Origin of the sequence: Sphingobacterium sp. (assembly GCF_039596235.1) — a bacterium.
Lineage (GTDB): Bacteria > Bacteroidota > Bacteroidia > Sphingobacteriales > Sphingobacteriaceae > Sphingobacterium.
Map to the genome: position 1 here is coordinate 1 of NZ_JBCNKE010000007.1, position 115,343 is coordinate 115,343.

At 40.0% G+C, this 115,343-nt stretch carries 86 protein-coding genes (1 of these 86 running past the window's edge); 34 read left to right on the plus strand and 52 right to left on the minus strand.

Going from position 1 to position 115,343, the window contains the following annotated elements:
• The first annotated feature begins 912 nt into the window (after nucleotides 1-912).
• A complete protein-coding gene (locus ABDW32_RS14890; protein ID WP_343563719.1) occupies nucleotides 913-1,935 on the plus strand; it encodes a LacI family DNA-binding transcriptional regulator in 1,023 nt (340 codons plus the stop codon).
• 131 nt (nucleotides 1,936-2,066) lie between these two features.
• Here ABDW32_RS14890 and uxuA read toward each other — a convergent pair whose 3' ends face one another.
• The 9 genes from uxuA to ettA all read right to left on the minus strand — a co-directional run bounded on the left by uxuA (nucleotide 2,067) and on the right by ettA (nucleotide 12,787).
• Nucleotides 2,067-3,227 carry a mannonate dehydratase gene (gene uxuA, locus ABDW32_RS14895; protein ID WP_343563721.1) on the minus strand — a complete coding sequence of 387 codons (1,161 nt, stop codon included), beginning with the start codon at nucleotides 3,225-3,227 and terminating at the stop codon, nucleotides 2,067-2,069.
• Between the two features lie 12 nt (nucleotides 3,228-3,239).
• Nucleotides 3,240-4,058 (minus strand): SDR family oxidoreductase, encoded by an 819-nt coding sequence (locus tag ABDW32_RS14900; RefSeq protein WP_343563723.1) that lies wholly within the window; start codon nucleotides 4,056-4,058, stop codon nucleotides 3,240-3,242.
• Between the two features lie 106 nt (nucleotides 4,059-4,164).
• Nucleotides 4,165-4,326, minus strand: a complete 162-nt coding sequence (ccoS, locus tag ABDW32_RS14905; RefSeq protein ID WP_077438320.1) for a cbb3-type cytochrome oxidase assembly protein CcoS — start codon at nucleotides 4,324-4,326, stop codon at nucleotides 4,165-4,167.
• A 5-nt stretch (nucleotides 4,327-4,331) separates the two neighbouring features.
• Nucleotides 4,332-6,725: a heavy metal translocating P-type ATPase metal-binding domain-containing protein gene (locus ABDW32_RS14910; RefSeq protein ID WP_343563727.1), complete on the minus strand. Its 2,394-nt coding sequence runs from the start codon at nucleotides 6,723-6,725 to the stop codon at nucleotides 4,332-4,334.
• Nucleotides 6,726-6,734: 9 nt separating this feature from the next.
• The gene (gene hemN, locus ABDW32_RS14915) at nucleotides 6,735-8,105 is read right to left on the minus strand and encodes an oxygen-independent coproporphyrinogen III oxidase (RefSeq protein WP_343563729.1); all 1,371 of its coding nucleotides are present in this window, start codon (nucleotides 8,103-8,105) and stop codon (nucleotides 6,735-6,737) included.
• 6 nt (nucleotides 8,106-8,111) lie between these two features.
• The gene (locus ABDW32_RS14920) at nucleotides 8,112-8,522 is read right to left on the minus strand and encodes a lactate dehydrogenase (RefSeq protein WP_343563731.1); all 411 of its coding nucleotides are present in this window, start codon (nucleotides 8,520-8,522) and stop codon (nucleotides 8,112-8,114) included.
• Between the two features lie 211 nt (nucleotides 8,523-8,733).
• Nucleotides 8,734-9,801 (minus strand): response regulator, encoded by a 1,068-nt coding sequence (locus tag ABDW32_RS14925; protein ID WP_343563733.1) that lies wholly within the window; start codon nucleotides 9,799-9,801, stop codon nucleotides 8,734-8,736.
• Nucleotides 9,802-9,911: 110 nt separating this feature from the next.
• Nucleotides 9,912-11,096, minus strand: coding sequence for a PAS domain-containing sensor histidine kinase (locus ABDW32_RS14930; RefSeq protein WP_343563735.1), 1,185 nt, complete (start codon nucleotides 11,094-11,096; stop codon nucleotides 9,912-9,914).
• Nucleotides 11,097-11,104: 8 nt separating this feature from the next.
• On the minus strand, nucleotides 11,105-12,787 hold the full coding sequence (ettA, locus tag ABDW32_RS14935; protein WP_343563737.1) for an energy-dependent translational throttle protein EttA: 1,683 nt from the start codon (nucleotides 12,785-12,787) through the stop codon (nucleotides 11,105-11,107).
• Nucleotides 12,788-12,972: 185 nt separating this feature from the next.
• Here ettA and ABDW32_RS14940 point away from each other — a divergent pair, with 185 nt between their 5' ends.
• From ABDW32_RS14940 to ABDW32_RS14955, 4 genes are all read left to right on the plus strand, one after another.
• Complete coding sequence (locus ABDW32_RS14940) at nucleotides 12,973-15,498, plus strand: ATP-dependent Clp protease ATP-binding subunit (RefSeq protein WP_343563739.1); 2,526 nt, start codon at nucleotides 12,973-12,975, stop codon at nucleotides 15,496-15,498.
• Between the two features lie 134 nt (nucleotides 15,499-15,632).
• Complete coding sequence (locus tag ABDW32_RS14945; protein WP_343563741.1) at nucleotides 15,633-16,088, plus strand: hypothetical protein; 456 nt, start codon at nucleotides 15,633-15,635, stop codon at nucleotides 16,086-16,088.
• A 550-nt stretch (nucleotides 16,089-16,638) separates the two neighbouring features.
• Nucleotides 16,639-18,216, plus strand: coding sequence for an MAC/perforin domain-containing protein (locus ABDW32_RS14950; protein WP_343563743.1), 1,578 nt, complete (start codon nucleotides 16,639-16,641; stop codon nucleotides 18,214-18,216).
• Between the two features lie 22 nt (nucleotides 18,217-18,238).
• Nucleotides 18,239-19,108, plus strand: coding sequence for a hypothetical protein (locus ABDW32_RS14955; protein WP_343563745.1), 870 nt, complete (start codon nucleotides 18,239-18,241; stop codon nucleotides 19,106-19,108).
• Between the two features lie 137 nt (nucleotides 19,109-19,245).
• Here the strand turns inward: ABDW32_RS14955 and recN are convergent, their stop codons facing one another.
• Nucleotides 19,246-20,910: a DNA repair protein RecN gene (recN, locus tag ABDW32_RS14960; RefSeq protein ID WP_343563747.1), complete on the minus strand. Its 1,665-nt coding sequence runs from the start codon at nucleotides 20,908-20,910 to the stop codon at nucleotides 19,246-19,248.
• Nucleotides 20,911-21,368: 458 nt separating this feature from the next.
• On the opposite strand from recN, the gene ABDW32_RS14965 reads away from it, so the two are divergent.
• Nucleotides 21,369-21,983, plus strand: coding sequence for a SprT-like domain-containing protein (locus tag ABDW32_RS14965; protein ID WP_343563749.1), 615 nt, complete (start codon nucleotides 21,369-21,371; stop codon nucleotides 21,981-21,983).
• Nucleotides 21,984-22,050: 67 nt separating this feature from the next.
• On the plus strand, nucleotides 22,051-22,464 hold the full coding sequence (locus tag ABDW32_RS14970; protein WP_121127400.1) for a hypothetical protein: 414 nt from the start codon (nucleotides 22,051-22,053) through the stop codon (nucleotides 22,462-22,464).
• Between the two features lie 265 nt (nucleotides 22,465-22,729).
• Here ABDW32_RS14970 and ABDW32_RS14975 read toward each other — a convergent pair whose 3' ends face one another.
• The 3 genes from ABDW32_RS14975 to ABDW32_RS14985 form a co-directional block, all read right to left on the minus strand.
• Nucleotides 22,730-22,990, minus strand: a complete 261-nt coding sequence (locus ABDW32_RS14975; RefSeq protein ID WP_343563754.1) for a hypothetical protein — start codon at nucleotides 22,988-22,990, stop codon at nucleotides 22,730-22,732.
• A 310-nt stretch (nucleotides 22,991-23,300) separates the two neighbouring features.
• The gene (locus ABDW32_RS14980) at nucleotides 23,301-24,314 is read right to left on the minus strand and encodes a PDDEXK nuclease domain-containing protein (protein ID WP_343563756.1); all 1,014 of its coding nucleotides are present in this window, start codon (nucleotides 24,312-24,314) and stop codon (nucleotides 23,301-23,303) included.
• Nucleotides 24,315-24,480: 166 nt separating this feature from the next.
• Nucleotides 24,481-26,661 carry a S41 family peptidase gene (locus tag ABDW32_RS14985; RefSeq protein ID WP_343563758.1) on the minus strand — a complete coding sequence of 727 codons (2,181 nt, stop codon included), beginning with the start codon at nucleotides 26,659-26,661 and terminating at the stop codon, nucleotides 24,481-24,483.
• Between the two features lie 356 nt (nucleotides 26,662-27,017).
• Here ABDW32_RS14985 and ABDW32_RS14990 point away from each other — a divergent pair, with 356 nt between their 5' ends.
• Entirely contained in the window at nucleotides 27,018-27,215 is a 198-nt protein-coding gene (locus ABDW32_RS14990) for a hypothetical protein (protein ID WP_343563760.1), read from the plus strand.
• Nucleotides 27,216-27,325: 110 nt separating this feature from the next.
• On the opposite strand, the gene ABDW32_RS14995 is transcribed toward ABDW32_RS14990, so the two are convergent.
• Together ABDW32_RS14995 and ABDW32_RS15000 are read right to left on the minus strand one after the other, a co-directional pair.
• Complete coding sequence (locus ABDW32_RS14995; RefSeq protein WP_343563761.1) at nucleotides 27,326-28,660, minus strand: SWIM zinc finger family protein; 1,335 nt, start codon at nucleotides 28,658-28,660, stop codon at nucleotides 27,326-27,328.
• A 4-nt stretch (nucleotides 28,661-28,664) separates the two neighbouring features.
• Nucleotides 28,665-31,775: a DUF6493 family protein gene (locus ABDW32_RS15000; protein WP_343563763.1), complete on the minus strand. Its 3,111-nt coding sequence runs from the start codon at nucleotides 31,773-31,775 to the stop codon at nucleotides 28,665-28,667.
• Nucleotides 31,776-32,264: 489 nt separating this feature from the next.
• Here ABDW32_RS15000 and ABDW32_RS15005 point away from each other — a divergent pair, with 489 nt between their 5' ends.
• Together ABDW32_RS15005 and ABDW32_RS15010 are read left to right on the plus strand one after the other, a co-directional pair.
• Nucleotides 32,265-33,743 (plus strand): TROVE domain-containing protein, encoded by a 1,479-nt coding sequence (locus ABDW32_RS15005; protein ID WP_343563765.1) that lies wholly within the window; start codon nucleotides 32,265-32,267, stop codon nucleotides 33,741-33,743.
• 812 nt (nucleotides 33,744-34,555) lie between these two features.
• Nucleotides 34,556-35,083, plus strand: a complete 528-nt coding sequence (locus tag ABDW32_RS15010; RefSeq protein ID WP_343563767.1) for a hypothetical protein — start codon at nucleotides 34,556-34,558, stop codon at nucleotides 35,081-35,083.
• Nucleotides 35,084-35,145: 62 nt separating this feature from the next.
• On the opposite strand, the gene ABDW32_RS15015 is transcribed toward ABDW32_RS15010, so the two are convergent.
• Complete coding sequence (locus ABDW32_RS15015; RefSeq protein ID WP_343563769.1) at nucleotides 35,146-37,497, minus strand: BamA/TamA family outer membrane protein; 2,352 nt, start codon at nucleotides 37,495-37,497, stop codon at nucleotides 35,146-35,148.
• An 8-nt stretch (nucleotides 37,498-37,505) separates the two neighbouring features.
• Here ABDW32_RS15015 and ABDW32_RS15020 point away from each other — a divergent pair, with 8 nt between their 5' ends.
• The 6 genes from ABDW32_RS15020 to ABDW32_RS15045 all read left to right on the plus strand — a co-directional run bounded on the left by ABDW32_RS15020 (nucleotide 37,506) and on the right by ABDW32_RS15045 (nucleotide 44,928).
• Nucleotides 37,506-38,255, plus strand: a complete 750-nt coding sequence (locus tag ABDW32_RS15020; protein ID WP_343563771.1) for an RNA methyltransferase — start codon at nucleotides 37,506-37,508, stop codon at nucleotides 38,253-38,255.
• A gap of 291 nt (nucleotides 38,256-38,546) precedes the next feature.
• Entirely contained in the window at nucleotides 38,547-39,710 is a 1,164-nt protein-coding gene (locus tag ABDW32_RS15025; RefSeq protein WP_343563773.1) for an MFS transporter, read from the plus strand.
• A 177-nt stretch (nucleotides 39,711-39,887) separates the two neighbouring features.
• Nucleotides 39,888-40,802, plus strand: coding sequence for a hypothetical protein (locus ABDW32_RS15030; RefSeq protein ID WP_343563775.1), 915 nt, complete (start codon nucleotides 39,888-39,890; stop codon nucleotides 40,800-40,802).
• The gene (locus ABDW32_RS15035) at nucleotides 40,799-41,476 is read left to right on the plus strand and encodes an ATP-binding cassette domain-containing protein (RefSeq protein WP_343563777.1); all 678 of its coding nucleotides are present in this window, start codon (nucleotides 40,799-40,801) and stop codon (nucleotides 41,474-41,476) included. Before ABDW32_RS15030 ends, ABDW32_RS15035 begins: the two co-directional genes overlap by 4 nt.
• Nucleotides 41,477-41,503: 27 nt before the next feature.
• Nucleotides 41,504-42,052 carry a GNAT family N-acetyltransferase gene (locus tag ABDW32_RS15040; RefSeq protein ID WP_343563779.1) on the plus strand — a complete coding sequence of 183 codons (549 nt, stop codon included), beginning with the start codon at nucleotides 41,504-41,506 and terminating at the stop codon, nucleotides 42,050-42,052.
• Nucleotides 42,053-42,195: 143 nt separating this feature from the next.
• Nucleotides 42,196-44,928, plus strand: coding sequence for a DNA gyrase/topoisomerase IV subunit A (locus tag ABDW32_RS15045; RefSeq protein WP_343563781.1), 2,733 nt, complete (start codon nucleotides 42,196-42,198; stop codon nucleotides 44,926-44,928).
• Nucleotides 44,929-45,114: 186 nt separating this feature from the next.
• Here ABDW32_RS15045 and msrA read toward each other — a convergent pair whose 3' ends face one another.
• Both msrA and ABDW32_RS15055 read right to left on the minus strand, forming a co-directional pair.
• Nucleotides 45,115-45,630, minus strand: a complete 516-nt coding sequence (msrA, locus tag ABDW32_RS15050; protein WP_343563783.1) for a peptide-methionine (S)-S-oxide reductase MsrA — start codon at nucleotides 45,628-45,630, stop codon at nucleotides 45,115-45,117.
• Nucleotides 45,631-46,072: 442 nt separating this feature from the next.
• Nucleotides 46,073-47,101, minus strand: coding sequence for a N(4)-(beta-N-acetylglucosaminyl)-L-asparaginase (locus ABDW32_RS15055; RefSeq protein WP_343563784.1), 1,029 nt, complete (start codon nucleotides 47,099-47,101; stop codon nucleotides 46,073-46,075).
• A gap of 528 nt (nucleotides 47,102-47,629) precedes the next feature.
• Between ABDW32_RS15055 and ABDW32_RS15060 the strand changes: the two genes are divergently transcribed.
• From ABDW32_RS15060 to ABDW32_RS15075, 4 genes are all read left to right on the plus strand, one after another.
• Nucleotides 47,630-48,856, plus strand: coding sequence for a C40 family peptidase (locus ABDW32_RS15060; protein ID WP_343563786.1), 1,227 nt, complete (start codon nucleotides 47,630-47,632; stop codon nucleotides 48,854-48,856).
• A 6-nt stretch (nucleotides 48,857-48,862) separates the two neighbouring features.
• Nucleotides 48,863-49,918 carry a dipeptide epimerase gene (locus ABDW32_RS15065; protein ID WP_343563788.1) on the plus strand — a complete coding sequence of 352 codons (1,056 nt, stop codon included), beginning with the start codon at nucleotides 48,863-48,865 and terminating at the stop codon, nucleotides 49,916-49,918.
• 212 nt (nucleotides 49,919-50,130) lie between these two features.
• Complete coding sequence (locus ABDW32_RS15070; protein ID WP_343563790.1) at nucleotides 50,131-53,337, plus strand: TonB-dependent receptor; 3,207 nt, start codon at nucleotides 50,131-50,133, stop codon at nucleotides 53,335-53,337.
• Nucleotides 53,338-53,355: 18 nt separating this feature from the next.
• Nucleotides 53,356-54,825, plus strand: a complete 1,470-nt coding sequence (locus tag ABDW32_RS15075) for a RagB/SusD family nutrient uptake outer membrane protein (RefSeq protein WP_343563792.1) — start codon at nucleotides 53,356-53,358, stop codon at nucleotides 54,823-54,825.
• 155 nt (nucleotides 54,826-54,980) lie between these two features.
• On the opposite strand, the gene ABDW32_RS15080 is transcribed toward ABDW32_RS15075, so the two are convergent.
• The 8 genes from ABDW32_RS15080 to alaS form a co-directional block, all read right to left on the minus strand.
• Nucleotides 54,981-56,576 carry a RagB/SusD family nutrient uptake outer membrane protein gene (locus tag ABDW32_RS15080; RefSeq protein WP_343563794.1) on the minus strand — a complete coding sequence of 532 codons (1,596 nt, stop codon included), beginning with the start codon at nucleotides 56,574-56,576 and terminating at the stop codon, nucleotides 54,981-54,983.
• Between the two features lie 108 nt (nucleotides 56,577-56,684).
• Entirely contained in the window at nucleotides 56,685-59,984 is a 3,300-nt protein-coding gene (locus ABDW32_RS15085) for a SusC/RagA family TonB-linked outer membrane protein (protein WP_343563796.1), read from the minus strand.
• 278 nt (nucleotides 59,985-60,262) lie between these two features.
• A complete protein-coding gene (locus ABDW32_RS15090; RefSeq protein WP_343563798.1) occupies nucleotides 60,263-61,666 on the minus strand; it encodes a M14 family zinc carboxypeptidase in 1,404 nt (467 codons plus the stop codon).
• Nucleotide 61,667: 1 nt separating this feature from the next.
• Complete coding sequence (locus ABDW32_RS15095) at nucleotides 61,668-62,723, minus strand: LD-carboxypeptidase (RefSeq protein WP_343563800.1); 1,056 nt, start codon at nucleotides 62,721-62,723, stop codon at nucleotides 61,668-61,670.
• Between the two features lie 11 nt (nucleotides 62,724-62,734).
• The gene (locus ABDW32_RS15100; RefSeq protein WP_343563801.1) at nucleotides 62,735-64,072 is read right to left on the minus strand and encodes a dihydroorotase; all 1,338 of its coding nucleotides are present in this window, start codon (nucleotides 64,070-64,072) and stop codon (nucleotides 62,735-62,737) included.
• Between the two features lie 292 nt (nucleotides 64,073-64,364).
• Nucleotides 64,365-65,060 carry a response regulator transcription factor gene (locus ABDW32_RS15105; RefSeq protein ID WP_077438355.1) on the minus strand — a complete coding sequence of 232 codons (696 nt, stop codon included), beginning with the start codon at nucleotides 65,058-65,060 and terminating at the stop codon, nucleotides 64,365-64,367.
• Between the two features lie 102 nt (nucleotides 65,061-65,162).
• Nucleotides 65,163-66,260, minus strand: a complete 1,098-nt coding sequence (locus ABDW32_RS15110; RefSeq protein WP_343563802.1) for a TlpA disulfide reductase family protein — start codon at nucleotides 66,258-66,260, stop codon at nucleotides 65,163-65,165.
• 264 nt (nucleotides 66,261-66,524) lie between these two features.
• Nucleotides 66,525-69,140 carry an alanine--tRNA ligase gene (gene alaS, locus ABDW32_RS15115; protein ID WP_343563803.1) on the minus strand — a complete coding sequence of 872 codons (2,616 nt, stop codon included), beginning with the start codon at nucleotides 69,138-69,140 and terminating at the stop codon, nucleotides 66,525-66,527.
• Between the two features lie 633 nt (nucleotides 69,141-69,773).
• Here alaS and ABDW32_RS15120 point away from each other — a divergent pair.
• The 6 genes from ABDW32_RS15120 to ABDW32_RS15145 all read left to right on the plus strand — a co-directional run bounded on the left by ABDW32_RS15120 (nucleotide 69,774) and on the right by ABDW32_RS15145 (nucleotide 78,588).
• Entirely contained in the window at nucleotides 69,774-70,622 is an 849-nt protein-coding gene (locus ABDW32_RS15120) for a universal stress protein (RefSeq protein WP_343563804.1), read from the plus strand.
• A 15-nt stretch (nucleotides 70,623-70,637) separates the two neighbouring features.
• Nucleotides 70,638-71,480, plus strand: coding sequence for a universal stress protein (locus ABDW32_RS15125; protein ID WP_343563806.1), 843 nt, complete (start codon nucleotides 70,638-70,640; stop codon nucleotides 71,478-71,480).
• 90 nt (nucleotides 71,481-71,570) lie between these two features.
• Nucleotides 71,571-72,908 (plus strand): OmpA family protein, encoded by a 1,338-nt coding sequence (locus ABDW32_RS15130; RefSeq protein WP_343563808.1) that lies wholly within the window; start codon nucleotides 71,571-71,573, stop codon nucleotides 72,906-72,908.
• 144 nt (nucleotides 72,909-73,052) lie between these two features.
• Nucleotides 73,053-74,381 carry an OmpA family protein gene (locus ABDW32_RS15135; RefSeq protein WP_343563810.1) on the plus strand — a complete coding sequence of 443 codons (1,329 nt, stop codon included), beginning with the start codon at nucleotides 73,053-73,055 and terminating at the stop codon, nucleotides 74,379-74,381.
• 377 nt (nucleotides 74,382-74,758) lie between these two features.
• Nucleotides 74,759-76,612 carry a DEAD/DEAH box helicase gene (locus ABDW32_RS15140; protein ID WP_077438362.1) on the plus strand — a complete coding sequence of 618 codons (1,854 nt, stop codon included), beginning with the start codon at nucleotides 74,759-74,761 and terminating at the stop codon, nucleotides 76,610-76,612.
• A 212-nt stretch (nucleotides 76,613-76,824) separates the two neighbouring features.
• Nucleotides 76,825-78,588 carry a long-chain fatty acid--CoA ligase gene (locus ABDW32_RS15145; protein ID WP_343563813.1) on the plus strand — a complete coding sequence of 588 codons (1,764 nt, stop codon included), beginning with the start codon at nucleotides 76,825-76,827 and terminating at the stop codon, nucleotides 78,586-78,588.
• 233 nt (nucleotides 78,589-78,821) lie between these two features.
• Here ABDW32_RS15145 and rlmB read toward each other — a convergent pair whose 3' ends face one another.
• Together rlmB and ABDW32_RS15155 are read right to left on the minus strand one after the other, a co-directional pair.
• Nucleotides 78,822-79,613 (minus strand): 23S rRNA (guanosine(2251)-2'-O)-methyltransferase RlmB, encoded by a 792-nt coding sequence (gene rlmB, locus ABDW32_RS15150; RefSeq protein ID WP_343564181.1) that lies wholly within the window; start codon nucleotides 79,611-79,613, stop codon nucleotides 78,822-78,824.
• A gap of 77 nt (nucleotides 79,614-79,690) precedes the next feature.
• Entirely contained in the window at nucleotides 79,691-81,547 is a 1,857-nt protein-coding gene (locus tag ABDW32_RS15155) for a DNA polymerase III subunit gamma/tau (protein WP_343563815.1), read from the minus strand.
• Between the two features lie 284 nt (nucleotides 81,548-81,831).
• Between ABDW32_RS15155 and ABDW32_RS15160 the strand changes: the two genes are divergently transcribed.
• Nucleotides 81,832-83,034, plus strand: a complete 1,203-nt coding sequence (locus tag ABDW32_RS15160) for a hypothetical protein (protein WP_343563817.1) — start codon at nucleotides 81,832-81,834, stop codon at nucleotides 83,032-83,034.
• A 102-nt stretch (nucleotides 83,035-83,136) separates the two neighbouring features.
• Here ABDW32_RS15160 and ABDW32_RS15165 read toward each other — a convergent pair whose 3' ends face one another.
• The 3 genes from ABDW32_RS15165 to ABDW32_RS15175 all read right to left on the minus strand — a co-directional run bounded on the left by ABDW32_RS15165 (nucleotide 83,137) and on the right by ABDW32_RS15175 (nucleotide 88,094).
• Entirely contained in the window at nucleotides 83,137-83,574 is a 438-nt protein-coding gene (locus tag ABDW32_RS15165) for a hypothetical protein (protein WP_343563819.1), read from the minus strand.
• 103 nt (nucleotides 83,575-83,677) lie between these two features.
• Complete coding sequence (locus tag ABDW32_RS15170; protein WP_343563821.1) at nucleotides 83,678-85,135, minus strand: hypothetical protein; 1,458 nt, start codon at nucleotides 85,133-85,135, stop codon at nucleotides 83,678-83,680.
• Nucleotides 85,136-85,292: 157 nt separating this feature from the next.
• Nucleotides 85,293-88,094 (minus strand): TonB-dependent receptor, encoded by a 2,802-nt coding sequence (locus ABDW32_RS15175; RefSeq protein WP_343563823.1) that lies wholly within the window; start codon nucleotides 88,092-88,094, stop codon nucleotides 85,293-85,295.
• Between the two features lie 406 nt (nucleotides 88,095-88,500).
• Between ABDW32_RS15175 and ABDW32_RS15180 the strand changes: the two genes are divergently transcribed.
• The 3 genes from ABDW32_RS15180 to ABDW32_RS15190 all read left to right on the plus strand — a co-directional run bounded on the left by ABDW32_RS15180 (nucleotide 88,501) and on the right by ABDW32_RS15190 (nucleotide 91,162).
• On the plus strand, nucleotides 88,501-89,142 hold the full coding sequence (locus tag ABDW32_RS15180) for an ATP-binding cassette domain-containing protein (protein WP_343563825.1): 642 nt from the start codon (nucleotides 88,501-88,503) through the stop codon (nucleotides 89,140-89,142).
• Between the two features lie 46 nt (nucleotides 89,143-89,188).
• Nucleotides 89,189-90,586, plus strand: a complete 1,398-nt coding sequence (locus tag ABDW32_RS15185; protein WP_343563828.1) for an FtsX-like permease family protein — start codon at nucleotides 89,189-89,191, stop codon at nucleotides 90,584-90,586.
• 102 nt (nucleotides 90,587-90,688) lie between these two features.
• Nucleotides 90,689-91,162, plus strand: coding sequence for a hypothetical protein (locus tag ABDW32_RS15190; RefSeq protein WP_343563830.1), 474 nt, complete (start codon nucleotides 90,689-90,691; stop codon nucleotides 91,160-91,162).
• Nucleotides 91,163-91,241: 79 nt separating this feature from the next.
• Here the strand turns inward: ABDW32_RS15190 and ABDW32_RS15195 are convergent, their stop codons facing one another.
• The 9 genes from ABDW32_RS15195 to ABDW32_RS15235 form a co-directional block, all read right to left on the minus strand.
• Nucleotides 91,242-91,955, minus strand: coding sequence for a 16S rRNA (uracil(1498)-N(3))-methyltransferase (locus tag ABDW32_RS15195; protein ID WP_343563832.1), 714 nt, complete (start codon nucleotides 91,953-91,955; stop codon nucleotides 91,242-91,244).
• 18 nt (nucleotides 91,956-91,973) lie between these two features.
• Entirely contained in the window at nucleotides 91,974-93,287 is a 1,314-nt protein-coding gene (locus tag ABDW32_RS15200; RefSeq protein WP_343563834.1) for a hemolysin family protein, read from the minus strand.
• Between the two features lie 8 nt (nucleotides 93,288-93,295).
• Nucleotides 93,296-93,838 carry an inorganic diphosphatase gene (locus tag ABDW32_RS15205; protein WP_115047605.1) on the minus strand — a complete coding sequence of 181 codons (543 nt, stop codon included), beginning with the start codon at nucleotides 93,836-93,838 and terminating at the stop codon, nucleotides 93,296-93,298.
• 8 nt (nucleotides 93,839-93,846) lie between these two features.
• Entirely contained in the window at nucleotides 93,847-94,497 is a 651-nt protein-coding gene (locus ABDW32_RS15210; protein ID WP_343563836.1) for a VTT domain-containing protein, read from the minus strand.
• 139 nt (nucleotides 94,498-94,636) lie between these two features.
• Nucleotides 94,637-95,053 carry an HIT family protein gene (locus ABDW32_RS15215; RefSeq protein ID WP_343563838.1) on the minus strand — a complete coding sequence of 139 codons (417 nt, stop codon included), beginning with the start codon at nucleotides 95,051-95,053 and terminating at the stop codon, nucleotides 94,637-94,639.
• A gap of 281 nt (nucleotides 95,054-95,334) precedes the next feature.
• The gene (gene greA / locus ABDW32_RS15220) at nucleotides 95,335-95,808 is read right to left on the minus strand and encodes a transcription elongation factor GreA (RefSeq protein ID WP_077438377.1); all 474 of its coding nucleotides are present in this window, start codon (nucleotides 95,806-95,808) and stop codon (nucleotides 95,335-95,337) included.
• 143 nt (nucleotides 95,809-95,951) lie between these two features.
• Nucleotides 95,952-96,650 (minus strand): response regulator transcription factor, encoded by a 699-nt coding sequence (locus ABDW32_RS15225; protein ID WP_077438378.1) that lies wholly within the window; start codon nucleotides 96,648-96,650, stop codon nucleotides 95,952-95,954.
• A 100-nt stretch (nucleotides 96,651-96,750) separates the two neighbouring features.
• On the minus strand, nucleotides 96,751-98,409 hold the full coding sequence (locus tag ABDW32_RS15230; RefSeq protein ID WP_343563846.1) for a HAMP domain-containing sensor histidine kinase: 1,659 nt from the start codon (nucleotides 98,407-98,409) through the stop codon (nucleotides 96,751-96,753).
• Nucleotides 98,410-98,418: 9 nt separating this feature from the next.
• Nucleotides 98,419-100,305: a S9 family peptidase gene (locus ABDW32_RS15235; RefSeq protein WP_343563848.1), complete on the minus strand. Its 1,887-nt coding sequence runs from the start codon at nucleotides 100,303-100,305 to the stop codon at nucleotides 98,419-98,421.
• A 138-nt stretch (nucleotides 100,306-100,443) separates the two neighbouring features.
• On the opposite strand from ABDW32_RS15235, the gene ABDW32_RS15240 reads away from it, so the two are divergent.
• Nucleotides 100,444-100,734 carry a DUF4286 family protein gene (locus ABDW32_RS15240; RefSeq protein ID WP_343563850.1) on the plus strand — a complete coding sequence of 97 codons (291 nt, stop codon included), beginning with the start codon at nucleotides 100,444-100,446 and terminating at the stop codon, nucleotides 100,732-100,734.
• A gap of 52 nt (nucleotides 100,735-100,786) precedes the next feature.
• On the opposite strand, the gene ABDW32_RS15245 is transcribed toward ABDW32_RS15240, so the two are convergent.
• The 6 genes from ABDW32_RS15245 to ABDW32_RS15270 all read right to left on the minus strand — a co-directional run bounded on the left by ABDW32_RS15245 (nucleotide 100,787) and on the right by ABDW32_RS15270 (nucleotide 104,963).
• The gene (locus ABDW32_RS15245) at nucleotides 100,787-101,194 is read right to left on the minus strand and encodes a DUF983 domain-containing protein (RefSeq protein ID WP_343563852.1); all 408 of its coding nucleotides are present in this window, start codon (nucleotides 101,192-101,194) and stop codon (nucleotides 100,787-100,789) included.
• A 30-nt stretch (nucleotides 101,195-101,224) separates the two neighbouring features.
• The gene (locus tag ABDW32_RS15250) at nucleotides 101,225-101,410 is read right to left on the minus strand and encodes a hypothetical protein (RefSeq protein WP_343563854.1); all 186 of its coding nucleotides are present in this window, start codon (nucleotides 101,408-101,410) and stop codon (nucleotides 101,225-101,227) included.
• Nucleotides 101,411-101,515: 105 nt separating this feature from the next.
• Complete coding sequence (locus tag ABDW32_RS15255; protein ID WP_343563856.1) at nucleotides 101,516-102,217, minus strand: RluA family pseudouridine synthase; 702 nt, start codon at nucleotides 102,215-102,217, stop codon at nucleotides 101,516-101,518.
• Between the two features lie 197 nt (nucleotides 102,218-102,414).
• On the minus strand, nucleotides 102,415-103,419 hold the full coding sequence (locus ABDW32_RS15260; protein WP_343563858.1) for an MlaD family protein: 1,005 nt from the start codon (nucleotides 103,417-103,419) through the stop codon (nucleotides 102,415-102,417).
• 5 nt (nucleotides 103,420-103,424) lie between these two features.
• Nucleotides 103,425-104,198 (minus strand): ATP-binding cassette domain-containing protein, encoded by a 774-nt coding sequence (locus tag ABDW32_RS15265; RefSeq protein WP_077438386.1) that lies wholly within the window; start codon nucleotides 104,196-104,198, stop codon nucleotides 103,425-103,427.
• Nucleotides 104,199-104,204: 6 nt separating this feature from the next.
• A complete protein-coding gene (locus ABDW32_RS15270; RefSeq protein WP_077438387.1) occupies nucleotides 104,205-104,963 on the minus strand; it encodes an ABC transporter permease in 759 nt (252 codons plus the stop codon).
• Nucleotides 104,964-105,218: 255 nt separating this feature from the next.
• Here ABDW32_RS15270 and ABDW32_RS15275 point away from each other — a divergent pair, with 255 nt between their 5' ends.
• From ABDW32_RS15275 to ABDW32_RS15285, 3 genes are all read left to right on the plus strand, one after another.
• Complete coding sequence (locus tag ABDW32_RS15275; RefSeq protein ID WP_343563862.1) at nucleotides 105,219-106,730, plus strand: DUF6600 domain-containing protein; 1,512 nt, start codon at nucleotides 105,219-105,221, stop codon at nucleotides 106,728-106,730.
• Nucleotides 106,731-106,901: 171 nt separating this feature from the next.
• On the plus strand, nucleotides 106,902-108,083 hold the full coding sequence (pncB, locus tag ABDW32_RS15280; protein WP_343563864.1) for a nicotinate phosphoribosyltransferase: 1,182 nt from the start codon (nucleotides 106,902-106,904) through the stop codon (nucleotides 108,081-108,083).
• Entirely contained in the window at nucleotides 108,076-108,777 is a 702-nt protein-coding gene (locus ABDW32_RS15285; RefSeq protein ID WP_343563866.1) for an SAM-dependent methyltransferase, read from the plus strand. Before pncB ends, ABDW32_RS15285 begins: the two co-directional genes overlap by 8 nt.
• Before the next feature lie 104 nt (nucleotides 108,778-108,881).
• On the opposite strand, the gene ABDW32_RS15290 is transcribed toward ABDW32_RS15285, so the two are convergent.
• The 6 genes from ABDW32_RS15290 to ABDW32_RS15315 form a co-directional block, all read right to left on the minus strand.
• Nucleotides 108,882-109,763: a DUF4097 family beta strand repeat-containing protein gene (locus ABDW32_RS15290; protein ID WP_343563868.1), complete on the minus strand. Its 882-nt coding sequence runs from the start codon at nucleotides 109,761-109,763 to the stop codon at nucleotides 108,882-108,884.
• A 156-nt stretch (nucleotides 109,764-109,919) separates the two neighbouring features.
• On the minus strand, nucleotides 109,920-110,744 hold the full coding sequence (locus ABDW32_RS15295; protein WP_343563870.1) for a hypothetical protein: 825 nt from the start codon (nucleotides 110,742-110,744) through the stop codon (nucleotides 109,920-109,922).
• Nucleotides 110,734-111,291 (minus strand): RNA polymerase sigma factor, encoded by a 558-nt coding sequence (locus ABDW32_RS15300; RefSeq protein WP_343563872.1) that lies wholly within the window; start codon nucleotides 111,289-111,291, stop codon nucleotides 110,734-110,736. Before ABDW32_RS15300 ends, ABDW32_RS15295 begins: the two co-directional genes overlap by 11 nt.
• Before the next feature lie 237 nt (nucleotides 111,292-111,528).
• Nucleotides 111,529-112,011 carry a hypothetical protein gene (locus tag ABDW32_RS15305; RefSeq protein WP_343563874.1) on the minus strand — a complete coding sequence of 161 codons (483 nt, stop codon included), beginning with the start codon at nucleotides 112,009-112,011 and terminating at the stop codon, nucleotides 111,529-111,531.
• A gap of 70 nt (nucleotides 112,012-112,081) precedes the next feature.
• The gene (locus tag ABDW32_RS15310; protein WP_343563876.1) at nucleotides 112,082-113,677 is read right to left on the minus strand and encodes a SusD/RagB family nutrient-binding outer membrane lipoprotein; all 1,596 of its coding nucleotides are present in this window, start codon (nucleotides 113,675-113,677) and stop codon (nucleotides 112,082-112,084) included.
• Nucleotides 113,678-113,688: 11 nt separating this feature from the next.
• On the minus strand, nucleotides 113,689-115,343 hold the 3' portion of the coding sequence (locus ABDW32_RS15315) for a SusC/RagA family TonB-linked outer membrane protein (RefSeq protein WP_343563878.1). 1,603 nt of this gene lie beyond the right edge of the window; only the last 1,655 of its 3,258 coding nucleotides appear in the window; its start codon lies beyond the right edge, outside the window — the gene reads right to left on this strand; its stop codon occupies nucleotides 113,689-113,691.

The window sequence follows — 115,343 nt, forward strand, 5'->3', positions numbered from 1 at the left end:
AATAAGCTGAACGGGATTTTAAATCCTGCCCGGCTCACCTAAACCCTTCTTTTTTTCATGGTTGCCTGCTCTGGCGGCAACCGTCCCTCCCTTGCGGAGTGGTGCAAAGATAGGAAGTTTTTATAATCACTTCCAAGCCTTTTGTTCTTATTTCTTTTATTTTTCCGCTAACTGGCTGTACCCTTGGGGGATTTTTTTTGTGAAACGGGATCCCGCACGGGGTCCGGTGGGCTCCGGCGGGGCACGGTGGCGGCAAAGGGTGTGCGGTAAGGCCAAAAAAGGCCGGTTACGTAGGAGTATACAACAGGTATTCGGGCGACGGGTTGGGGTATCAAACAATAGATAAAGGGGGAAAGCCCAGGAGTATACATAAGCTCGGCAGAAAACAGGTACCAATAGGCCGGGTCAGCGTGTGTACAGATTAACTGTTTGGTTAGGGTTTAGTTAGGGTTTGTTTAGGTTTAGTTTAGGTATAGCTTAGGTAAAAGCTAATGAATACCTAACTAAATACTAACTTAAATCTAAACTATTACTAAGTTATTGGTTAAGTTTCGTATAAGCAGATGATATAATGGTCAAAAGCGGATAGCTTAACAGCGGGGCAACGGGATTTGACTTTTTGGGTCCGGCCAGATGGGGCAGCTCGATAGCTGGTACCTCCCTCCGATTCAGGATGCACGGCAACAGAAAGCGAAGTTGAAAAAAGGGAAAAAGGTCAACCTTTGGGCTCACTGCCTGGAAACTCGGTTTTTGTAAAGTAAAAGCGTTCAAAAACTTGTGCAAATCTTAAATACTAAGCTGGATAATATGATAATATATTGTTACAACACAAACCTTCGATAAATATCAAAAATAGCGGGTTTGTCTTTTTTTTTATGTAGATTTATCTTCTTTATAACAACTTCAAAAGTGATGAGCAGAACTACCCTGAAAGATATAGCCTTAGAACTTAATATTTCTGTTTCCACCGTTTCCAAAGCCTTATCAGACAGCTACGAAATCAGTGAAGCAACGAAAAAATTGGTTCAGGAATATGCTAAAAAGCACAATTTCCATCCCAATAAGTTGGCACGGAGTTTAAAAATCGGGAAGTCAAATACGATTGGAGTCATTGTTTCCAATATCTCCAATACGTTCGTGTCACAAATTCTAGATGGAATTCAGATCGCTTCACAGCAAACCATCTACGATGTTATCTTTATGCAAAGTAGAGAAGATGAACGCGTAGAAAAGAATTGTATAGATGTATTAAGAATGCGTGGTATAGATGGATTAATGATTGCCCCGGTATCTTCAGGATCAAATATTGAAGAACTTAGAGACCTTATTAAAGCTAAGATACCGGTTGTCATCTTTGACCGCATCAATCACAAATTGGATACATTCAAAGTTGGTGTCAATAATTTTCAAGGAGCATACAATGCAACCCAACACCTTATCCAACAAGGGAAACAGCATATATTACATATCACAGGAAAAAATTTAGGTGTTGCCGAAGAACGTTTAAATGGTTTTAAAGCAGCCCTCGCTGATGCAGGCTTACCTTTTAATGAAAATCATTATATTGAATGTAGCTTTAACAGCACAGTTGATTTAGACAATACTATTAAAGAAATTATAGTCAAAGAATATATTGAGAACAAAAACATCGATGCAATTTTCGGTGCAACGGATGTCATCACAACAAGGACACTGGGCATATTGGCAGAACTTCAGATTAAAGTCCCGACGGAAGTCGCTGTCATTGGATTTTCCAACACACAAATTGCGGCTTCATTAAATCCTGCCCTGTCAACTGTTGTGCAACCTGCCACGGAAATCGGCGAAATAGCAACAAAAAAGCTGATTGATACGATCAATCAGACAAGACCGATTCACGAATTTGAAACCATAGAACTGCCAACGCAGCTTGTCGTAAGAAAATCTTCACTGTAATCCTGCTTTCCTACCAGCGAAAATCAAAAAACACAGTCAGGAGATATCGCTGATATAATTATCTCCTGACTGTGTTTTTATATGGATAAGCTGCTCGTCAGCCAAAGTAACCAAATGATTATTATCAAAGGTTATTCGCCAACAATTCCATATTCCAAACCTCGTAATTCAGCTAAACCTCTTAATCTACCAATAGCAGAGTAACCGGGGTTTGTCACTTTGTTAAGGTCGTCCAGCATCTGGTGCCCGTGATCCGGCCTGAAAGGGATAGCAATAGATCGCAACTGGTTCTCCGCGACTAAAATTTGCATAATTTTATACATGTTCACATCGCCATCCAAATGGTCTGCCTCATAGAAACTACCTAGGACATCTTTCTTTACATTCCGTAAATGAACAAAGTTCACCCGACCTTTAATTTGTTCCAATATCTCAGGCAAATCGTTAGTCTGACTAGCTCCTAAAGAGCCTGTACAAAAACAAATACCATTGAATTGCTGAGGAACTTCGTTCAATATATAGTTGAGATCTTCACCATTGCTCGCAATACGCGGCAATCCTAAAATCGGGTATGGCGGATCGTCCGGGTGAATCGTCATCTTGATACCATTTGTCTCACATACCGCAGCAATTCCATTTAAAAAGTAGACAAGATTTTTACGTAAGCCCTCTCTTCCGATATGTTTATAGGTATCTATACTGGCTTTTAAGGCATCCAGTTCCACATTTTTTTCTCCTGGAATTCCCATAAGGACAACATTAGCCAAACTATCTTTCTGTTGTTCAGAAATCTCAGCAAAACGTTCCGTTGCTCTTTTGACAATACTTTCCGAGTAGTCTTTTTCAGCAGATTCCCGTTTTAAAATAAAGATATCAAAAAGCGCGAGATCAATCCAGTCAAAATAGAGTGCCTTTGAACCATCTGCCATCACTAGGTCCAGCTGCGTTCTGGTCCAATCCAGTACGGGCATAAAATTGTAACAGACGGTTTTAATGCCGCATTCCGCAAGATTAGCGAGTGTCTGGTTATACTTAGCAATGTACTCATCAACCCGAGGCCCTTTGGTCTTAATTTCTTCATGAACCGTCACGCTTTCTACCACCGACCAAACCAGACCCGCATCTTCGATAATACGTTTTCGCTCCTGAATATCAGCGAGAGGCCACACCTCGCCATGAGGAATATGATGTAATGCTGTGACGATACCGGTTGCTCCAGCCTGTTTAACATCCTGTAGGGATACCGGATCGTTGGGTCCATACCAACGCCATGTTTGTTCTAATTTATTCATCTCAAAGTTTCGTTATACACCGCTCCATGCATTAAAACCGCCATCTACAAAGACTGTTTCACCAGTTACAAAGGCAGAAGCATCACTCAATAGATAGATTAAAGTTCCTTTCAGTTCCCGTGGATCACCTAATCGGTTATAGGGTGTTCCGCTCAGTATACGCTTGGTACGTTCGCTATAACTACCGTCAGGATTGATCAATAGGTTTTTGTTCTGTTTGGTCAGAAAGACACCTGGAGCGATAGCATTGACGCGAACCTGATCACCGTAACGTTGGGCAAGTTCGGTTGCCATCCATTTTGTATAACCATCAATACCGTGCTTGGCTACAGTATATCCTAATACGCGTGTAAAAGGCTGCCTTGCGGTCAAAGAGGAGATATTTACAATGACGCCTTTTCCGCTTTCTGCGATTACGCGACCAATAATATGTGTTGGGATAATTGTTCCATAAAGGTTTAACTCGATCGCTTTAATGGTATCCTGGATATTACTTGCAAAAAGATCCTGATCAGCTCCTATTGTCGCACCCGGAATATTTCCGCCAACAGCATTCACCAGACCATCAATTCGGCCCCATTTAGTAAGGATTTCATCCTTCGCTCTGCTGACATCCTGTTCGTCCATGATATCTACTTCGACAAACATGGCCTGCCCGCCAAGGGATTCCACCTGCTGCACACGTTCCGCCCCGATCTGCCCGTTACGTCCTAGAATGGCAACTTTTGCCCCTGCTTCAGCTAGCGCCTCCACAAAAGCCTCACCCAGGATTCCTGTACCACCCGTAATAACGATGACCTTATCTTTTAATGAAAATGGATTATTACTCATGTATTTCTATTTCAAATTGGTATTTATCCCCAATTTTATTGATAATAACCTTAATTACAAAAAAAAGTAATTGATTTAATTACGATAACGTTTTAGTTATTACAATTTATTTTTCAACTTCTTCCGTTGGGTCATCATCAAACAGAATCCTCACTGAGGGAGTATAGGTATCATCATGCTGTCCTGACTTATTCGCCCAAAAGAAAGCACATAAAAATACCAAAGCTAATAAGACACTACAACCGATTAGAATATACATGATTTCCATAACAACTATAGTTTATGACGTTTTGCATACCATCTTGTCATTAAGCTGGTAAATGAGATAATTGTGACTGTACTTATCGGCATCAGGATTGCGGCAAATAAAGGGGACATAATTCCCTGAATGGCAAAACTCAATCCGATTATATTATAGAGCAATGATATGCCAAAGCTCATATGGATTACCTTTACAGCATCTTTGCTGAAAGCGAAGAAATCCGATAACTTTGAAAATGACTCGCCGTCTAAAATAGCATCACATCCTGGTGAAAAATTATTGATATCATCACTGACAGCGATTCCCAGGTCCGCTTTACGCAAGGCACCGGCGTCATTCAATCCGTCCCCGATCATACAGACATGTTTTCCCACCTGCTGAAATTGTTGAATACATTCAAGTTTTTCCATTGGAGATTGGTTAAACATCAAGCATGCTTTCGAAGGGAAGATCAATTTTAATGCATCCAGGCGTCGGTCATTATCTCCCGATATCAGATGCAGGTCGTAGTTAGGTTTGAAATCTTCGATCAAAGCCGACAGTCCGGCTCTCCACGCCTGTTCCATCGTAAAATATCCTTTCAGCTCATCGTCGATACGTATGAATACGACAGACCCGTCAGTCTTGATATTTCCTATATTCAAAAAACTGGCGCTACCGACTTTGACGACCAGCCCTTCAATGACTGCTTCCATCCCTTTTCCCGGAAATTCTTTAAAATTTCGTACGGGGATATCTGAGTTCACATCCAACCATTTCACAATCTCTCGACTCAATGGATGACTAGAATTTCGACATACCGCATTGACCAGCTTTCGTTCATTTATGGTAAGTGTCCCCTCGAAATAAATGGAAGTTGCTTTAGGTGAAGAAATAGTCCCTGTTTTGTCGAAAACAAGTGTATCTATTGTTGCCATCTGCTCGATTGCAGCGGTATTTTTAACATAGAATTTGTTTCGATCAAAAATACTTAATGCCGCAGAAAGGGTAAATGGAGAGCTCAACGCCAATGCGCAAGGACATGCGATAATCAGCACTGCCGTAAAAGCTCCCCAAGCCCTATTGGCACTTCCATCTACAGCCCAATATAGGGCTGCTAAAAAAGCGATTGCCAATAAAACAACAGTAAAATATTTACTTATAAAGTTCACAAAAGTCTGAAAGTGCTTATCGTAATCTTTATAGTTTTCATTGTTCCATAATTTGGTCAGATAGGATTGTGATATTGGCTTTACCACCTCCAATTCAATTGCCTCTCCTGTCTGACGGCCGCCAGCATAGATAATCTCGCCCAGGGTTTTACTGACCGGACTTGATTCGCCGGTGACAAAACTAAAGTCGATTGCCGCATCGCCTTTTAATAATATGGCGTCTGCCGGGATAATCTCGTTGTTGCGCACAAGGATACGGTCTCCGATATGAATATCGGCCAGTTGCACAGGTTTGTCCCCCACTTCTGTAAGCACAGTAACAGCAACGGGGAAATAACTCCGATAATCCCGTTCGAAAGAAATATGGTAATAGGTCCGTTGCTGCACCCATTTTCCGATCAGAATAAAGAATACCAGACTACATAAAGTATCTGTAAAACCAGCGCCAGTCTGCGTTATTACTTCGTATGCCGAACGTAAAAACAGGACCAATATGCCTAAGGCTAAAGGAACATCAAGGTTTAATCTTTTTTGTTTCAAACTGACATAAGCGGATTTGAAGTAATCTGAAGCACAATACAACAAAACTGGAAGCCCAAAAGCTAAATTGATATACCCAAAAAAACTCGCATAGGCCTTTTCAAATGCTCCCATACCAAAGTAGTCCGGAAAACTAAATAACATCGAATTTCCGAAACAGAATCCTGCAACTGCAATCTTGGCAACCAAAGGATTCAGATTATTCTTATTCCCTTCTTTAACGACATCCTGCAGCGTAATCTTTGGATCATAACCTATATTAGCTAATAGATATACCAAATCTTTGAGCGGAAGTAAAGTATGATTAAAAGTGATACTAGCCTGTTTTTTCATAAAGTCCACGCGGGACTGTAGCACGTTTGGGTTTAATTTATAGAGATTTTCCAACAGCCAAATACAAGAGCTACAATGGATAGCAGGGATATAGAAAGTGATGATAGTCATCTTATCATCCTTAAAATCGACTAATTTCGCTGCAATTTGTGGTTCATCAAGATATGAAAAATCCGCTTGCTTTTCTTTATTGGACTTTCCGGGATGCTGATTATAACGGTAGTATTGTTGCATTCCTCCATGCTGCAAAACCTGGTAGACCGTTTGGCATCCGAGGCAGCAAAAATCATGGTCATCGAGATGAAAGCCCGTTTCTTCGATTTTGTCTCCACAGTGGAAGCATTTCTCAATTTGTTGTACCTCTTCCTTTGTTACCGCCATATTCCCAATTTAAATTGCTTCACTAAATATTTGCTTTTCTGTACGCAGCTTGAGAAAACGCTGATCAAAAGCCATACAGATATTTCGTAGAAATGAGCGTCCAATAACAGTGCATCGAACCAGGTCGTCCTCTATGCGGACTAAACCATCTTGGATCATGGAAACCAGTTCTTCCTTAATTTCTTCATTTAGATATGCAGTTGGATCCAACCGCACTTCGCCTTTACACATCATATCGAGGATATAACGTCTGATGACCAAATCTTCCCTATTGAGTATATGTCCTTTCATAACAGGCAATACTCCAGATGCGATCAGCTTATGATATTCTTCTACTGTTTTCACATTTTGTGCGAAACCGCCCCATGCGTCGCTGATTGAAGACACACCGATACCAATTAGCAGCGGAGTAAACCGGTCGGCATAACCCATAAAATTTCGATGTAACCTTCCCTCTTGGAAAGCCAAATAAAGTTCATCCTCTTTTTTCGCAAAATGGTCCATTCCAATATCTGCGTAGCCTTGTGCCAGGATCAGCTTTTTCCCAAGATTATAAAGTGCTAGTTTGGCGGAACCTTTCGGCAGATCCGCCTCCGTGTAATGCCGCTGCCCGGGTTTTAACCAAGGGACATGGGCATAGCTATAAAAAGATATCCGATCTGGCTTGAGCAGCATGGATTTTTCAATGGTATCCTGTACAGATGCTTGGGTCTGCTTGGGTAATCCATAGATCAAATCAAAATTAATGGAATCAAAACCGATCATTCTAGCGTTGTACATGACCTGTTCTACCTCTTCGAAAGTCTGCTGTCTATTGATCATAAACTGGACCAAGGGATCAAAATCCTGTATTCCTAAGCTGAGACGACGAAATCCCAGATCGAAAAGAACCTGTAGGTGTTCGGTTGTGGTATTGGCAGGATGTGCCTCAAATGAAAAAGAACGATCTGCTGCCATATCGACATGCTCAAGAATCCCCTCTATCAATAATTTCAGGTTCTCGGGTTGAAAAAATGTTGGTGTACCACCGCCGAGGTGTATTTCTGATACAACGGGTCTCTCGCCTTTGAAAACGGCCCGATACATTCCCCACTCTTTCAGTAAAGCGTCGATATAGGGTCGTTCCACCTGATGATTTTTTGTGATACGGGTATTACAGCCACAGTAGGTACATAGACTTTCACAAAAAGGGAGGTGTATATACAGGCTCAGCCCTTTATCTTTTGACTGAATAAAAGTATTGTACACCTGATCAATCCAAGCATCCGGGGAAAATGTTTTTTCGTCCCAAAATGGAACTGTTGGATAACTGGTGTAACGTGGTGCGGCAACATTATATTTTTGCACCAATTTCTCCATTGTGCTATCTTGTATACTCATTGAACATTATTTTTTTGCACAGTCGTTTAAACAACAGCATGCATTACCAACACATTTTCCCATCCCCCAGAGATTGAGGTTTCGAACGGTCTGCTCTGCCAGTCCTTTTGGACTTTGATCTTCAAATGGTGCATTCGCAATTTGAATGCTCAGATCTCCCGCTTTAACCAGATCAATATGGGATGTTTCTTTACTTCTAGTCATAATTTTATTGATCCCCAGTTCCTTCAAATTAAGTAGCATTTTATCATCCAGAATATCTCCTCTGGAGATGACAACCGCATCCTTTCCGCGCGCATAATTTTGCGTTTCGGCATTTAATCCGTTTGAAATCAAAGTCAGATCATGCTGCTTGGCATTGGCCAATGCCCAAAACTCCTTTTCAAATGACCTCACATTATATACAACTACTTTCATTTTTGAATCCTACAATCACCTGTATAAGTTTATCCTAAAAACAAAAGTAAATCATAGCGTTGCCCAAAAACATGATACAAAACCATATTTGAAAATGATATTTATCACAATTATAAAAAATGGGGCCTGCCCGATTACCCGGACAGGCCCCATTGTGTATGGATACAAAGCATTACAGACGTAAAGCCTATAGACTATTTGGTTTATCCTGTTACTGTTTCACATCCCGTAGATTTTTGATGGAATTGATGTAAATCTTCCCCTTTTCCTTCGAGATCAGCTTCTCTTCTTTAAAGTCGGAAAGCATACGTGAAACTGTTTCATTTGCTGTACCGGCAATGGAAGCAATTCCATCTCTTGTGATGTCGATCGAACATGTATTGACTTCATTGATATTAATACCACTTTTTTCGGCGACACTGAGCAATGCATTGGCCACACGTTTACGTACAGAATGGTAAGCAAATCCCAACAATTGCTCTTCTTTTTCGCGCAGGTCCTCAGAAAGCAATTTAATAAATTTACTTGCTATGGCAGGCTTTTTCCATAGGAGTTCCAAAAAGGCATCTTTAGGAACTAAAACGACTTCACTGGCTTCCACCGCTTCGGCATAATCTTCGTAGTTTTCATTTAACAACACAGAAGCGTAGCCAAAATAATTTCCTTCTATAAAAATCCCTGTAGATAATTCACGTCCGTCTTTATAGGATTTAAAGCTTCGGATCTGCCCTGATTTGACATAATAGACATACGTAGGTGAATCGTCCTTTTCAAAGATTGACTGTTTCTTTTTTAACGTTTTCACCCGTGAATTGGCCAACAACTCCTGTAACAATAGGACTTGCTCTTCTTCGCTTAAGTTTAAGTCATAATCTTGAGCTGCATCGGCAGATAACTGCTCATGCTTTTTCAGGCGAACCTCAATCGCATTCATCAGTTCCACGTCATCAAAGGGTTTGGTCAGGTAATCATCGGCACCCATCTCCATTGCTTTACGCATATCTGCACGTTCGGCTTTGGCGGTCAGAAAAATAAAAGGAATCTTTGAAGTACTTTCTATTTTGCTCAGCATAAACAGCACTCCATAACCATCCAATTCAGGCATCATGATATCACATAAGATCAGATCAGGAATATGTCGTGTGGCCAAATCAACGCCCATCCGGCCATTCTCCGCCACTATAACATCATACCGTCCGGTCAACTCCAAAATTTCTGTTGTCCCCTCTCTAATGTCAATATTATCTTCAATGATTAGAATTGTTTTTTTATTTTTCATTCCTAACATAATTATTCATTCCTGTTTATCTTCAATAACTTCTCTAGTGCCTTGCCTTTATCATAGGTTGTTCGAACAGATTTTCTCTACTGGCGAGCTGAAGCTTACCCCTACTCAAAACTGACCTTAAATGAAGTTCCTTTATGTACCTCCGACACAAATTCCATTTTACCCTGCATAAGTTCAATGTATCTTTTCACAATATTCAGACCCAGTCCGGTACCCGGAATATTCCCCGTGTTATGCGCTCTGAAAAAAGGCTCAAACAAATGCACCTGATCCTCTTCGGGAATACCAATACCGTTATCCTTGACAGAAATTGAACAACCATTCCCGTCAATGCAGGTCGTAAATTCAATTAAAGTATCTTCGCCTGAATATTTGATAGCATTGGAGATCAAGTTCACCAACGCATTTTTCAATAGGTTCTGATCTAATGAAAAATGTCCTATCTCACCTGTATGCTGATAGACAATATGCTGATTTTTCTTACATATCAATTGCATTTCCTCGGTAATTTCCTCTGCCAGTTCAACTAGATTGATATACTGCTTATTCATGACCACAATACCTGCTTCTAATTTTTCTAACGAGAGAAAATCATTCAATATACTAGTCAGGAGTTGCACAGCCCCTTTAATCTTATTGGTATGTTTAATAATGCTGGCTTTGTCATCAGGACGGTCCGCATATTTTTCAATCAACGAAGCCGACAATTGAACAGAACTCAACGGAGTGCGGAACTCATGTGACGCCATAGAGACAAAACGTGATTTAAGCTGGTTAAGTTCAATTTCTTTCTCTAGCGATTTAGAAACTTCTGCTTTTGCTTTTTCCAGTTCCGAAACCATCGCTATCAGATCACGTGTCCGTTCACTGACTTTATGTTCCAGTTCGGCAGCATGCTGTTTGAGCATGTCTTCGGCAGCTTTTTCACGCGAAAGATCGTGGATAAAACCAGTAAAAATATTTTTGTCTTTCAGCCATACTTCACTGACTGCCAACCTAAAGGGAAAAGTTTTCCCGTTCTTCTTCAGTCCCATCACCTCCCGGCCGATCCCAATAATTTTTTTATGGCCAGTCGTTTGATAATTATGGATATAATTATCGTGATTACCCCGATCAGGTTCAGGCATTAACATCGAAACATTATGCCCGATAACTTCTTCAGCGTTATACCCAAACAATTCTAAGGCAGCAGGGTTAATGCTTTCCACATTCCCCCTGTTGTCAATGGTAATAATCCCATCAATTGCATGGTCTATTATGGCTGCTAAAAGTCTTCCGCCTTCCATGATCATCGCTATTTCACCAATTTTTTGTATTTAATACGATGTGGAGTTACATCACCCAAACGTTTTTTACGGTTCTCCTCGTATTCCGTATAGTTACCCTCGAAGAAATACACCTGAGAATCGCCTTCAAAAGCGAGAATATGGGTACAGATACGATCCAAAAACCATCTATCGTGAGAAATCACCACAGCACAACCTCCGAAGTTCTCCAGGCCTTCCTCTAACGCACGTAAAGTATTTACGTCAATATCATTGGTCGGCTCATCGAGTAGCAATACATTCGATCCCTCTTTCAAGGTGATTGCCAGATGGACGCGATTACGCTCTCCACCAGAAAGTACACCGACTTTCTTTTGCTGATCAGCACCGTTAAAGTTGAATTTGGAGACATAAGCTCTGGAGTTTACGGAACGATTGCCTAAGATCATATTATCATTACCACCGGTGATATTTTCCCAAACGGATTTTTCAGGATCCAGGTCATGGTGCATCTGATCGACATAGCCCAATTTGACGGTCTCTCCTACTTTAAACGAACCGGTATCAGGCATTTCCTGCCCTGTGATCAGGCGGAATAAAGTCGTTTTACCAGCACCATTTGGCCCGATGATTCCCACAATACCCGCAGGTGGCAACATGAAACTTAAATTCTCAAATAAGATACGGTCACCATAAGCTTTGGAAATATTGGTCGCCTCAATCACTGAGTTGCCCAGACGTGGTCCCGGCGGAATAAACAGTTCCAATTTTTCTTCCCGTTCTTTGGTCTCTTCCGAAGCTAATTTTTCATAGTTATGAAGACGGGCCTTGGATTTGGCATGACGGGCTTTGGGAGCCATACGCACCCACTCCAACTCGCGCTCCAATGTTTTTTGACGTTTGGTTTCCTGCTTTTCTTCCTGTGCCAAACGTTTTGCTTTTTGATCCAACCAGGAAGAATAATTTCCTTTCCACGGAATACCTTCGCCACGATCCAGTTCTAAAATCCAGCCAGCGACATTATCCAGGAAGTAACGGTCGTGGGTAACGGCGATAACAGTTCCTTTATATTGTTTCAAGTGCTGCTCCAACCAGTCAATAGATTCCGCATCCAAGTGGTTGGTCGGTTCATCAAGTAATAATACATCAGGTTCCTGTAATAATAAGCGACATAATGCTACACGTCGGCGCTCACCACCTGACAAATTGGCAATTTTGGCATCCGGTTCTGGACAGCGTAAAGCGTCCATGGCTCTTTCCAGTTTGGAATCAATTTCCCAGGCATTTGTTGCGTCAATTTTATCTTGTAGTTCACCTTGCCTTGCCAACAACTTATCCATTTCATCCGGATTTTCGTAGACTTCAGGCAAGCCGAATTTCTCATTGATTTCTTCGTATTCTTTTAATATCGCCGTAATTTCAGCAACACCTTCCTGCACAACTTCAAGAACGGTCTTTTCGAGATCCAATTGGGGTTCCTGCGCTAAATATCCCACAGAATAACCCGGAGAAAATACAACTTCGCCCTGATAGGATTTGTCCAAACCCGCGATAATTTTCAATAATGAAGATTTTCCGGATCCGTTCAGACCGATCACACCGATCTTGGCACCGTAGAAAAAAGATAAATAAATATTTTTTAGAACTTGTTTTTGAGGCGGATAGATTTTGTTAACTCCCGCCATCGAAAAAATAATCTTCTCGTCTGACATAAAATTTAAAAAAATTGGAAAACTCTTGTTATATTAACATACAAATGTAAACTTTTATACTGACATTTTGGACGTATACTGGTCATGGCTTAATTGTTGATGACATTATTTAAAATAATTTTAAGGTTTGAAATGTAGAATTTACTACATTTATATATCCTTAATATAAAACAGAAAGGTATTCAATGGAAGCAAAATTTTCACCGCGCGTAAAGGATGTCATATCGTACAGTAGAGAGGAAGCTTTGAGATTGCGTCACGATTATATAGGCACAGAGCATTTGTTGCTCGGCTTGATTCGTGAGGGCGATGGAATGGCGATCAAAATCCTTAAAAACATAGGCATTGACACAACTGCCCTACGTCAATCTGTGGAAGACGCAGTGAAGGGGGCATCTGTATCACGTGCACCTATTGGCAACATGCCATTAACTAAACAAGCTGAAAAAGTTCTGAAAATCACTTATTTGGAAGCTAAGATTTTCAAATCAGATATAATTGGAACCGAGCACCTATTATTGGCTATCTTACGGGATGAAGATAATATCGCTTCGCAGATTTTACAGCAATATAACGTGACCTATGACATCTTCAAATCTGAAGTTGAGCAAAATAGAACCACTATCAAGGATGAAGCCCCTGGCTCACCAACTGGTGATGATGATTTTGCCGAAGATGATCAATATATCCAACCTAAAAAAGTGTCGGATATCAAATCTAAAACGCCGGTATTGGACAACTTTGGTCGGGATCTGACTAAAGCTGCTGAAGAAGGTCGATTGGATCCCATTGTAGGTCGTGAGAAAGAAATCGAACGTGTATCACAGATCTTATCACGTCGTAAAAAGAATAACCCGTTATTGATCGGTGAACCCGGAGTAGGTAAATCGGCAATAGCAGAAGGATTGGCCTTACGTATTGTGCAACGCAAGGTATCACGTGTCTTGTTCAACAAACGTGTGGTAACCTTGGATCTAGCGTCTTTGGTTGCGGGCACAAAATATCGTGGTCAGTTTGAGGAGCGCATGAAAGCAGTCATGAATGAACTGGAAAAATCACCGGATGTGATTTTGTTTATCGACGAAATCCATACCATTGTTGGCGCTGGTGGTGCTTCAGGTTCTTTGGATGCTTCCAATATGTTCAAACCAGCCTTGGCAAGAGGGGAAATACAATGTATCGGTGCAACAACACTGGACGAATACCGTCAATATATTGAGAAAGATGGTGCATTAGACCGTCGTTTCCAACGTGTAACCATCGAACCGGCTACACATGATGAAACCGTAGAGATCTTGAATCGTATCAAGGAGAAATATGAGGATCACCACAATGTGACCTATACAGCAGAAGCGATTGAAGCCTGTGTATCATTGACAACACGCTATATCACGGATCGTTTCTTACCGGATAAAGCTATTGATGCATTGGACGAAGCGGGCTCACGTGTGCACTTGAACAATATCCATGTTCCGCAATCCATTATCGACATCGAGAATAAAATCGAGGAAGTCAAATTGGAGAAAAATAAAGTTGTTCGTAGTCAAAAATACGAGGAGGCTGCAAAACTACGTGATACAGAGAAAAAGCTTATTGATGAGTTAGAGAAAGAGAAGATTGCGTGGGAGGAAGAAACCAAATCTAAGCGATACACTGTTTCCGAAGAGAATGTAGCGGAAGTTGTGGCCATGATGACTGGTATCCCAGTGCAACGCGTCAGCCAATCCGATAGCCAAAAGCTGTTGAATATGGGTGAGTTGATGAAGGGAAGAATCATCGGTCAGGACGATGCTGTTGGTAAATTGGTTAAAGCCATCCAACGGACACGTGCTGGATTGAAAGATCCTAAAAAACCCATTGGCTCCTTTATCTTCTTAGGACCTACAGGTGTTGGTAAAACAGAATTGGCAAAAGAGTTAGCTCGATTTATGTTTGACACCGAAGACGCGTTGATCCAAATTGACATGAGTGAGTATATGGAGAAATTTGCCGTGTCACGTCTAGTTGGAGCGCCTCCGGGATATGTTGGTTATGAAGAAGGTGGGCAATTGACCGAGAAAGTACGTCGTAAACCTTATGCGGTGGTACTTTTGGATGAGATTGAGAAGGCACATCCGGATGTATTCAACTTATTACTGCAAGTATTAGATGAAGGTCAGCTGACCGATAGTTTGGGACGTAAGGTAGACTTCCGTAACACGATTGTCATCATGACTTCTAACATTGGAGCACGCCAATTGAAAGAATTTGGTCAGGGTGTGGGGTTCACCACAGCAGCAAAATCGCAACAATCAGACGCCCATTCACGTGGAGTAATTGAAACTGCATTAAAAAGAGCTTTTGCTCCTGAGTTTTTGAACCGTATTGACGATGTCATTGTTTTCAATTCGTTGACAAAAGAAAATATCTTCAAGATCATTGATATTGAACTGAAGTCATTGTTCAAACGAATCGCAGATTTAGGTTATACAATTAACCTGACCGAAGAGGCAAAAGATTTCATTGCAGATAAAGGCTATGACAGTAATTTTGGTGCACGTCCTCTAAAACGGGCAATCCAAAAATATCTGGAAGATCCAATTGCAGAAGAAATCCTTAAAGGCAATGTACAGACAGGTTCAGTTTTAACGGTGAGTATCAATCCTGAAACCAAAGATATTGAGGTTTCTAGCTCAGATCCGAAGTCTTCAAAAGATACAGCGGAGAAATAATAACCTGCTGTCTGAAAATAATTTCAAGAAAATGCACCATTATGGTGCATTTTTTGTTATAAAGAAGGTTGATGTTAAACTTTCGCAGAATTTTATCGTCCTATAATAAAAATGTCACAAATAACACATACGATATGAAAAGACTTTTATTCGCAGCTTTACTTGGAACCGCAACTTTGGTTTCATTCTCTTCTTGTAAGAAGGAGTATATTACTAATTCCCTGCCAGGCACAACCTACAAATTTGATGTACCTGGCGCGACTTATCAATGGAAAACTGAAGGAAATCCCAGAACTTTTGTGATCTCGGTTCCCTTCAATGAAATTGATTCTAAATATTTTGAGTATGGACAAGTCGCTGTTGCTATTGCTTTTAATAGTAACCCCGATTTCTATATCAACCTTAATGGAAACAATATTCCTACGACATCTGGTCCTTATAATTTTAGGGTAGAGTATTCTTTTTATGATGGAAAAATTGATGGGGATTTAAATATCTACGCTGATTATCTCGGCACGGGAACAGTAACCCCTCCGCCTCCATTCCGAGCGAAAGTCACTTTAACCGACGGAAACAACGGCGGTCAATAATAAAATACCAAAGCCTCAGAACTACGCTGAGGCTTTGGTATTTTATTAGGAGGTTTCATGATTTCCCCCCCCCCTTTTCAACAACAACTCAGCATGCTCTACCGCAGCATCTGTCTGGTTTGCCCCACTTAACATCTGTGCGATCTCTTTTACCCTTCCGGATTGATCTAAAAATACTATTTTCCATATGACGTACTTAGACTATATCTATTGACTTCAGCCCCAACCAATTATTCGATATCTTCCGAAAGGGAGAAATTACACGAACCATTCAATTAAAAAATATTTCCCTTCAAAAAACGATCTCTATGGCAAGAACGACAACAAACGCTACTTACCCAAATCAAACTTTCCTTTAATAATTTTTACGATACTATTCTTTAAAAATTAATATTTTATTAACATTCACAACCAGAACAATAAAACAATATACTGATAAATTAACAGCACCACCAATGCTTAACACATAAAATATATTTTTTTTACAAAACATAATTTGCCTTACAAAAACACAAATACTACATTTGCAGAGAAAATTAACATATTAATTATGAAACAAAAAATCATTATTCTATCACTGACTTTATTAACTATTTTCAATTCTTGTAAAAAAGAACATTTAACGAATGGCCTAAATACTAGCCAAAGGTCCGCAGGAGATAAAGATCTAGATCTTTTAGGATATGGCTATGACGCTACAGGAAATTATGCTGACGAAATGTCTGGCAAAGGAATGGTTGTTGATGTAAAAAAAATTAGATCTGAAAATCGCGACAGGATTGAAGCAGGAGAAATAAGTCGTCAAGATTTTTCTGAAAATTCTGCAGAAGATTCTAGGACGTATATTTCGAATATCTTAAAGAATATAAATATTGACACAAGGCTCCTATTATTCTCTTCAACATTAAGAAGTAAGTTTTTGAATTATGATTCTACTGACACAAAATACTCTTATGCGTCTGTTGATAAACTCATTATCAGAAAAAAACTGACTATAAATATGCTACCTGAAGATATAAAGAAAAGATATCTTTCCTCAAATTTTGTTGAAGATTGCGAAATTATGACTCCTCAAGAAATTATTAAACATTATGGAACACATGTCCTTACGGATATAACATTAGGGGGGAAAATAAATGTAACTTATCGATCTGAGATTAATAGTACCGACAAGAGAAACAAAGTAGATATTGGAGCCAAGGCTGGAACCTTTAAGGTATTCGGATTAGGAATGTCTGCCAGCGGAGGAATTAATATCGATGAAAATGAATTACGTGAAAATAAAAATCAAAGTTTAGTTTATTCCGCTATTGGAGGTGATCCCTCTATTAATATTGCGGGAACAACGAACTTAACTCCTGGCAATATACAAAACAAAGAATTAGATCTAACAAAATGGCAAAACAGTGTAACTCTAGACAATTCTCATTTAATTGATATTGGTAAAGATGGCCTTTTGCCTATCTATGAACTGATTCCTGGACATAAGGCCGTAGTCGTAAAAGAATATTTTTTGAAAAATTTAAACAAATTAAAGAAAGTGTTAGATTATCAAAATGTAGGAGACCTAGTTTATTACAAACGAAATTCAAGATTAGACGAAACAGAGATTCAATATGATTATTTATTGATGAATATGCCCGATGGCTTCAAAATCGTATCTTTCACAAATGTAGTTAATGGAGCCAGAGATAATACTTCAATACCAGTTCAACAATTATTCCCCAAAACCAATTTATTCGGAGATAGAAACGTTGATTGCTATGAGAAAAATGACAATTCAATACGAGCATATGATGAGCTATTTACTAGAACTCAAGGTAAAAATGCATTCGCTAATTTAAGAACGAACTTAGAGCAAAGTGGTGTTCTAGCTACTATGAAAGCATATACTCCAACTAGTCCATCCAGAAAAGATTGGAGTGTAGACTTAGTACTATTGACTTCTACTAATCAATACTTTGTTAGATATTCGCAATATACTAAAACACAAGCCAATGCTACAGAAACTAGATCTGATATATTTTATCCTATCGCAAAAAACGATATAGCAAGATATGGTTTTAACATTCAAAATGTGAAACAAATAGCAAGCACTGGATCATCTTTAATTAGTAAATCTTTCTAAAAATTATTTTTTTCAGAATGTAATGCTAAAAATTTATTTGCTAACTTTTGTCTTATCGTTTTGGAAAATTGCTTACAGCCAGGTTGAATGGAACTATTCCATTCAACCTAAAATTGTTCAGAATAGTTTCTCTTGGGATATTGCAGGTAATTCAGCGGGAGAAAACCCAAATGTTTTATCAGAATTATCTTGGAAAGATATTATACAAATCGGAATAACGACACAGATCGGAATAAAATTCAAAAATAAATTTTCAGTTGATTTCGCCTATAATTTTTCAAAAACCGTTAAGGGAACAGTTAGTGATATAGATTATTCAGAGGACAACAAAAACGCTATCACAGAAAATCAAAAATATAATAGTGATAAGGGAAATTCCAAATCTTACAATCTAAATTTCGGTTATATTATACATAAACATTGGGGAGAGTTAGATATATGTGCCAATGCAATTTATGAAAAAAACATATATTTTCTCTTAGCTTCTGAGAAACACCTTCATAGTAGTTATCAGCCGAAATTTATCGGAGGGGGACTCGGAATTACAGCAAAAGTAAATTTAAATTCAGATTTTGAATTAGATGTATCTAATATTTATTCGCTAAATAAATATACTGCGACTGCAGATTGGAATTTACGAACAGATTTTTCTCATCCCAAAAGCTTTGAGCATACAGCGACAACTTGTAGAATTTACGGTCAATATGGTATCAGTTACAAATGGAGAAAACAAATACACATTGCTCCATTTATCGCTTACACTAGATATGTTAATATTGGAAATGGTTTAGATAAATTGTACTACAGTAATGGAGATATTAGTTACACCAGACTAAACAATGTAAAAGCAATCTCGAAGGAAATTGGTATTAAATTCATCTATATTCTTTAGATTCTATAAAAACCTTAGAAAAACCTATTTTTTTTTATAACTACTCATTTTCAAATACCAACTATAAAAGTATACAACCAATCAAAAAACTAAGAAAATATCCACATAATAAATTTAACACTAATAAAACTATCCGACTACTCACCCTTTAACAACAGCTCGGCATGCTCTACCGCGGCATCTGTCGGATTTGCTCCACTCAGCATCTGTGCGATCTCTTTTACCCTACCGGCTTGGTCTAACCGAACAATATTTGATATGGTACGATTGGCTTGATCTTCTTTATATACCTTGAAGTGTGCTGCACCTTTTGAGGCTATCTGCGGTAAATGGGAAATAGCGATCACCTGCATATTTTCGACAAGATTTTCCATGACTTCACCTACACGTAAAGCCACCTCTCCCGAAATTCCGGTATCGATCTCATCAAAAACAATCGTCGGCAAAGCCGAAGTTTTAGCAACCAACGACTTTATCGCCAGCATCACACGGGAAAGCTCGCCTCCCGAGGCTACCCGATGAATGGACTGCAGATCCTGCCCTTTATTAGCTGAAAATAGAAACTGAATTGTATCTATTCCAGATTCACGCATCTCCCCCTCTTTTAATGGCTCTAATACGATCTGAAGCACTGCATTTGGCATGCCAACATTCGACAAGGTATTTTGCACATCCTTAGCAATCCTATCCAGTACTAATTTGCGCGCCGCCGACAGTTCCTTCGCATTCCGCAGTGCAAGCGCTAACTTCGCTACAACCTCTGCTTCCAACCGCTCCAATTGTTCATCAGAAGAATTAATGGCCAGCAGTTTTGCCTCCAGGTCATCTCTGAGTTGAATAAGCTCCTCAACAGAATCAACATGATGCTTTTTCTGTAGTGAATAAAGTAAGCTCAATCGTTCATTCACCTCCAATAAGGTCCCTTCATCCAATTGCGTATCTTCTTCGAGTGAGGCCAATTCTGCGGCAACATCTTTCAACTCAATCAAGGTGCTTTTCAATCGCGCAGAAAGATCAGCGGCCTCCGGTAGAAATGAAGAGATTCCTTCCACCTGTGTCATTGTATCTTTTAATCGGGTCAATATCGCCGTATCCTCATTTTCCAACAAATGCGAAGCCGTATTTAGAGCGCGTTTGATATCCTCTGCATTTTCCAGCTGACGCTGCTGTTGCTCGAGTACCGCCTGTTCTTCGGCAACCAGTTTTGCTCCATCCAGTTCGTCAAACTGAAACTGAAAATAATCCAATTCCATTGCAGCCTTCTTTACCGCCTCTTTTAATTCTTCCAGCTCCCGCTTAGCCTTTTTATAGGCTGTATAACTTTCTTTATAGCTTTGTTTCAATGCAAATGAGCCCGCTATGCTGTCAACAACCAAAAACTGAAACTCCTCCGTATTGACCTGCAAAGTCGCGTGTTGTGAATGCACATCGATCAACTGTTCGCCCAATTGCTTTAATATCGCCAATGTAACCGGCGAATCATTAACAAAAGCGCGGGATTTACCATCTGGTGTTATTTCCCTTCTAATAATGGTATGATCCGCATAATCGAGGTCATTTTGCTCAAAGAAGCCATTTAATTGATAAGCACCAATGTTAAATTCCCCCTCAATCACACATTTTTTTGATGGGTCAAAAAAATGCTTTCCCTCTGCCCTGTTGCCCAAAATCAGGGAAAGTGCCCCCATGATAATGGATTTACCCGCTCCAGTCTCCCCAGTAATCATATTCAACCCTTTGTCAAATTGGATTTCCAACACATTGATCAGGGCATAATTCTTAATATGTAAGGTATCTAGCATATTCTTGAAGGTCTATTTTACAGTTGAGAGGAAAAAACCGTTCCTCAATCGGATTGTATTGTATTTTTTATAATCCTTTCTTTAGTAGGTAATTTACCTAAAACTCTACCGATTTCAATGTTTTTGTTCCAAAAAAATATAATATCGGTTTTGGATATTATATTGTCCACGCTATTCAAGAGCACTAAATACTAAAAATAATATCAAAATTCCAAATAAATAACTAATTTTTATAGCTAAAACATAGCGATTTTATAAATGATTTATAGTACTATCATTTGTAAAGACTATTCAAATCCATCCTTCTGATACGATCTAATGAAGATTCAGCCGGAGCAGATCAAGTTGTAGGGCCGTACACAGACGATCTGCATCTTTTGACAATATCGTGTTTGGCGGTGACAAAATAATGTCTTCCGGTTATGATGCGAACATGAATAAATCACTATTTTTACAGCATGCAAGATTACAGTGCTACCCTCAAAAAATACATGCCTGAAGAAGCCGCCCCGATTATATCCAATTGGATAAATCATACCGCATGCTTATTTAAGATTTCCCGTTCCAGAAGCAGCAAACTGGGAGATTACCGTGCGCCATTTAGAGGCAGTCCGCACCGCATCTCGGTGAATCACGATCTGAATCCTTATTCTTTCCTGATTACGACTATACACGAATTTGCACATCTTCAGACCTGGAATAAGCATCAACACCGGGTAAGACCCCATGGTAGCGAATGGAAAAAACATTTTAAGGAATTAATGGATCCTTTTTTAAAACTCAATATCTTCCCAGGCGATATCAGTAGTGCAATACATAGCTATATGGAAAATCCTGCCGCCTCGAGCTGCACAGATCTTCACCTATTTCGTACATTGAAAGCTTATGACAAGACAAAAAGCAATGCGCTTACAATAGAAGCATTGGAAGACGGACATTTTTTTAAATTAAAGAATGGGCGGTCGTTTCAGCGCATCGAAAAAATACGGAAACGCTATAAATGTATGGAGCTATCGAGCAAACGTATGTACTTATTCAATCCAATTGCAGAGGTATTTCCGCTAGAACAATGATTTTTAACAAATACATTCATTATATTTTTATCTTTGCTAACTTAGGAAACAATTAAAGAGAGCTTTTATGTTACACTTACACTCGACAATAGCAATTGTCTTATTGCTGGCCCTGGTGATATCTATTGTGATCACCTTAATGAACTACTTAGGCAACAAACCTTACAACCGCAAAATTGCCTTATTAGGTTTTATCGTATCGCATATCCAATTATTAGTGGGATTGATCTTATACTTTTATTTGAAGTATCCATCGATGATCTCAGGCAGCGTGATGAAAGATCCAACATTACGTTTAAAAATCATTGAGCACCCTTTAACGATGATCATCGCCATTGTATTGATCACCATTGGTTACTCAAAAGCTAAAAAGATGGAAAACTCAAGAAAAGCAAATCAAACTGTTGTGATTTTCTATATCATCGGTTTAATTTTAATGCTTGCTCGTATTCCTTGGGGCACTTGGTCATTATTCGCATAATCTATATAGCATTTATAGCGAAAAGGCATCACATTTAAGTGATGCCTTTTTTAGTCGCTTTATACTAGGCAATGCTATAGTACCAACACGGTCTCCTCATCTTTCTCCTATATTCAAGACTTTTTAAAAAAGCTTTTTGTCTAGAGAACATCTTACTCAACTGAATATACTTTTGCGCCTAGTAATCACTTATTAGAACAAAATATCAGCGCATAAAAAAGCCCCAGTAAAAACTGAGGCTTCCAATATCTTAAATGACCCTTAATTAGTCACGGTTTTTTCCAAATCCCAAAATACCGAAAACAGTTTTAAAAGCAATAAGTGTACCTACGATCAATGAGATGTTTGCTATCGCGGAGAACAAGAATGTTTGTTGTCCCATTGCAGTACATACATCCGGTACAAAACGGATAAATGTGCCTATTAAACCTAAAGCGATAGCTACTACCAATGTTTTGTAGTAATGAGTTTGATTCGCATTATTATCAGTTGTCTTTGGAGCTCTTGTTTGTACAGTTTCTGCCATTTCTATTTCGATTTTATTCGATACAAATGTACAAAATATTCTATGTTTGAAAAATAAAATTGAAAAAACCAATAATGGTTGAGATTCCACAGGCAAAAGACTACTGCTCTACGTATTTTTGATGATACTTGCCCAGGCTTTCTATAGTTAAATGCCCCCATTATAAACTTGGTCACTATCATTAACTATACTGCTAAATAATGGCTTAAAATTTATTTGAAAGTAGTATACTTCCTGCTACTATTCCTTTCAGCAATAAAAGGCACCTATAATGTTGTTTTTCGATGGACATTGAATAAACTCAATTTATCTATTCTACGCTGCCCTTACTCACAAAACTATCCAATTCTTTGTTCAGCTCATCGAGCAGCTGTTGCTCCGTAGGTAGATAAAGCTCATACTGACTGGCAACAATCTGTTTTTGCCCCTCGGGAAGGGTAAATTTCACTACCGCATCGTTTTTATTCGCACAGAGCAAGATGCCAATCGTGGGATGCTCATGTGGCAGCTTTTCAATACGATCGTAGTAATTAACATACATTTGCAACTGACCAATGTCCTGATGTGTTAATTTGTGTGTCTTGATTTCAATGATCACAAAACTTTGCAATAATCGGTTGTAAAAGACTAAATCCACAAAGAACTCATCGCCTTCGATATGTATACGTTTTTGACGGGCAACAAAAGAAAAGCCATTCCCTAACTCAAGCAAAAACTCTTGAAGATGGGTAATAATTGCACCCTCAAGATCTTTTTCATAATAGGCACTTTCTCGCTTTAATCCCAAAAACTCCAGTACCATTGGATCTTTGATAATCTCTTTTGCATCGGAGGGCATCTTTTCCTTTTTTGCCACAGCCAATACACTTTCCTTATCGTTGCTAAGCAGCAGACGTTCATATAAATTACTAAAAACCTGTCTTTCCAGCTGCCGTGATGTCCAGTTATTTTTGATGGTTTCAGCCATATAGAATTCTCGTTGTTCGTCCAAGTCAAGCCGCATCAACAACCTATATTGTGTCCAGCTCAATTGCGAACGCAGTGCATTCGCAATTGGAAAAACACGATAAAACTGTCTAAACAACTCAATCTGCCTTCGCGAAAATCCGCTACCAAATTCAGGTTCTAACGCTTTTGCTAGATACTTTGTAAGATATTTTCCATAATCAGCCCTATCCTTTCCTTGCTGTTCTTCTTCAAAGATACGCTTACCGATATGCCAGTACATCAACGTGCGCTGATGGTCGACAGCACGAATGGCATTGTCTTTGGACTGGGAAATAATCGCTTTTATATCGGATACTAAAGTTTGATCTGTTGTCATAGTTCCTTATTTAAATTGGTGCTGACTTTGGAATAGAATAGTACAAAGATAACTAAACATAATTAAAATTACTAAATATTTTAGTAATTATTTTTATATAGATCAATTTATAGCATCCGATTTTAAGTCCGCCCACTTTCACAACCATCCTTCATAAAGACCAAACTTATTTATTTAAATACTCCAATGCTTTCTCCATTACCTCATCCCTACCTTCACGAATCCCCTTGATACTCGGTTTGACAATCTCATCAATTTTAATGCCTACACGTTGGGTTTCACGTTGATCGGGATAATATACCCCTAACCCTGAGAGCATTGTCCGCTGATTGCCCGGTAGATCAATGTAACTGACATTTCCATCAGCACCAGCTGTCTGTGATCCGAAAACCCTAACATTGGCAGCTGACTGATAAGCCATCACATGATATTCCGCAGAACTCTGTGTATCTTCGTTGACGAGAATAGCCACTTTACCCTGATAACATTCATTGGTATTTTCCCCAACTTGTAATGGACTGCTCATTACAAAAGTGCCGGGATATTGAAGACTGGTGCTGGAAAAACGGACGAAATCAGTAGGCTTGGTTAACAACAGGGGACTAAGCTTGAATACTAAAAAATCACCGGGGTAGTTGCGATCATCAATCAAGATGCCTTTTACCTTACTCCAATTTGCCATATTTTCTGTGATCATTTTACCCCGAAGCAAACTGTGATTGATATACAGGATATTATTATCCAGCATTTTAAAGGCAACGGTATCCTTTGGCGCAGGTTTAATTTGCATAGAAGGCACCGCAGCAATATCTACTGTAATCGGTTGGCCATCGCGCATTAGTTCACAGCGTACAATCTCGCGATTGCTTGTCACAAGCCGTCTCGCCAGATCACGGTTGGCAACAGCTTCATTCGGTGTACTTATGTAAGCCCAAAGCGAATCTCTAATTTCTTCGATCTTTTTATGTTCCTTACTGCGGATAACATCCCCTATCCTAAGTTTAGCTCCGGTCTTTCCACTATCAAAAACTTTAGTTATCACGGCTTGTCCTTCAATCATTCGGATCTCTACAGGCATGCGGTACTTGCCATAAAAATTTATCAGCCCCTTGGGCATGCTCCAGAGTCCGGTATGCGCATCTTTAACGCGGGATACCATCTTGAGAAGAGAAAGACCATAAGAAATGTCATCCCGACTAAGAATCATTTCTGGCACAGCGGTCTTTAAAACCACATCCCATTTCGGATCCGTCAGATGTTTATAGGGGGAAAAATATTCGATCATATTCCAAAAGCGAAAGAGCGCCAATAAGCGGAATCCCGCATCTGCAGAAAATACATTTTCATATTTTTTTTCATTCTTGAAAAGAACATTGCCGACATCTTCAGCAAAACCAAAATAATGATGTTGATCAAAATTACTGTAGCGAATGCTTTTTAATTTATTCTTGATATCATCGTTAAAAGGGAGACCGTCAATCCAGCTATAATCAACTTCGTGGACAACGTTCTCAAGCTGCGGCTTGGCATAATTGGCCGTGGTACCTAAACTATCCAACAATGCGATATAATGTGCCTCCACAGATTTATTATCCTTTGCCATAATAATAGCGTGAATGGACTTAAATGCCTGCTGATCCCAATCATATTTTCCTTGGGCTACAGCCGGATGTCTATATTTCAGAAAACCCCATATTCTTCCCAAATCCACTAAGCGTTGATCAAGCTCTGGAGTACTATTAAAATCAGCTATTCCCGAACTTACAGGTTCACTGATTCCTTTTGCGAATGGCACAAATAGTCCGGCTTCCCTGGTAATATCTTTACCATCTACAGTAATGAGTACATCATCAACCCACATCTTGCCTTCTCCAGAAAGAAAAAATGCAATGGATATCCCTTCGGTCTGATCCGGCAACAATTTGGCCTTCACCTTAATACTTTCCCAGTTTTTTGTTCCGTTAATTTGGCGATTGGCCATATTGTCGAAAAAGACTTTGGGATCTATCCGCAACATCATCGACACATAAGATCCCGCGATAACATTCTCGCGCTTGATCATCGCAGACACTTCAATGGAATCACCCTTTAAATTTGAAGGCAACCACATCATAATTCCTCCGAAAGCGCTGTTCCCTTTTGTACTTTCAATCCGGAGTGCGCCTTTTGCACTATAATACGTATCGCGATCTATACCACTCTTAAACGCTGTCGTGTCACCGATCTTGAACCAGGGATTAGTAATCGGTTGATCAAATGAAAAGTTAAAATTTTGTTGACTGAACAGAGGAGTACTTATCGTTGTTAGCAAAAGAACAAGGAAAATAAATAGGCGATTAGATTTCATAATTGAAAATTTCTATTAAATTAACCATTTAATGAATTATTAACAAAACTTTTCACAATAACTTTTTTCTGCTTTTCCCGGCATCCTTTTAAATTTCACACTCATTACAAAAAAGCGGACAGGAAACTCATGACAATTTACTTTTAATCTATCATAAAGTTTGGCTAACTTCACTATTATTCTCTAAATCTGATGCAAGAAAACTACTCAGCGAACATCAGATCACGCTAAATGATGATTTTAAAATTATTTCCAACCAAAGTGGCGGCTTAAGAGATTACACACATCAATTTAAACTCTCTATTTCAGAAAAAGACAAACAATCTTTTATCGATCAACGAATCTGGAGTGAAAAAATGGATGAAAGAATAGAAGTTCATACCTCCGCTGTAGACAGATACGAAGGTGATACGCTACGCAATAATTATCACGACAATGATTTCTATATTTATTCCATGTACCGTCCGAATGGCAAAGGCATAGTTCCGACATTTATAACGATTTGTGTATCAAAGAGTAAAAATACATTGACATACGAGGAGATCTTAGACTAGTTTTAACACAGAACCATTCAAATCCCCTTTCTCTTTGCTTTTAAATAATTGACCACTACATTTTGTTGCTTCATACTTCACTGCAAGCAAAATATGAAGCAACAAACAGGCTAACCGTTCAACATTTTGACGGCTAGTATGTGTTTACATAACCCTCTTTTCCCCTGATGATTGGTAAACCAATTACAGGTACACCGAAACTTATCTTCCTGAATGATCACAGTATGCTGTACTCCTGACCCCTCAACTCTGGCCTCAATATAATCCGCCGTATTCTTAATAAATTGAACACCTGCCGTCGCAACTAGTTTCTTCGCATTTTTTAACCTTGGATTCAAGGCCAGAATACGTTCCATCTTAAACGGCAACCTTCTATAGTAATGCTGATGATTATGTAAATCATAACCTAACAGCCCGATAGATGATAATGAAGCCGATAGGGTGTCCATCGTATCAAAGTCCACATCATGCTCTATGGAAAGCATTGTTGGATCAAATAACTCGTTGGATTTGAGTAGTCCGTTAACAGCATGGATCCATTCATCAGGCACGGCCTTAACCATATTTTCCAGCACATTACCTTCACCCGAAAATCCGCGATAACTATCTGGTGACAAAGCAAGGGTCAGCCTCATTTTACCAAAGTCGGCAACAAACGCTGCGCTTTCACCTCCCTTTTCCTGATAAACAAGTAATTTATCTGCATAAGTCAGCAATCCCTCCAATAAACGCAATCGCTGAATACCACCGATACGTACCGCATCTCCTGTACTTATAGGCGAAAACACAAATCTGTTAGCCCTTTTTGTTAGATAGAACTCCCCTTTCACATTCCCTTTTGGAATGCCCTGAAACAATTGGATAAGTTGAATTTTATTTAACTCAAACTGTAGTTCCATGCCAGCTAGATAGAGTTGGACGGAAGTCAATCCTTTGATCCAACGCGGTGGCAAAGTCACTTTCTTTTCAGTCACCTTGGTTTTATCAGTACTAATGGCAACTTCATTGCTTCCTACCCCCAACACCATCTTTTCGGTCTTCTTGACAGCATTTAATGCATTGAGCATAGGTTCATTGAAATCCACATTGGTTGTTCCACTCGCGATAAACTCGCCATCAATAGCTTCCTCCAATAGATCCAGGCGTGCATAAACACCGTTACAGGAAGAAAAGCCCTCGAAACGAATCTGATTGGTACCGGCTGAAACAATCGGATCCCGTAGACTCGGAGGTACGGGTCCGAAGCTTGATCGCACAACCTTCGACAAAGTCAACAAACATTTCGAAGTCAGCAAAGGATCGGTGAGGCTCCCCCAAAAGAAACAAGGCACATTGGCCACTTCGGCCAGTTCCGACTGATGCGCCAATACTAATTGCTGTATGCCCGATTGCTGGGTCAGTTGTGAATTTCTTGTATAGCTAATCGCTAAATCTTGCTCGGCCATATTGTTATTTTCTTATTTTTTTCAAAATAGGTTGTAAACTCTTATATATTTCCAATTTCCCGAATATCTGTTGCAGCTCTTCTGGAAAATTGTACTGCTCCTTGTTCATCAGATCGTAATAATATTCGATGATCTTTTTAAAATTAGTCGGCATCTTTTCAACAACGTTATAATGAACAAAAGCCACATCCAGCAACTGCAATAAGGCATTGTTATGTTTCGAAGATATATCTCGGCATTGTTCCAGGACTTCAACACATCGACCAATTGGCCCATAACCATTGCTCAGCAGCATTCCTAAGTGTTTACCTAATGCCGTAGTGTCCAATCTATTTTCGTTAATCGCAGCCAAAATAACTTCGACAGCCATCGCACGCACCTCCTTTTCCTTGCTGAAGAGCGAAGTCGCCAAGTATAGGTTGGACTGCTGATCAAAAAGAAAAAAATCGTACAACATTTCCTGTAGGTAAGCTACTGATGATTTTCCGCCTATATCACTTTTACTATTCAGCCCCATCGTTAAAAACATGGATAGACTTTCCGTATTCTGCGGCATCAAACTGTGCATATAGGGTACATCAGCGCTATACAAATAGTAAGATAATAAGCTATCGTTCCCTCGGTTAAAAATATCTTTGTGATACAAAAAGGCCTCAACTCCCTGTTGGAAAGCAGGGAAATGATAGCTCAGCTTATCACCGTTATATACCTGCTCAGACTTTCTGGTCGTGTAATTATAGCCGTTATAATAAGTAGGCTCTATTTTCAATGCCGGACGGAATGGTTGAGCAGCAAAAGGAACATTCGCTAAAGGCTCCTTGGAAAATTCTTCAAAATAGGCATCCCGATGATGTGTACGTGCCACGGTAGCCCATACACCAATCCAGTTCATGTGATCCGAATCTTTGGAAGACAATAAGTTTTTAAGCCAGGATTGCTGCTGAACCTTCATCGGCTCCAAACCTAGGGCATAACCGATCACATCTTGAACCTGCTGTTCCTTTATTTGTTCTATCAGTACTTCAATTTCCTCGAGATCTTCACGGACTGTACGGCTTAGTGCTATGGAAAAATCCAATAAATTGATCTTCACTCCCGCTTCCTGATAGGCCAATATACGCTGAACTAGAGCGGTCGGCGCGATCCAGAATGGTTTATGTGTCGGCAGGCTCAACAGCGGTAGGCGGATACCATCAATACGATAACGCTGTAATAGCTCCAATTGGCTTCCCATCAGACTGACCCATTTCGAGTAATTGTGATGCCGATCCTTATCTTTATATACAACAGTTGGTTTATAGTACATATTAATAAAGGCCCCTGAAAAATGATTGTACCAAGAAGATTCACGATAGGCTCTTGTCAGCTGTTTGATGTATGGCTCCAGTTGTATTTTATAGTCTGCGGGAAAAACAGCTACCTGTTGCACCCAGGCATTCATCAATATCTCCACCTGAACGGGATCCGAACCACCAATGACTTCCCCCACCTTAAAAAATATGTCGTTCCAGGTCTCCGGGTATTCATAGGCTTCTTTAAGGCGACGAACTGCTGTTGGCTGATAGCTATATCGTTCGGGGGAGTGACCGCTCAGCTCGGCTAGGATTTCAGCTTCAGAATAGCCAACTTCTTGCAAAAGATGCTTCAGGTCAACAGCCACTGTTCCCATCATTTGGCTCTTGTACATCTGAAGCTTTTCAGATAACTCTTCCGAAGCCCCGGTCTGATTTTTTAAGATAAACTTACTTGCTCTTTCCTGTAACTGTAGGTCTGAAATCATAAATAGATCTGCTGCCAGGGAAACAAATCGCGCTCGCCATTCCGGTTTTTGCTTCAACAATTTATCAAATTGAATCAAAAGGGTCTTCAGGCTTGCCTTAACATCGCTCCGCATAAAAATCCCTTCAGCCCAATCCAAAAATTCCTGTAACTGAAAATCATGATGCGAGAAGAATGGTTTTAGATACTCGACCACAAAATTGATCACAGCACTATGTTCAGCATGCAACAGAGGGAAGAATTTTTGCTGCTGTTCAATCACTGTATCATCTGAAAGCTTCATCCGTTCGATAAGTTTTCTGAAATAGCTTTTTAGATTATTATTCCAGTTTTTGGTCTGAGCTTCGAGCGCTCCAGTGATGATGAGTTCTGGATCAATTTTCCCATTGGCCAATAAGGTATCAAACACTTTGTACCATAACAGTTCATTGTCCGCATTCTTATAATCATAATTCCAATAGATGCTGTGAATCCCCGTTTCGTAAGCAAATACCAGTGGAATATCCCGTCGGATCGTCAATTCATCTGTTGTCAATTGTTCAAAAAACCTTTTCGATTCATAATTATTAAAACCAGAAATTGAACTTGCATAAAGTTCCGGTTCAAAATCAACATATCCCATTTGCTCCAAAAGACGGAGATTATCGTAATTGATCCGTTGCCAATCATTTTTACGAACCAACTGCAATAAATATCCGCCCAGCCAGTTGGGCTTGGCATAGGTTAGGATCTGCATGACATCCTTGCTTCTTGCCTGGTTCAGAAGTTCATGAAAAATATCCCAGCTACCGGCATCAGAGCCAGAAAAAGTGGCTAGAGCGAGTAATTTCACCGTACGTTGTTGTTCCTTGGTACCTCTTGTCCCCCAGTTGTACTGGGCCTTATTTTTAAATTCAGGATCTTTGGAAAGATCGCTGTAATCGACCCAATATCGCTTGGCAGCACGAATTTCCTTTTTTAAAATTTCGAGGTTACCATTCGAATATTCTTCTAGAAAAGGGATGATATCTCCCGTCCTTGCCTCTTTGATAAGCAACTTCAGCGCTGCTACCGCCTCTTCTTTGCGCTGGCTGGCAGCCGTGGGCTGTCGAACGGCTGATCCCTTTTCCTTGCCATCAGCAGCTACGGTACCATCTTCAGAATAGCCTTTTTTAGTCTTCTCCGCAATTAGTTTTTCAGCATCCTTAAGACAGGCTTCTTCTGATTCGAAAGTCTTACTTTTGCTCTGTCCTGCTGTGCCATTTCGGCCATAGGTTACCGTATGTGTCGCACCAGCTGTCTGTATTTCCCAAAATTTATCTGACGTACCGTCTATATACTTTAAATGCTTAAACATTTTTTCTTAACGTGTTATAAATTCTTTTCTGTGATGCTTAAATATAGGGAATTTAAACAGAACAGTACCGCTTATTTTTCACTTAGGAGATAATAATAGCGGTCTACAGACAGGGAATACACTTTTAAAAGAACCTGAGATTTTATCTGTCAGCATACGATGCCGTGGCCAATCGACCAACTGGATTTTCTGGCGAGGTTAACGTTGGTACTCTAGGCGCAATGTCCAATCCAACCAGGGTTACACTACGCAACAAGGTTGCGCACTAAAATATTCTTACCGAATTATTGACTAGAAAATAAAAAAATAAAAAACTAATAATCAACTAATTATACAAAAAAACTTTTCCTTAACTCTTATTGCGTAAATATAGTGCGTAGGGCCGTGTGCAATTTTGTAATGTAAGCTCTGTATAGCTTGGCCACATGTTTTAACGATAATAAAATGAAAATGAAATTCAACTTCCTTAATACTAAAAAGCAGTCGGTTATGAACCATGAGAAAGCAAAGGCTTATCTTATGACACCAGAAATCGAATTGTACACTACGGTAGTCACAACTGGATTGAATGATTCTTTTTATGAAACCAGTAACAGTAGATTGGATCGAATTAAGAAGCTGGTCATGGTATGCGAATCGATTTTTGTTGCCAAACTTGCGATTTATGCACGTACGGCAATGAACTTAAGATCCATCCCGATAGTACTAGCTGTCGAGTTAGCGAAGAAAGCCTCCGGGGAGTCTATCGTTAGTAAAGCCGTGAGTCGTGTGGTATTGCGTGCCGACGAGATAACTGAACTTCTGGCCTATTACCAGATTGCTAATAACAGAAATGGAGCGAAAAAGTTAAGTAGACTTTCCAAGCAAATTCAAAAAGGTCTGGTAACATCTTTTAATAGATTTGATGAATACCAGTTCGCAAAATATGCCCGGAAGGCTGATATTAAGTTAAAAGATGCGTTGTTTCTTGTACACCCTAGTCCTAAGGACGATCAACAACAGGCTATTTTTGACAGGATCGCAGCAGATAATCTTTCGATCCCTTACACCTGGGAAACGGAGCTTTCTAAGTTGGGGCAGGAAAATTTTGATAACGCCATGGCGAGATCTAAGGCTTTTACCAGAAAATGGGAAGAATTGATCGAAAGTAAAAAAATCGGTTATATGGCATTACTCAGAAACCTTCGCAATATTCTAGAAGTGAATGTATCAGCCCAACATGTCCTAATGGTTTGTGATTATCTGTCGAATGAGCAAGCTGTAGTAAACTCGAAGCAACTTCCATTCAGGTTTCTTTCAGCTTATAGAGAGCTGAAAGCGCTAAAATCAGGTTTAACGTCAACAGTATTGACAGCATTGGAAGATGCGGCATTATGCAGTACCAAAAATATAAAAGGTTTTGGTTTTGAGACTTCTGTTGTGATCGCCTGTGATGTTTCAGGATCTATGCAAAAGCCTATTTCGGCAAAAAGCACGGTTTTACTTTATGATGTGGGCCTAATGCTAGCGATGCTACTACAGTCGCAGTGTAAAAATGTAACAACAGGAATATTCGGTGATACATACAAGATAATCAATATGCCTAAACACCGGGTGCTGACGAATGTAATAGAATATTACAAGCGAGAAGGTGAAGTAGGCTATTCAACAAACGGATATTTGGTCGTGGACGATCTGATCCGTAGAAAAAAGATGGTAGATAAAGTGATGATATTCACTGACTGTCAATTGTGGGATAGTAGTTGTAACGGCAATTCTTTGGAAAAGTCCTGGAATAATTATAAAAGTTTAGCACCAACAGCGAAGCTCTACCTGTTCGATCTGGCAGGATATGGAAAAGAGCCCTTAGATGTTAAACAAAATGATGTTTACCTGTTAGCAGGCTGGTCAGATAAAGTGTTCGATATACTTTCTGGCATGGACAATGCCCTATCTGCTGTAGAACAGATCCATCAAGTTGAAATATAAGATCACCCCGCTGTAATTTCGCTGCGGGATTTATAAAAGAAATAAAACAAGCAAGTGTCGTAGAAGAGAGTTACTTCGCATTTGGGTTGCCCGTGTCACAGGTTCGAGTCCTGTCTCTATAGATATATAGAGTAGCTCAGTTGGTAGAGCAGGAAAAACAGTCTCTTTTCGTTAATTACCTTGCTTTATGATAAAATTGGATAAGTGCCGTAGAAAAGAGTTACTTCGGTCAAATGGCAGGTTCAAATCCTGCTTCCGATAAGTTCTAGATAGCTTAAATCGAAAACATCGGAAAAACCTCTTTTCGTCAGTTGCCTTTTGATTCTAAACAGAATGCCGTAAGCAATAGTTACTTCGTCACCATGAAGGGGAGGAATAATGAAGTTGTAAAATCAACAAGATTATCCGGTTCGAATCCGGCAATGACTAGCCCCCACTAACGCTGATTTTTGCTTCTGTTTTTTTAAACTGGAAATTTATCAAGTACAATGTACTCCCTTACATTGTACTTTTGATCGCAAGTCCTCCTAAAAGTACGATCTATGCCGAAGACAGGCAAAGCAACAAGCTTGGCTTGCTTAAAACCTGGAGGCAAGAGCAGAAAGAAAAAGGAAATTTCAGACCGGATTCAGTCCTCAATAATTTAAGATTTCCAAAAGAAGATTAAAATTCCTAAAATTGCATGCTCATTTTGACAGAATCTGTTTCGATAGATTTAACATTAACTTATCTCTTCGCTAGATCTGGGCATAAGGAAATCAGTCAAAACTGTTGCTACAGTAGAGTGAAAAAATTAAAATATAAAGAATAAGATGAAAAAGGTACTATTTTTTCTGTTACTGATACCTTTCTGGGCAAGTGCTCAGCAACAAAATATCCAGGACTTTGTCGTAAAAGAGAGTCTTTCCAAAAACGGAAAGCTTGCGGTTGTCGCTTTAGATTCACTGGGCAACACCAATGAGACCATTAATGGAAACTACATGTTTACCATCAACGGTTTCTCTCAGGCACTCCAATTTCACGATGGTGTAGCTGTTCCAAATCAAAAAATCGAATCGTCTACCTTTGTATTTTTTAATCACAAAAACCAAGAGAAATCCAAAGGTCGCCTGTTTTATATCTATAAGACTGATAGCGGACTTTCTCCCTTTGCCATCAGCGGATTGATGTTTTTAATCATTCCTGCCATTGTATTGGGTATCGCCTATATGTTTAAAAAAGTGATTATGACCGCCATTGCACTGGCAATTGTTTTCTTTATATTCAATCACTCACAGGGATTAGATTTAAGTAAGATTTTTGAATCAATTTTCTCCAGCCTAAAAAATCTTATAGGCTAGCAGCAAATATCGGGATATCAAAATGTGATTTCGCTTGTAAAGCTAATTAAACAATGACCGCCCTAAAACGGCATACCGATGCCAAAATTGTACTGTATAAAATTATAACGGTCCGGCCTATGGCTTTGATAATATTGTTCTTTAAATTCTTTTGAATCAAAGAAATTCTTGATAACCCATTGATTGCTTCCAGAAAACTGCGGATCTTTAACCTTCAATCCCGCATCTAAACGGATGACAAAGTAATCTGAATCAAAGCGAAGTCCAAAACCGGTACCTATTGCGACCTGTCCAAGAAATTTATTGAATTTAAATTCACCACCGGGATTTAGTTCCTCATCTTTTTTCAGGCGCCATACATTTCCCATATCAAGGAAAGTTGCTCCGTTCATTTTGGCTCCCAAAAAATTATTTAAGATACGAAACCTATATTCAGCATTTGCTTCCAGTTTAATCTCGCCCAATTGATCGAGATTACGTAAATTAAGCCGGAGATCTTCACTTAGATTCTGTCTATTATATGCTCCCGGGCCGAGTGTACGTGCTTGCCAAGCCCGAATCCCATTCATTCCACCACTGTAAAAACTTTTTTCAAAGATCAGCAGCTTCGAATTGTTTCCATACGGAATAGCAATTCCCGGATTAAAGCGGAAAACAAACTGTCTGTTTCCGCCGAGGTTACGGTACAAACGATAATCAAATTCAGTTTTCGCATATTGCAGGAACGGTACACCAAAGATCTTTTTCTCCCCATCAGCATTCGTCGGTAGTTTAGCCATACTACTGATCAGATCCAGCACATTACCACTGAGATCCACCGTGCCCCTGAAATACTGAAAATCTTCTTTACTGGTCAACTTTTTTCCGTTCAGGATAAAAGTATACTGTGTTCCCAAACCAAAATATTGGCGGTCATTACTGCGCACATACAATTGATACCCCCCCTGTTCAAGGTTTTTCCTAAAATTTGTGTCCAATCGCCCATCGCGATACTCCAATACGATTGGTGTAAAACTATGATATTTGTTTTCCGTTTCATACCAGGAGTAATTCAGTGAAGTAATAAAATAACGATTAGAATACGTCCGGTCCTGATCAAACAACTGAAGCGTCATCGAATAGGTTGTTTTGGGCAACCCAAATTTTCCGCCCGGATTGATATGGAAAGGAACCATGAGTCGTGGGATCACCAAATTCACCCCCGCCTGAAAATCATTGTTGAAAATCTTGCTGGACAGTCCGCCCGCCAGACGCGGATCAAACAATACTCCATACCGCAACTTGACCTCCAGCTGCTCGGAACCGCCAAAAATATTGCGCTGCGAAAACGTATTCCCTATGTTAAAACCGCTCATCCCCGAACTAAACGTATACTCCCCCTCGATCTGGTTGCCCATCCGTGGACGTGGTACGAAATCGTAGTGAACATCAAGCTTATTGGAATCTTTTTTTACGAACTGTATTTTCACTGACCGAAAACCATTCATTTCATATAAACGATCATAAGACTTGTTTTCCTCAGCCAAGGAATAATAATTGCCAGATCGCAAATACATATATCGCTCCAAAGGCTTCCAGCGAAAGCTATTGGTCTCGTCAACAAAAAGAAGTCGTTTCGTCGAATCGCTGATACGACGGGGCGGTTTCTTCGATGTGACCCCATAATTCCTAATAGTCAGATATACACTGTCGATTTGATACTTTTTATGTATCGTTGAATCGCTGGGATTTTCAACATTTATTTTTAGGTCAATTAAATTACCGTCCAACGTTGAGTCTATACCGACACGCATGTACTGCCGTAAGTAATCGTAGTAACCATTGTTGCGCAAAACAACATAGAGCTTTTCACGTTCATCCAACAATTTAGCAGCATCGTATTGGGTATTGGGTTTGACTTTTGTTTTCGGCAGAATATCCCGATCAAAGAACCACTTTGCATCAGCATGCTCATACGTGCGCTCAATGTTCCTGATATGATAGGGGCTTCCTTCATTAACCTTAAAATTGATATGGGCTCTTTTTTTGTTCACGGTGATTTCGGGACTGACTTTGGCATTAAAATATCCCTTGGTAAACAAAAAGCGCCGGATCTGGTTGGCGGAGAGGTCCACCATCGCCGAATCCAACAAATGGGGCGGCTCACCAACATTCCGGATTTTCTTGGTCTTGTAGCGCCCTTTTTTGGTATTGAAAGTATTATAAATAAAGAGATTTACCCTTGAATTTGGTTTTATCTGATTGGAAATATAGGTTTCAGAAGATTCTTTCAATGCTGGTGAAACGCCGGAAATCTGTATTTTTGTAACCAGAGCCTGGTCATCATCGATATATTTTGAAGATCGGCAAGATGCAAAAAATAGCGTCAAAAGCATTATACTTGCAAATCCGGTAAAACGAGGATACTTAATCATCAATAAAAATGTTGTCAAAAGCGCAAATCAGTCTAATAACGTCTCTACAAAATAAAAAGTATAGAAAACAACATGGCTTATTTATCGTTGAGGGTATAAAATCCGTCAAGGAATTTATTGCATCAAGTTACCAGGTCGAGTCCATTTTCTATACAGACGACGCAAACACAAAAGTGGGTAAAATCTCGCATAATATAAAATCCCACGAGCTAACCGAGGCTGAATTTCAAAAGATTAGTACCTTAAAATCTCCTCAGGGTATCCTTGCCCTGGTCAAACTGCCCAAACAGCAACAGATCGACATACATGAGCTCAGAAATTGCTACAATATTGTATTGGATGATGTACAGGATCCAGGCAACCTGGGCACTATCATCCGTACGGCCGAATGGTTTGGGATCAAGCATATCATTTGCTCCATTGGCACAGTAGATGCTTATAATCCGAAAGTGGTACAGGCCACCATGGGTTCACTGGCCCGAATACAGGTACATTACCTAAATCTACATGAATTCATCTCCTCAACAGACTTGCCGGTTTATGGGGCACTGCTCAATGGGCAATCCATTTACCAGACCGAATGGACTACAGAAGGATTGATTGTCATGGGAAATGAAGGCAATGGCATCAGTACAGAAATAATAGGTTTAATAGATCAGGCAGTGACCATACCCCGTATCGGCCAAGCGGAATCGCTGAATGTTGCCGTCGCAACAACGATATTCTGCAGTGAGATCGCCCGACAGCAGCTGGTTTAGCAAATTTATTTCCAAAAGCCCCCCCCTATAATCGTTAATGAAATCCGATCCGATTCCCTTCGGAATCTCCAATCTCAGCGACTGCAGAGCCCCGACCTCTGCGAAAGGCCGCGGGTATTGATTTCTGGATATTATTTTTATGCTACCAGAAAGGCTTTTAAAAATTTCGAACAAAAGAAAAAGTTTAATCGTTTCAAAAGCTGTACATTTGACCTACTCTTCAAACAGTACAGGTATCTTCCACGCTGCCGCATACTTGAAGAATTATTCACGCACGACAATTGTTTTAAAATGCCATCTGAACAGAAATCCATCTATACACTTCAATTTATTCTACTCTGCCTGAGCTCACTCCTATTCTCCTCGAGTTTCAATATGATTATTCCAGAGCTCCCGAATTACCTGAGTAGTTTGGGAGGGGCTGAATACAAGGGGCTGATCATCGCATTATTTACATTGACTGCAGGAATTTCGAGACCTTTTAGCGGTAAGCTGACCGACCGTTGGGGTCGCGTACCGGTCATGGCTATTGGATCTATTGTCTGTTTTATCTGCGGTTTTCTCTATCCGATCTTAACTTCTGTCGCTGGCTTTCTATTTCTGCGCTTGATCCATGGTTTCTCCACTGGTTTTAAACCTACATCCACCTCCGCGTATGTGGCGGATCTTGTTCCCCAAAAAAGATGGGGTGAAGCCTTGGGGATGCATGGTCTTGCATTCAGTGTAGGCACCGCAGTAGGCCCTGCGATAGGCAGTGCAATTTTTGATGCTTTTGGAATTAATGTGATGTTCTATTCCTCTTCCTTTATGGCATTATTATCGATCTTGATCGTCATCAACATGAAGGAGACCTTGGTCAAAAAGGAAAAATTCAACCTTTCCATGCTCAAAATAGATCGAAAGGATATTATTGAATGGCGCGCACTCCCAGCGGGAATAGTTACGTTCCTGTCCTATACAGCATATGGAGTGATCCTGACCCTTATACCGGATTGGAGTGAACACCTTGGATTAAAAAATAAAGGTCTTTTCTTCCTGGCATTTACGATCGCATCCGTTATGATACGTTTTGTATCCGGAAAGGTCTCCGATCGCTATGGACGGCCAAAAGTTATTATTACCGGTTTAGTAATTATTGCCATTGCACTAGTGGTTATTGGTCTTGAGGATAGCTTTATAGGCCTGATGGCCGGAGCAAGTATCTATGGTATCGGTACAGGTATATTATCTCCTGCCGTAAATGCCTGGACCATTGACCTAAGTATCCCTGAACATCGGGGTAAAGCCGTTGCGACTATGTATATCTCGCTCGAAGCAGGAATTGGCCTCGGGGCGCTGCTCGCCGGACTCTATTATGCAGATGTTATTCTCCGCATTCCGCAAATTATGTATGCAAATGCCGTTGTATTGGTGATCGCCTTACTCTATATGCTGAATTGGCAAAGAAAATCTTAGTGTTAGCTTGAAATAAAAATATTGCTGTTAGCAAGCTATCAGCATATAAACTTTTTCCTCAGATTTTTATAACTTCAAGAAAAAGTTTACATTACAAATCGTCAAATCTATTATAATTAGTAGGCCAAAAAGGTCTCGATAACATTACTTGCAGGACTATTTATTAGCAGATAGCAAATGATAAACAACTATTTAAAGCTCCAATATAAATTGTTGACTCGCCATTTTAAAGCAACTGGCCTTCCAATAGTGATTGCACCATTTTTATTACTGGGGACTTGCTATCTTAGCTATTACCTCATGCTACAATACCCGGTTTTTGGAAGCTATACCCTACTATTGAGCAATTTCCAGTTACTCTTTCTGCTGACCGAAAAAAACAGAAACGATTTTCTAAAAAATACCTTTCATAAAAGCGACTTTTGCAAAATCAGATTACTGGAAAATGGCATCCTGATCTTACCGTCTTTTATTATTTTACTCCTTCTAAAGCTATGGATATATGCTGCTGCACTGATTATCTTGGCTATTGTGTTCGCTTTTTTGATCTTTAAGGCCTTTGGTCAATCCATTCCCACGCCATTTACAAAAAAACCTTTTGAATTTATTATCGGTTTCCGCAGAAGTTATCTGCTGATTCTTGTGCTGTACATTTTGGCAGCAATCGGTTTCTATGTCCTGAATCCCAACCTAGTCCTGTTTTGTGTAGGCGGCATCGCGTTAACCTGCGTGTTCTATTATCAGGTGCCGGAACCGCAATTTTATCTTTGGAACAACCGGCACAAGCCTGCTGGATTTCTGTTGGGTAAATTTAGACGTGGATTACTGCAATGTTTTTTATTTACCCTCCCACTTCTATTGCTGTACAGCTTTATTTTTTCATCAGCATGGTTTAACGCTTTAATTGTTTTGGGCGGTATATTTTTCCTGCTACCTTTTGCCATTACCTTAAAATATGTGGCTTATCCACGGGAGATCAATTTTCCAGAAGGCTTTGCGCTATTATTATGTTTTAGCTTCTACCCCTTGATATTAGCACTATTTCCTTTCTATTATTTTAAAGCCCTCAAAAATCTAAATAACTATTTATGATCGAGCTTATTCATATCAGTAAATCTTTCGGGCAGCATCAGGTCTTGCATGAGTTAACCTTTACTTTTGAGGATGGAAAAGTCTATGGTATCGTTGGTGAAAACGGTGCCGGAAAAACAACCTTATTCCGTTGTATTGCAGGTCTGGAAACGGCTATGGGAAAGATTAGTGCAAAGCCACAGCCGCTTAAGAATCATCTAGGTTACCTTACTTCAGATCCCTATTTCTTGTCAAAACTGACAGGTGAAGAATATATCTATCTCCTTACTGATGCGCGGGGGAAAAGTATTCATAATATCGAAGAAAGAAATATTTTCGAACTGCCACTGAAAGAGTATGCCAGTTCCTATTCTACAGGGATGAAAAAGAAACTAGCCTTGACAGCAACCTTACTCCAGGACAACAGCTTTTATATTCTGGATGAACCTTTTAATGGAATAGATCTCCAAAGTAGCATTATCCTGACTGAAATCATACGGCGTCTTAAAGCCATGCACAAGACCGTCCTGATCTCCTCCCATATATTCTCCACCTTAAAGGATACTTGCGATGAAATCCTGCTGCTCGAAGCAGGCCGGATCAGTAAAACGGTCAAGAAAGAACAATTCAGTAATTTTGAAGAAGAAATGAAAGAGAAAATATTGAAAAAAGATATCGATAAATTGTGGGGTTAAAATCCGCTAAGACCTAATATAGACACCATGGAAAAATACCTACCAACACTGGAAACTGAGCGTTTGATCATTCGCCCGATAAGCCTAGAGGATAAAGACTATTTTTTTGCAATGGATTCGCAGGCGGAGGTGCATACCTTCCTCAATAAAGAGCCAGTTCAGTCCATAGAAGAAATGGAAAAAGCGATCGCTCTCATCCAGCAGCAATATGAAAAATATGGTATTGGCCGATTGGGAGTTGTTGAAAAATCAAGTAATCAGTGGATCGGGTGGACGGGGTTTAAATATATTGATGAACTGGAAAATGGACGCATTGGATTCCTGGATCTCGGCTATCGTTTCAGGGTAGAATCCTGGGGCAAAGGATACGCTACCGAGGCTGCCTTAGCATGTATGCAGTATTATCGCGAGCACCTGACTCATTTCGAGCTGCATGCTATCACCCATATCGAAAACAAAGGATCAAGACATGTGTTGGAAAAAGTGGGCTTTAAGGTTACCGAAGAGTTTGATTTCGACCGTTGGAATATCCGCTGTTATTGGTATGACCTGATCGAGCAGCCTGTACAAAGCTAATTATATTAGTTTTAAAAGCTAATTTTTTTAACTTTTTATAGTTTCACTGGGATAAAACAAAATGGTTTTGTATTTTTACACGTTCGAATAAAATAAAATTTCGAACATTTCTCTATTGTACAATTTAATCTATTGCTGAATAAATGAGTGACGAAACAAACTTCCCAACGGAAGATAACCAAGGAGAATTAGGAGCAGAAAAAACAGAGGGTGGAAGTCAGACAATACCTTTATCGGGACTTTACGAGAACTGGTTTTTGGATTACGCGTCCTATGTAATCTTGGATAGAGCTGTACCCCATATAAATGACGGTTTGAAGCCCGTACAACGTCGTATTCTTCATTCCCTAAAGGAAATGGATGATGGACGATATAATAAAGCTGCCAATGTAATTGGTAACACCATGAAATATCATCCGCATGGAGATGCTTCCATCGGTGATGCGATGGTACAATTAGGACAAAAGGATCTGCTGATCGATTGCCAAGGAAACTGGGGTTTTCCCATTACCGGTGATTCGGCTGCAGCCCCACGTTATATCGAGGGCCGACTTTCAAAATTTGCAAATGAGGTTGTCTTCAATCCCGAAACGACGGAATGGCAACTAAGCTACGATGGACGTAACCGTGAGCCGGTCACATTACCGGTTAAATTCCCATTGCTTCTGGCACAGGGAGCCGAAGGTATTGCCGTAGGTTTGGCGACCAAAATTATGCCGCACAACTTTATTGAACTTATCGATGGTTCAATTCAGGCATTGAATGGCGAACGTCCGAATATTCTTCCCGATTTTCCTACAGGTGGTATGGCCGATGTATCTAATTACAATGAAGGTCAACGTGGCGGAAAGATCCGCGTACGCGCTAAAATCGAAGAGCGGGATAAAAAGACGTTGGCTATCACCGAGATTCCTTTTGGCACAACCACTGGCGGGCTTATCGAAAGTGTCGTAACAGCGAATGAAAAAGGTAAAATCAAGATCAAGAAAATCGAAGATAACACCGCTGGAAATGTTGAAATCATCGTACACTTAGCGCCCGGAATATCGCCTGACGTAACGATCGATGCACTATATGCATTCACAGCCTGTGAGGTTTCGATTTCGCCAAATACCTGTGTCATCAAAGATGAAAAACCTCATTTTATGAGTGTCAATGACATCTTGATTGAAAACACCAAAAACACCAAAAATCTATTGAAGCGGGAACTGGAGATCCGTTTAAATGATCTTCAGGAAAAAATCTTCTTCAATAGTTTATTAAAAATATTCATCCAGGAAGGGATGTACAAACATGCCGATTATGAAAATGCCGGTGACTTTGACACTGTCGTACAGGTTCTAAATCGCTTGTTTGAGCCATTCTTTGAACAGTTTTATCGTGAAATTCTTCCGGAGGATTATAAAAAATTGATCGATAAACCGATGAGCAGCATTACGCGTTTCGATGTTAAAAAATCGGACGAAACGATGAAGACGCTCGAAAATGAGATCAAAGAGGTTAAGCGGAACCTACGCCAATTGACGGAATATGCCATTGCATGGTATGAAAAACTACGCGAAAAATATAGTAAAGATCGTGAGCGTAAGACCGAATTACGCATTTTTGATAAGGTGGAAGCTACACAAGTCGCGCTGGCCAATACCAAACTATATGTCAATCGTGAAGAAGGGTTCATCGGTTCAGGAATGAAGAAAGATGAGTTCGTATGCGATTGCTCGGATATCGACGATATCATCGTATTCCGCGAAGACGGCAAGTATGTCGTCAGTAAGATTCAGGATAAGGTATTCGTCGGAAAAGGAATTATCCATGTAGCGGTCTTTAAAAAAGGTGACGAACGAACGATATACAATGTCATCTATAAAGAAGGTGAAACCGGCACAAGTTATATCAAACGTTTCTCTGTTGTGGGCGTGACCCGTGATAAGGAATACGATGTATCAAAAGGATCAAAAGGATCAAAAGTCTTATACTTCACCGCCAATCCAAATGGCGAGGCCGAAGTGGTCAATATACAGCTTAAACCACACACGAAATTACGTAAATTGAATTTCGACATGGATTTCGCTGAGATTGCTATCAAGGGCCGCGCATCTCAGGGAAATATTGTTTCCAAATACCCTGTCAAGAAAATTACGTTTAAAAGCTCTGGTATTTCAACCCTTGCTGGACGAAAAATCTGGTACGACAGCATCATGAAACGACTCAACGCTGATGAACGTGGTCAGTATCTAGGAGAATTTGATGGTGATGATAAAATCTTGGTGGTACTTTCTGATGGTAGTTACGAGCTTTCGAACTTCGATCTGAGCAACCACTTCGATGAAAAAATGATCCGTATTGAGAAATTCTATCCTGAACACATTTATACAGTTGTGCATCAAGATGGCAAAAGCGGAACCTATTTCGTCAAACGCTTTAAATTTGACGACCAACCTATTGGTAAACGTATTTCGTTTATCAATGAGGAACCTGGTTCAAAACTCGTGCTTATGAGCAATGCTGCAGAGCCAACAGTCAAATTAGATATTTTAAAAGGCAAATCCCAAACTGAGGAAACACTGGAGCAACCATTGACTGAGATCATCGATGTCAAAGGGATAAAGGCACAGGGCAACCGCCTGTCTTTCCATACCGTAAAATCTGTCACTTTGATCACTGTGGATGAGGATCTAAGCGAAAAAGGAAAGGAAAAAGCCGAAGTCGCTTCTGTGGATGGAGGGGCCAAATCGGATGAAACAAAGTCTGAGACATCAACTGCCCAAGCCTCCACGAATACATCCGACAATAAAAAAGAAGATGATATTAAGCTGGAGATCACCAATCCTGATGACATCCAAATTGATGACAATGGACAAATGGAAATGTTTTAACAAACCTTTTCAATAAATAATCCCTATAAGAAAGGCTCGAATATAATATTCGAGCCTTTTTATATTATTGTAGATCGCAGGTCGTTCTCAAAGGCAACGAAGGCCTTGTTTCAATCCTCAGGCCCGCTGTTAAATACCCAGCATCGATTCGCTGCGCACGGGCACCAAGTTCCTGCAATAAAGCTTTTAAGCTTTAAATTCTTTCAAGAATTTTTGAAGTTTCGGAGCAATGACGACTGAACAAAACGGATTCTCAGGATGATCATTGAAATAATTATGATGATAATCTTCAGCCAGCCAAAACGTTGACGCCGGTTCTACCGCTGTGACAATAGGATCCTCGTAGACAGCTTCATTTTCCAATTCATCAATAAAGTTTTTTGCCAAAATCTCCTGTTCTTCATTATGATAGAAGACCACAGAGCGATATTGTGTACCCACATCATTACCCTGACGGTTCAATGTTGTCGGATTATGTGTCTTGAAGAAAATTTTCAACAGATCTTCATAATTGACCAGCTCATCATCGTATTCCAACTCTACCACTTCCACGTGATCGGTTGTACCAGTACAGACCTGCTCATAGGTAGGATGGTCTACATGACCACCCATATATCCAGGTAATACGGATGTAACTCCCTCGGTATTCTGGAAAATTACTTCCGTGCACCAGAAACATCCACCTCCAAATGTTGCTTTCATATTTTTATTGTATTAAGTATTGCGTATTGAGTAGTTAGTATTTAGACTTTACTAAGCCGGCGGCATAGTGTTATTCTATTTTTTCACTTAAACAACGCTTATACAAAGATAATCAATATTAAATTTAATACTCAAACCTCAACGTGTATTCTAAATTAAGTACTGCCTATTAAATAGCAAGTATTTAGACTTTACTTCTCTACCCCCGTGACATAAAAGCTACCGTCTTTCTTTTCCAAAGACGACATTTATTACTTATATGCAAATTTGCATCCGGAAAAACGACAAAGCGCAAAGGATTAGGATAAAGAACAAAGATTAACGACCGAACATCAAATCTGGACGCTTGTAAAACCGGCCTTGATCTTCTTTCGCAAACCTCCTACCTCCTATCATTTATCTAAAATCTTACATCTAATAGCTAGAGATGAATATCTATTTACTAATAATAATGTTTTCCTTTGATCAAAAGATCCTGCTGTTTACTGTCACAGACAGCATACGAAAATCCCTCCTGCAAAGCAAAAGCTCCATACTCACCTTTTTTATTGATCGCCAAAAATCCAACTTGTATCTCTTTGGCAATTGCAGGCTTTTTCTTCACGATACGCATCACCGCTTCCTTACAGGCATCTTCGGGCGAGTACCCCTGACGCATTAATTCGACTACCAAAAAACTGCCAACATTTCGAATAACTTCTTCACCGACACCGGTCGAAGTAGCGCCGCCAACTTCATTATCCACATAGAGACCAGCTCCAATAATCGGGCTATCCCCTACCCGGCCGTGCATCTTAAATGCCATTCCACTGGTAGTGCAGGCTCCAGAGATATTTCCCTCCGCATCCAAGGCCAACATACCTATCGTATCGTGATTATATTGATTGCCGGGGAGGCGCTCTGCAGCAAAAGTTTTATTTTCGATATTCATGACAGGCTTGTATTTCTTCTCCTTTAACCATTCTTTCCAGGCTTTCTCCCCTTCCGGCGTCAATAAGTTTTCCTCCTGAAAACCGTTTTCCAACGCAAATTGTAAGGCACCTTCCCCCACAAGCATGACATGCGGCGTTTTCTCCATCACTAGACGTGCTACAGAAATGGGATGTCCGATTTTTTCCATACCCGCTACAGCACCACAATTGCCATCAGCATCCATAATACAGGCATCTAAGGTCACGTGTCCATCGCGATCCGGATAACCACCTTTACCTACAGTCATGTTTTTCAGGTCCGCTTCGGGTACGCGTACCCCCTGCTCAACAGCATCAAGCGCTTTTCCGCCTTTCGATAGAATCTCCCATGCCGCTTTATTAGCCGCTATACCAAAATCCCAGGTCGATATCACGATCGGATATTTCTTCACCTTGACACTAGATGCAATCGCCAACCCTTTTGTATCGAATGCACTCAAGGTACCTATCGCGGTAGCCGCCATAAAACCTTGCTTAATAAAATTACGTCTAGAACTCATATGTAAATTATTTATCTTTTTATATGCCCTTAACCGGATCGCATCCTAGCATCCAAGCATAGATATATTATCTTCCGATTTCCATAAACAGAAATTATGTATTCATCGCGATGAAATTATAAAGACCGGTCGCAGCCCTATTGGAGCCCGCAGCACAAAACCGCATGCTTACGCTACAAGCACATAATACCCCGCATCGTAGCCCGCCGTTTGCTTGCCCCGCTTCACGTCCGACCATCCAAAATACTGATCAGCTCACTTGATCTCCTTTTTAACGTAGGTATCGACAGAAAAACAGGCTATCCTCCGCCTTACCACTTCGTTACTTAAATAGAAATGCCTTAAAACTCGATCATGCGCTATCAATAAACAATTATACAAAATGGTTTTAGCAAATGGACAAATTAATTAAAATTAAGCCTAAAGATTCGTTTTTTAGCAACATAATATTCAAATCCCTTAAAAATCGACAATAAATATTACATTATATTGTGAATTAATCCTATCTTTAGAAACAAACTAATCAGCATGAAAAACACACTAAAATTTGCGATTTTAGCCTGTGCAAGTCTTATTGGCACAAGTCATGGCCATGCACAGCAAGTAGATTCCACCACATATTTCAAAATCAAAGAATTGCAAGAAAACGTAAAACGTGAATTTGCACCAGATCGCAGAACAAAAATTGTGGCTATCCAAAAAGCGGATATCCCACAAAATCAATATATCCTCGAAACGACTGAAAAAGATGCGAAGTTCGTGCTGGAACAAAAAGCAAAAGAAATATCCGCCGATATCCAAATCCAACTCTTGCCTGATGCGAGTGTGGAAGGCAAAACTACCGGAGTCATAAAACTATCAGTTGCCAACATGCGCACCTTCCCCGATAATGCTGCTGAGCTCACTAGCCAGGTGTTATTGGGTACACAGGTTGATCTGCTACAGAAAAAAAGTGGCGAATATCGCGTACGGACACCTGATGGCTACATTGCCTGGATACCCAGCTCATCAATAGCCGTAATGGACAAGAGCGAAATAGACAGTTGGCGACAAGCGGACAAACTGATCTACACAGCTGAATTTGGAAAGTCTTATTCCGAAACTGATGAGAAGAGCCAGCGGGTATCCGATCTGGTTTATGGCGACATTTTAAAATTAACAGGACAGAAAGGCAATTTTTATGCGGTTTCTTATCCCGATGGCCGAAAAGCTTATATCAAAAAAACTGAAAGTCTAACGCTAAAAAGCTGGCTGGACTCACGGCGTCCCACCGCGGAAAATATTATCGCAAGTGCAAAAACAATGTTGGGACTACCTTACTTATGGGGTGGAACATCCGTTAAAGGAGTCGATTGCAGTGGCTTTACCAAAACAAGTTTCTTTATGAATGGTTTTGTCATCCCTAGAGATGCCTCCCAGCAGGTACTGGCAGGCGAAAAGATCGATATCCTTGACGGTGAGGGTCATTTTGACCCGGAGAAAGCGCTTAAAAACCTTAAACCAGCGGATTTACTATTCTTTGCTGCAGGTAAAAACAGTAATCCTAACGCGCGGGTAACCCATGTAGCCCTTTATATTGGTAATGGTACCTTTATCCACGCTGCAGGATTAGTCCGGATAAACAGTATGCTAAAAGATTCACCAGATTATGACGACTTCCAAACGCGTACTGTAGTAGCAGCCCGCCGTTATTTAGGGGCGAAGGATGCTGCGATTCAAAAAGTTGCCGAGAGTAATTATTATGTCAACAAATAAATCAAGATGAGTAACCAATCTGAATGGATCAGCAAAGACTTTGGGGCTTTTAAATTACGGTTCCGTCCATATACGTTAACATTGCGACATGTTTTCACCGTTGCTTCCTACAGCCGAAGTACAACACCTGTTGTATTGACCGAACTGGAATACGATGGCATTATAGGTTATGGAGAAGCCAGCATGCCGCCATACCTTGGTGAATCGCAGGAAAGTGTGATCGCTTTTTTAAATCAAATTGATCTATCAGCATTCAACTCCCCTTTCCAAACCGAGGAGATCCTGCATTATGTAGATCAAGTAGCCACTAAGAATACCGCAGCTAAAGCAGCTATCGATATCGCACTGCATGATGTGCTTGGTAAAATGATGGGCCAGCCTTTCTATAAAATATGGGGACTAAACCCTGATCTTATACCCCCAACTTCCTACACGATCGGTATCGATACAGAAGATATGATCCGCAAAAAGGTCGCAGAAGCGGATCAGTTTAAGATCCTAAAAGTAAAATTGGGGCTGGATACCGATAGAATGATCATTGAGACTATTCGCCAGGTAACAGACCGTCCCTTATGTGCAGATGTCAATCAGGGCTGGAAAACACGGGAAGAAGCTTTGGAAATGGCACATTGGTTAGCGGAACGAAATGTTGTATTCCTTGAGCAGCCGATGCCTAAAGAACAGCTTGACGATAATGCCTGGCTGACCGAACGTAGTCCCATACCGACTATCGCCGATGAGGGCTGCCAACGATTGATTGATGTACCGGCTTTAAAAGGTGTCTACAGTGGTATCAACATCAAACTGATGAAATGTACCGGCATGCGTGAAGCCAAACGAATGGCCGAACTTGCACGTTCCCTCGAAATGAAGGTAATGATCGGTTGTATGACCGAAACCTCATGCGCCATTAGTGCAGCGGCACAATTGGCAGCATTGACCGATTGGGCAGATTTAGATGGGGCGCTGCTGATCGATAACGATATCTATGATGGGATGACGGTAGTTAACGGCAACTGCATCTTACCTAATCGTCCTGGAATTGGAATTTCAAGAAAATAACATTATATTCAATGCAATGTTTTTGTTTTAAAGAAAAACATTGCATTGAATCTCAATCGGAATTGCGAGCACCAACCGATTTACCAAAATATTAACAAACTAAATTAATCAATTCACACCTTTTATGAAATATCCATGTTTGAAACAGCACACTCTCCGATGCAGCTCAACAAGATATTCCATATGGCCTTTAAAAGACAAATAATTTCCATATGAAACCACATGTACTCACAACGTTGTGTCTCATAGCCTGTAGCTCGATGCAGTCTCTATATGCACAACAGATTCAGATTGCTGGAAAAATCACGGACAGTAATGGAAATCCCATCAGTGGAGTTACCATCAATGTCAAAGGATCCGCTCAGGGAACCTCAACCAACGAACAGGGATTATTTACACTCAGCGCAAATTCCAACGCCACACTCCTGTTATCTGCGGTCGGATACAATACCCAGGAAGTCCAGGTCAATGGCCGGAAAACGATCAGTGTTACCCTTGTTAGTAATGAACAGGCCTTAGATGAGGTGATCGTCGTCGCCTATGGTACAGCAAAAAAAAGCACCTATACAGGTTCAGCTGCGCAGGTAAAATCTGACGCAATAGATAAACAACCAGTCACATCCTTTGAAAAAGCATTAACTGGACGGGTCGCTGGTTTGCAACTATCAAATGGATCAGGTCAAGCAGGAGCTACCTCAGCCATACGTATCCGAGGAATTGGGTCAATGAACGCGTCCAACGATCCACTATATGTCATCGACGGTGTCCCCGTCGTTTCTGGAAGTGTTGGGCAAATGGGTGATTACATTGTTAATACCAACAATGTAATGAGTACGTTGAATCCAAGTGATATCGAATCCATCTCCGTACTGAAAGATGCCGCTGCATCTTCCTTATATGGATCTCGGGCCGCTAATGGGGTCATTATCATTACAACAAAAAGAGGTAAAAATGGAGACCCCAAGATCAATGTTAAATCCTCCATCGGCATAAGCCCATCCTGGGCTACAAAAAATAATGAACCTGCTTCTGTTCAAGATCAGATCAATATGCTCTATAGTATCCTCTATGATTCTCGTATAGCATCTGGTCAGACAGCAGAGCAAGCAAACAAAAATACGCTCAACCGCCTGAATTCATTGGAATGGAATCCTAATTCTGCAAATTATGGCAAACCAAATCCTGCCTATGGATTTGGTATCCATGGATACCAATTTAGTACCGATGGCATATCACAATGGGAGAATGTCCATATTTCCGGAAAAACCGACGGAGTGGAAAACCGGGACGGAAAATATTACGATTGGAATAAAGCATTATTTAGAACAGGTATATTCAATACCAACGATATATCGGTCAGTGGAGCAACAGAGAAGACAAGCTACTACGCATCGTTGAACTATACACAAGATAAAAGCAGGATTATTGAAAATAATTTTGACCGCATTAATGGACGGGTCAATTTGACACAGAAAATCGGAAAATACCTGGAATTCGGATCCAATATCAACTATGCAAAGAACAAATTAATCGGCATGAACGATACACGAAATACAGGAACAAATTACCTGTATCAAACGCGCAATCTGTTATGGCAGATGTACTGGCCAACCGATTATAAAACAGGCAAAGAATACACCGCCCGCTATGGAAGTCTTGCTTATAACCCGTTGTACTATAACAAAGAATGGGAGAACTCATCAAAAACAAGTAAAATTTCCGCCATAGAATCACTGACTCTAAAGCTCTTACCAGAATTAACCCTGAAAACGATTTTCTCTTACGATAATACAGAAGTTAAAGACCATATTTACTACAGTGCCAAACACTATAACGGTATGGCAGACAATGGTCGTGTCACCGAAGTTTCCACCTCCATTCAGAAATTAGTCTCATCAACAACTGCCAATTATAATAAAAGCTTCGGGCTACACAATTTGAATTTATTAGCGGGTTTCGAAGCTGAAAAAAACACCACAGATTTTATTCGAGCCACAGGTAAAGATCTTCCGTCCTCATCACTGCACACAGTTACTACTGCAGGTATTTTGGATGCCGCTGCACATTCCGAAGGCTTCAATATGATGTCCATTTTATCGAGAGCCGAATATAATTTTGATGAACGGTATTTTGCCTCAGCTTCCTTCAGAAGAGATGGGGCATCACGATTAGGGCCTGGCCCGCGTTGGGGCAATTTTTGGTCGCTCGCAGCTTCATGGAATTTGGCAAAAGAATCTTTTATCAAGGAAACTGAACAAATCAATAATCTGAGGCTAAGAGGTTCCTATGGAACTAATGGAACTTTACCAACAAGTAACTATGCCTGGAGAAACCTGACCAGTTATTCCAATAAATATATGACACAACCTGGAGGTGGTTTAAACAACCTGGGTAATCCTGACGTCGCCTGGGAACTAAATTACCAGACCAATATCGCATTGGAGTTCGGGCTATTTAACAACAAACTTTTTGGTACACTCGAATATTTCAATAGGGATTCAAAAAGTCTACTACAGGATGTTCCGATATCCACAATCACCGGTTTCAAGTCCATCCTGAGAAATGTGGGTGAGATGAACAACAAAGGCTTAGAAATTGAATTAGGCTCAGATATTGTTAAAAATGAAAACTGGAAATGGACTTTAAGTGCCAATGCGACTTTTATCTCATCGAAAGTGACAAAACTATACGGCGGACAGGATATAGTGTGGTTTGACCCTACCGGTGGAGATAATAGGGCCAGATTCGTATACCGTGAAGGTGAATCTTCCTTGTCTTTCTTCGGGCTGGAATGGGCTGGCACAGACCAAACCAATGGGAAAAATGTATGGTATACCAATGATGGTACGGCCGGTGAATTCATGTTTAACGGAAAAGCGGCAACTTATAATTATAAAAATGCTAAGCAGACAATTATTGGAAATGCCAATCCTAAATTATATGGTGGCATAAATTCGGATATTGACTATAAAAACTTTGCATTGGGATTAAACTTTGCCTACAAGATAGGCGGCAAACTGTACGATGCTACATCAAAAGATGTTGCAGATGATGGTTATTATTGGGAACGGATACATTCCCAATACTTCATTGAAGACTCTTGGTCACCATCCAACACGGGTGGAACTTATCCAATGGTAACTGGTAGAGATCTAGAAGACGTCAACCAAATCAGCAGCAGGCAATTATTTGATGCTTCCTATATCAGATTAAAAAACATATCCTTAAGCTATAGATTACCAAATACATTATTAAGCCGAGCCGGAATTTCAAATGCCAGACTATACTTTAATGGTAGTAATTTACTCACGCTTTCCAAGTATAAATACATGGATCCTGAAGTGAATCAATTTGGTACCCGTGGATGGGAAACACCACTGGCAAAAACATACACTTTTGGTGTTGAGTTTAGTTTTTAACAGATAAAAAACAATAATATGAAAAAGCTTTTTATTGCCTCGTGCATCTCCATATCTTTGGCAATTAGCTCCTGCAGTAATTTTCTGGATGTAACCCCTACAAACATGGGAGATTCCAATACATCTATACAAACTGCCGCCGACGCAAAGGTTATTATGAATGGATTAATGAGCAAAATGGCAAATGTTGATTATTATGGTAGAAATTTCCCACTTTATGCGGATGCAAAAGGTGGTGACTTTACGATCGCCTCACAAGGACGTGGTTACGACTACTTATACGTATTTAACCATTCTGCATCATCAAATCCCTATGCGAACATTTGGATCCAAGGATTCCACTCACTGGTACAAATTAATAATCTCCTAGCAAGTATAGATAAACTGGTCAAAGCCGGTTCAACGGAAGATTTTGCTTCTTATAAAGGACAAGCATTAACAGCTAGGGCATTAATTAATTTTGACCTGGTGAGATTATATGGCAAGCCGTATAATATGGAGAAGTCATCCTTGGGTATTCCCAATGTCACGAAAGTACTTGAATACAACGCGCAGGAAAAACGCGTCTCCGTCGAAGAAAATTACAAGCAGATCCTACAGGATCTTAAGGATTCAGAAAACTTACTGTCTAAGTCAAAAACAAACGGGTATATTAACTATTTTGCCAATAAGGCATTGCAGGCGCGCGTCTATCTTTATATGAATGATTATGACAATGCACTAAAAGCTACCCAGGAAATAATCGATTCCAAAGTGTATACTTTATACAGCAATGCAGACTGGGTAAAATCCTGGACCAGCATGTTCGGTACAGAATCGATCCTTGAACTTGGTGTTTATCCTAATGAAGCCGACGCAGGTGTCAATTCTCTTGGGGCGATGTTTCGTAGAAAAGGACATGGAAGTGCGGCTATTTTGGGAAATTTTATCGCCGCAGACCCGTTCCTAGCGAAACTTAAAACTGACGACACGGATGTTAGATGGGGAGTAATGGCATCTGATGAGGTCGGCAGCACGCATCTGGGTGCTTTATACAAGTATAGCGGAAGCACTACTCTTGTCGGAGACAAAAATTCAACCTCAAATAGCACTGCAGTGAATATCAAAGTCATCCGCTTATCAGAAATTTACCTCATCGCTGCTGAGTCCGCATTATTGAAATCTTCTCCAGACAAAAGCCTTGCAGCAAGCTATTTGAATGCTATTCGTCAAAGATCTCCGAAGCTGGATGCTGCAACATCCGGTACAATTACTTTGGATATGATAGCTGATGAAAGAAGCAAAGAGCTCCTGGGCGAAGGCCACCGATTCTTCGATATGATGCGCTGGAATAAGTCGATCACATTTGACGATGATCTTGGTAATATAAGTACTACCAATAGACCAAAGACAATAGACCGAACTTTTTTCAAAACGATTCTTCCAATTTCCCTGGATGAAATGAACGCGAATCCGGCTATCGCAAATCAACAAAACCCGAGTTACTAAATTATTAATAATCATAAAGCGGGGCTGCCCTACCTGAGCAGCCCCGCTTTATTTTATTCATACCCGCCACAGTTTTTTCTAAAAGTTTAATTCTAAAAGAGGGTATGGCTATCTTTTGGACAGTACCGTTTCACACATGCTATTTGTGCTACTTTTTACTGACCTTGTCCCTTAAACGGATTTTGATCAGCTTCCTTCAAAGCCGTATTTCGCGTCATTTCCAACTGCGGAATTTGACAGATAAAGCGATAATCGTTCGAAGGGAGTGTTCCTGTAGGATTTGGACTCTTCGGATCATAACCGTCCAGGTTGGACATTCCCCAGGTATAATGCCCTTCCACATAGCTAGGTGTCTCCTGAATACGTACCAAAGGCTTTTGCAGGCGAAGCAGATCATATAAACCGGTCACTCCTTCACAGAGTAATTCTTTACGTCGCTCTACATAAATCGCCTCTAATAAACTCTGTCCCGCCGCTGCAGTAGTCAGGTTCTTCACCCCCCGGGCTACCTGTAGGCGATTCAGGTAAGTAAGTCCCATTCCATTATTTAAATGCGCCGCAGCCTCTGCCATAATCAATAGCATTTCCGAACCACGCATCAGCGTAACTTCTGGTCTCGTATTTCCTTGTACAGCACCGTTGGCATCGCCATAATGTTTGTATTTATCATAAGCCCATTTTGTAGACCACTCTTTGTTTGCATTTTTCGTACGCTTCCAGAATTGATAACGGTCCTCGGTCTTTTCAAATAATTTTTCATATTGTCCATCGGCAAAGAAATCCAGGAAAGCGTAAATCGGCCCATCGGTATAACCTTCACCATACTTCTCATCTTGGTTATACCAAAAGTTAAACTGAGTACCGCCGCCTAAATTATTCGTAGCGGTAAACTTCATCGCCCATACAACTTCCGGATAAGCATTGCTAATCGCATCGTCAAAACCGCTACGGTATTGATCGCGTGTCATCAGTTTGTTATATTTATTATAAACTGCTGTCGCCTCAGTCAAAGCCCCCTGCCAATTGTTCATCACCAGATAAACTCTGGCCAATTGTCCGGAAACGATATCCTCATTAATCGTCCATTTATCTGCACGATCGAATCCGTTTAACAGTTTTTTTGCATCTCCTAAATCAGCTAGAATCTGATCGTAAACCTGCTGAACGGTAGCTCTAGGCAAGTTGATATCCTCTTTCGGATCTAAACGTAATATGACGCCTTTTTTTTGCTTAGCGATCATATAAGTCTGTTGATAATTCTGGATCAGGTGAAAGTAACAGATTCCTCTTATCGCTTTTGCCTGACCAAGAATCTGATTTTTTGTAGCCTGATCGCCCTGTGCTGCTGGTATGGCGTGGATAATTTTATTGGTCTGGTTAATGATTTTATACATCATCGACCAAATTGCATCCGAAGTACCTGTAGTCTGCGTTCTTGATGCTTCATATTTATAGGTATCCACCTGGTTGCCGCCCATATTTGTATGGCTGACAATATCAGCTCCGCCAAGATCCACATACATTTGTAATCCCGGTAAGCCCGCATAAACACGGTCCCCACCCTGGTCATTAAAATAAAGTTGTCGGTAGGCGGAAGTCAGCACCATCTGCAACTGTCCCGCACTGGATAATGCCGTTCCTTCTTCGGTATCAACAGAAGTATTGGCATCCAAAAAGTCCTTACAGCTCCCCATAAAAAGTAATGACGAGGCTAAAATTGTAAAGTTTATGGTTTTGAATATCTTTTTCATCAAAATATTTTTTAAATAATAAAACGATCATTAGGCACGAGCATGGCCGTGATGATACGTACCAAGCACATAAGAGCCTTCTATAGTTTTTCGTTGATTTATTCCGTCTTAAAATGTCACCTGTAATCCACCGGTATAGATTCTTCTGGCTCCTTGCCGACCATTGTCCGTATCCGCATTACCGTTATAGTTATTACCAGACAGACCTGTTTCTGGCTCGGTATATCGATTTTTTGCGGAGCCGAAAGTCAATAGATTATCTGCAGATACGAAAAACCTAACATTCGCCAGCCCCATTCTTTGCAAGGTATTTTTAGGAATGGAATAACCAAGCGTAATATTACGCAGACGTACATAGTCATTGTCGAAAATATAAAAATCTGAAGCCCTGCGTGTCGAAGCATAATTATCATCTGACCATTTTGGCAGTAGTGCGTGGTCCCCGGGTTTACGCCAGCGATCCTGAACCAGCTCCTGAGTCACCCCTACACCACCACGGAGTGTACTACGCTCAGAATAAGAATAATCATACATCTTTCCGCCAAGCGAATAGTAGAACATAAAGGAGAAATCCAATCCATGCACTTTAAAGCTATTGGTCAATGAACCATATACTTTTGGCAATGCCGAACCGATCCACTGATAATCATCGGAGGTAACCTCACCAACATAGTCTTCAGAAATCTTCCAGCCCCCTTTATCGTCCTTCACCCAATATTGCATATTACCATTATCCGGATTAACGCCGGCATTCTTCACCATGTAGAAATCATATAAGGAATGTCCTTCTTCAAGACGGTAACCCGCACCCCGGTTATTAAATGTGAAAGCTCCACTAGGTAGATAGGTGACCTCATTTTTTAAGGTCGATAGGTTGCCATCGACTTTCCAGTTAAAATGATCTTTTCTGAAAATATCAGCACCTAAAGAGAACTCGAAGCCGCTATTTTTCAGATTGCCAAGGTTCATATTCTGTCCAATCGCAGCACCTGCCTGTGCCGAAAGCGGAAATTCCTTATAGTAAAGTAGGTCGGTTGAATTTCTGGAATAGTACTCAATCGTTCCATAAAAACGTTTTAAGAATGCAAAATCTGCAGCAACATTAAACTGTTTATTTTTCTCCCATTGCAGGTCAGGGGCAGCGACAGTATTGGGTTTTAACCCTGGCAATCCATACAGATTATCGGCACTATAATAGGCCTGATAAGCGTATAAGAATTCACCTCCTGCTACACCATTAAGCTGACGTTGAATCAATCGGTCGTTCCCAGTAGTACCATAACTGCTACGGAACGATAAATTATCCAGCCAGGTCGCCTCTTTTAAGAAATTCTCCTTTGATATCTTCCACGAAAGACCACCCGATAGGAAGTTCCCCCAGCGATTATCCGGATGAAAACGAGAGGATCCATCGCGTCTGAAAGAGACCGATGCAAAGTATTTGTCATCATAATTGTAATCTACTTTAGCCAAATAAGATAATAAGGCATAACGGTCTTTGTATGAACCAACAGACCAGTTTGTTGTTGTTGAAGTCAGTTCATATTGCCCAAGCTGCATAATACCTTCACCATAGCCATTATCGCCCACAACATTTCTGGTATAGGATTCCTGACCAGCCAACGCAGATAGATGATGCGCACCAAAATCTTGCTCCCAAGTCAAAATATTATTGAATGTTACAGCACGTGTTTCGTTATTTACCCGACCAGCGCTTCCACCACTGGTCAATACGCTAGTCCCATAAGGGGCCTGTTGACCCGGGCCATGCACTGCCGAACCGTAAGTAAACTCTTTATAAACATTATTATCTATGCTAATGCTTGATTTAAAGTTTAAATTGTAGGGCAATTTAATCCCCGCAAAGTAACGGGCTGAGATCATATTGCGCTGGTTATTGGTAAATCCTTCATCATTTGGATTATCCCAGTAATCACCGCCATTATTCAACACATGGATTCCAAAAAAGTTATTGCCGTAAGTACCATAGTCATACATGCGCCGTCCGGTTTTTTCGGAATACACCCAATCTGTATTGTCGGCATTACGCAACCAAGGTGAGGTCAGGGTTGTACTAAAATCCAGAGCCCTGCTTGCTCCGGATAGATTTTGTCTGGAAGAAGAAAAAGACATGTTTCCCCCCAACTGCAACCAATCGGTCACCTGCGAGGTCACGTTCGCCCTGAAACCATAGCGTTTAAAATATTGGTTCATCGCATAACCTTTATCATCCAAATAGTTTGATGACAAGAAATAATTGGTTTTCCCATCACCGGCTGTCCCACTCACATCCAGATTATACTCCTGTCTCAATTTACGGGAGAATACAGCGCCATAATAATCATAATCAGATTCGTTCCAGATCTTTTGGAGTTTGGGATTTATATAAGGGTTACCATTGCCATCATGAAGCACATAATTTTCATTGATATCCTTAAATGGAGAAACATATACACCGGCGCTGCTTTTTTTCAGTAATTTGCCGAGCACGTTCGCAGAGGCCCAGTCTCCAGCCTCTTTTGAAGTTCTGTTGTAACGATAAAATTGGTCGTTATACATTCCCTCCCAAGTATTTAAAAGTTGTTCTTCGGGCGTAGCTTTGGTTGGGTTCCCAATAGCATTGTCTGAGGTTCCCCAAGCGGATTTAAAGTTTAATGTAGGTTTAGCACTTTTACCCTTCTTAGTAGTGATTACGATAACACCGTTGGCAGCTCTTGATCCGTAAAGCGAAGAAGCCGCCGCATCTTTCAATACGGTAATGGATTCAATATCCGAAGGAGCAATAGACGTTAACTGACCATCATATGGCATACCATCAACCACATACAATGGGTTGGATGAACCACTCATGGAACTGATCCCGCGAATCTGGATGCGTGAATCGCCCCCCGGATTACCTTCATTATTCGTCACACTAACCCCGGGACTCATTCCCTGTAGTGTTTCGGCAAACCCCGATCCACCGATCTTTTCCAACTGCTCCTTTTTAACGACTGTTGCAGATCCTGTAAAGGTCGATTTTTTTGCAGTTCCATAAGCGACAACGATTACCTCATCGAGGTCCGTCGACGTAGCATCCAGCACAATAGCAAGGTTCTTTTGCCCCTCATATTTAAGTTCCTGAGATCTATAACCGACATAGGAAACAACCAGAATCGCGCCCGGATTTAATTTACTGATTTTGAAATGGCCCTGTTGATCCGTATAGGTCGCTATGGCAGATCCTTTTACAGCAACAGAGGCGCCTACAATAGGCCCATTCTTGTCGCTGACCTGACCAGTAATTTCTTGCTGAATGACTTCACGTTCAATTGAAGTTCCTGGATTCGATCGCGCTTGTAAATCGAAAGAAACTCCACTTGATGCAACTAAAGTCAGTACGAAAAATAATTTTGTTTTTCTTGACATAATTAGTGAGGATGGTTTTTTTAGTTAGTTCTTCTTATTAAGTAGATTACCACCATGCAAATATAAAAAAATAGAGATAAATGTAAAATTTTCATTATTTCTCTATTAAAATATCAAAAAAAATAAAAATAGTTAAAGAATAATCAAAAGAAAATAAAGAAAGTCGGCCTAAGTTTTGCAAATTAAAAAAGCCCATCAATTTTAAAATTGTGGGCGAATCGCGCATTTATGCATCAGCATTTAATAATCGAAATCGGGGAACAAGATGGTTTAAAAGGTTATTTCACCCTATTTTTCACACCAGCACCCAATGGTAATATCAGGTCAATCAGATAACCATTGATCAAAGCGTATCGTATTTCACTGTCAGATCCGATAAAAAAATTGGCATCATCCCCTATCATCGGGCTCATTCCACTTTTAAAATGGGTATCCGTCAGGATCTGTATCGGGAAGGCGTGCATCATCCCGCCGTCTACCCTATCGGAAACCCTTATTGCAGCATACCCCTGTTTCAACAATTCAGCTACCTTTGACGAACTTAATTCCGCCAGTGAAAATATCCGCTCCGAATACAATTTTGCAGGAATAAATTGGAGTCCTTCGACATCAAGATCGCTATATCCATAAAAGTCCTGCAGATCGCCGATGTCTTCAATCAGTCCTTCCACATAATAGCCATCATCTACAGTTTTTTCATTCTGCCGAATAGCGACATCCACCCGCATCTTCTTACCGTTTTTTTCAATGGCTAGATTTCGGATCAAAACATCATGAAGCTTTTCATCATTAAAAGGAATCGCGTTGTAATCAGCAATATCATGTACAGAATAAGATCCCGAAGCAATTTCTTGAAAGGCGTTCAGCAACGCTATGAAATTATACTTTCGGACTTCCAGTTTCTCTGTATCGCCGGCATAGGCTCCTGATTCAATAAGGATTGTACTCGTACCCCATTTTTGAAAATTGTCCCCGAAACCACGAGGGGTATGCTCATCATCATATTTCGCGACAGCATTCGGAATAAACTCCTGTAATATGTTATTTATTCCCACGATTACCCGCATAGCATCTGCCCTAACCTCATTCACGCTTCTGGCATAATCGTATGCGGGCGCCAATAGGGAAATGGTAACCGGGGTTGCCGTACCGGGAATATTGTAATAATTATTTTGATTGTGAAGATTAAAAGCAAAGTCTGGTTTAAGCAACATGGCCTGCGTTTTCAGCAAGGCTCCTTCTACTGTGGCGGCCGCACGTGCATCACGATTCATATCAACATCGATAGCTGTTCTACGCTGATAACGTTCTGCACCATCGGGATTCAACATCGGAATAAAATATACAGTCAATTTCTCCGCTATCTCCGTTCGAAAAGTATCAAAACCGTCCGCCTCACCGTTAAAGAACTTAAACAGGTCAAATAGCGCCATTGTAGCCGTAGGTTCATCACCATGCATCTGCGACCACAACAGTACCTTGGTTGCCCCCTGTCCATATTTCAATCTAAAAATTGAACGATCTTCAACTGATCGTCCAATTTCTTCAACAGTAAATCGCTTCTGGATCTCTTTTGCTTGCAAAAGAGGCAAGATATCAGCATGTTTAAACCTTCTATATTGCAAAGCCTTTTCTTCGTATAAAGAAAAGGCTTTGATGAAATCTTCTTTTACTAAATTCATGTTAATCTTTTAAGGCGGCCTCAAGTAAAGTAATCGTCCCTTGTGATGCATCCATTCTTACCTTTATACCCACCGGAAGAATAAATTGCTCTGCGATATGACCAATGACAGCACCGCTATAAGCGGGCACGTTTAAGGGCCTAATATAGTCATTGAATAGTTGATCCAATGTGACTGAACCATAGCCGCCCGATGGTTCACAATTGGTACATTTCCCAAAAATAAAACCTTTGATCACAGCTAATATTCCTGCATTTTTCAACTGACAAAACATCCGGTCAACACGTTCCATATCTTCATCCACTTCCTCAATAAAAAGGATCTTATCCTTAAAATCGGGTAGATAAGCCGAACCACATAATCCGGTCAATACCGTCATATTTCCGCCAAGCAGTACACCATCGACAGTACCGGGAGAAATTGTGGCAATCCGGTCTTTGGTCTGAACGATATTATCCCCCTTCGATTTGGGATTTTCAAATACCGCGGGCTTGTTCGTTATAAATTGCGCATTAAAAGCCTCTGCAAGCTTCTTTGTCCATGTGCTTATGCCGACCGCACCATGGAAAGTAACAAGTCCGGTTTTCGCATATAAAGCCAAAATTAACGCCGTAATATCCGAATAACCCAGCAAAATTTTAGGATTTTGAGCAATCATCTTATAATCGAGTCTATCCAGAAGGCGGGAAGTTCCCGAACCTCCCCTGATACAGACAATTGCTTTGACAGTCTTATCAGCAAACATATCATGTAGATCAGCAATACGTTCCTGATCTGTTCCCGCCAAATTACCGTAGCGGCTACGGATATGTTTTCCCTCCTTCACTTTAAAACCCAATGTCTCAAAAATCTCGCGCGCAATAATGATCGACTCTTCGTCATCCAACACACCTGCTGGAGTTATCAACCCGATTGTATCCCCAAGCTGTAGCTTCTTTGCCAACAAAGAAGCTGGCCCTGCTAGCTCCGTGGCGATTTCTGTCGAGCGCCCTGCCATCAACGCCGGAATAGCCAATGCGCCCAAAGCAATTGATTTTATAAAAGCCCTTTTCTGCATACTACGCTAACTTATCTATTGAACAATAGACGCTCTCCAGCTCCTTTCTCAATAATTTGGCCTTTGGAAAATGCGACTTTACCAGACACAATGGTATGTTCAATGGTTGAACTAAAGGTGTGGCCTTCAAATGGAGACCACCCGCATTTAGAAAGAATATTTGATTTTGAAACGGTATAGGGTTTATTCAGATCCACGAGTACAAGATCTGCCCAATATCCTTCACGGATATAGCCCCGATCCTCCACCTGAAACAATGTCGCTGTATTATGTGCAGACTTCTGAACCAGTTGCTGCAAGGTCATTTTACCGGCTTTAACCATATCCAATAAGGCCTGTAAAGCATGTTGAACCAGAGGCCCTCCGCTAGGAGCTGAAGCATAAGGCTGTGTTTTTTCTTCGATGGTATGCGGGGCATGATCTGTTGCAATCACATCAATATGTCCATCCAATACCGCTTTCAGAATATGATCGCGGTCATTAGCCGTTTTAACAGCCGGATTCCACTTGATAAAATTTCCTTTTGTTGCATAATCCTGATCGGAAAACCAAAGGTGATGGATACAGGCTTCCGCAGTGATTTTCTTGTCCTTTAAAGGAATGTCATTCCGGAATAGCGCAATCTCCTTTGCTGTTGATATGTGCAAGATGTGTAATCTTGTATCATGCTTTTTGGCCAGTTCCACCGCCTTGGATGAAGACAGGTAACAAGCCTCTTCAGAGCGGATCAAAGGGTGCATCTCAATCTTCAGCCCATCTTCACCATATTGATCTTTAAATCTTGCCAGATTAGCCTTGATCGTTGCTTCGTCCTCACAATGTGTAGCGATTAATGTCGGAGCGTTAGCAAAAATACCTTCTAAAGCCATTTCATTATCCAACAACATATTTCCGGTCGAGGACCCCATAAATACCTTTATACCACAAACATCACGTGGATTGGTTTTCAATACCTCCTCTAAGTTATCGTTAGCAGCGCCCATAAAGAATGAGTAATTCGCTAATGCATTCTTTCCTGCAATATCGTATTTATCCTGGAGCAATTCCTGCGTAAGGGTATTGGGAACTGTATTGGGCATCTCCATAAAAGAGGTTGTGCCACCTGCGACCGCAGCGCGACTTTCATGCCATATATCCGCTTTATAAGTTAATCCGGGTTCTCTAAAATGAACCTGATCATCAATTAATCCGGGAAACATGTGCAGTCCCTCCGCATTGATTTCCTGATCCGCAGGATGATTTATCTCCTGTGCGATCATTTCGATTCGACCATTACTGATATATACATCAGCTGTCTCAACTTTACCTTCATTAACAAGTTGCGCAGATTTTATAAGAATAGATGACATGTTGATCTTTTTACTTTGGTATCTGTCAAAAGTAAAGATTTGTTGCCGTGATATCAAGTTATCTGCCCAAAGAGTTCGCTAAATAATTCGATAAAAATTAGAGAAGATCTATCGCATTCAACTTCGATTATCAGGTTACCAGCCAAAGAAAAATCAAGATAGGAAACAACCCTTTTGTGAGCACTATGAATTGACTACGGAATCTTATTCGTCAATAAAGTGGTCGGCGAGTTCAATGCTATGTTCAAGGATAAAATATGCACCAATAAAAAAGAGGCCGAAGCCTCCTCTATTATTCTTTATCAAATTTGTAGCCCACGCCTTTGACTGTGGTCACATAATCATCGCCTATTTTTTCACGAAGTTTACGGATATGTACATCGATTGTCCGGTTGGTGACAACCACCGAATCTTCCCAGATACTTTTTAAAATCTGCTCTCTCGTGAAGACTTTATTGGGTTTGGAAGCTAATAGGTAAAGCAATTCAAACTCTTTTTTGGCAAGCACAATCTTTTGCTCTCCTTTGTAAACTAAGAATGAATCTCTGTCGATAACCAGATCAGCTATCTCGATTTTATCCTGGGCTGTTGAATCAGACTCTTCCGATGCATTTCGTCTCAAGATCGCATTGATACGGCTCATTAGCGCGCGCGGCTTAATTGGCTTAGCGATATAATCGTCCGCTCCAACATGAAATCCCGCAATTTCTGAATATTCTTCGCTTCTGGCTGTCAGAAATACCATAAAGGTACTCTTGAATTCAGGCATAGCACGCATAATGCGACAAGCTTCAATACCGTCCATCTTGGGCATCATCACATCCAGGATGATTAGGTCCGGGTTGACCTGTTTGGCAACCTGTATTGCCTCTTCCCCATTTTGCGCTGTAGAGACCTGATAACCTTCACGATTTAAGTTGAATGCAATTAAATCCAAGATATCTTTTTCGTCATCAACAATTAAAATCTTTTGTTTCGAAGAACTCATTTGTCTTATTTTTCTGCTAAAATATGAACAAAATGATAACAATCGGTTAATCTAATGTTACCAAATCATTAAGTAATATTTCAATTAACAATAACACATTGATTACTTAATTGTTTTCTTCAAAAAATCAGCTAGCTCCTCACCACGCAGATTTTTTGCAATAATAATACCGTTTGGATCCAGAATATACGATGTAGGCAATGCTTTTACACGGTAATCGACTACTATCGGCGAACTCCAGGCCTTTAAATCAGACACATGTGTCCATGTCAGCTTATCATCTGCGATAGCTCGCATCCATGAACCGGGATTATCGTCAAATGAAACAGATAGGATATCAAAACCTTTGGCGTGATAAGCATTGTATAGCTTGACAAGATTGGGATTCTCCTGACGACAAGGCATACACCAGGAAGCCCAAAAGTCAAGTAGCGTATACTTTCCTTTAAAGCTTGACAACTTCACTTCCTTGTTGGAGGGAGTAAAGGAGATCAACTCCGGCGCCGGTTGCCCAATAGCCATTTTCTTCAACTTTTGAGTTTCCTCTTTAAATTGGGTCACATATCTATTTTCCGTAAATTCATCTTTAATTTTATCGGCATAAGCAATAATCTCAGCCTCTGCTACTTCTGGATCCAGTGTTGAGATCGCATAAAATCCGGCTAAATCATTATGTTTACCAGAAAAATCGACTGCTTTACGGGTATACTCCCGAAGCTCATTCGCGAATTTAGCTTTATATTCAGCACGGAGTTTTTCTATTTCATCAGCAGTTGAATTTGCCGTTAATTTAGAAAATACAGTCTGTAGAGAATCCTGTACATAATCACGGTGATTCCTTTCCTTGGCAAATGGTTGTATCGTTTTCGACAGCTCAGAGCCTTCAACAAGATAATCATTAACATCCTTATGCAAATCTGCTTTAAATGAAATGGTCTCACCCGGAGAAGCGATCAGATCGTAGCGATTTTTACCAACACGCAGCGACAACAATCTCGATTGGCTCGCCTGACGCACAAACTGAAATTTGTTATTGTCGCCAAAGAACATCGAATCAAGTTTGGTATCCCCTTCGTACAAGGAAACAACTTTTATATTACCCGGGTTGTCTATATTTCCTTCGATAGTAAACTGCTCTTTATTCTGGCAACCGAACATCAATCCTACCACACCAACTATTAAAAAAACTGCCTTTCTCATCTGTATATCGTTTTGTGAGCGCTATAGATCCATCTATAAATAAATGTCATTGCACTCGGTTTCCTTTTAAACTGAAAAAACTATCCTATTTATTCCTCTCCCTGTAATGACGCATTCATGATTTGCTCTGCAGCGAATTCTTGAAATCGTTATCCTCGGTTTGAATAAATAAGATAGTTTCATATCATAGAATTTTGACGAGACCTCTGCTCTACTTGAAGCTTATTCAACAAGCACCTAAGTCTCCGGCCTAAAAACTCAAATCTAACCTAAAAATTCCTTCGCACGCTCAATAGCCGTTTTCAATCCGGCAGAATTTTTACCACCAGCTGTCGCGAAGAAAGGTTGTCCGCCGCCGCCACCTTGGATATCTTTTGCCAGATCACGAACAATATTGCTTGCATTTAAACCTTTTTCTTTTGCTAAATCGTCTGAAATCACAACCGTTAGACTTGGCTTACCATCAAATTCCGCCCCAATAACCAAAAACAGGTTATTAACAGCACCTTTCACCGCATAAGCTAAGGTCTTCACAGCTTCTGCATTCGGAAGATCTACCAATGTTGCCAAGAAATTAATATCGCCAACTTGTTCGATCTTTGCTTCCAGATCAGATTTCAAAGCCAAAGATTTTTCAGTAATGCTTTTTTCAATTTCTTTTTTCAGGGCACCATTTTCATCGATGATCTTACCCAAAGCTGATACAAAATCCTTTGGATTATTCAGGAGTTCTTTTAAATGCTGTACCAATTCAAAATGCTCACGAATTACCGCAGCAGCGCGTGTACCTGTAATGGCTTCAATACGACGCACGCCTGCCGCAACAGCTGATTCAGAAACAATCTTAAAGAATCCAATCTGACCTGTTGCTTTTACATGTGTTCCACCACATAATTCTTTAGAGAACGAATCTTCAAAAGTAATTACCCGCACAAAATCACCGTATTTCTCTCCAAACAATGCTGTTACACCTGAATCCAGCGCTTGTTGATAAGGCACATGACGTTCTTCTTTCAATGGAATATTTTCACGGATTTTAGCATTTACGATATCTTCAACCTGTTTGATCTCGTCGTCACTCATCTTCGCAAAATGAGAAATATCAAAACGCAGGATATCAGCATTTACCAATGAACCTTTTTGATTTACATGTGCACCCAATACTTGTTTTAATGCCGCGTGCAATAAGTGCGTCGCAGAGTGGTTATTCTCGGTATCCAGTCGTTTAGTAGCGTCTACCTGCGCAATAAAGGTACCATTCAGATCCAAAGGCAATTTATTGGTAAAATGGACAAATATTCCATTTTCCTTTTTGGTATCCGTAATGTAGATCTTTTCGCCTGTTTCTTCTGAGACCAGTTCACCGGAATCTCCAACCTGCCCGCCCCCTTCAGCATAAAACGGACTGACGGAAAGCACCAATTGATACTGCTCTTTATTTTTTGCAACAACTTTACGGTATTTTACGATTTCCGTTTTTGCAGTCAAGGTATCATAACCAACAAATTCAAAACCCTCATCATCATTGACAAGAATCCAGTCTCCAGTGTCAATTGCTGTTGCCGCACGGGAGCGATCTTTTTGGATCTGAAGCGCCTGCTTAAAGCCCTCCATGTCAACAGACAGTCCTTTCTCACGCGCCAACAACTCCGTTAAATCAATCGGAAAACCGTATGTATCGTATAATTCAAATGCAAAATCACCATTGATAACGTTATGATCTTCCACATAATTTTCAAAACGCTGTACACCAGTGGACAAGGTTCTTAAAAACGAAACTTCTTCCTCTAAGACTACTTTCTGCACAAAATCCTGCTGTTGGATCAATTCATCAAACACGCCACTGAATTGTGCCGCCAAAACTGGAACAAGCTCATTAATAAACGGTGTTTTAAATCCTAAAAACGTATAGGCATAACGCACCGCGCGACGCAAAATACGGCGGATTACGTATCCAGCTTTGTTATTAGAAGGCAATTGCCCATCCGCTATGGCAAAACTCACCGCACGGATATGATCCGATACCACACGCATTGCAATATCTGTCTTCTCATCCAGACCATAGCTTATCCCTGACTTTTCCGCGATAAAATCAATGGTTGGTGTAAAAACATCCGTATCATAATTCGAGGTTTTTCCTTGAATACATCTGACAAGACGCTCAAACCCCATGCCTGTATCCACATGTTTAGCCGGTAAAGATTGAAGTGATCCATCCTTCAAACGATTAAACTGCATAAAGACCAAGTTCCAGATTTCGATTACCTGTGGATGGTCTGCATTGACTAAGCTTTGTCCCGAAACCTCTGCACGCTCTTCCGCACTACGCATATCAAAATGGATTTCAGAACAAGGCCCACAAGGACCAGTCTCGCCCATTTCCCAAAAATTATCTTTCTTATTACCAAGCAGGATACGATCTTCAGCGATCCACTGTTTCCAGAAATCAAACGCCTCCATATCCCGGTCCAAACCTTCGCTTGCGTCCCCTTCAAAAATAGTCACATATAAACGATCCTTGTCAAGTTTATATACTTCAGTCAATAGTTCCCATGCCCAAGCAATCGCTTCTTTCTTAAAGTAATCCCCAAAACTCCAGTTTCCCAGCATCTCAAATAAAGTATGGTGGTAGGTATCGATACCAACTTCCTCCAAATCGTTATGCTTACCAGAAACACGCAGACAACGTTGTGTATCTGCCACACGTGGAAATTTAATAGGCGCTTCTCCAAGGAATAAATCCTTGAACTGGTTCATCCCTGCATTGGTAAACATCAATGTAGGATCATTTTTTACAACTACTGGTGCTGAAGGTACTATCTGATGCCCTTTACTTTTAAAAAAGTCTAAAAAGGCTTGACGAATTTCTCTACTTGTCATTTAATTATCTAAAAATATGTGCAAACTTACTCAAAATTGGTCTGTTATGCAATGTGGAATATGAGATAATAAGCTCGCGCAGCGATTTTAGTAATGCCCGATTCCAGCATGCGATTGACTTTTCAAACAAAAAAATCAGGTCATAAGATTCAGAGGGACAGGATTGTCCAACTTACGGGATGACGGCGGTCACAAATATGCATTAAATACAACATTCTAAAAGCATTAAATGTTAGCCAACTTTGTAAGGTTCATAGGAAAAATATACGTTAAACAATAAAAACATTTTGACTGATCGTCATTCACAATTGCATTTGTTTTATTACATTTGATAGAGATAGGAGACGCTAAAAATGAAGACAAGATCTTACAACTAAATTTTGTTCAGATGACATTATCATGATCTATTCGAATTAAGTACTGGGATTTCGAAAATACAGTCGGAAACAAATTACACATGAATCTCATACAAAGGAAGAAACTGAATCCGAAATATTGGAGAAATGCTTGAACAGTTGTAAAAAGATAAAATGTGTAAAAAAATCTGACAGCTTCATCATAACGAAACAAACAAACGAGTGAAACGAGCTCATTTATACCGATGGGACCAACACCTATAAATAATTTAAACAGATGAAAAAAAACATTCTACTACCGGTAGATTTTTCGGATCATTCTAACAACGCAGTAAAATACGCGGTGGATCTGGCGGCCCAAAAGGGGTATCGTATCCACCTTTATCACAATTACACCTCCGCTTCTGCAGTATTTGAAGGAGAAACTGATTCCATTGGAAAGCAAAACCCCATATTTAAAGCTGATATCCTGATTAGAAACCTTTCAGAGCAGATAAAATCAACTCATGCATCCCTTGAAGTAAGCACCCAGTGTGAACGTGGCATAATCACAGAAACCTTGCCTGAGCTAGCTACCCCGGATCGTTTTGATTTTGTCATCATGGGTACAAAAGGCATTACCAATGATGATAGTCAGCTGATAGGCAGCACCACCTACGTGATCAGCAAAAAAGCAAAAATACCGGTTCTAGCCATCCCAACCGGAGCCTCATTTGACCAGATTGACAAAGTTGGCTTATTATCCAATTTCAAAGAGGAAGAAGTGCAAACGGTCCAGGATTTCGTTAATATTATGGGCAAAGAGTTTGAGTTAAAGTTGATGCATGTCCATTATGATCATTCTTCGGAAAATCGGATAGAAGATAAATTGGAAGTATGGAAATATAAAATCAAAAAATATATCGGTGTGACCAATATCGCCATAGAGGTCGATTCCATACAAGGTGACATAGAGGATCTGGACACTGTCCCCGAAGTTATAAACGAAATGATCCACACCGAAAAAATCAAGATATTGCTCGTCACGCGCTCCCGAAAATCCTTTTTCGAACGCGTTTTCACCCGGTCGGTGGCAAAAGCATTGTTTAGCCACCCTTTAGTTCCTATATTTTTCACCAAAGCATAATTAAAGTATATCGCTATGTCTAAATTATTAATCCCTGTAGATTTTTCCGAAAATGCAAAAGTTGCTGCAAACTATGCTGCCCAGATTGCTCAGGAAACCCATGATGAAATCACGCTCTTTCATTCCTTCACCTCACATAGCAACAAGTTCGCAAATGCGAAGCATTTAGTAGACCCCACCGAAGAGGAAGCCCATCATAAAATGGAGGAACTTGTCGCCGAACTTCTACAAAATTATCCTTCGTTAAAAATTTCAACTTTATTTGGCAACGGAATTTTAGCTGAATCATTAGAAAAACAGGAGATAAAAGAGCAGTATCATACCGTGATTATGGGGACTAAAGGAGTCACTGGACTAGAGTCCGTACTAATCGGCAGCAATACTTATGACGTTATTAAAGAATCAAAAATACCAGTACTGGCGATCCCGAAAAACACGATAAAATTAAAAAAAGATAACATTGCCCTACTGACGAATTTTAAACCCGGAGAGCTGGAAGTCCTCAAACAAGCAATCCCATTATATGGAAAAGAATTTCATCTACAGCTCATCCATATAAACAAAAACAACCTAGAAATCAATGTTTTAGGACAACAACTTGAAAAATGGATTGAACAAATCATTGCAGAGACAGGCATTGAAGATATTTCCTATATCGTCAAAGCCCAGAGCTATTTCGCAGGTTCACGGGAGAACATTGCGAACGGAATACATACGATTATCAGAGATGAAGATATTGATGTGATTTTGATTACGAAAAGTAGGAAAACTTTTTTCCAAAACATTTTTACAGAGAATATTGTTAAGCACATGGCTTTCGAAATTGAGGTGCCAAATTTTTTCGGCCGAGTGGATTGACCAAATAATTTTTGGCAAATTTATTGCAAGAGTAGTCAATGAGTTAATTTAACAAGAATTCTATAGTAGAAAATTTTACAAAAACACATTATGAAAATTAGCCTTAAAAAATCAGGATTACTAGTAGCGGCAGGAATTATCTCAACCGCATCCTTTGCCCAAAGTGCAAAGCAGTCATCAATTGAAGGCACTACTCCATTTGGCCCAGCAACACAATACAGGACTTGGTCTATCGGTGTAGGTGCAGGTGTAACGAGCTTGCAGAACATTGCAAAATTCAATAATGGAGGTTATGACAAATTGGACTGGAACCTGGGTTACAGTGCCTATATCAAAAAACAAATCTCTCCTTCGTTCGGAATTAAGGCGACTTACTTTGGCGGAAAGACATCCGGTTATGAAAACAGTGATAAACAAACAGGTTTTGAGACAAAAACACCTTGGTCAGTAGCGCTATCCGGGGAGTTTATCGCAGCCAATACCAACTGGCGGTTTTTCAATAGTTTCATTAAACCGTATGCATCAATTGGTGTGGGGGTAATGAATGCAGAGACCGCGGCAATTGCTGGCGGAAACAGAGGGGAATACGGCGATTCGTATTCTAAGATCTATGTACCGGCAGATTTCGGTTTTAAATTTGCCGTCGCCAAAGGCATCAACTTCGAATTGGGTTACCAATTGAATTGGGCAAACCAACGGTTTGATAATAAAGTTGGTCCAACTCAGCAATATAAGAATGACCTCTTCACTTATGCCCATGCAGGTCTAGAGTTCGCGTTGGGTAATGGCAGCAAACCAGCATTGAACAATTCAAATCCAGTAGCAACCTTAGTGAATGATTATACTGTCAAATACGATGATTTGAAAGCACAGAATGATGCGTTGAACGCTAAAAACCAAGCTTTACAAAGCCAATTGGATGGATTGAACAGTGATCTGAAAGACGATGATGGTGATGGTGTTGCAAATAAATACGATAAATGTCCAGGAACACCTTCTGGTGTGCAGGTAGATGGATCAGGATGTCCAATTACAGTGAAAAACGAAACTAAAGTTGTCGAGAAAGTTGTTGTTACAGAAGCAGACAGAAAAGTTGTTGCTGATGCGATTAAAAACTTAGAGTTCGATCTAGGTAAAGCAACCATCCGCCCGACTTCCTATGCAACATTGAACAAAGTTGCAGCATTGTTGATCGAGAAAAACTTTAGCCTAAAATTAGCTGGTCACACCGATAACACTGGTTCCCGCGAGTTGAATATGCGTTTATCCAAAGAGCGTGCTGAGTCGGTGAAAGCTTACTTGGTATCCCAAGGTGCAAACGCTTCACGTATTGAAGCTACAGGTTACGGTCCTGACCAACCAATTGCATCGAATAAAAATGCTGCTGGCCGTCAACAAAACCGCCGCGTAGAGTTTACACTTTATTAATAGCTAATAAATTACACATAATAAAACGGTATTTTTCAAAAAAATACCGTTTTATTTAACCTTTTGTCATATTTTAACTACAAACCGATTAGGAATTTAATTTTTAACCTATTACTTTTGCCTCGGTTTATACAAACAAATTCTATGAAACTAAATTTACAACTAGCACTTGCATTTGCGACTGCAGGCTTATTTGCCAATTCTGCTTTTGCACAAACTTCAAAGGTAGCGTCGATCGAAGGAACTACTCCTTTTGGCTCAGCTACACAGTATAGAACATGGTCTATCGGTATCGGTGCCGGTGTAACAAATCAAACGAATATCGCAGGTTTCAACCGTGAAGGGTATGATGATTTAGCATGGAACCTAGGGTATAGCGCTTATATCAAAAAGCAAATTTCTCCTTCATTTGGAATTAAGGCAACTTATTTCGGCGGTAAAACAGGTGGTGCTTTCAAAAACTTTGGTCCACAGTCGTTTGAAGCAAAAACACCTTGGTCTGCTGCTTTATCTGGAGAATTCCAAGCTGCAAATACCAACTGGAGATTTTTTAACAGTTTCATCAAACCTTACGCTTCAATCGGTGTGGGTGTAATGAACAGCAAAACAACTTTAACGACTGGCTCTACATCAGTAGAAGCTGATGCTATTTCCAAAATCTATGTACCTTTGGATATGGGGTTCAAATTTGCTGTTGCTAAGGGCATCAACTTTGAGCTGGGTTACCAATTAAACTGGGTTAACCAAAACTTTGATGGAATCCGAGGTGGTCAATACAAGAATGACCTATTCACTTATATCCATGGTGGTCTAGAATTTGCATTGGGAAGCGGTAGCAAGCCAGCCTTGAACAATTCCAATCCGGTCGCTACACTAGTGAATGACTACACTGTAAAATACGATGATTTAAAAGCGCAAAATGATGCTCTGAATGCAAAAAATCAAGCTTTACAAAGTCAATTGGATGGTTTGAACAATGATTTAAAAGATGACGATGGTGACGGTGTGGCAAATAAATACGACAAATGTCCAGGTACGCCTTCTGGTGTGCAGGTGGATGGTGCAGGTTGCCCGATTGTCGTGAAAAACGAAACTAAAGTAGTAGAGAAAGTTGTAGTTACTGAAGCAGACAAAAAAGTTGTTGCTGATGCGATCAAGAACCTAGAGTTTGACTTGGGCAAAGCAACTATCCGTCCGACGTCATTTGCAACGTTGAACAAAGTCGCTGAATTGCTGATCGAGAAAAACTTTAGCCTGAAATTAGCAGGTCATACCGACAACACAGGTTCACGTGAATTGAATATGCGTTTATCCAAAGAGCGTGCGGAGTCAGTGAAAGCTTATTTAGTATCTCAGGGTGCGAACGCTTCACGTATCGAAGCAACAGGTTACGGTCCTGACCAACCAATTGCATCCAATAAGAATGCTGCTGGTCGTCAACAAAACCGTCGTGTAGAATTCACACTTTATTAATAGATCCTATTCGATCTATATAGACCAAAGGCATCACTTAAATGTGATGCCTTTTTTTTATTTCTGTCGGTTAGAAAGTACTTTCAGTTGATTTCGATAGTTGTTAGTGCTTGTGAAGTATGAAGGTATTGTGGAATTAACAATTTAGCACGCTACGATTTCTCCTGCCCGGATAAAATCCACTGTATAATAATCTCTGTTGCTTTCTTTTAAGAATATGCGGACACTTGGTCGTGCATACGAATAATTTTATTGCGCAGCGCCGAAACATATTTCAATTCCGCTTAAAATCAATTATTTAAATCCTTGGATTATTCAAATATTATTCTTACCTTTGCAACGCCTTAGGCAATAGTGCCTATTGTATATAATATTTCATGAACCCATTTTTAGAACTGGGAATCCGTGAGGAAGTTGTTAATGCCATCTCAGAATTAGGTTTCGAAAAACCTTCTGAAATTCAGGAAAAAGCCATTCCTGTTTTATTGACTGGTAACGACGATTTTGTCGGATTAGCCCAAACTGGCACAGGAAAGACCGCGGCATTTGGTCTTCCATTATTAGAGCAATTAGACTTTTCTCAAAAACACCCACAGGCATTAATCCTTTGCCCTACTCGGGAATTATGTTTACAAATCTCAAAAGATTTAGAAAAATTTGCTAAATACGTTGACAACGTACATGTTGTTGCTGTATATGGAGGTGCAAATATCTCAGACCAGCTACGTCAGATCAGACGTGGAGTGCAAATTGTAGTAGCGACCCCAGGTCGTATGTTGGATATCATTGGCAGAAATGCGATTGATTTTTCAAATGTAAAATATGTTGTATTAGATGAAGCGGATGAGATGCTCAATATGGGCTTCAAAGAAGACATCAACAGCATTTTGTCAGAAACTCCTGACGAGAAGAAAACTTGGTTATTTTCAGCGACAATGCCTTCTGAAGTGCGTCGTATCGCAAAGAATTATATGACCGATCCTGTTGAGCTTACTGTAGGTACAAAAAATACCGGTAATGCCAACATTGAACACCACTATTATTTGATCAAAGCAAAAGATAAATATGCTGCGTTCAAACGTATCGTGGATTCAAACCCTGATATCTTTGGTATCGTATTTTGTCGTACAAAAATCGAAACACAGGATATCGCTGAAGCGTTGATCAAAGATGGTTACAATGCAGATTCCCTGCACGGTGACTTGTCCCAACAACAACGTGATAAAGTAATGAAACGTTACCGTGACCGTAGTTTACAATTATTGATCGCAACAGACGTAGCCGCTCGCGGTATTGATGTCAGCGATGTAACACACGTGATCAATTTCTCTTTACCTGATGAAACAGAAAACTATACGCACCGTTCAGGTCGTACTGCCCGTGCAGGTAAAACTGGTATTTCCCTTTCTTTGGTAAACGTAAAAGAACTTAGCAAAATCCGTCATCTTGAAAAGATTATCGGTAAACCTTTTGAGAAAAAACAAGTTCCTCAAGGTGCTGAAGTGTGTGAAAAACAATTGTTCTCTATCGTTAAAAAGATTGAAAACGTTGAAGTAAATGATGAGCAAATCAGTCCGTTCTTGCCTGCAATTATGGAAAATCTGGAATCTCTTTCAAAAGAAGATATCATCAAAAGATTTGCATCCCTTGAATTCAACCGCTTCTTGGACTATTACAAAAATGCTCCTGATTTAAATATCGAGGCTCGCGAAGGTTCCCGTGAAGATCGTGGTGACAGACGTGATGGTCGTTCCCGCGAAGGTTCAAAAGGTTATACGCGTTTGTTTATGAACTTAGGTTCAGTAGATGAGTTCTCTCGTGGAGACATGTTAGGCTTTATCTGTAACAATGCAAATATCTCCGGAAAATCTATTGGTAAGATTGACTTAAAAGGTGTGTTTACATTCTTTGAAGTCCAAGATGCTGAAGTAGAGAAAGTATTCCAAGGATTCCAGGGTGTAGATTTCAACGGTCGTCAAGTACGTATCGAAGTATCTGGTGAAGCGAGAGGTGAAGGCCGTGGTGATCGTGGAAGAAGCCGTGGTGGTGATCGTGGCGGAAGACGCGAAGGTGGATACCGTGGTGGTGATCGCAGCGGAAGACGTGAAGGTGGATACGGAGGTGGAAGACGTGAAGGCGGGTTCAGCGGAGAAAGACGTGACCGTGGTGGCAATGGCGGCGGTTTCCGTGATTTCTCAGGTAAACGTAAAGAGTCTAAAAGCAAATACTAAATTTAGTATTTAAATAACCGTATAAGACCCTGATCTAGAAAGCTTCTGCTTTGTAGATTAGGGTCTTTTTCATTTATCAGCCTCCACATGGGCCTACGCCCCGAATAGCCAAGCCGCCCATGACTAAATACATCTCCAATTTCATTTTTCGCAGGCCATAATCTCCGTAAAAAAGCGTAAATTAGCTTAATTACACGAACTGGATTTCCACCATGCCAACAGCAACGAGATTATTTGATTTAGCCTATTTGCAACAGGAAACTGCACCTGGCTTTCCTATGTTTTCCTACAGAGACGGTGCAAACTGGGTAGCGGTAAGCAATACAGAATTTGTTGAACGGATCAATCGGGTATCCAAAGGTTTAATTGCTCTCGGCATCCAGGCGGGTGAAAAGGTTGCTTTAATCAGTGAAAACCGTATCGAATGGAATATTCTTGATTTTGCGATCCAACAGATTGGCGCTGTTGTCGTTGCGATTTATCCCAATATTTCTGAATCCGATTATAGCTTCATATTCAACCATGCCGAGATTAAAAACTGTATCGTAAGTTCCAAAAAATTGTACAGCAAAATTACTTCGATCAAGGGATTATGCCCTTTGTTGGAACATATTTTCACCCTGGATAAAGAAGCCGATTTACCACATTGGCAGCATTTCGTGGCTATGGGCGATTCCGTAACTGATGAGCAGCTTCAGCAACTACGAAATTCGGTCAATACCGACTCCCTAGCTTCGATCATTTATACATCGGGCACAACCGGCAACCCGAAAGGTGTTATGCTGACTCACCGGAATCTATTGGCCGACACCATGAGCAGTGAATATTCTTTTCCTGTAGTACGTGGAGATCGTGCGCTCTCCTTTCTACCGGTTTGTCACGCTTATGAACGTGTATTCCAATACGTTTATATGTATAAGGGACTGACTATCTTTTTCGCCCAGTCAATGGATAGTATTGGAGAAGATTTCAGGTCAGTCCGGCCACATATCTTTTCGGCTGTGCCACGTGTACTTGAAAAAGTGTATGAAAAAATTATTGCGACAGGCGAAAAACTCACCGGATTAAAACGTAGCATATTCTTTTGGTCTCTTCGTGTCGGTGAACAATACACATTGGAAAACCGCTCCTGGTGGTATGCTATCAAATTAAGTATCGCGCGCAAGTTAGTCTTTTCAAAATGGCGGGAAGCATTAGGTGGTGACATCAAAGGGATTGCATCAGGCAGCGCGGCTCTACAGGAAAGATTAACGCGTCTGTATATGGCTGCCGGAATACCTATTTATGAAGGCTATGGGCTGACCGAAGCTGGTCCCTGTATTGCCGTAAACTGTTTTAAAAGAGGGATGAAAATCGGTACAGTAGGCCTTCCGTTGATCAATATCGAGATCAAACTTGCCGAAGATGGCGAGATCCTCACCAAAGGGGCCAACAATATGATCGGCTACTACAAAAATGAGGAAGCTACTGCGGAGGTGCTCCAAGATGGCTGGTTATATACCGGAGATATCGGCCAATGGATTGACGGTAAATTTCTCAAAATAATCGACCGCAAGAAAGAGATGTTCAAGACCTCCGGCGGAAAATATATTGTCCCACAACAATTGGAATCCAAAATTGTCGAATCTTCCCTTATCGAACAGGTTATGGTGATCGGCGAATCCCGAAAATTCCCCGCAGCTTTAATTGTTCCAAACTATGCCAATCTTTTGGACTGGAGCAAAAATTCCGCACCCGCATTGGCAAAACTGCCCAAAATAGAATTTTTGAAAAGCCCTGAAGTTAGGCAGCAAATTGAGTCTGAACTCAATCAGATCAATCAAAATTTCGGTAATTGGGAGCAGATCAAAAAATTTGCAATTATTCCGAACGAAATGACGATAGAGACCGGTGAATTAACCCCTACCTTAAAAATGAAACGCAAAATCATTCTGCAGAAATATGAGAAAGAAGTTGAGGCGATCTACACTACTTAACGAGATAGAAAAAGCAACCTATTTCTCAGGATCAAACAACAAAGCATATAAGATTTCAGTAAGTGGATCGGTCACCTTTATCTATACATTGAAACAAGGATCCACAAGATCAGTATTAAATTGAGCCAATTCCTCTTGCTTAAATATTAAATTAAAATCAACAAGATCGAGGTTCAAAAAAATAGCCTTTGTCTCTCTGACAAAGGCTATATTATATTACCGATTTTCTATTCTTACGACTTCTTGGGCAGGCGTTGACGAATTGCTTCATAAATCACAACAGCAGCTGATACAGACACGTTAAGGGAGCCTATTTCGCCATACATAGGTATCTTGGCAAGATGATCTGCAATACGGATCAAATCATTCGACACACCTACATCTTCAGCCCCCATAATGACACAGGTAGGTGCTGTATAATCCACGTCATAGATACTCGACGTTGTTTTTTCTGTACTAACAACCAATTGTACTCCTGAATCTATCAAAAATTTACCCACTTTTGAAAGGCTATCGTGACGACAGACCGGAATTTTGTACAATGCGCCAGCTGATGTCTTAATTGCATCTGGATTAACCTCTGCGGATCCTTTTTTAGGAACAATAATCGCATGTACACCCGAGCACTCAGCGGTACGTGCAATAGCCCCTAGATTACGTACATCGGTCACTCCATCTAACATCAAAAGTAAAGGCGTTTCACCCTTCTCATAAATTTGAGGAAGGAGCTCTTCAATATTCTGATAAGTAATTGGTGAGATAACAGCAATGACCCCTTGATGGTTTTTCCGCGTGATACGGTTTAGTTTCTCAATGGGCACCTGCTGAAAAGCAATATTATGCTCTTTCAGTAAGGATTTCAGTTCTAGAATCAAACTACCGCTTAATCCGCGTTGTACAAATAGCGATTCAATCTCTTTACCACTATCGATTGCTTCGATGACGGCCCGGATACCGAATACCATCTGATTTACTTCACGTCTTTCGCCTTGATCGCGATCACGTCGCTGAAAATTTCCTTGCATCATAAAACTAAATATTACCTTCCAAAATAGAAGAGATTGCAAAGGTACAAAAATTAACAGGAATTAGAATGGTAGATTTAGCTTAAACCCAAGTTAAACTCCTTACGTAAAGTATCTAAAAGCGGATTTTTGTTAACCATTGCCTGGTACTTCTCCTGCGAAGTATACGGTTTGCGTGAAACCGTAAATTCCATCATCACCCCTTGTAGATCCAGCGCAAAATTTTGCAATTTTACCCGAAGGTAATTCAAGACATCCACTTTCGCGCTTTGCAGTACATCCATTTGTACAGCGTTTTCGACATCAATCTCGATCAGGGTACCATTCAACCGCGGTTGAGTAGCAGTCATCATCGTATAGAGGTTAATTTTATTTTCGGCCTTCAACCGTTCAGCATAAGCATTCCAAATGGCAATAAATTGATTAAAGCTAACCTCACGCTGTTCGGTACCCCTTATTAATTCAGGTTCATCGCCCTCTTTGGCAACGGAACTGTTGTCATAAATCGTGTTCAGATCCGGTAATGATGGAATAATTGCTGCGGCTGAGGCTCCCCATCCACCTTTTTTTACTTTTGGAGGCACATTTGAAACAACATCATTTTTCACTTCAGGCTTGACGACTGAAGACTGGGAACTGGAAACTGGCGTTTGTGGATTGGAAGCTGGTGCTGCTGTCAATACCGTTGATGTTGGTACCGCATTTTGCACTGCATTTCCCGAAAGGGCTGACGTAGAAGAACTTTCTTTCGGTTGCGGGATTACTGGCTCAGGAAGTTTTTTTTTTACTCCTTCAGCAGCTGAAGGAATCTGTACAGAACCAAGCTGGCTTAACTTAATGGCATTTGCGATGTGACACATTTTCAACAAAGCAAGTTCGACCTGTAAACGTTGGTTTTTGCTAGTCTTGTAGTTTATTTCACACTGATTTGAGATATTCAATGCTGACAATAAAAATCCAGAAGAGGTTTTCTGTGACTGCTGTAAATATTTCTGACGTATACTATCGCTAACTTCCAATAATTTTAATGTGGCAGGTTCCCTCGCTACCAACAAATTGCGAAAATGGGCAGACAAGCCGGCAATGAAATGACTTCCATCGAAGCCATGGTTTAAAATCTCATTAAATGTCAAAAGCGTCTGCGCAGCATCCTCTGCCAGGATCGCATCCGTTAGCTTAAAATAGTAATCGTAATCCAGAATATTCAGATTATCGATAACCGCTTGATAGGTTACGTTTTTATTTGAGAAACTGACAATCTGATCAAACATAGACAGCGCATCACGAAGACCACCGTCAGCCTTTTGAGCAATGATATGTAGACCATCCTGATCATACGCAATCGCTTCACGATCCGCTATTCTCGCTAGATGACCCGCCATGTCTTCCACTTTTATGCGATTAAAATCAAAAATCTGACAACGTGAAAGAATCGTAGGCAGAATCTTATGTTTCTCGGTTGTTGCCAAGATAAAAATTGCATAAGAAGGTGGTTCCTCCAATGTTTTCAGAAAGGCATTGAAAGCAGCCTGCGAGAGCATGTGCACCTCATCGATGATATAGATCTTATACTTTCCGGCCTGTGGGGGTATACGAACCTGATCAATCAGATTACGGATATCGTCTACCGAGTTGTTAGATGCAGCATCGAGTTCATGAATACTGAATGAATTTCCGTTTTGAAAAGATTTACAGCTGTCACATTCACCACATGGCTCAGTACCGGGCAAGATCTGCTCACAATTTATCGTTTTGGCCAAAATACGGGCACAAGTAGTTTTACCAACACCACGTGGCCCACAGAATAAAAATGCTTGCGCCAACTGATTGTTGTGAATTGCATTTTTTAAAGTACCCGTAATGTGTTGCTGACCTACAACCGAATCAAAGGTAATCGGGCGGTATTTACGTGCAGAAACAATAAAATTATCCATTGCACGAAGATACGGATTTTAAAAAAGAAAACAGAGATTCTAAAACCTAAAAATCAAAGTCAGCCCGTCCCCTTCTCATCGCTGCGCTATTTGGAAGATAAACAAAGGAACGCAAATGCATCGTTAATTTGTAGTAGAGTTCCGATCAAAAGAAGCAGATACAGATAAAAGGTGAATAACGTCAAGAAAACTGTAATCGCAAAAACATTTTTCTCAAATCTTTATAAAAAGCAGTTACAATTTGTTAAATTTATATTACACTAATGTTATCAAATTGTTAAGAATTGAATATCAAAGGATGCCATATTGCTTTTTTAACCATTTTATGCTGGTTAGTCTGCAGTCTTTCAGCTGTTAAAGCACAACGTCATGATTTTGATTTTTATGATGGGAAAGTTTCGATTAACGTTCCATCATCCTTCAATATTCCATTCAATGATAGTCTCACAGGAGCTCATATCCAGGAGTTTTACCAAACCGCAGATCAGGCAGCCTATCATGATCTGGTAAATTGTTTACTCGAATATAAAGCTAAACAACACCTCAATGACTGGGTGTACTATCAGCTTGTACGTCGCACGGCGCAACAGATTGCACCAAAAGCAGAGAACTATGCACGCTATACACTTTACAAATGGTTTCTAATGTGCAAATCTGGATATGATGCCCGTTTGGCTGTAGGAAATAACCAGATTATCTTTTTCATTCAGAACAATGAAGATATTTCTGATATTCCTTTTTTTGAAGTTGACGGTAAAAAATATACCTGCTTAAATTTCCATGATTATGGAAAACTATTTCAACGTGCCGACACTTATATCCCCGTAAAGATTAAAGTACCGGAAGCTGCACGTGATTTTAGCTATAAAATCACAAAGCTGCCCGATTTTGTACCTGCAAACTACATCGAAAAACAAATTGCATTCAAATATGGGCACAAGGCCTATCATTTTAATGTTAAATTGAATAATGAGATCAGCGACCTTTTTAAAAACTACCCGGGGGTCGATTTCGAGACTTATTTCAATATTCCACTAAGTAAGGAAACCTATCAATCCCTTGTTCCTGCGCTCAAAGAAAACCTAAAAGGGAAGAAAGAAAAAGAAGGCGTAGATTATTTAATGCGGTTTACGCGCTACGCTTTTCTGTACGAAAATGATGAAGAAAATTTCGGAACGGAAAAACGGCTATCTCCAGAACAGACCTTATTAAATAAATATAGTGATTGTGATGATCGTGCGGCGCTGTTCTTTTACCTTGTCAAAGAGATTTACAATCTCCCGATGATTACGCTGCTCTACCCTACGCATATCACCATGGCCGTTCAATTCGAACAGCCTATTGGTGACGACGCGATTTTATATAATGGAAAGTACTATTCAGTCTGCGAACCTACACCGCAGGCTCAAAGTCTGGCGATAGGCCAACTGTCTGATGAACTTAAAAAACAATCGTATCAGATCGTATATCATTATGAGCCGAGGTAAAATGCTGTTCCAAAAGCTACCGACAATTTTAAATTAAAGCAAGAGATAAAGATTATACCTTCCCTATGTTTTTAAGCTTATCAAACACGAAGACTCATTTTTTCATAAATAAAGTGTATCGATAAGTTTCAATAGGTTAGCATACTTCCCATCTGTACGGTGAGCGGCAATAGTAATTGTATTTTCTCTGCCTTTGTATTTTAGTGTAATCACATAATCCGTTCCGTCCACACAGCGCGCGCATTCCTGAATTTTAGCATCCATTAATTTATAGGTATCGATATAGTTGGACAACTGTTCGAATGTGGCATCACTTGTTTTATAAACTTTATCTTTTGGAGCTTCCGAAACAATGCTTTTTGGATATCTAATTTCTGTTTTATTTTTGTCAATAATGATATTTACAACGTCACCCCAACCAGAAATGCCTTTTATTTCTATTTGAGGTCCAGCAGGTTCAGGATCAATTTTATCATCAGATTTCTTACACCCTAAAAACAGGAAAATACTTAACACAAATAAATAGATCGTTTCTTTCATAATTTAAAGTTTATATTATTTGACTACATAACGAAATATTTGCACTAAATGCGACAAAAAAAGTCCTGTTGTAAGCAGGACTTTTCTAAAAATTCTATGGATGTTATTTAACTTGACCTGGGGTCGTATATGGCAAAGTTTGTGGATCATAATGAGCCCAACCCTTTGTCCAATCTTCCGCACCAAAAGCACCTCTAAAAGTTACTTTCTTAAAGAAGCTATCTGAAAGTTTAGCATGCGTAAAATCCGCTCCTGTAGCTGCTACCGAGTTATCAAGTAGTGCAAAATCAGGAGTACCGCTACTGTTCGAAATATCCTTTGCAAAAAGATAAGGAGCTTTATACAAGGCAGCTGCAAATTGTTTACCGTCAAACACATTATTAGTTTTTAGAAGAGTTTCAAGCTGCGCGCTCAATGATCCGCCAACAGGGCTGATTTTAAAATCTACAAGGTTTCCGTAAAACAAATTGTTCGCAAAGACCGATTCTTTGGCAATAATATTCTTCGCTGTTGCTTCCGGCGTTTCGACTTTTGTATCATCAACGTGGATACCCGCCAGTCTGAAACCAGTGATCACAGAGTTCAATACTGAAATCGAGGAGTTTCTACGGATATGAATACCATGTTGATTATTTTCAGCAATAGAGTTTTTCTCTGTCTGTTTTGGACCTAATATAGTGACATTTGAAAAAACACCTGATGTTTTAGGACTAACATTCTTTCCATCTGCATTGTTATCAGATTCAAAGCCATTGGAGCCAGACACATCAGCAAGAGAAGGAACTCGTTGAGCAACTGCAAATTGAACTTTACCAGAATAACCAAAATCAGTATCAAAATCATCATCCCAAGTACCCACTGTAACAAGGTGTGATGCATTAACCGTACCACCGAACCATTCAAAGGCATCATCACCGGAACGATAGACCTGTATATAATCTAATGTTGTACCACTACCTACACCAGCTAAAGTTAAACCATTAATTTCATTATCTGGCGAGAACATAACTCCTGGAAACTCTATACGTACATATTTCATTATCCCAGAATTATCTGCGGCCTCTGTACCTCCATAATAGATGTAATCTTTTTCATTTTTACCCGCTGGAGCATTCAAACCGCCTTCAATTTTAGCTTCGCCTGCATTTACTGGAGCTTTCCCTAAAATAATTACTCCGCCCCAATCCCCTTTATCACGGGCACCAGCAGGCAATGCCGATGTAAATACAATAGGTTTCTCAGCAGTACCCTCAGCTTTGATTTTCGCGCCTCTGGTTATTGTTAAAGTTCCTTTTGAAGCTTTATCACCCTTAATAATAGTTCCGGGTTCAATGGTCAAAGTCGCACCATTGCTTACAAAAACAAACCCTTTTAATAAATAGATCTTATTAGCTGACCAAGTTGTATTTGATGTAATTTCTCCAGAGACGACAACGACATCTTTATCCACGGGGTTCGTTGGAGTTTCAGTATCATTACCATCATCTGTAATTTTTGTTTCTTTACAAGCTCCGGCAAATAATAAAGCTGCTAAGGAGAAAAATAAAAATCTTTTTTTCATTGGGATAATTTTTTTTATCGGCAACAGACCTACCGTCTGTTTATTTCGTGTTGTTGAATAGATACTGTAGCCGATTTGTTAAGTTTTATTTTGTTAATCAAAGGACTTAATTTGCTTTAACTTCAAGATTAAGACTGTATTAAATATTTGTTACCTATTAAAAAGTGTAATTAAATGATAATGAATAATTTGCACCCATTTTATATTTATAAAGAGTTTCATTTGGTTTATTTTGCGCTTTATTATCAAAATAAACATTCACAGCATTATTCAAAATATCACCAGCGTTAAATTTGATCTCACCTTTCTTATTTAATACTTTATAACCTATCTGGGCATCCAATACGTTGCGAGGCGCTTCATATGCGCTGGTGAATCGAATACTTCCAGCCTGAGCTATACGCTTTCCGACACGATTATACAGAATATTGACACTCAGCTTATTATCTAAGGCGCTATGTTGTAAACCAGCATTAATAACATACGGAGATTGTCCGACCATCGGTCTAGTTTTCTCAATGTAGTCCTGATCAGTTGGATTCTCTACTTTTGAATGAACTACAGACAAATTCAGGTAAGCGATGGTATTCTTAAAGAAATCATTATCCACAACAAAGCTTAAGTTTTTGCGCGCCTCCAACTCAACTCCATATAGCGTTGCTTTTGGTGTGTTGAAATAAGACACATCAACTGTCGAATTAACGTCATAACGCAAAGGTTCGATTGCATCCGTGAATTGTTTATAAAAAGCAGAAACTGACAATATTTCTCCAGCAGTAGGGTAAACCTCAAATCTTAAATCCGCATTGTTAATGGAACTTCTCTTTAGATTCACGTTACCCGAAACCATTCCTAAATTTTCGTAATCATAAAACTGAAAAGGAGCTAACTCTCTCAATTCGGGGCGTGCCAAAGTACGATAGTACGAGGCTCTCAAATTCATCTTGGAATCTATACTATAAGTAAAGTTAACGGAAGGCAATAAATCAAATTTCTTATCACTAACAACCTCTCTAATCTTATTTTGATTGTCAACATCGTTTGAATTGATTTTCACATTATAATTTTCAACGCGTAAACCATAAACTACCCTAAACTTATCATCAAATTTCTGATCTAGCATTGCATAACCGAAAGAGGTCAGTGAATTCGCATTGTATAAGTCACCGCTACCAACGATTTCATTGAATTTATAATAATTTTTATTGATCAAATCTGTTGAAAACAATTGATCTGGAGGTAAAGCGGTAACTCTTCTGATCTCATCAGGATCTACAGTCAATGCATTGATCTCGGCACCAACAAAACGTGCATCAAAATTACGTTTACGATATTGCGCACCGCCGCCAAATTTTACTGTTGAAGGAGCATCCAAAAAATTCATTGGTCTTGAATAGCCTGCTTCTCCCGAAAATATATTTTCATTCATCTCTGAAAATACCCGCGCATTATTCTTTCCTATACCGGATACATCCGCTAAATAAGGAATAGCTGGGTTCGTCTCATCAATATCCCGTTTGTAGTTGATCTTAGTCTGATTTGGTTGGCTATTACCTATATTACTCCAAGAAGCTGTCCATTTCAACTTATCATTTTTATCGCTTAAAACGTGCTCTCCGTCTATCGTGGATTTAAACAGTGATTTTTGCAAAATGTCATAGGCAAAGAACTTATTGTCCGATAATTTAGATGCATCGGTTCCTCGACGTTCTAGATAGTTATTGTCGTATGTACGATTATATAAGTTTTTCCATGTAATTTTATTTTTTCCGAACGAATAAGCGAAATTCGCTAACGCACCTAAGTTCGTCGAAAACTTATATACGTTATCGTTAAAGTCGTATTGGTACCATTTACGCTTAAGATCTAATATGGTATTTTGGGAATTTCTATAATTCACAGAGAACAAAGCACCAAAACGATTATTATTTTCATATTGTTTTACCTTTCCTAAGGAAAACTGATAGGTTTGAGAAGGTAAGGCTGACTTATTCTGAACCGCATAGTCGTTAGGCAATGATTTTAAAACCAAACGATTCCATTTCCCTGATAACCCAGCTTGGATATCCTCTCTCGCAGGGAAGTTCTTAGCGAGTTTGTTAGAACCATCATCAAAACCCAGATAATTTTGAATATTCTTTTTAGTTTGTAAGAAATCCTTGAACGTAGAGGCTGTATTATAACCATATCCCACACCAAAGGATACGAAATCCTTGTCTGGAATATCTTTTGTTGTAATCTGAACCGCCCCACCCGCAAAATCTGCCGGAAGATCCGGTGTCGCCGTTTTTGAAATTGTAATCTTATCAATTAAATTTGAAGGAATAATATCAAACGAAAATGCGCGACGGTTCGCTTCTGTACTCGGCAACACTGAACCATCCATCATCGCCACATTATATCGGTCACTAAGGCCCCTTACGATCACAAACTTATTATCTTGGATAGTGGTTCCGCTTACACGACGTAGAGCCTCAGAGGTATTTTTGTCGGGTGATCTTCTAATTTGCTCACTTGAGATACCATCCGAAATTAATGCACTGTTTTTTTGCTGTGCATATAATGCGCCAATGGATTCCTTCTTAAAAGAACCTGTAATCACAACTTGATCTAACATCTTACCTTCCGAATTATCAAGGACAATATCCAAATTGGTCATGTCATTCGCTTTGATCTCTACTTCGGTAATTTGTTTCGTAGCGTAACCGATATAAGCGTACTCGACAGTATATTTTCCCGCAGGCAAAGCAGGAATACTATACTTACCAGAAACATCTGAACTTCCGCCCCGAGAAGTTCCAATAACACGAATAGTTACCCCGGTAATCGTTTCTCCTGTCTTGCTATTTGTAATAGTCCCCATTAACTTCCCACTGCTCTGTGCATAAACTGTTGTTGACGCAGCTACGACGAACGTAATGGCAGCAGCGATTCTTTTAAGTTGTAATTGTGGTTCCAATTTATTTTGTTTTTTGTTTCTGCAAAGCTATTGGCAGAATATTATATTAACATTAACAACGAATTACCATTACGTAAACCACTTGTTAATTTAATGTTACCTTGCAAATTCTAACTCTAAATTTTAGATAAAATCCCGCCTGAAGTAGTATTTTAAGCGATTATTCGATTATTTCGATGAGATGATATTAATGAACTGTAATAAAATTATTAAGTCGAAAAGTTATTAACATATAAAGGTTAGTTTTAGGTTTTAGTACATTTTCTTATGCACAACATTGTAATTCGATAAGAATAGGATATTCGTTCGTACGATGTTTAAAAGCAGAACGAGCTTATTATTGCAATAATATTGCATATGAGCAGCAATTTCTCTAAGTTTGAATATATTTTCAATATTTGAGCATATGAGCAATCCGATCGTATCTACTGAACAGCTAACATTCCGATATACCCATGCGAAAAGCATCGAATTTCCGGACATCTATATCGAGAAAGGACAACATACCCTATTATTGGGTGATTCAGGCACAGGTAAAACGACTTTGTTGAATATGCTTGGCGGTCTATCCAGACCTGAAACAGGACATGTGAAAATCAATGATCAGGATCTTTCCCTATTATCTAACAGCAAGCTCGACAGATTCAGATCGCAATACATTGGTTTTATCTTCCAGGAAGCTCATCTTCTCAAAAATTTAACCCTACTGGAAAATATCAAATTGGCTCAATCTCTTGCCGGAAAAAAAGTAGCGGTGGATGAGATTCACCTAGTATTGAAACAGCTGCAATTGGATCATAAAAAAGCAGCCTATCCAAATGAATTAAGCCGTGGTCAATTACAACGCGCCGCCATAGCACGTAGCGTCATTAATAAACCGGCCCTGCTCATTGCAGATGAACCCACAGCAGCATTAGATGACAACAATACAAATCGTGTACTGGAACTGCTTTTGGGTATCGCCGATACCGCTGGCTCAACCCTGCTGATCACAACACACGACAAACGGATCAAAGATCAGTTTTCGAAAATGTATATCTTAAAATAATCGCTTAGGCCCCCTATTCATCACCCTCTTAGATTTAAAATTTGTTATGAACACGATACAGTTGGTTTGGAAAAATTTAAGTAGACAATTCGGTTCTGTCTTTTTGAGTATCTTACTGACAGCTTTTGGGATTTCCATTCTGGCGGTGCTCTCCATCACAGGTGAAACATTTGAAAAGCAGCTCGACAACAATAGTAAGAATATTGACCTTGTTGTCGGTGCCAAAGGTAGTCCCCTCCAATTGATCTTATCCAGTGTATACCATATCGACAATCCAACAGGAAATATACCCCTAGCGGAACTCGAACCCTTACGCCAGAATCCGCTTGTCCAATTGGCCGTACCCCTATCCCTGGGCGATAACTTTAAAGGGCATCGGATTGTGGGGACAGATTCTTCCTTTCTGGCGATTTACGATACTAAAATCCATGAGGGCCGCATCTGGCAAAAAGACTTTGAAGTCGTTATCGGTGAGCAGGTCGCTAAAAAACAGCATTTGAAAATTGGTGACCAGATCAACAGCTCACATGGACTGAGCAAAGATGGCCATAGCCATGACGAGCACCCTTTTACAATTGTGGGCATTTTAAAACAAAATAATAACGTAACCGACAACCTTATTTTGACCAACCTCGAGAGCGTTTGGGATGTTCATGGTATTGCCCATCATCATGCCGAACAGGAAACAGCAGCGCAAAGAGAACAACGTGAACGAGAAGAAGACCGCGAAGAAACGGTCAAAGCGCACCAACACCACCATGGCGAAGACCTCGAGGAAAATTCTTCGGCGAAGGCGTTAGCTGAAGAAAAAGAACAGCACGATCACGCAGATCATGACCATGAACACGAGGAAGAAGGCGTATTTGTCAAATCTATTGGAGCCGATATGGTAAAACAAAACGGACTGGAAATAACGGCTATCTTGATAAAATATCAGTCACCGGCCGCTATCGGCATATTGCCTAAAATGATCGACCAACAAACAGATATGCAAGCCGCCTCTCCGGCAATGGAAAGTACACGCCTGTTTTCACTCCTAGGTGTGGGAATAGATTCCTTGGCTATCCTTGCCTATGTCATTATGCTCATTGCCGGGCTGAGCGTATTTATTAATCTCTACAACGCGCTAAAACAACGTAAATATGATCTCGCTATTATGCGTACACTTGGTGCGTCCAAAAGAAAATTATTCAATATTGTTCTATTGGAAGGTCTGACCATAACGATTGTCGGTGGGCTGGTGGGACTTTTATTGGCACATCTGGCATTATACTATATCAGTAACCAAACGAGTCAGAGCGCTGACTTTATTGAAGCTTTTAGGTTACATCCAAAAGAATTGGTATTTTTGCTTATTGCTTGTCTCATTGGCGTCCTAGCAGCCTTAATTCCGGCAATTAAAGCATATAAGACAAGTATAGCTGGAACTTTGTCAAATAAATAGAATGAAAGAGCAATTGGGTTAACACATAAGAACAGCAAATACGCGTTAAATCTTAGGTATACATCCCAAAATCTCAATACGATATACACAATACTAAAACTAATGAAACAAATTATCACGGCATTTGTCTTTTTCTTCAGTATCATACAAGCACATGCGCAGATCGGTAGCAATGCCGATGTTCCCGATCATACCCCCATGATGAACAAAACCTGGGATGCCATCGATAAGATGGCCTATAAAGTAACCTATAATGGCGCAAAAAAGGTCTATACTCCTTTTTACCCAAAAGAACTCAAAGCATTGGAGAATAAAGTAGTCGAGTTACCAGGTTATATGGTTCCATTGCATAGTGGACGCAGTCATAAAAACTTTATGATGTCTGTACTGCCTGTCATGCAATGTCAATTTTGTGGTTCGAATGGAATTCCGCCGATGGTAGAAGTAACCGTAAAGGGTGGAGCAATTAAATTTTCCGAAGATCCTATTAAGCTTAAAGGAAAGATGATTTTTACAAAAGATCCGCTTAAGGGAAATTCTGAAATTCAGATTGTCGATGCTGAACTCATAAAATAAGCAGATCGCCCTACAACGCTGTGAATCTTACCTATCCTTAGATGAGATTCACATGGCTACGCTAAAAAACAGGCTGAATTTATCGATTAAGGAGGGAGACCTCAAGACAAGCCGCCAATGCCGCTGTTTCCGTACGTAAGCGGGCATCTCCAAGCGATATGGGCTGAAAGCCTGCAGCTAGGGCTAAATCTATCTCTTCCGCTGAAAAATCACCCTCTGGACCTATCAAAATAATATAATGCTGCCCCGGCTCAACGATTTGGTTCAAATATTTTTTATCGGAATCAACGCAGTGCGCAATCGCTTTTTGGGTACCATCTAATTGAATATCTTTGAGAAACTGTTTAAACGATACCGCCGGATTCAGTTGAGGTAAATACGCTTTTAAAGACTGCTTCATCGCTGATACAATGACCTTATTCAAACGGTCCAATTTCACCTCCTTACGCTCTGAATGCTCACAAATAATAGGTGTAATTTCCTGAATCCCGATCTCGGTAGCTTTTTCCAAAAACCACTCGATACGATCAATGTTCTTGGTCGGCCCGACAGCGATATGCAAATGAAAATTTGGTTGCTGGTATTTCTCCTTGACATCCAAGATGGCGAGTACGGTACGTTTTGGATGTGGATCTATAATCTCTGCTTCGTACAATCCACCCCGACCATCTATTAAGTGTAAATGATCGCCTGTATTCATACGAAGCACACGAACAGCGTGCTTGCTTTCTTCCTCACTGAGAATAAAGTTTTGTAGCGAAGGATTTAATTCGGGGGTAAAAAATAACTGCATGTACTGTTCGTTATGATCTTATTCCGTGACATCGTCATCAGCGGATTCCACCAATTCCAGTTTGACAAACTCAATATTCTGTTGGGCTTTACGAATAATGGTGAATACATAACCGTATTCCTCTTTCCGCTCTCCCACTTCAGGAATTTTATCAAAGATTTCACTGACCAATCCTGCCATCGTATCGTAGTCTTGGCTTTCAGGCAACTCTATTGGAAGAAACTCGTTCACATCATGAATACTCGCCCCCGCATCCACCATATATTCTGTTTCAGATATACGTTCGACAACTGGTGTTTCCTCATCGTATTCATCCTGGATCTCTCCTACCAGCTCCTCAACGATATCCTCTAAGGTCGCCATCCCTGCGGTGCCACCAAATTCATCAAGCACAATGGCCAATTGAAGACGACGTTGCTGGAACTCAGCCATCAGATCGTTGATTTTTTTTGTCTCAGGAATAAAGTAGGGCTTACGCATGATGTTTTTCATGACCACTTCTTTGCCTTTCGCCAAAAGCGGAAGAATATCCTTTGTATGCACAATACCCACAATCTGATCGATATTGTCCTCATAGATCGGAATACGCGAATAGCCTTCTTCCGTCATGGTTTCAATCAATTCTGAAGCATCTGCTGTGACTTCAACCGCCACGATCTTAGTCCTAGGTACCATAATATTCTTTACGATACGCTCGTTAAAATCGAAGACGTTTTTAATCAACTCATGTTCGGAAATATCCAGTGCTCCGGATTCTTTTCCTTTATCCAAAAGGTATTGCAGTTCTTCAGATGAGTGTGCAGATTCACCCTTCGTTACTTCGAACCCTAAAATTTTAAGCAGAAAATTCGCAAAACCGTTCAGTATCCAAATAAAGGGTCTAAAAATAAAGTAGAAAAATTGCAGTGGAACCGCAATCTTCATCGTTGTGGCAACAGGTTTTTGAATGGCTATTGACTTAGGTGCCAGCTCACCAAATACAATGTGCAGCACCGTAATGATTGTAAATGCCAACACATGACCAGCGTTGGTTGCAATCTTACCCGTCAATTCAACACCAAAGAAACCTAGTGCCCCCTGCACAATCTGGGTCATTACAGCCTCTCCTACCCAACCCAAGGCCAGTGAAGAAAGTGTAATACCCAATTGTGTAGCGGCCAAATAACCATCCAAATGCTCCGTTATACTTTTGGCAATTGTAGCAACCTTGCTACCTGTTTTCGCCTGAACTTCAATTTGGGAGACTCGGACTTTGACAATAGCAAATTCAGCAGCAACGAAAAATCCGTTGGCTAATACTAAAAACAATGTCCAAAAAATATCGAGCGCCATGCTTGGGGTTATTTGTTAACAAATTCTTTCTTGTACAATTCAATAGCCTCAATCAAGATTCTTTGTGCTTCCTCACGTCCTTTCACTCCTTCTACGATAACGTGTTTCTTTTCTAGCGCTTTGTAGCTTTCAAAGAATTGTACAATTTCCTTCATTGTATGTGGTGGCAATTGATCAATGTCTTTAATGTAATTGAATACCGGATCATTTTTGGCAACAGCAATAATTTTATCGTCTTGCTCGCCACCATCAACCATATTCATTACACCAATAACTTGCGCTTCCACCAATGTTAAAGGTAAAATATCAACCGAACAAATTACCAAAATATCCAACGGATCTTTGTCGTCGCAATAAGTCTGTGGAATAAAACCATAATTGGCTGGATAAACGACAGATGAACTCATTACTCTGTCCAAAAGCAACAAACCTGTTTCTTTGTCTAATTCGTACTTTCCTTTGGATCCGTTTGTAATCTCAATGATAGCGTTTACGGCATTTGGCACATTCTCACCTGGAGAAACCATGTGCCAAGGGTTTTGTTTACTCATTTTTTATTTTACTGTATATTTTGTTTGTTTCTTTTGTCTTTTATTCGCTTTTTAAGCAAAGTAATTGCAATAGGCAAAAACGCGATCACGATCATCCCCACGACCACATATTCAACATAATGGATAATCCAGGGAAACTCTATCCCCAGGAAATATCCGGAAAGAGTCAATACCAAGACCCATATTAAAGCTCCACTGACGTTAAATAAAACGAATTTTTTGAAATCTAATTTTACAACACCCGCAAAGATAGGTGCAAAAGTACGAACTATTGGGACAAATCTACCTATAATTAATGCGGTTCCCCCATATTTATGATAAAATTCTTCCGCCATTACCACATATTTTCGCTTAAAGATGAGGCTATCTTTTCGCTTAAATAACATCGGACCGGCTCGATAACCGAACCAATACCCCGTAAAATTGCCCAATATGCCAGCCCCCAATAGGCCCAAACAAAGCGTATAAATACTCACGTCTATCTTATTGAGCGCACAAAACAATCCTGCTAGAAATAATAAGTAATCGCCGGGCAGAAAGAAACCAAAAAACAGACCTGTTTCGGCAAATACGATTAAAATAACTAAATAAAACCCACCCGAGCTCAAGAGCTCTTCAGGATTCATTAGTTGTTGAAATGACAACAAAAGTTCATGCATAACTTTCAGTAAAAATCAATGTTGTTTTCTGCATTTTAGAATCAAAGCCTACTTTTATACCTGTATAATTTTAAAACAACAAAGTACAAATATAGTATTCTTCTAAAAAACGAAGGTAAATCATTGCAATATAATCTTGTTATTGATTTTGTGCAGTTATGCTGATAATGGACTCCCGAATTGTTTCGGCGATCTGATGAAGCTCATCTTCCCCCAGACTCAACTTAGGTCCAGCAAAATTTAGGTCACTTATTTTATTGATCGGAACAAGATGGATATGTGCATGCGCAACTTCCAGCCCCACAACAGCCACCCCAACCTTAACACATGGAATTACCTTTTTTATCCCTTGTGCAACAATTTTCGCAAATACCCAAAGCGCCATATATTCGTCATCTTCGATATCAAAAATGTAATCTGTTTCTCTTTTTGGAATGACCAGGACATGACCTTTTGCCAAAGGGCTGATATCCAAAAAGGCCAGAAAATCATTACTTTCCGCGACTTTGTAAGCTGGAATCTCTCCAGCAACGATTTTTGAAAAAATTGTTGACATATTATTCTATATTGGAATAAATTCTTTTTGTAATAAAGCATTGAGATAGTAATATCAGTATGGAGACCTTGGCCATGCAGCCAAGAGCTTGCATATAAAAGTCTAATGTCTAATATTTACGATCTAAACACATTTGATAAAAAACAATCATAAGTAACATACATATGATGTGCTGAACAAATATAAACAAAAAAGGTCGCGATTGCTAGAATCCGACCTTCTTAATATAAAGTTAATTTGTGGATGTGCGGTTATGGCATACCGCACATAACCGACATATATTATCTTGAAATTTCTACAATTTCAAATTCAATCTTACCTGCAGGCACTTCGATCTCTGCCGTGTCACCTTTAGACTTGCCTAATAATCCCTGGGCTATAGGCGATTTAACCGAAATTTTGCCCGACTTAAGATCCGCTTCTGATTCAGCAACCAATTGATAAGTCATCACAGCTCCATTCTTTTTATTTTTGATCTTGACAATAGACAAAGCGAGAACTTTAGATGTATCCAGTTTAGATTCGTCTATCAATCGAGCTGTCGCCAAAGTATTCTCCAGGTTGGCTATTTTAGCCTCATGAAGTCCCTGAGCCTCTTTAGCAGCATCATACTCCGCATTTTCAGACAAATCACCCTTGTCTCTTGCCTCTGCAATAGCATTGGCAATTTTAGATCTTCCTTCCGTCTTCAGATAAGCTAATTCCTCTTTCAGCTTACGCAATCCTTCTTCCGTAAAATAAGTTACTTCTGCCATAATTTTATCTTTTTTCTTATTTTCTACATTTTAAAAAAGAAACAAGACCATATTACCCTCGTCGGGTAACATGGTCTCGCTTTCAATCTATACGAAGATAATAATTGTTTTCAACAAAACAAATTCTTCTCAAGCAAATATAATTAAATCTCCTCCTCGTCCACAAATTTATACCCCAATCCCCGAACCGTTTGCAAATAATGTGGTTTGTCAGGATTAGTCTCGATCTTTTTTCGAAGACGAACAACATGCATATCCAAGGTACGTGTATTTACATTTGAACTATATCCCCATACCACTTCCATCAACTCCTCCCGGGTTATCTCCCGACCCAGATTTTGGAGAAAATGCAATAAAATCCTGTTTTCCAGAATCGTTAGTTCGACTTTTTTACCATCCCGTATTAATGAATGGATATTGGGATGATGCTCGGTCTGCCCAAACTTGTAGATCTCGGGACTATTTTTAGGCAGAAAAAACTTCACCTTATTATCTATCATTGCAATCAGCACGTCCATATTGAACGGCTTACTAATATAGTCCGTCACACCAAAGCTATATGCTTCAATCTTGTCCACATCCTGGGATTTTGCGGTCATCATAATAATGATATTCTCAAATCCTGCTTTACGGACATCTTCACAGATCTCGTTACCTTCTTTTCCAGGGAGCATCCAATCTAAAAGGACCACGTCTGGCCTTTTCTCCAAGATTAAACTTTCTGCTTCATTCCCATTTCCGCTTTGGATGACTTGATAGCCTTCAGATTCTAATCGATGTTTTACCAAGAAACGTAAGTTCTCATCATCTTCAATAACAGCAACAGTGATGTCTTTATTCATAAGTAAATAATTTGTCTTTTAAATGTCCTATGGAATATCCAGTTTATTTTTACAAGTCTTGCTCTTCTAAACACGAATATTTCATAGCTGAATTTATTCTTTAAACCGGAAATACCAACGTGAAGGTCGTGCCCTGTCCCAATTGACTTTTTACGGTAATGTCACCACCAATAAACTCGGTGATTTCCTTACAGAACGCCAAACCTAAACCAATACTTCCTTGCTGATTATATTGACTTTTTATTCTATAAAACTTTTTGAAGATATTGTTAAACTCCGCCTTTTCAATCCCAATCCCCTCATCCTTAAAAGTGATAACAAAATTCTTCTTATTTTGTTGTATTGTAATATCCAAGATTTTATGCCCCGCTTTCGAATACTTATAGGCATTGTCTATCATATTCTGAAATACACTGCTCAATAATACCGGATCGGCAAGCATCGATGTCCTTACATCAATTTTTGTGCTAATTTTAAAATCAGCATATTTTATTCTCGAAGAAGCAACCAGATTTTCGGTAAATTCCTCCAGATCAACCTCCTCTTTATTTAATTTAATAGTTTTATTCTCAATTTGGCTAAAAGACAATAATTTATTCATTAAGTTATTGAGTCGATCAGCCTCCTGATCCAATATATTACCATACATTTTCCTTTCTTCGTCCGAAAGAATCTGTGCACTCTTAATATTATTTCCCGCAATTTTTATCACACTAACAGGTGTTTTAAACTCATGGGTCAGATTATTAATAAAATCATATTGCAATTTAAAAAGTCTGCCGTTAATTTCTAAATTTCTATAAATTAAATATAGAATCGCTATTAAAATAATATAAATTAACGAAATCCCTCCCAATACAGGCCAAAAACTGCGATTTATTTCTTTCGAAAGAAAACTTTTACTAGACCTGAAAAGCAACTTATAATCGGCCAAAGCGCCCGGTAATGGCATTTCTGTCGAAATTTCATCATTCTCCGGCGTAATAGGAGCCCCCACCAAAGGTACAATCTCCACTTTTTCGTAAAGATTAGCATAACTGTTTTTCACTTCCAGATACATGGGGTCAATCTGAAAGTTGAACATATCCTGTTCATAACCCACAGTGTGATCCAGGTTCCCCTCCATGATGGATTTATAAACGATCAGATCATTAACCCTAGGTATATTTAAATAGGTAATCTGCCCCGGTCTGATCGTATAAAACACCTTTAATATATCTTTATCTGAAAGCTTCGCATTCGCCTGCAACTTATCGATATAAGTAGCCAGTTTCACCCCAATGTTATTGATTTCCTCGGAATGCAGCGCCATTTGCCCGCGGTCAAGAATTGTATTTTTATTCAATCCCGATCGTGATATCGAAAAAAAGGTTATAGTTTTAGGTTGGATCCGCAGGTTATTAACGATAAAACCATAGTTCAAATTATGATCATTGTTGAATTGCAGATCAAAAAAACCAATTTCCCGGACAAAAGGATAAGAACTTAAAATACTGTATGCATATTTCCCCGCTTGCACCGAATCCAGAAAACCCTGGTAGAAGGAAACTTCAGGAATTCTATTTTGGAAAAAGTCGTTAAAAGGAATCAGCGTCTGATCAAAAATTTCAGATTTACGGTTCGTAAATTCATTTTTTATGTGAGATTCAGTATAATTTCTGGATAGAAAAAGCGCAAAAATATAAAGACCACTGATGACGATAAAAAACACCAACAATAACCCATAATTTTTTCGGTAGCTGTATTTTTCTGCTTTCATATGCTGTCTCTAGTCTGCTAGATATTTTGCCAAAAACCGCTCCAGTTCATTATAATAGCCAAATACATTCTCATCTTTTTTAAAGGTTCTATCTTCATCCTCTTTCAGCAGATACTGTACAGGAATATTGTTGTTCTTCAACTTCTGAACAAACTGATTTGCATCCGTTACAGAACTAAACCGATCCTTTCCGCCCTGAACCAATAACACGGGTATCCTTACTTTATCCGAATGGAACACCGGCGAAATATTTTTAAACAATTCCGCTTCCCGGATAGGATTGCCAACAATCTGATACATCTTCTGCACATACGATTTGAAATAAGGCGGAATGTCCCGAAAGTAAGTGAATAAGTTCGTATATCCCGAATAAGAAACCGCACATCTATAAAGATCCGAATTGAAACAAGCTGCATGAAGGGCAGAATATCCCCCAAATCCTTTTCCAACAATAGCAATTCGATCCTTATCCGCTATGCCCTCTTTAATCAACCACTTCACTCCATCGGTAATGTCATCTTGGATTTTTCCGCCCCATTCTTTAAAACCCGCTGTCCAAAACTTCTTTCCGAATCCTGTTGAGCCTCTATAATTCATCTGAAAAACCAAATACCCTCTGTTTGCCAAAAATTGTGCCTCATTATCGAAACCCCATACCTCACGCCCATTAGGGCCATCGTGTGGCAATACCACCATTGGCAGATCTTTTCGATTCGAATGCACCGGGTAGGTCAGGTATCCAGATATCTCTACTCCATCCCGCGCTTTGTAAGTAACAAATTCATTGGGCGACAATTCCTTGTCTTTAAGATCAGAATTATTGTCCGTTAACTTGGTTAGTTCTTTTGTAATAAAATCATAAAAATAAATTCCGCCCGGATTGACATCGGTATAAGTTTTAATGATTACTTTTTCACCCGAAGCATCCGTATTGAGTACCTGAAATTCAAAACCATCTATTTGCTTGGACAACTCATTATATTTCCGCTTTGTTTCCTCATCAAAGAAATGTCTGTTTTGCCTTGAGGTCGTATAATTTACAAACAACAAGCGATTTAGTTCCGAAAAATAACCTCCTGGGCTTACGTCTACGGCTTTATGACTAAACAGCTCGCCCAACTCCCGTTCATTGACCAGATCATAGCTTACGAGGGCTAATTTATCACGATCGATATTCGATAAGGCATAGATAACACGATTTGAACTATCTTTATACCCCAGCGGAGTAAAACTACTTTCTACATCACAACGTATGATTTCCTTAAAAGGTTCTTGCTCAGAAGGGCGAAAAAGAACAGACTGCTGTACCGAATCATTGGCGATAGCCAAACGTATCTGCCCATCATTGGAAGCGATCCAGGAACTCATATTGCCTGGATTTTGTAAGATCCGTTCACGCGGCCTACCATCCAGATAAATACGATAAAGATCAAAAAAAGAGGAATCCCGATCATTGATCCCCGCCACAAAGCTCTCCCCGCCCGAAGCGATCGAATGAATCCATCTAAACCGCGCACGCACAGGTTTAATTAATGCCCAGATCTTTTCGGTGTTTATATCCACAGCATACAAACGCAAACTATCCTGCGAAGATTGCTCTGTTAAAAAAGAAATTTTGGAATCATTATTCCAGGCAAAGGATTTGACATTGATATCATTTTGATAGGTTAATTGTTTGGAGCTATCCCGATGTTTCAAATCGATCAAATAGATATTCTTACAATGATTATCCATGCCGATGTAGGCAATAAACCGACCGTTGGGAGAAATCTTAAAATTTGATTTTTCAGGTGTAGAAAAGAACTGGTTGATGGGTATAGGATCAACCTTATGTTGTTGACATCCCAACATAGTCAATGCACAAAAAAATAAAACAGTCCAAAATTGCAACCTCATAATCCCAAATGCGTCCTTATCAATTAACCCAAATATTGTAATTAAATAGCAAATTGCAGTCAATGCAACCTTATTTTTACAAGATATAGTAATTAAACGTAATATTCAAAAATAGCTTATAAAAGCGTATTTTTGTTTATGTTTTTATACAATGTGTCTGTTATAGCAGAAGAAACGGTTCATCGTGATATCGTTTCCTGGATTCAGGATAATATCGTGCAATCCCAAAAGTTCCAAGTGCATTTTCTGGAAATGCTCCAGTCTCCCCATGAAGGGATGACTTATTGTATTCAAGTGGTTTTACCCTCAGAAGAACATATTGCAGACTTCCAGCAGGTACATTTGATCCCCTTACAACAATTCATTTCAGCGCTGTACAAGGACAAAGTTTTCCTTTTCGACAGCACCATGAAGTATTTAAAAAAATAAAGAGCTTTAAAGCTCTTTATTTTTTTAAATACTTTTATAAATTAAATTATTCTCAATTCTTTTTATTTTCTCTTGCTTCCTGATCCTTTTCACCAATTTCCAACGCTAGTTCATAGCGTGGATCATAACTTATTTTCGGTGTTAAGAAATGCAATAAGATCAAGCGGGCATATCTAAAATTAAAGGGTGCAAAAATTAAGATGGTAATAGCCAGACCTGCCAAATAAAACCAGGGAGACTCACTTCCGGTCAAGATGGCGATAGCAACGGAGACGGATACAATTTCACCAACAGAAAGGGCATAACTGACATACATCGCTGCATAGAAATAGCCCGGCTCAACCTCGTACTTAACACCACAATGCGGGCATACCTCATTCATCTGCTGCTTCCTTAGGCTGTAAACCTTCCCTTCAAATACATTCCCGACATGACATTTAGGACATTTGGAATGAATCATTGCATGAAATTTAGATGTCGGCATCAGATCTTATTTTATCTCGTTAATAAATTTTTTAGTCGGCGGATTCTTTTTACGGTATTTTTTATACCATAGATATCCCAGTCCGGCAGCTGCTAAATAAGGAATCACCAATAGGAACAAGATCCCGTCATTCAACCCCCGGCCCTGCATATTACCTTCCTTGGTAGAATTTTCGGCATTCAATGTACACATTGCGCATTGTGCTCTTGAAATAGATACCGTAGAGCAGCTTAGAGTAAATATTACGAGTAGATATTTAAACCATTTCATAGGGCAAAGTTACTGAAAATTTAATGATTAGCGTGCCAGTGCTTCAAATTTGTCCCAAAAACCATCTTGCGGCAATGAGGCTACCAATTCCATCTGTTCTTTTTTAATGGGATGTGTAAACACTAATGACCTCGAGTGCAAACAAATACTACCCATGGAACTTCCTCTTGGATATCCGTATTTATTATCGCCAACAATAGGACAACCCATTGCAGCGAGTTGCGCCCGAATCTGATGCGTACGACCTGTCAGCGGTTCAACCCGTAACAAATAGAATCCATTTAATTCGCCCACGATAGCATAGTCCAATTCAGCGTACGAGCCGCCCTTCACCTCCCGCGGGAAAGCTTTGGTCACTCTCGTCTGTCTATTTCGAACCAACCAGTTGATCAATTTACCCTCAGCTTTGCGCGGGCGCTGCCGCACAATCGCAAAATAAGTTTTTTTCACAGTCCGGTCCTGAAAAAACTTATTCATACGTTCGAGAGCTTTACTTGTTTTCGCAAAAAGAATCATGCCACTAACTGGCCTATCTAAACGATGGATAACCCCTACAAACGCGTCATTAGGCTTGTTATACTTCTTTTTCAGATAACTTTTAACCTTATCCTCCAAAGAAAGATCCCCGGTTTCGTCGACCTGCACAATATCGCCTGCTTTTTTATTAATCGCTATCAGATGATTATCTTCAAAAATCACCTCCCTATCTGTAATTTCAGATTTATTCATTTCTTCTTAACTAAAAGCTTATTCAAACATCCGTTATTATTAAATAAAACCGGATTGAAATACCATATGATTTACTCCCCATAAAAGCTGTTTGCCTAGCTTAAATCTCAAACAGCCCTTATGCTCTAATGGTATATGCTATCAGAAAAAAAGGCTCTACGCAAGCGTAAAGCCTTTTCATATCTTCTTACTCAACTTTACTGTACACTATCTGCTTTAAGCGCCTCTGCTTTTTTAGCGTTCTCTTTCATTTTTTTCTTAAAGAAGCCACGTAACAAGAAGTTATGTTGCAAAGCTTCCATGTTTTCATCCAACTTTTCAGTACTTGAATTCAAATTATTGATCGCTGACTTAATTTGGTTCGCTGAAGCAGGATCGTTCAACAAGACACCTACCGCATTATCCTTGTCATTCAGCCGGCTGGAAGCATTATTCAAGTTGTTGATCAATGCATTCGCAGTCTGAGAGACACCTTGCAACTGCGCTGCAGACTGACGCAGATTCGAAAAGATCGCAGTATCCGTAGTCAGATCATGAATCAATCCCTTATTGCTATTCAACGAATTTGTTAACGTAACCAAGTTGGCAGACGCTTTATTTGCATTATTCATCGCAGCACTGATCGACAATAAACTCGCACGTAATGTATTCACCATTGCCGTATCAGTCAACATTGCACCGACCATACCTTTACCATCAGCCAAACCGCGTGAGATCTCAACAAAGTCCGTTGTAATTTTCGCCAGGTTTTCATTGTTCACCTGTAATGTCTCCATCATGGCCTCCATGTCCGCAGTTTTCGCTGATCTTAAAAAATCACCCGTTTCCACAGTAGGTGCATTCTGAGATCCGCCAGAGATAACGACAATTTTATTACCAATTAACCCGTCAGAACCCAATTTTGTGACCGCATCTTTTCGAATATATTCTGCCGATTTCTCCTCAATAGTCAAAACAACTTCAACATCCTGTACACTCTTAAAATGGATATTTTTAATGATCCCCACTTTAACTCCAGAAAACCAGACATTACTTCCCACCTTCAATCCTGCAACATCAGGAAATGAAGTCGTGATCTCGATGTTTCTTGTAAATTTCTTTTGTTGACTGCCCAAAATAAAAATCCCGGCCAAAAGAATCAATACGCCTAAAAAAACAAAAATACCAACAATGATTGCTCTTTTATTTTCTGCCTTACTCATGTATATTATAGAATAAAATTATAATTATAAAACGCTCTAACACGTGCGTCATCTGTATCAAAAATCTCTTCAAAAGAACCTTGTCTTTCAAACTTACCGTCCAATAGCATTACAATACGGTCGCCTACCTCCTTTGCACAGGCCAGATCGTGCGTAATAATAATCGATGATGTTTTATACCGTTCCTGAACCTCATTGATCAATCCGTTGATGTCCAGGCAAGTGATCGGATCCAGTCCAGCTGTAGGTTCATCATACATCATGATCTCCGGCCTAAGGATTAAAGTACGTGCAATACCAATCCGCTTACGTTGGCCACCCGACAGCTCAGACGGCATCTGGTTGATAGCCTGAGATAATCCCACACCATCCAAGACTTCTTCCACCGCATGATTGATCTCAGCTCGTGTTAGATTCCGTTTATTTCTCACCAATGGAAACTCCAGATTCTCACGAACCGTCATACTATCATAAAGCGCGCTATTTTGGAAAGAAAAACCAATTTTCAATCGTAATTCACGCAACTGACGATCATTTAAAGTGGTAACAGAATCACCCAATACATCAATTGTACCTTCGTCAGGCTTCAATAATCCCGAGATCAACTTGATCAATACGGATTTACCTGTACCCGAACGTCCCAATACCACAAGGTTTTCCTCCTTATATAAATCCAGGTTAACCTGACGCAGTACATGGTTATCCCCAAAAGATTTACTCACATTTCTGATTTCAATGACTGATTGAGAATGATCTATATTTAGTTTAGTCTTTTCCATATACCTCTATCCAAAGAACGACAAAATCTGAACAATAATTATCTCCTCAATAAAGACAAGAAACATCGAAGCAACTACGGCCGCATTGGCTGCCTTACCTACGCCTTCAGTACCTTTCGAAGAAAAATAACCACAATAGCAGCTGACAGCCCCAATAGTAAAGCCAAATATCACTGCACGCAATACCATAGCACCTAAATCCTTAAAAGCAATTGTTTCAAATACCTGTGTAAAAAAACTTAAAAAACTCAAATCATCTTTACTCATCATACTCAAATAGCCGCCCAAAAGACCAATACCTGCCACGTAAAAACAAAGCACAGGAATACCAATGGTTGTAGCTAAAATTCTACTTACAATCAAATATTTATATGGATTGGTACCTGACACTTCCATTGCATCAATCTGTTCAGTCACATTCATCGAACTTAATTCAGCTCCGATCTGTGATCCTACTTTACCCGAAGCAATCAAGGCTGTGACCAAAGGCGCTAAAGCACGGACAATCGCAATTGAAATTAACGATGGTAACATCGAGGTTGCGCCAAATTCTTCCAATGAAGGACGCGATTGTTTCGTAAATACAAAGCCAACAATAAATCCGGTTAAGCTGATCAAAGGCAAAGATTTATAGCCGATTTCATAACACTGGCGTATAATTTCTTTGAATTCATATGGTGGAGTTACTAATTCGCGCCAAAACCGTAATAAAAAACGATGAATGTTTGCGAATTCTAGAAAAAAAGTCTGAAGTTTTTTAGCCATTTAAAAATATGTCTATGTCAAATTAATGTGTCATAAAACACCTTATATGCTCAACAAACACGTAACAATTCGAGCGGTAAAGGTAAATAAAAAATATGTATCTAAAATTGTCGTTTATGTAAAAAGATCATCAATTTGACTTTTATATAAAAAAAATCAGATTTAGTATGTACTGATTAAACCATTAATACGTTATGCTGTCATAATAACAAAGACAACAGCATAGAGTTTTGTCGTACCTAAAATATTACGAAGATGAAAAATTTAGGAAACATAAAATATTGGGTACTGGGTTTAATCAGTGTTGCTTCCTTTACAAGTTGCACAACTTCGATGGCCCAAAGAGGTGGATATGCCGGTTATAATAACTATAACAGTTCTGGCATTTCATTTCAGACCTTTTATGATGAACTTTCACCCTACGGACAATGGGTCAATGATCCGAATTATGGTTATGTATGGATTCCCGATGCTGGCCCTGACTTCCAGCCTTATGCAACCAATGGTTACTGGTCCATGACAGATTACGGTAATACCTGGGTTTCCAATTACGATTGGGGCTGGGCTCCTTTCCATTATGGCCGATGGAATTACAACGATCGTTATGGCTGGGGATGGATTCCAGATTACGAATGGGGACCAGCATGGGTAAACTGGCGTCAGAGCAACGATTATTATGGTTGGGCTCCCCTAGGTCCTGGCATGAGTATTAATGTGTCGGTCAATATTCCGATGAACTTCTGGACCTTTGTTTCGGTCAATCATTTCATGAACCGCAACATGGATCGCTATTATGTGAATCGCCGAAATTACCACAACATCTATAATCGAACCACGGTGATCAACAATACCACGATCATTAACAATAATTATTATGTAGGTGGCCCACGTCGATCTGACATCGAACGTCATACAGGAAGAAATGTAACGGTCAATCGTATCACCAATGCGGACAGACCAGGTTCGACACGCAGTAGCAGCAACCGCGGCAGATCCAACGAGATCAGTATGTACCGTCCAAGTGTAGACCGCAATACCCGTTCATCTGCACGTCCGACAAACGTAGTTGATGCCTCAACACGTACACGCAATAATAATAGTTCGATATCCGATCGTAACAACCGTGTCATCTCCAATCGGGATAACATCAATACAAGATCCGGAAATCGTGAGCTATATATTGACAATAGCGGTAATGCTTCTGTAAGATCGCGCAATGATGCCAATACCAATACCGGATCCACTCGTAGTTCCAGTGAAAATAGCGGCCGTACAAGAGACAATAATTCGAATAATCGAAATAATGTAGGAACAACACCTCATTCAAATAATTACGATTTTCGGACACGGTCCAGCAGAGAGTCGAATCCATCAAATAATAACAACCCTACTTCTACCGGTAGAACCAGACAAGGAAATGCTGCTGATATGAATTCATCTCGTGGTGGGCAACCAACAACAATGCCGCAACGAAATGGAAACTATGATACAGGAAATACAAGAACACGTTCGAGTCAACCTGTATCGCAGCCTAGTCGACCTGTGCAAAACAGAAGTTATGATACTGGCAACGGCAGAACACGCGCTAGCCAACCTGCAGCGCAACCTAGCCAACCAGTGCAAAACAGAAGTTATGAGAACACCCGAACAAGGTCCTCAGCACCTTCGATAGAAAGATCGAATTCCTCAAATCAAGGAAGTTCTTCGGTCTCAAGAAGCCGGTCATCCGAAGGATCTAGTCGTTCAGAGAGATCACGAACACGATAACAGATCGAGTTTCATCATAAAAACAGGGGGCAGCACATCACTGCCCCTTGTTTTTTGCCCCCTATTTCAGTCCTAATAAAACGATGAAAGTTTTATTTGTGATGAACAATCCGCACATTTTCATGTTAATTAGTAAATTTACGGCTTCAAACAAAAATCAGCGCAATAAAGATGGCTTCATTCACCTCGATATTAGATAACGACTTTTACAAATTCACGATGCAGAATGCGGTAGTTAAGCTTTTTCCTAAGGCAAAAGCACGCTACCACTTTATCAATCGGGGGCACCATAAGTTTCCGGAAGGGTTCGACATTCTTTTAAAGGAGGCTGTAAATGAAATGGCAGACCTTCGGCTAACAAAAGCTGAGAAAGCCTTCTTTGCCCGGACTTGCCCCTACATTGATCCTACCTATTTTGATTTTTTGCAAGGCTACCGTTATGATCCCGATGAAATAAAAATCACACAGGACGGTCCTGATCTCGAGGTTGTTATTGAGGGTTACTGGTATCGTACAATTCTTTGGGAAGTTCCCTTAATGTCGCTGATATGTGAACTTTTCTATGAATCACAGGGTTTGGTTCGTGCATCTGATGAAGAGGTTATTGCAACAGCCAAAGATAAAATTGAAAAATATAAAAAACTGCATATTACCATTGCCGATTTTGGTACGCGTAGGCGTCACTCTTACGAAGTGCACGACTTGGTGGTGCGTACACTAAAACAATATGGTGAAAAAACTTTTATCGGAACCAGTAATGTCCACCTGGCTATGAAATATGAGACCAAACCTATCGGTACCCATGCCCACGAGTGGTTTATGTTTCATGCGGCCAAATATGGCTACAAGATGGCCAACCTTTTGGGGCTGGAGCATTGGTCTGATGTTTATCGGGGTGACCTCGGAATTGCGTTATCGGACACCTATACAACGGAAGTTTTCTTCCAGCAATTCGATAAAAAGCTGACCAAATTATTTGATGGCGTACGCCACGACAGTGGTGATCCACTCGAGTTTACCGATAAGGTTATCGCACACTATAAGAAAAATGGCATAGATCCACTTTCAAAGACAATTATATTTTCCGATGGCCTTGATTATGAAAAAGTGGAAAGAATCGCAAACTATTGTGAAGGCAAAATATTACACTCTTTTGGTGTAGGAACGAACTTTACCAATGATGTGGGACTTAAACCCATGAATATTGTAATCAAAATGACTGATGCGCTTCCGGAAGATGACCAATGGACTCCGGTCATCAAGCTATCGGACGAACCCATGAAACACACCGGTGACGAAGATTCCATCTATATCGCCAAAAAAGTATTAATGATTGATAATGACAATGTATAGAGACGTATATGGTGAGGCCCTGGATGATTACTTTATCCATCAGGAAGAAAAATTCCCTTTAATACTACATACAAGCTACGGGGATCAAGATGAGATGCCTGTAGATGTTTTCTTTAGAGATGCTGACGATTTTCCAGAACTGGAATTCATTGGATTATCGCTCTGTGATGGCCGGGTGTTGGATGTAGGGGCCGGTGTGGGCGGTCATAGTCTATATTTACAAGAAAAGGGATTTGAGGTTGATGCTTTGGAGATTTCACAAACGGCTTGTCATATTATGCAACAACGTGGTGTGCAACATATCATCTGCCAGAACTTCTATGAATTCAGTGGACAAAAGTATGATACACTTTTGTTTCTCATGAATGGTATAGGTATAGCTGGTGATATTGAGGGCTTTAAAATGCTTTTACAGCATAGTAAGGAGCTTCTCACGGATAAAGGACAACTCATTTTTGATTCTTCAGATATCAGTTATCTTTATAAAGATTATAACATCAAAAAGCCAAGCCACTATTTTGGAGAGATCCAGTATCAGTACGAATACAAGGGTCAGAAGGGGAATCCCTTCAAATGGCTTTATTTGGACCAGGATAAACTGATAAAAATAGCCCATGAACTAGGCTGGGTTGTCCAGATCCTATATGAAGACGAGCATGATCAATATTTAGTTCGTATGGAACAGAAAAAATAATGTCAGCTCCCGCATCGAATTGATAACACAAAAAACCTTAAATGCCGCTGGGGTATTTAAGGTTTTTCGTTTTAAAAACCAGTTGATCTATTTCAGGATCGCTCCTATTTTTGGGGTCTGATATAGATATCTCCCATAGAAGTCTTCAAGATCACATCCTGGCCACCACCGTTCATTTTTCCCTTGACAGTATTTGACATGATGTAAGAATTTTTAGGTTCTTCGGCAGGGTATTCAAATTGAAATTCATCTGCAGCGTAGATATTACCCATTGAGGTCTTGATATCTACATTAGCGCCGAATTTTACAGGGAAGGCCACATCCACCGCGCCCATTGCTGCGATAAGTGAAATAGGCCCTTTGACTGGTTGCACAAATTTGGCAACCACATCACCTTGAGCGACTTTTACACTGAGCGGTCCAGTGACATTGGTTACCTTTACATCCCCCATCGTGCTGGAGATCTCTACTTCCGCACGGATATCCTTTACTTCGATACCACTACCATTAAAGAAACCGCCACGACCTTTTACGCTAACCGGTAGGTTGTAGGGAACCCGGACATTTACAACATCCTCCAATGGCATCCCCACCACACTGACTTCCGTAACACCCGAAGTAGTTTGAATATTCATTCCCATACCCGAGTTATCGGACAGACCCGAGCCATTCACCACGCGCAAGCCTTTTGCCCGGTCATTCTCTTCCTTCTCCTCGACTTTAGCGGAAATCACAACCTCTTTTCCGTTATATCCCTCAATAGAGACATTATCAAATTTCAACAGGAGCTTTTCACCTAAGTTGGGGACTTTAATTTCCTTCCATACTCGGTTCTCACTGTTTCCACCCGCACCTCGCATTGCTTTTGGCGGTTTCGGGGCCTTTGGCGGAACGACGCCTTCCGCATTTTCCGTTATTTGCGCCTGTACTGCACTGGCAAAGATCAGTGCCGCTCCCATCATTATTAATCTTATCTTTTTCATCATTATCATAGTTATTATTACCTTGCCCATTTTTTTTTCAATGGCATTTATGGACTCTAAAGCCCGAACTCTTTTTTTGTTTGCTGAAGTGCAGAGGTTTATTCCATTAGCTTCGCACGTCTCTGCAGCATCATTATATAGTGATTGTTAGTATTCTTCCTATTGCTGCAGCAGTACTGCATACGCTTGCTCTTTCACAAATTTTAAGGTAAAAGGATCTTCTACAATCGCGTTCAATTTATCCTTCGTACTATTTTTCATTTCCGGATCTTCTCTTTGCGCAATCATCTGCATGAGCTCAACCTGCAATGTAGGATCATTCTGCGCAACAAAAAAGTCCTGAACCTTTTGCTGCCGAAGCTCTGGTGTCATTCCATCCAGTAAGGTCTCGATCGCAGCCATACGCACATTACTACTCTCGTCCGAAACAGCGATTTTCTCCAGAGCCTGTGTTTCATCTTGTTTCAGATTTCCCTGTTTTTGGAGCGCGAGTACTGCCGCCAGACGTGTACTTGCCCAAACTGAATCCTGAAGCATTTGCATATAATCTTTTTCATGCTCTTCTTTCTTCTCTACAGCTATCTTTTGCGCAGTCCTGTTAGCCACAAGATGTGTTTGTTGCGTACTCGTCATCGTCTGTATCGACCGTATAGACTCCTTCTGCTTAGCTTCTGCTGCAATTTCCTGTTGAGAAGGGCGCAGCATTTCCGCTGGCTCTTTCTGCTGTAAAGGACTGGATTTCAAAACGGCCACCCTGCCCATGCGATCATCCTTTCTCTCCTGATTGAAGATCACAAAAGCTGCAGCTCCGACCAATAATGTAGCTGCTGCAATACTCGCCCACCGCCACAAAGGTTTTATCTTCTTTTCCTCTACCTGGGGAACAACCTGTGGTCTGATTTTATTCCATAAGTCCGCGGACGGTTCTTTACGGTCAAATGCATCCCGATTGGCGTTCACAAAATCCTTCAAATTATCCCGCATAATTATACCTCTCCTTCAATTGTTCGTAAATTTTCTTTTTGGCGCGATGGTATTGACTACGCACCGCTACCGCTGTCATTCCCAAAGATTCAGCGACTTCGTCATGGCTCATATCTTCGAAAAGATACAGATTGATAATCATTTTGGGTATCCCTGTCAGCTGGTCAATGACCGATTCTAAATCCGTCAGCTGGCATTCCCGCCATTCCTTCTCCAATAGATCATCGTCGCCTTCATCCTGGATTTCCAGATCGTCGATCGGCGTATAATACTGCTTATTTTTCCGTAAAAGAGAAATAGCCTTATTCACCCCCATCCTTCTCAACCAGGCTTCCACGCTAAGTACCGCCTGCCATTTATCCGACTTGGAGAAAAACTCTATAAAAGTCTCCTGCAAAACATCCTCACTTTCCTCCTGATTTGACAAGATCCGATAGATCGAATTAAAAATCTTCTTCGCATAGCGATGATAGAGCTGTGCAAAGCCCGACTCATTACCGGATTGGCACATCGCTAATAACTCTTTATCGCTAAGTTGGTTTTGCACGTTTACTATTTAATATCGTTAATTCCTATGTTTCTATTGTATAGTCGGATTGTTCTGGAAAATGTTGCAATTTAATTTTATTTTTTTTCTAAAATAAATAACCGGCTGTTCCAGAACGCTAAAGATGAACTTTTTAATCCTTTAGCCTACAAAAAAACACCCATGAAAAATTCCATGGGTGCCTGCATTAACAAATATATAACATGAAGTTTTATGAACTCCCCAATAAGACTGCCTTTATTTTATTTTCAGATACGTTTCGATAATGGTATGTTTCACTCCTAGTTCAGGCAAGTTCTCTTCCCCGCGTTGGATAAGGGTATCTCCTTTAAACTCCAGTTCAAAATCAAACTTTTTACTTTCCCAGTCGCGCAGGCTACAGTATTGCAATCGCTCCTGATATTTTTTACCATCAAACGAGTACGTTCCACCGCCTGCAATAAAATGAGGCTCCTTTCCTTTTCCCATTTCCTTATCATGATTGAAAAACGAAAAATGATCATCGTTGAACATTTTAAACATTTCAGTTTTGGCTGTATCGGTGAAAGCTGTCACCGTATCCTTCTCTTTGATGGTCTTCGCTTCTAAGAGTCTGTATGTTCCGCTCAGCGTGTTGTTTTTTGCAGTCTCATGTTCCGTCTTTTTCTCACCTGCATTATTGCAGGAAAAGACGATGCAGGGCAAGGCTGCGATCAGTAAAATTTGATGTTTTAGGTTCATATTATTTTATAAAAGGTTTAAAGAGGCCAAACTACGAAAGTTCAGCCTCAAAAAAAACAAACCATTGTGATTATTTGTCCCACCAGACCCGGCCTGCAAGATTATCACCGCCAGGTACTGCTGCTGCTGCCGCTTTGAAATTTTCACCGTTGATAGCCTCTTCGGTAGAAGGATATGGGAAACGACGTGGAATAGTCCCACCAGTGGCGTTTCCAGGATAGTTGACAGGTACCAGTTTTGGATACCCCGTACGTCTCCAGTTGGCCCACGTTTCATAAAAGTCAAGCATCGTAATCGTATGCGCCCAATACTGTGTATTAATCTGCTCCAACCCCTTACTTGCGTCATAAGGATTTGCAGTAGCAAAAGACTCTGCAAGCGCATCCGGAACTGCTAGTTCGGCATCATATTGATTCAAATATGTAATAGAAGCTTTCAATCCATTTTTGTAATGCTCAGCTGCCGAACCGCCAATCCCCCACCGTTGTGCAGCTTCAGCCTTCAACAACTCTGTCTCAGCATAGGTTAGTATAAATGTGATACCATTCCGCTTTATCATTTTTGGGTTTGGTGATGAATAGTCTGGAAATGTCGTAAAACTCGGATCACTGCCAATTCTATATTTAGGATCCGAACTCAGGTCCTTTCCATTTGGCATTCCCTTTTGAACGGCGGCATTACTTACATAATCTGGATTCTGGGCTTTAACATCGTCTTTTAAATATAATTTAGTCACAGCCACTAAACCTAAACGAGGATCATTATTTTTCTTTAGAAAATCAATAAATGTATTCGACCATTTCACGTAATAGCATTCCTGTCCCCCATCACCCAACAACACTTGTGAATTTCTATTCTGAGTCACACGCGAACCACTTTCATCGTGTGAGATGTAAGCATTTTCAGTATTATTAGCCAATGTATTCGCTACTGCTTTTGTAGCATACTGCTTTGCTTTAGCTTCGTCCACTTTCACTAGACGCATCGCTAGACGCAATAAAAAGGAATTTCCAAACCGTTTCCATTTATCAATATTCCCTTTATAGATCACATCTCCAAAAACACGATCACCATCTGTCTTTAAAGCTGCGACTGCTTCGTCAACTTCTTTTAGTAGATCTGTATAGATATCCTGTTGTTTATCAAACTTGGGTTTATAGATCTTTTCATAAAATCCAACACCTGCTTCTGAATAAGGTACATCGCCATAGAGATCGGTTAGCCTGGCAAAGATAACGGCACGCCAGATACGGGCTACCTGATATAAGTTATTCAGCTCCGGTTTTCCTTTGGTATTGACAATAACGTCCTGAATATTCCTTACTTGCTCAATATACGCTCCTACTGTTCCGTTCCCCCAGTAAGCAGCAGTATACCCTTCATTTAACAAATATTTATCACCTGCCCAATAACTGATTACTGTAGATAATCCCTGCATCATCGTTGCCGAATAAATCAAATTTCCGCGCCAGGTATCGTAAGCGAAGTCAAAACTGCCCGTATAGAATAATTGAGATGAGGACAAAGTATAATTGGGATCCCAGGTTTCCTTACCATAAGAAATCGGATCAGTATTTATTTTTTCAAAATCTTTTGTACAGCTGCCCATCACACATAATAGACCAAGGGCAAGCGTAGATATAATCGGTTTAATCATTGCTTTCATTTCAGTTAGGTTTAAAATTTAACACTTAAGTTTGCTCCAAACGTACGGATGGCCGGTACACCCCCCAATTCTAGACCAGGGAATGTTGCATTATAACTTGATTCCGGATCAATATTTTCGGTTTTACGCATTAATGTAAAGAGGTTCCGTCCCACAACACTTACATTTAAAGATTTTATTTTATTATTAAACATTGTTGTCGGGAAGCTGTAACCAATGATTAATTGTCTAAATTTTATAAAGTCGGCACTGTTGACAAAGTTCTTAGAGACGTTGTTGGCTGTGTTTTCGTAGTATTTAGCAGCCGCTCTACCGATCTCCTCACGTCTTTCCACCGTATGCTGATGCAATCCCCAGATATATCCATAATAGTCTGTTGCCGAGAACAATTTCCCGCCCCATTTACCATCAATCAGGAAAGACAGATTGAAATTTTTATAGTTAAATTCATTATTCCATCCGGCAAACCATTTATTCATTGCAGATCCATAAGCTTTTAGTTCGCCACGGTCAGGTGAACCATCGGCTAACTTTACGATGTTACCATCCTTGTCGTATTTGTTATCATAAGCCATTACCTGAAATGCGGACAGCCCGACTTTATTCATGATAAATCCAACATTGGAACGGGAGGTTGCAACAAGCTGGTCCTTCAGGCCATCTGCCAATGAGATGATCTTATTGTCATTATAAGATCCATTTAGCGAAGAAATCCATTTAAAGTTTTCAGCTTTAACGATGGTCGCTGAAATCAATGCTTCAAAACCTTTGTTTTGCATTTCCCCCGAATTCAGCACAGCTGCTGCATAGCCAGTTGCCGGTGTTGTCGTGTTGAAGATAATTTCATTTTTGGATTTCTTGTTGTACCAGGTCAAATCTAGATTCAAACGATCGTTCAGTAGGCGGAGTTCAGCACCGATTTCCAACTCATTCGCAATAGAAGCCTTTAATGAAGTGTTTGGAATATTCCTATTATTAATCGATCCCAAAGGAGCTCCATTTAAATTTTCGCCTCTAAAATTATAGCTCAATAAGGTCTGATATGGATCAGTGGCCTGCCCCACCTGAGCAAAACCTGCTCTTAATTTACCGTAAGACAACCAGGAGGGTTTGAAATACTCTGAAAATATGAATGAACCTGAAACTGAAGGATAAACTGAATTCAATTTATTGTTGTAGCCCGGTGTTGCCAAAGTAGAATACCAGTCCGAGCGCAAGCTACCGGTCAGATAAAACACATCCTTATACGCAAACTCGGCGGTACCATATACAGACTGGGTTTCCGACTCGCTTTCCAGGTAATTGACAGATTTATTTTTGGCATTTAATATATTGTAAACGAAAGGGATAATAAAATCGGTACCAGAATTCGTCAGTTGCGACATCTTTGTATTGCGGTAGCTGGCACCGATATTTGGTGTCACTGTATAATCGCCAAAGCTAAAAGCTTTGCCTACCAAGATATCCGCATTGATATCCGCAAATTTTGTATCCTGCTCGTTTATTTTTCCATACTCATAATAGGCGGTTCCGGTAGGTAAAACATTTCGGTAATGATCTGTATAGGCATCACGACCGGCACGGCCCTGGATAAATAGTCCATTTTCAAGCGTATATTTTGCCGTCAATGAAGCAATTGAGCGATCTCTTTTTGTATTATTCTGGA

Excerpts from the sequence above, each read along its gene's own strand:
- ABDW32_RS14890 (WP_343563719.1), top strand. The coding sequence starts at position 913 with ATGAGCAGAACTACCCTGAAAGATATAGCCTTAGAACTTAATATTTCT.
- uxuA (WP_343563721.1), bottom strand. The coding sequence starts at position 3,227 with ATGAATAAATTAGAACAAACATGGCGTTGGTATGGACCCAACGATCCG.
- ABDW32_RS14900 (WP_343563723.1), bottom strand. The coding sequence starts at position 4,058 with ATGAGTAATAATCCATTTTCATTAAAAGATAAGGTCATCGTTATTACG.
- ccoS (WP_077438320.1), bottom strand. The coding sequence starts at position 4,326 with ATGGAAATCATGTATATTCTAATCGGTTGTAGTGTCTTATTAGCTTTG.
- ABDW32_RS14910 (WP_343563727.1), bottom strand. The coding sequence starts at position 6,725 with ATGGCGGTAACAAAGGAAGAGGTACAACAAATTGAGAAATGCTTCCAC.
- hemN (WP_343563729.1), bottom strand. The coding sequence starts at position 8,105 with ATGAGTATACAAGATAGCACAATGGAGAAATTGGTGCAAAAATATAAT.
- ABDW32_RS14920 (WP_343563731.1), bottom strand. The coding sequence starts at position 8,522 with ATGAAAGTAGTTGTATATAATGTGAGGTCATTTGAAAAGGAGTTTTGG.
- ABDW32_RS14925 (WP_343563733.1), bottom strand. The coding sequence starts at position 9,801 with ATGAAAAATAAAAAAACAATTCTAATCATTGAAGATAATATTGACATT.
- ABDW32_RS14930 (WP_343563735.1), bottom strand. The coding sequence starts at position 11,096 with ATGGAAGGCGGAAGACTTTTAGCAGCCATAATAGACCATGCAATTGAT.
- ettA (WP_343563737.1), bottom strand. The coding sequence starts at position 12,787 with ATGTCAGACGAGAAGATTATTTTTTCGATGGCGGGAGTTAACAAAATC.
- ABDW32_RS14940 (WP_343563739.1), top strand. The coding sequence starts at position 12,973 with ATGGAAGCAAAATTTTCACCGCGCGTAAAGGATGTCATATCGTACAGT.
- ABDW32_RS14945 (WP_343563741.1), top strand. The coding sequence starts at position 15,633 with ATGAAAAGACTTTTATTCGCAGCTTTACTTGGAACCGCAACTTTGGTT.
- ABDW32_RS14950 (WP_343563743.1), top strand. The coding sequence starts at position 16,639 with ATGAAACAAAAAATCATTATTCTATCACTGACTTTATTAACTATTTTC.
- ABDW32_RS14955 (WP_343563745.1), top strand. The coding sequence starts at position 18,239 with ATGCTAAAAATTTATTTGCTAACTTTTGTCTTATCGTTTTGGAAAATT.
- recN (WP_343563747.1), bottom strand. The coding sequence starts at position 20,910 with ATGCTAGATACCTTACATATTAAGAATTATGCCCTGATCAATGTGTTG.
- ABDW32_RS14965 (WP_343563749.1), top strand. The coding sequence starts at position 21,369 with ATGCAAGATTACAGTGCTACCCTCAAAAAATACATGCCTGAAGAAGCC.
- ABDW32_RS14970 (WP_121127400.1), top strand. The coding sequence starts at position 22,051 with ATGTTACACTTACACTCGACAATAGCAATTGTCTTATTGCTGGCCCTG.
- ABDW32_RS14975 (WP_343563754.1), bottom strand. The coding sequence starts at position 22,990 with ATGGCAGAAACTGTACAAACAAGAGCTCCAAAGACAACTGATAATAAT.
- ABDW32_RS14980 (WP_343563756.1), bottom strand. The coding sequence starts at position 24,314 with ATGACAACAGATCAAACTTTAGTATCCGATATAAAAGCGATTATTTCC.
- ABDW32_RS14985 (WP_343563758.1), bottom strand. The coding sequence starts at position 26,661 with ATGAAATCTAATCGCCTATTTATTTTCCTTGTTCTTTTGCTAACAACG.
- ABDW32_RS14990 (WP_343563760.1), top strand. The coding sequence starts at position 27,018 with ATGGATGAAAGAATAGAAGTTCATACCTCCGCTGTAGACAGATACGAA.
- ABDW32_RS14995 (WP_343563761.1), bottom strand. The coding sequence starts at position 28,660 with ATGGCCGAGCAAGATTTAGCGATTAGCTATACAAGAAATTCACAACTG.
- ABDW32_RS15000 (WP_343563763.1), bottom strand. The coding sequence starts at position 31,775 with ATGTTTAAGCATTTAAAGTATATAGACGGTACGTCAGATAAATTTTGG.
- ABDW32_RS15005 (WP_343563765.1), top strand. The coding sequence starts at position 32,265 with ATGAACCATGAGAAAGCAAAGGCTTATCTTATGACACCAGAAATCGAA.
- ABDW32_RS15010 (WP_343563767.1), top strand. The coding sequence starts at position 34,556 with ATGAAAAAGGTACTATTTTTTCTGTTACTGATACCTTTCTGGGCAAGT.
- ABDW32_RS15015 (WP_343563769.1), bottom strand. The coding sequence starts at position 37,497 with ATGATTAAGTATCCTCGTTTTACCGGATTTGCAAGTATAATGCTTTTG.
- ABDW32_RS15020 (WP_343563771.1), top strand. The coding sequence starts at position 37,506 with ATGTTGTCAAAAGCGCAAATCAGTCTAATAACGTCTCTACAAAATAAA.
- ABDW32_RS15025 (WP_343563773.1), top strand. The coding sequence starts at position 38,547 with ATGCCATCTGAACAGAAATCCATCTATACACTTCAATTTATTCTACTC.
- ABDW32_RS15030 (WP_343563775.1), top strand. The coding sequence starts at position 39,888 with ATGATAAACAACTATTTAAAGCTCCAATATAAATTGTTGACTCGCCAT.
- ABDW32_RS15035 (WP_343563777.1), top strand. The coding sequence starts at position 40,799 with ATGATCGAGCTTATTCATATCAGTAAATCTTTCGGGCAGCATCAGGTC.
- ABDW32_RS15040 (WP_343563779.1), top strand. The coding sequence starts at position 41,504 with ATGGAAAAATACCTACCAACACTGGAAACTGAGCGTTTGATCATTCGC.
- ABDW32_RS15045 (WP_343563781.1), top strand. The coding sequence starts at position 42,196 with ATGAGTGACGAAACAAACTTCCCAACGGAAGATAACCAAGGAGAATTA.
- msrA (WP_343563783.1), bottom strand. The coding sequence starts at position 45,630 with ATGAAAGCAACATTTGGAGGTGGATGTTTCTGGTGCACGGAAGTAATT.
- ABDW32_RS15055 (WP_343563784.1), bottom strand. The coding sequence starts at position 47,101 with ATGAGTTCTAGACGTAATTTTATTAAGCAAGGTTTTATGGCGGCTACC.
- ABDW32_RS15060 (WP_343563786.1), top strand. The coding sequence starts at position 47,630 with ATGAAAAACACACTAAAATTTGCGATTTTAGCCTGTGCAAGTCTTATT.
- ABDW32_RS15065 (WP_343563788.1), top strand. The coding sequence starts at position 48,863 with ATGAGTAACCAATCTGAATGGATCAGCAAAGACTTTGGGGCTTTTAAA.
- ABDW32_RS15070 (WP_343563790.1), top strand. The coding sequence starts at position 50,131 with ATGAAACCACATGTACTCACAACGTTGTGTCTCATAGCCTGTAGCTCG.
- ABDW32_RS15075 (WP_343563792.1), top strand. The coding sequence starts at position 53,356 with ATGAAAAAGCTTTTTATTGCCTCGTGCATCTCCATATCTTTGGCAATT.
- ABDW32_RS15080 (WP_343563794.1), bottom strand. The coding sequence starts at position 56,576 with ATGAAAAAGATATTCAAAACCATAAACTTTACAATTTTAGCCTCGTCA.
- ABDW32_RS15085 (WP_343563796.1), bottom strand. The coding sequence starts at position 59,984 with ATGTCAAGAAAAACAAAATTATTTTTCGTACTGACTTTAGTTGCATCA.
- ABDW32_RS15090 (WP_343563798.1), bottom strand. The coding sequence starts at position 61,666 with ATGAATTTAGTAAAAGAAGATTTCATCAAAGCCTTTTCTTTATACGAA.
- ABDW32_RS15095 (WP_343563800.1), bottom strand. The coding sequence starts at position 62,723 with ATGCAGAAAAGGGCTTTTATAAAATCAATTGCTTTGGGCGCATTGGCT.
- ABDW32_RS15100 (WP_343563801.1), bottom strand. The coding sequence starts at position 64,072 with ATGTCATCTATTCTTATAAAATCTGCGCAACTTGTTAATGAAGGTAAA.
- ABDW32_RS15105 (WP_077438355.1), bottom strand. The coding sequence starts at position 65,060 with ATGAGTTCTTCGAAACAAAAGATTTTAATTGTTGATGACGAAAAAGAT.
- ABDW32_RS15110 (WP_343563802.1), bottom strand. The coding sequence starts at position 66,260 with ATGAGAAAGGCAGTTTTTTTAATAGTTGGTGTGGTAGGATTGATGTTC.
- alaS (WP_343563803.1), bottom strand. The coding sequence starts at position 69,140 with ATGACAAGTAGAGAAATTCGTCAAGCCTTTTTAGACTTTTTTAAAAGT.
- ABDW32_RS15120 (WP_343563804.1), top strand. The coding sequence starts at position 69,774 with ATGAAAAAAAACATTCTACTACCGGTAGATTTTTCGGATCATTCTAAC.
- ABDW32_RS15125 (WP_343563806.1), top strand. The coding sequence starts at position 70,638 with ATGTCTAAATTATTAATCCCTGTAGATTTTTCCGAAAATGCAAAAGTT.
- ABDW32_RS15130 (WP_343563808.1), top strand. The coding sequence starts at position 71,571 with ATGAAAATTAGCCTTAAAAAATCAGGATTACTAGTAGCGGCAGGAATT.
- ABDW32_RS15135 (WP_343563810.1), top strand. The coding sequence starts at position 73,053 with ATGAAACTAAATTTACAACTAGCACTTGCATTTGCGACTGCAGGCTTA.
- ABDW32_RS15140 (WP_077438362.1), top strand. The coding sequence starts at position 74,759 with ATGAACCCATTTTTAGAACTGGGAATCCGTGAGGAAGTTGTTAATGCC.
- ABDW32_RS15145 (WP_343563813.1), top strand. The coding sequence starts at position 76,825 with ATGCCAACAGCAACGAGATTATTTGATTTAGCCTATTTGCAACAGGAA.
- rlmB (WP_343564181.1), bottom strand. The coding sequence starts at position 79,613 with ATGCAAGGAAATTTTCAGCGACGTGATCGCGATCAAGGCGAAAGACGT.
- ABDW32_RS15155 (WP_343563815.1), bottom strand. The coding sequence starts at position 81,547 with ATGGATAATTTTATTGTTTCTGCACGTAAATACCGCCCGATTACCTTT.
- ABDW32_RS15165 (WP_343563819.1), bottom strand. The coding sequence starts at position 83,574 with ATGAAAGAAACGATCTATTTATTTGTGTTAAGTATTTTCCTGTTTTTA.
- ABDW32_RS15170 (WP_343563821.1), bottom strand. The coding sequence starts at position 85,135 with ATGAAAAAAAGATTTTTATTTTTCTCCTTAGCAGCTTTATTATTTGCC.
- ABDW32_RS15180 (WP_343563825.1), top strand. The coding sequence starts at position 88,501 with ATGAGCAATCCGATCGTATCTACTGAACAGCTAACATTCCGATATACC.
- ABDW32_RS15185 (WP_343563828.1), top strand. The coding sequence starts at position 89,189 with ATGAACACGATACAGTTGGTTTGGAAAAATTTAAGTAGACAATTCGGT.
- ABDW32_RS15190 (WP_343563830.1), top strand. The coding sequence starts at position 90,689 with ATGAAACAAATTATCACGGCATTTGTCTTTTTCTTCAGTATCATACAA.
- ABDW32_RS15195 (WP_343563832.1), bottom strand. The coding sequence starts at position 91,955 with ATGCAGTTATTTTTTACCCCCGAATTAAATCCTTCGCTACAAAACTTT.
- ABDW32_RS15200 (WP_343563834.1), bottom strand. The coding sequence starts at position 93,287 with ATGGCGCTCGATATTTTTTGGACATTGTTTTTAGTATTAGCCAACGGA.
- ABDW32_RS15205 (WP_115047605.1), bottom strand. The coding sequence starts at position 93,838 with ATGAGTAAACAAAACCCTTGGCACATGGTTTCTCCAGGTGAGAATGTG.
- ABDW32_RS15210 (WP_343563836.1), bottom strand. The coding sequence starts at position 94,497 with ATGCATGAACTTTTGTTGTCATTTCAACAACTAATGAATCCTGAAGAG.
- ABDW32_RS15215 (WP_343563838.1), bottom strand. The coding sequence starts at position 95,053 with ATGTCAACAATTTTTTCAAAAATCGTTGCTGGAGAGATTCCAGCTTAC.
- greA (WP_077438377.1), bottom strand. The coding sequence starts at position 95,808 with ATGGCAGAAGTAACTTATTTTACGGAAGAAGGATTGCGTAAGCTGAAA.
- ABDW32_RS15225 (WP_077438378.1), bottom strand. The coding sequence starts at position 96,650 with ATGAATAAAGACATCACTGTTGCTGTTATTGAAGATGATGAGAACTTA.
- ABDW32_RS15230 (WP_343563846.1), bottom strand. The coding sequence starts at position 98,409 with ATGAAAGCAGAAAAATACAGCTACCGAAAAAATTATGGGTTATTGTTG.
- ABDW32_RS15235 (WP_343563848.1), bottom strand. The coding sequence starts at position 100,305 with ATGAGGTTGCAATTTTGGACTGTTTTATTTTTTTGTGCATTGACTATG.
- ABDW32_RS15240 (WP_343563850.1), top strand. The coding sequence starts at position 100,444 with ATGTTTTTATACAATGTGTCTGTTATAGCAGAAGAAACGGTTCATCGT.
- ABDW32_RS15245 (WP_343563852.1), bottom strand. The coding sequence starts at position 101,194 with ATGATTCATTCCAAATGTCCTAAATGTCATGTCGGGAATGTATTTGAA.
- ABDW32_RS15250 (WP_343563854.1), bottom strand. The coding sequence starts at position 101,410 with ATGTGTACATTGAATGCCGAAAATTCTACCAAGGAAGGTAATATGCAG.
- ABDW32_RS15255 (WP_343563856.1), bottom strand. The coding sequence starts at position 102,217 with ATGAATAAATCTGAAATTACAGATAGGGAGGTGATTTTTGAAGATAAT.
- ABDW32_RS15260 (WP_343563858.1), bottom strand. The coding sequence starts at position 103,419 with ATGAGTAAGGCAGAAAATAAAAGAGCAATCATTGTTGGTATTTTTGTT.
- ABDW32_RS15265 (WP_077438386.1), bottom strand. The coding sequence starts at position 104,198 with ATGGAAAAGACTAAACTAAATATAGATCATTCTCAATCAGTCATTGAA.
- ABDW32_RS15270 (WP_077438387.1), bottom strand. The coding sequence starts at position 104,963 with ATGGCTAAAAAACTTCAGACTTTTTTTCTAGAATTCGCAAACATTCAT.
- ABDW32_RS15275 (WP_343563862.1), top strand. The coding sequence starts at position 105,219 with ATGAAAAATTTAGGAAACATAAAATATTGGGTACTGGGTTTAATCAGT.
- pncB (WP_343563864.1), top strand. The coding sequence starts at position 106,902 with ATGGCTTCATTCACCTCGATATTAGATAACGACTTTTACAAATTCACG.
- ABDW32_RS15285 (WP_343563866.1), top strand. The coding sequence starts at position 108,076 with ATGTATAGAGACGTATATGGTGAGGCCCTGGATGATTACTTTATCCAT.
- ABDW32_RS15290 (WP_343563868.1), bottom strand. The coding sequence starts at position 109,763 with ATGATGAAAAAGATAAGATTAATAATGATGGGAGCGGCACTGATCTTT.
- ABDW32_RS15295 (WP_343563870.1), bottom strand. The coding sequence starts at position 110,744 with ATGCGGGATAATTTGAAGGATTTTGTGAACGCCAATCGGGATGCATTT.
- ABDW32_RS15305 (WP_343563874.1), bottom strand. The coding sequence starts at position 112,011 with ATGAACCTAAAACATCAAATTTTACTGATCGCAGCCTTGCCCTGCATC.
- ABDW32_RS15310 (WP_343563876.1), bottom strand. The coding sequence starts at position 113,677 with ATGAAAGCAATGATTAAACCGATTATATCTACGCTTGCCCTTGGTCTA.